General features: G+C 62.4%; 99 protein-coding genes, 1 tRNA gene and 3 pseudogenes. 49 read left to right on the top strand and 54 right to left on the bottom strand.

All coding sequences use genetic code 11. The features are described 5' to 3' along the window. Positions 1-204 precede the first annotated feature (204 nt). From hemE to pilM, 11 genes and pseudogenes are all read right to left on the bottom strand, one after another. On the bottom strand, positions 205-1,272 hold the full coding sequence (gene hemE / locus AC19YT_RS01825; protein ID WP_095108908.1) for a uroporphyrinogen decarboxylase: 1,068 nt from the start codon (positions 1,270-1,272) through the stop codon (positions 205-207). 143 nt (positions 1,273-1,415) lie between these two features. Then, entirely contained in the window at positions 1,416-2,834 is a 1,419-nt protein-coding gene (locus AC19YT_RS01820; protein WP_500597291.1) for an FAD-dependent oxidoreductase, read from the bottom strand. 123 nt (positions 2,835-2,957) lie between these two features. Continuing rightward, positions 2,958-7,403 carry a glutamate synthase large subunit gene (gltB, locus tag AC19YT_RS01815; RefSeq protein ID WP_500609612.1) on the bottom strand — a complete coding sequence of 1,482 codons (4,446 nt, stop codon included), beginning with the start codon at positions 7,401-7,403 and terminating at the stop codon, positions 2,958-2,960. A 350-nt stretch (positions 7,404-7,753) separates the two neighbouring features. Beyond that, the gene (locus AC19YT_RS01810) at positions 7,754-9,328 is read right to left on the bottom strand and encodes an SPOR domain-containing protein (protein ID WP_095108905.1); all 1,575 of its coding nucleotides are present in this window, start codon (positions 9,326-9,328) and stop codon (positions 7,754-7,756) included. 10 nt (positions 9,329-9,338) lie between these two features. Beyond that, a complete protein-coding gene (gene aroB, locus AC19YT_RS01805; RefSeq protein ID WP_095108904.1) occupies positions 9,339-10,439 on the bottom strand; it encodes a 3-dehydroquinate synthase in 1,101 nt (366 codons plus the stop codon). A gap of 148 nt (positions 10,440-10,587) precedes the next feature. Next, the gene (gene aroK / locus AC19YT_RS01800; RefSeq protein ID WP_095109004.1) at positions 10,588-11,106 is read right to left on the bottom strand and encodes a shikimate kinase AroK; all 519 of its coding nucleotides are present in this window, start codon (positions 11,104-11,106) and stop codon (positions 10,588-10,590) included. A 4-nt stretch (positions 11,107-11,110) separates the two neighbouring features. Beyond that, positions 11,111-12,349 (bottom strand): annotated as a pseudogene (locus tag AC19YT_RS01795) (type IV pilus secretin PilQ); the annotation flags it as partial. Between the two features lie 113 nt (positions 12,350-12,462). Next, complete coding sequence (locus tag AC19YT_RS01790) at positions 12,463-12,978, bottom strand: pilus assembly protein PilP (protein WP_500597296.1); 516 nt, start codon at positions 12,976-12,978, stop codon at positions 12,463-12,465. Further along, positions 12,975-13,574, bottom strand: coding sequence for a type IV pilus inner membrane component PilO (locus AC19YT_RS01785; protein WP_095108901.1), 600 nt, complete (start codon positions 13,572-13,574; stop codon positions 12,975-12,977). Before AC19YT_RS01785 ends, AC19YT_RS01790 begins: the two co-directional genes overlap by 4 nt. Continuing rightward, complete coding sequence (locus AC19YT_RS01780; RefSeq protein WP_500609611.1) at positions 13,571-14,131, bottom strand: PilN domain-containing protein; 561 nt, start codon at positions 14,129-14,131, stop codon at positions 13,571-13,573. Before AC19YT_RS01780 ends, AC19YT_RS01785 begins: the two co-directional genes overlap by 4 nt. Continuing rightward, complete coding sequence (gene pilM, locus AC19YT_RS01775; RefSeq protein WP_500609610.1) at positions 14,131-15,105, bottom strand: type IV pilus assembly protein PilM; 975 nt, start codon at positions 15,103-15,105, stop codon at positions 14,131-14,133. The genes AC19YT_RS01780 and pilM overlap by 1 nt, the downstream gene beginning before the upstream one ends. A 213-nt stretch (positions 15,106-15,318) precedes the next feature. Between pilM and AC19YT_RS01770 the strand changes: the two genes are divergently transcribed. After that, entirely contained in the window at positions 15,319-17,748 is a 2,430-nt protein-coding gene (locus AC19YT_RS01770; protein ID WP_500597338.1) for a penicillin-binding protein 1A, read from the top strand. A 144-nt stretch (positions 17,749-17,892) separates the two neighbouring features. Here the strand turns inward: AC19YT_RS01770 and AC19YT_RS01765 are convergent, their stop codons facing one another. The 3 genes from AC19YT_RS01765 to rpmE form a co-directional block, all read right to left on the bottom strand. Next, positions 17,893-19,161, bottom strand: coding sequence for a malic enzyme-like NAD(P)-binding protein (locus AC19YT_RS01765; protein ID WP_500609609.1), 1,269 nt, complete (start codon positions 19,159-19,161; stop codon positions 17,893-17,895). A 182-nt stretch (positions 19,162-19,343) separates the two neighbouring features. Further along, positions 19,344-20,093 carry a thermonuclease family protein gene (locus AC19YT_RS01760; RefSeq protein WP_500597302.1) on the bottom strand — a complete coding sequence of 250 codons (750 nt, stop codon included), beginning with the start codon at positions 20,091-20,093 and terminating at the stop codon, positions 19,344-19,346. A gap of 74 nt (positions 20,094-20,167) precedes the next feature. After that, positions 20,168-20,386 carry a 50S ribosomal protein L31 gene (gene rpmE, locus AC19YT_RS01755; RefSeq protein ID WP_010213765.1) on the bottom strand — a complete coding sequence of 73 codons (219 nt, stop codon included), beginning with the start codon at positions 20,384-20,386 and terminating at the stop codon, positions 20,168-20,170. 210 nt (positions 20,387-20,596) lie between these two features. Here rpmE and AC19YT_RS01750 point away from each other — a divergent pair, with 210 nt between their 5' ends. From AC19YT_RS01750 to AC19YT_RS01705, 10 genes are all read left to right on the top strand, one after another. Further along, entirely contained in the window at positions 20,597-22,816 is a 2,220-nt protein-coding gene (locus AC19YT_RS01750) for a primosomal protein N' (protein ID WP_500597304.1), read from the top strand. Between the two features lie 197 nt (positions 22,817-23,013). After that, positions 23,014-24,750, top strand: a complete 1,737-nt coding sequence (gene argS / locus AC19YT_RS01745; protein ID WP_500597306.1) for an arginine--tRNA ligase — start codon at positions 23,014-23,016, stop codon at positions 24,748-24,750. Between the two features lies 1 nt (position 24,751). Beyond that, entirely contained in the window at positions 24,752-25,450 is a 699-nt protein-coding gene (locus AC19YT_RS01740; RefSeq protein ID WP_095108893.1) for an SPOR domain-containing protein, read from the top strand. Positions 25,451-25,675: 225 nt separating this feature from the next. Beyond that, positions 25,676-26,206: an ATP-dependent protease subunit HslV gene (hslV, locus tag AC19YT_RS01735; RefSeq protein WP_500597308.1), complete on the top strand. Its 531-nt coding sequence runs from the start codon at positions 25,676-25,678 to the stop codon at positions 26,204-26,206. A 40-nt stretch (positions 26,207-26,246) separates the two neighbouring features. Beyond that, on the top strand, positions 26,247-27,584 hold the full coding sequence (hslU, locus tag AC19YT_RS01730) for an ATP-dependent protease ATPase subunit HslU (protein WP_500597310.1): 1,338 nt from the start codon (positions 26,247-26,249) through the stop codon (positions 27,582-27,584). A gap of 94 nt (positions 27,585-27,678) precedes the next feature. Continuing rightward, positions 27,679-28,056 carry a gamma-butyrobetaine hydroxylase family protein gene (locus AC19YT_RS01725; protein WP_095108890.1) on the top strand — a complete coding sequence of 126 codons (378 nt, stop codon included), beginning with the start codon at positions 27,679-27,681 and terminating at the stop codon, positions 28,054-28,056. A 258-nt stretch (positions 28,057-28,314) separates the two neighbouring features. Continuing rightward, positions 28,315-29,994, top strand: coding sequence for a class II poly(R)-hydroxyalkanoic acid synthase (phaC, locus tag AC19YT_RS01720; protein ID WP_095108889.1), 1,680 nt, complete (start codon positions 28,315-28,317; stop codon positions 29,992-29,994). Between the two features lie 81 nt (positions 29,995-30,075). Continuing rightward, positions 30,076-30,933, top strand: a complete 858-nt coding sequence (gene phaZ, locus AC19YT_RS01715; protein WP_095108888.1) for a poly(3-hydroxyalkanoate) depolymerase — start codon at positions 30,076-30,078, stop codon at positions 30,931-30,933. Positions 30,934-31,019: 86 nt separating this feature from the next. Next, positions 31,020-32,702, top strand: a complete 1,683-nt coding sequence (phaC, locus tag AC19YT_RS01710) for a class II poly(R)-hydroxyalkanoic acid synthase (RefSeq protein ID WP_500597312.1) — start codon at positions 31,020-31,022, stop codon at positions 32,700-32,702. 24 nt (positions 32,703-32,726) lie between these two features. Next, positions 32,727-33,347 (top strand): TetR/AcrR family transcriptional regulator, encoded by a 621-nt coding sequence (locus AC19YT_RS01705; protein ID WP_095108886.1) that lies wholly within the window; start codon positions 32,727-32,729, stop codon positions 33,345-33,347. Between the two features lie 69 nt (positions 33,348-33,416). On the opposite strand, the gene AC19YT_RS01700 is transcribed toward AC19YT_RS01705, so the two are convergent. From AC19YT_RS01700 to AC19YT_RS01690, 3 genes are all read right to left on the bottom strand, one after another. After that, positions 33,417-34,208 (bottom strand): phasin family protein, encoded by a 792-nt coding sequence (locus AC19YT_RS01700; RefSeq protein WP_500609608.1) that lies wholly within the window; start codon positions 34,206-34,208, stop codon positions 33,417-33,419. A gap of 10 nt (positions 34,209-34,218) precedes the next feature. After that, entirely contained in the window at positions 34,219-34,641 is a 423-nt protein-coding gene (locus AC19YT_RS01695; protein WP_500597315.1) for a phasin family protein, read from the bottom strand. A 155-nt stretch (positions 34,642-34,796) separates the two neighbouring features. Next, positions 34,797-35,072: a polyhydroxyalkanoic acid system family protein gene (locus AC19YT_RS01690; protein ID WP_095108883.1), complete on the bottom strand. Its 276-nt coding sequence runs from the start codon at positions 35,070-35,072 to the stop codon at positions 34,797-34,799. Between the two features lie 150 nt (positions 35,073-35,222). On the opposite strand from AC19YT_RS01690, the gene ubiE reads away from it, so the two are divergent. The 12 genes and pseudogenes from ubiE to AC19YT_RS01630 all read left to right on the top strand — a co-directional run bounded on the left by ubiE (position 35,223) and on the right by AC19YT_RS01630 (position 45,579). After that, positions 35,223-35,993 carry a bifunctional demethylmenaquinone methyltransferase/2-methoxy-6-polyprenyl-1,4-benzoquinol methylase UbiE gene (gene ubiE / locus AC19YT_RS01685; protein ID WP_095108882.1) on the top strand — a complete coding sequence of 257 codons (771 nt, stop codon included), beginning with the start codon at positions 35,223-35,225 and terminating at the stop codon, positions 35,991-35,993. Beyond that, a complete protein-coding gene (locus AC19YT_RS01680; protein WP_095108881.1) occupies positions 35,993-36,616 on the top strand; it encodes a ubiquinone biosynthesis accessory factor UbiJ in 624 nt (207 codons plus the stop codon). The genes ubiE and AC19YT_RS01680 overlap by 1 nt, the downstream gene beginning before the upstream one ends. Beyond that, complete coding sequence (ubiB, locus tag AC19YT_RS01675; protein WP_095108880.1) at positions 36,613-38,217, top strand: ubiquinone biosynthesis regulatory protein kinase UbiB; 1,605 nt, start codon at positions 36,613-36,615, stop codon at positions 38,215-38,217. Before AC19YT_RS01680 ends, ubiB begins: the two co-directional genes overlap by 4 nt. A gap of 141 nt (positions 38,218-38,358) precedes the next feature. Continuing rightward, a complete protein-coding gene (gene hisI, locus AC19YT_RS01670; RefSeq protein ID WP_095108879.1) occupies positions 38,359-38,757 on the top strand; it encodes a phosphoribosyl-AMP cyclohydrolase in 399 nt (132 codons plus the stop codon). After that, positions 38,750-39,082 (top strand): phosphoribosyl-ATP diphosphatase, encoded by a 333-nt coding sequence (locus AC19YT_RS01665; protein WP_095108878.1) that lies wholly within the window; start codon positions 38,750-38,752, stop codon positions 39,080-39,082. Before hisI ends, AC19YT_RS01665 begins: the two co-directional genes overlap by 8 nt. Positions 39,083-39,109: 27 nt before the next feature. After that, positions 39,110-39,385 (top strand): twin-arginine translocase TatA/TatE family subunit, encoded by a 276-nt coding sequence (locus tag AC19YT_RS01660; RefSeq protein WP_095108877.1) that lies wholly within the window; start codon positions 39,110-39,112, stop codon positions 39,383-39,385. A gap of 11 nt (positions 39,386-39,396) precedes the next feature. After that, a complete protein-coding gene (tatB, locus tag AC19YT_RS01655) occupies positions 39,397-39,789 on the top strand; it encodes a Sec-independent protein translocase protein TatB (RefSeq protein WP_095108876.1) in 393 nt (130 codons plus the stop codon). Then, the gene (gene tatC / locus AC19YT_RS01650) at positions 39,786-40,586 is read left to right on the top strand and encodes a twin-arginine translocase subunit TatC (protein ID WP_095108875.1); all 801 of its coding nucleotides are present in this window, start codon (positions 39,786-39,788) and stop codon (positions 40,584-40,586) included. Before tatB ends, tatC begins: the two co-directional genes overlap by 4 nt. Beyond that, positions 40,583-41,290, top strand: coding sequence for a 16S rRNA (uracil(1498)-N(3))-methyltransferase (locus AC19YT_RS01645; RefSeq protein ID WP_500597318.1), 708 nt, complete (start codon positions 40,583-40,585; stop codon positions 41,288-41,290). Before tatC ends, AC19YT_RS01645 begins: the two co-directional genes overlap by 4 nt. Before the next feature lie 124 nt (positions 41,291-41,414). Beyond that, positions 41,415-42,428 (top strand): annotated as a pseudogene (locus AC19YT_RS01640) (methyl-accepting chemotaxis protein); the annotation flags it as partial. 30 nt (positions 42,429-42,458) lie between these two features. Then, complete coding sequence (locus tag AC19YT_RS01635; RefSeq protein ID WP_500609643.1) at positions 42,459-43,331, top strand: methyl-accepting chemotaxis protein; 873 nt, start codon at positions 42,459-42,461, stop codon at positions 43,329-43,331. A gap of 340 nt (positions 43,332-43,671) precedes the next feature. Then, positions 43,672-45,579, top strand: a complete 1,908-nt coding sequence (locus tag AC19YT_RS01630) for a methyl-accepting chemotaxis protein (protein ID WP_095108872.1) — start codon at positions 43,672-43,674, stop codon at positions 45,577-45,579. A gap of 33 nt (positions 45,580-45,612) precedes the next feature. On the opposite strand, the gene AC19YT_RS01625 is transcribed toward AC19YT_RS01630, so the two are convergent. The 16 genes from AC19YT_RS01625 to hutC all read right to left on the bottom strand — a co-directional run bounded on the left by AC19YT_RS01625 (position 45,613) and on the right by hutC (position 66,432). Beyond that, positions 45,613-46,347, bottom strand: coding sequence for an amino acid ABC transporter ATP-binding protein (locus AC19YT_RS01625; RefSeq protein ID WP_095108871.1), 735 nt, complete (start codon positions 46,345-46,347; stop codon positions 45,613-45,615). Then, positions 46,340-47,299 (bottom strand): amino acid ABC transporter permease, encoded by a 960-nt coding sequence (locus AC19YT_RS01620; protein ID WP_095108870.1) that lies wholly within the window; start codon positions 47,297-47,299, stop codon positions 46,340-46,342. The genes AC19YT_RS01625 and AC19YT_RS01620 overlap by 8 nt, the downstream gene beginning before the upstream one ends. A 148-nt stretch (positions 47,300-47,447) precedes the next feature. Beyond that, positions 47,448-48,245, bottom strand: a complete 798-nt coding sequence (locus tag AC19YT_RS01615) for a transporter substrate-binding domain-containing protein (RefSeq protein ID WP_095109003.1) — start codon at positions 48,243-48,245, stop codon at positions 47,448-47,450. Positions 48,246-48,502: 257 nt separating this feature from the next. Then, complete coding sequence (gene mdoH, locus AC19YT_RS01610) at positions 48,503-51,073, bottom strand: glucans biosynthesis glucosyltransferase MdoH (RefSeq protein WP_500597322.1); 2,571 nt, start codon at positions 51,071-51,073, stop codon at positions 48,503-48,505. Beyond that, the gene (locus AC19YT_RS01605) at positions 51,066-52,793 is read right to left on the bottom strand and encodes a glucan biosynthesis protein G (RefSeq protein WP_500597324.1); all 1,728 of its coding nucleotides are present in this window, start codon (positions 52,791-52,793) and stop codon (positions 51,066-51,068) included. Before AC19YT_RS01605 ends, mdoH begins: the two co-directional genes overlap by 8 nt. A gap of 321 nt (positions 52,794-53,114) precedes the next feature. Continuing rightward, positions 53,115-53,552, bottom strand: a complete 438-nt coding sequence (gene dtd / locus AC19YT_RS01600; protein WP_500597326.1) for a D-aminoacyl-tRNA deacylase — start codon at positions 53,550-53,552, stop codon at positions 53,115-53,117. Then, entirely contained in the window at positions 53,549-54,520 is a 972-nt protein-coding gene (gene pip, locus AC19YT_RS01595) for a prolyl aminopeptidase (RefSeq protein ID WP_095108866.1), read from the bottom strand. Before pip ends, dtd begins: the two co-directional genes overlap by 4 nt. A 248-nt stretch (positions 54,521-54,768) precedes the next feature. Next, a complete protein-coding gene (gene hutG, locus AC19YT_RS01590) occupies positions 54,769-55,569 on the bottom strand; it encodes an N-formylglutamate deformylase (protein WP_500597328.1) in 801 nt (266 codons plus the stop codon). Positions 55,570-55,578: 9 nt separating this feature from the next. Then, complete coding sequence (gene hutI / locus AC19YT_RS01585) at positions 55,579-56,784, bottom strand: imidazolonepropionase (protein ID WP_095108864.1); 1,206 nt, start codon at positions 56,782-56,784, stop codon at positions 55,579-55,581. 15 nt (positions 56,785-56,799) lie between these two features. Continuing rightward, the gene (locus tag AC19YT_RS01580) at positions 56,800-58,209 is read right to left on the bottom strand and encodes an amino acid permease (protein WP_095108863.1); all 1,410 of its coding nucleotides are present in this window, start codon (positions 58,207-58,209) and stop codon (positions 56,800-56,802) included. A gap of 172 nt (positions 58,210-58,381) precedes the next feature. Next, positions 58,382-59,914, bottom strand: coding sequence for a histidine ammonia-lyase (gene hutH, locus AC19YT_RS01575; RefSeq protein ID WP_500597331.1), 1,533 nt, complete (start codon positions 59,912-59,914; stop codon positions 58,382-58,384). A gap of 301 nt (positions 59,915-60,215) precedes the next feature. Continuing rightward, positions 60,216-61,901 (bottom strand): urocanate hydratase, encoded by a 1,686-nt coding sequence (gene hutU, locus AC19YT_RS01570; RefSeq protein ID WP_095108861.1) that lies wholly within the window; start codon positions 61,899-61,901, stop codon positions 60,216-60,218. Positions 61,902-62,268: 367 nt separating this feature from the next. Then, positions 62,269-63,312: a hypothetical protein gene (locus AC19YT_RS01565; RefSeq protein WP_500609607.1), complete on the bottom strand. Its 1,044-nt coding sequence runs from the start codon at positions 63,310-63,312 to the stop codon at positions 62,269-62,271. Positions 63,313-63,374: 62 nt separating this feature from the next. Next, positions 63,375-64,997 carry a hypothetical protein gene (locus AC19YT_RS01560; protein WP_500609606.1) on the bottom strand — a complete coding sequence of 541 codons (1,623 nt, stop codon included), beginning with the start codon at positions 64,995-64,997 and terminating at the stop codon, positions 63,375-63,377. Positions 64,998-65,132: 135 nt separating this feature from the next. Next, a complete protein-coding gene (locus tag AC19YT_RS01555) occupies positions 65,133-65,702 on the bottom strand; it encodes a HutD/Ves family protein (protein ID WP_500599609.1) in 570 nt (189 codons plus the stop codon). Between the two features lie 19 nt (positions 65,703-65,721). Then, a complete protein-coding gene (gene hutC, locus AC19YT_RS01550; protein ID WP_176465098.1) occupies positions 65,722-66,432 on the bottom strand; it encodes a histidine utilization transcriptional repressor HutC in 711 nt (236 codons plus the stop codon). A gap of 144 nt (positions 66,433-66,576) precedes the next feature. Between hutC and AC19YT_RS01545 the strand changes: the two genes are divergently transcribed. Then, entirely contained in the window at positions 66,577-67,941 is a 1,365-nt protein-coding gene (locus AC19YT_RS01545; protein ID WP_500599607.1) for a formimidoylglutamate deiminase, read from the top strand. Positions 67,942-67,992: 51 nt separating this feature from the next. Here AC19YT_RS01545 and AC19YT_RS01540 read toward each other — a convergent pair whose 3' ends face one another. Beyond that, positions 67,993-68,562 carry a lipocalin family protein gene (locus AC19YT_RS01540; protein ID WP_095108855.1) on the bottom strand — a complete coding sequence of 190 codons (570 nt, stop codon included), beginning with the start codon at positions 68,560-68,562 and terminating at the stop codon, positions 67,993-67,995. Between the two features lie 32 nt (positions 68,563-68,594). Continuing rightward, positions 68,595-68,849: a hypothetical protein gene (locus tag AC19YT_RS01535; protein ID WP_095108854.1), complete on the bottom strand. Its 255-nt coding sequence runs from the start codon at positions 68,847-68,849 to the stop codon at positions 68,595-68,597. 286 nt (positions 68,850-69,135) lie between these two features. On the opposite strand from AC19YT_RS01535, the pseudogene AC19YT_RS01530 reads away from it, so the two are divergent. Both AC19YT_RS01530 and AC19YT_RS01525 read left to right on the top strand, forming a co-directional pair. Further along, a pseudogene (locus AC19YT_RS01530) lies at positions 69,136-70,170 on the top strand (HAMP domain-containing protein); the annotation flags it as partial. Positions 70,171-70,263: 93 nt separating this feature from the next. After that, the gene (locus AC19YT_RS01525; protein WP_371856232.1) at positions 70,264-71,028 is read left to right on the top strand and encodes a methyl-accepting chemotaxis protein; all 765 of its coding nucleotides are present in this window, start codon (positions 70,264-70,266) and stop codon (positions 71,026-71,028) included. 74 nt (positions 71,029-71,102) lie between these two features. Here AC19YT_RS01525 and AC19YT_RS01520 read toward each other — a convergent pair whose 3' ends face one another. The 5 genes from AC19YT_RS01520 to AC19YT_RS01500 form a co-directional block, all read right to left on the bottom strand. Beyond that, on the bottom strand, positions 71,103-71,705 hold the full coding sequence (locus AC19YT_RS01520; RefSeq protein ID WP_500599606.1) for a DUF924 family protein: 603 nt from the start codon (positions 71,703-71,705) through the stop codon (positions 71,103-71,105). 3 nt (positions 71,706-71,708) lie between these two features. After that, positions 71,709-72,719: a class 1 fructose-bisphosphatase gene (locus AC19YT_RS01515; protein ID WP_095108851.1), complete on the bottom strand. Its 1,011-nt coding sequence runs from the start codon at positions 72,717-72,719 to the stop codon at positions 71,709-71,711. 222 nt (positions 72,720-72,941) lie between these two features. Beyond that, positions 72,942-74,321 (bottom strand): DUF3999 domain-containing protein, encoded by a 1,380-nt coding sequence (locus AC19YT_RS01510; protein ID WP_500599604.1) that lies wholly within the window; start codon positions 74,319-74,321, stop codon positions 72,942-72,944. Beyond that, complete coding sequence (locus AC19YT_RS01505) at positions 74,318-77,503, bottom strand: DUF2339 domain-containing protein (protein ID WP_500599603.1); 3,186 nt, start codon at positions 77,501-77,503, stop codon at positions 74,318-74,320. Before AC19YT_RS01505 ends, AC19YT_RS01510 begins: the two co-directional genes overlap by 4 nt. A gap of 140 nt (positions 77,504-77,643) precedes the next feature. Beyond that, the gene (locus tag AC19YT_RS01500; protein ID WP_095108848.1) at positions 77,644-80,097 is read right to left on the bottom strand and encodes a glycogen/starch/alpha-glucan phosphorylase; all 2,454 of its coding nucleotides are present in this window, start codon (positions 80,095-80,097) and stop codon (positions 77,644-77,646) included. 239 nt (positions 80,098-80,336) lie between these two features. On the opposite strand from AC19YT_RS01500, the gene AC19YT_RS01495 reads away from it, so the two are divergent. Then, positions 80,337-80,774: a YkgJ family cysteine cluster protein gene (locus tag AC19YT_RS01495; protein WP_095108847.1), complete on the top strand. Its 438-nt coding sequence runs from the start codon at positions 80,337-80,339 to the stop codon at positions 80,772-80,774. A 172-nt stretch (positions 80,775-80,946) separates the two neighbouring features. Here the strand turns inward: AC19YT_RS01495 and typA are convergent, their stop codons facing one another. Then, a complete protein-coding gene (gene typA, locus AC19YT_RS01490; RefSeq protein ID WP_095108846.1) occupies positions 80,947-82,767 on the bottom strand; it encodes a translational GTPase TypA in 1,821 nt (606 codons plus the stop codon). A gap of 139 nt (positions 82,768-82,906) precedes the next feature. After that, positions 82,907-84,361, bottom strand: coding sequence for a tRNA uracil 4-sulfurtransferase ThiI (thiI, locus tag AC19YT_RS01485; protein ID WP_095108845.1), 1,455 nt, complete (start codon positions 84,359-84,361; stop codon positions 82,907-82,909). Positions 84,362-84,692: 331 nt separating this feature from the next. On the opposite strand from thiI, the gene glnA reads away from it, so the two are divergent. From glnA to ntrC, 3 genes are all read left to right on the top strand, one after another. Further along, on the top strand, positions 84,693-86,099 hold the full coding sequence (glnA, locus tag AC19YT_RS01480; protein ID WP_095108844.1) for a type I glutamate--ammonia ligase: 1,407 nt from the start codon (positions 84,693-84,695) through the stop codon (positions 86,097-86,099). 677 nt (positions 86,100-86,776) lie between these two features. Then, the gene (gene glnL, locus AC19YT_RS01475) at positions 86,777-87,862 is read left to right on the top strand and encodes a nitrogen regulation protein NR(II) (protein WP_500609605.1); all 1,086 of its coding nucleotides are present in this window, start codon (positions 86,777-86,779) and stop codon (positions 87,860-87,862) included. Beyond that, the gene (ntrC, locus tag AC19YT_RS01470; RefSeq protein ID WP_095108842.1) at positions 87,859-89,295 is read left to right on the top strand and encodes a nitrogen regulation protein NR(I); all 1,437 of its coding nucleotides are present in this window, start codon (positions 87,859-87,861) and stop codon (positions 89,293-89,295) included. Before glnL ends, ntrC begins: the two co-directional genes overlap by 4 nt. A 438-nt stretch (positions 89,296-89,733) precedes the next feature. Here the strand turns inward: ntrC and AC19YT_RS01465 are convergent, their stop codons facing one another. Continuing rightward, positions 89,734-90,174 (bottom strand): hypothetical protein, encoded by a 441-nt coding sequence (locus AC19YT_RS01465; protein WP_095108841.1) that lies wholly within the window; start codon positions 90,172-90,174, stop codon positions 89,734-89,736. Here AC19YT_RS01465 and AC19YT_RS01460 point away from each other — a divergent pair. After that, positions 90,173-90,628, top strand: a complete 456-nt coding sequence (locus AC19YT_RS01460) for a tRNA (cytidine(34)-2'-O)-methyltransferase (RefSeq protein ID WP_095108840.1) — start codon at positions 90,173-90,175, stop codon at positions 90,626-90,628. The two genes, AC19YT_RS01465 and AC19YT_RS01460, sit on opposite strands and share 2 nt — an antisense overlap. 102 nt (positions 90,629-90,730) lie before the next feature. Here AC19YT_RS01460 and secB read toward each other — a convergent pair whose 3' ends face one another. From secB to AC19YT_RS01445, 3 genes are read right to left on the bottom strand one after another with little or no spacing between them, the layout of a single operon-like run. After that, on the bottom strand, positions 90,731-91,219 hold the full coding sequence (gene secB / locus AC19YT_RS01455) for a protein-export chaperone SecB (protein ID WP_095108839.1): 489 nt from the start codon (positions 91,217-91,219) through the stop codon (positions 90,731-90,733). Positions 91,220-91,260: 41 nt separating this feature from the next. After that, positions 91,261-91,515 carry a glutaredoxin 3 gene (gene grxC / locus AC19YT_RS01450; RefSeq protein WP_095108838.1) on the bottom strand — a complete coding sequence of 85 codons (255 nt, stop codon included), beginning with the start codon at positions 91,513-91,515 and terminating at the stop codon, positions 91,261-91,263. Between the two features lies 1 nt (position 91,516). After that, positions 91,517-91,930 (bottom strand): rhodanese-like domain-containing protein, encoded by a 414-nt coding sequence (locus AC19YT_RS01445; protein ID WP_095108837.1) that lies wholly within the window; start codon positions 91,928-91,930, stop codon positions 91,517-91,519. A 154-nt stretch (positions 91,931-92,084) separates the two neighbouring features. On the opposite strand from AC19YT_RS01445, the gene gpmI reads away from it, so the two are divergent. The 6 genes from gpmI (at position 92,085) to AC19YT_RS01415 (ending at position 100,226) form a co-directional block, all read left to right on the top strand. Next, positions 92,085-93,614: a 2,3-bisphosphoglycerate-independent phosphoglycerate mutase gene (gene gpmI, locus AC19YT_RS01440; protein WP_500609604.1), complete on the top strand. Its 1,530-nt coding sequence runs from the start codon at positions 92,085-92,087 to the stop codon at positions 93,612-93,614. A 215-nt stretch (positions 93,615-93,829) separates the two neighbouring features. Next, positions 93,830-95,116 carry a murein hydrolase activator EnvC family protein gene (locus tag AC19YT_RS01435; RefSeq protein ID WP_095108835.1) on the top strand — a complete coding sequence of 429 codons (1,287 nt, stop codon included), beginning with the start codon at positions 93,830-93,832 and terminating at the stop codon, positions 95,114-95,116. A gap of 27 nt (positions 95,117-95,143) precedes the next feature. Then, a complete protein-coding gene (locus AC19YT_RS01430; protein ID WP_095108834.1) occupies positions 95,144-96,451 on the top strand; it encodes a S41 family peptidase in 1,308 nt (435 codons plus the stop codon). Between the two features lies 1 nt (position 96,452). Continuing rightward, positions 96,453-97,235, top strand: coding sequence for a divergent polysaccharide deacetylase family protein (locus tag AC19YT_RS01425; protein WP_095108833.1), 783 nt, complete (start codon positions 96,453-96,455; stop codon positions 97,233-97,235). Positions 97,236-97,337: 102 nt separating this feature from the next. Further along, positions 97,338-98,930, top strand: coding sequence for a trypsin-like peptidase domain-containing protein (locus tag AC19YT_RS01420; RefSeq protein ID WP_500609603.1), 1,593 nt, complete (start codon positions 97,338-97,340; stop codon positions 98,928-98,930). Positions 98,931-98,972: 42 nt separating this feature from the next. Then, positions 98,973-100,226 carry a Vps62-related protein gene (locus tag AC19YT_RS01415; protein WP_095108831.1) on the top strand — a complete coding sequence of 418 codons (1,254 nt, stop codon included), beginning with the start codon at positions 98,973-98,975 and terminating at the stop codon, positions 100,224-100,226. Here AC19YT_RS01415 and AC19YT_RS01410 read toward each other — a convergent pair. The 7 genes from AC19YT_RS01410 to AC19YT_RS01380 all read right to left on the bottom strand — a co-directional run bounded on the left by AC19YT_RS01410 (position 100,217) and on the right by AC19YT_RS01380 (position 106,187). Further along, entirely contained in the window at positions 100,217-100,972 is a 756-nt protein-coding gene (locus AC19YT_RS01410) for a substrate-binding periplasmic protein (RefSeq protein WP_500609602.1), read from the bottom strand. The two genes, AC19YT_RS01415 and AC19YT_RS01410, sit on opposite strands and share 10 nt — an antisense overlap. A 71-nt stretch (positions 100,973-101,043) precedes the next feature. Then, positions 101,044-101,814, bottom strand: coding sequence for an imidazole glycerol phosphate synthase subunit HisF (gene hisF, locus AC19YT_RS01405; RefSeq protein ID WP_500609601.1), 771 nt, complete (start codon positions 101,812-101,814; stop codon positions 101,044-101,046). A 98-nt stretch (positions 101,815-101,912) separates the two neighbouring features. Then, positions 101,913-102,656, bottom strand: a complete 744-nt coding sequence (gene hisA / locus AC19YT_RS01400) for a 1-(5-phosphoribosyl)-5-[(5-phosphoribosylamino)methylideneamino]imidazole-4-carboxamide isomerase (RefSeq protein ID WP_500599593.1) — start codon at positions 102,654-102,656, stop codon at positions 101,913-101,915. 101 nt (positions 102,657-102,757) lie between these two features. Then, positions 102,758-103,015 carry a DUF2164 domain-containing protein gene (locus AC19YT_RS01395; protein WP_500599591.1) on the bottom strand — a complete coding sequence of 86 codons (258 nt, stop codon included), beginning with the start codon at positions 103,013-103,015 and terminating at the stop codon, positions 102,758-102,760. Further along, positions 103,015-103,653, bottom strand: coding sequence for an imidazole glycerol phosphate synthase subunit HisH (gene hisH, locus AC19YT_RS01390; protein ID WP_095108826.1), 639 nt, complete (start codon positions 103,651-103,653; stop codon positions 103,015-103,017). Before hisH ends, AC19YT_RS01395 begins: the two co-directional genes overlap by 1 nt. After that, entirely contained in the window at positions 103,653-104,246 is a 594-nt protein-coding gene (hisB, locus tag AC19YT_RS01385) for an imidazoleglycerol-phosphate dehydratase HisB (protein ID WP_095108825.1), read from the bottom strand. The genes hisH and hisB overlap by 1 nt, the downstream gene beginning before the upstream one ends. 279 nt (positions 104,247-104,525) lie before the next feature. Beyond that, positions 104,526-106,187, bottom strand: a complete 1,662-nt coding sequence (locus tag AC19YT_RS01380) for an OFA family MFS transporter (protein ID WP_500609600.1) — start codon at positions 106,185-106,187, stop codon at positions 104,526-104,528. A gap of 224 nt (positions 106,188-106,411) precedes the next feature. Here AC19YT_RS01380 and AC19YT_RS01375 point away from each other — a divergent pair, with 224 nt between their 5' ends. The 12 genes from AC19YT_RS01375 (at position 106,412) to AC19YT_RS01320 (ending at position 114,205) form a co-directional block, all read left to right on the top strand. Then, positions 106,412-106,810 (top strand): acetyl-CoA sensor PanZ family protein, encoded by a 399-nt coding sequence (locus AC19YT_RS01375; protein WP_500599587.1) that lies wholly within the window; start codon positions 106,412-106,414, stop codon positions 106,808-106,810. 83 nt (positions 106,811-106,893) lie between these two features. After that, entirely contained in the window at positions 106,894-109,125 is a 2,232-nt protein-coding gene (locus AC19YT_RS01370) for an AsmA family protein (RefSeq protein WP_500609599.1), read from the top strand. After that, the gene (gene mutY / locus AC19YT_RS01365; RefSeq protein WP_500609598.1) at positions 109,122-110,189 is read left to right on the top strand and encodes an A/G-specific adenine glycosylase; all 1,068 of its coding nucleotides are present in this window, start codon (positions 109,122-109,124) and stop codon (positions 110,187-110,189) included. The genes AC19YT_RS01370 and mutY overlap by 4 nt, the downstream gene beginning before the upstream one ends. Further along, complete coding sequence (locus AC19YT_RS01360) at positions 110,186-110,458, top strand: oxidative damage protection protein (RefSeq protein WP_095108820.1); 273 nt, start codon at positions 110,186-110,188, stop codon at positions 110,456-110,458. The genes mutY and AC19YT_RS01360 overlap by 4 nt, the downstream gene beginning before the upstream one ends. A 102-nt stretch (positions 110,459-110,560) precedes the next feature. Beyond that, positions 110,561-110,636, top strand: a tRNA-Phe gene (locus AC19YT_RS01355). Positions 110,637-110,844: 208 nt separating this feature from the next. After that, entirely contained in the window at positions 110,845-112,053 is a 1,209-nt protein-coding gene (locus AC19YT_RS01350) for a tyrosine-type recombinase/integrase (protein ID WP_500609597.1), read from the top strand. Between the two features lie 8 nt (positions 112,054-112,061). Beyond that, the gene (locus AC19YT_RS01345) at positions 112,062-112,553 is read left to right on the top strand and encodes a PH domain-containing protein (protein ID WP_500609596.1); all 492 of its coding nucleotides are present in this window, start codon (positions 112,062-112,064) and stop codon (positions 112,551-112,553) included. A gap of 88 nt (positions 112,554-112,641) precedes the next feature. Then, a complete protein-coding gene (locus AC19YT_RS01340; protein WP_500609595.1) occupies positions 112,642-112,872 on the top strand; it encodes a helix-turn-helix transcriptional regulator in 231 nt (76 codons plus the stop codon). Continuing rightward, positions 112,873-113,178 (top strand): helix-turn-helix domain-containing protein, encoded by a 306-nt coding sequence (locus tag AC19YT_RS01335; RefSeq protein ID WP_500609594.1) that lies wholly within the window; start codon positions 112,873-112,875, stop codon positions 113,176-113,178. A gap of 3 nt (positions 113,179-113,181) precedes the next feature. Further along, positions 113,182-113,322, top strand: coding sequence for a hypothetical protein (locus tag AC19YT_RS01330; protein WP_221733158.1), 141 nt, complete (start codon positions 113,182-113,184; stop codon positions 113,320-113,322). 223 nt (positions 113,323-113,545) lie between these two features. Next, on the top strand, positions 113,546-113,971 hold the full coding sequence (locus tag AC19YT_RS01325; RefSeq protein ID WP_500609593.1) for a hypothetical protein: 426 nt from the start codon (positions 113,546-113,548) through the stop codon (positions 113,969-113,971). Between the two features lie 3 nt (positions 113,972-113,974). Then, positions 113,975-114,205 (top strand): hypothetical protein, encoded by a 231-nt coding sequence (locus tag AC19YT_RS01320; protein WP_500609592.1) that lies wholly within the window; start codon positions 113,975-113,977, stop codon positions 114,203-114,205. Positions 114,206-114,536: 331 nt separating this feature from the next. Here the strand turns inward: AC19YT_RS01320 and AC19YT_RS01315 are convergent, their stop codons facing one another. Then, positions 114,537-115,136: a hypothetical protein gene (locus tag AC19YT_RS01315; protein ID WP_500609591.1), complete on the bottom strand. Its 600-nt coding sequence runs from the start codon at positions 115,134-115,136 to the stop codon at positions 114,537-114,539. Positions 115,137-115,343: the final 207 nt, after the last annotated feature.

Below are 115,343 nucleotides of genomic sequence, written 5' to 3'. Positions count from 1 at the left end.
TGGAACCTTACTGGAGTAGATAAAAATTCTATGTAGGGCAAATAACCGCTAAAAGCAGGACCATTCCTTGTATTTGCCACGTCTGACAAATAAAGAAAAACCTCTTACAAGAAAAAACGTTTTAAACAATTGCCATCCGATTTTTCTCCATAAAAAAGCCTGTCCGGCACGGGGCGGGACAGGCTTTGGCAACATCAGGACAGCTTATTCGTGGTATTGCGCCGACAACTCGTGCACGGCCCGCAGGAACGCGCCCGCATGCTCCGGATCGACTTCCGGGGTGATGCCATGGCCGAGGTTGAACACGTGGCCGCTGCCTTTGCCATAGCTGGCCAGGATGCGCCCGACTTCAGTACGGATGGCTTCAGGCTTGGCGTACAACACGGTGGGGTCCATGTTGCCTTGCAGGGCAACCTTGCTGCCCACGCGCTCACGGGCGTTGCCCAGGTCGCAGGTCCAGTCCAGGCCCAGGGCATCGGCACCGGCGTCGGCGATGCTTTCCAGCCACAGGCCACCGTTCTTGGTGAACAGGATCACCGGCACCTTGCGGCCCTCGTGCTCGCGGATCAGGCCGCTGACGATCTTGCGCATGTAGGCCAGGGAGAACTCCTGGTACGCCGCCGCCGACAGGTTGCCGCCCCAGGTGTCGAAAATCTGCACAGCCTGGGCGCCAGCCATGATCTGGCCATTGAGGTAGCTGACAACCGACTGCGCGAGCTTGTCCAGCAGCAGGTGCATGGCCTGCGGGTTGTCGTAGAGCAAGGCCTTGGTCTTGCGGAAATCCTTCGACGAGCCGCCTTCGACCATATAGGTGGCCAGGGTCCAGGGGCTGCCAGAGAACCCGATCAGCGGCACGCGGCCGTTGAGCTCACGGCGGATGGTGCTGACCGCATCCATGACGTAGCCCAGGTCCTTATGCGGATCGGGGATCGGCAAGGCTTCGATGTCGGCCAGGGTGCTGATGACTTTCTTGAAGCGCGGGCCTTCGCCGGTCTCGAAGTACAGGCCTTGGCCCATGGCGTCGGGGATGGTCAGGATGTCGGAGAAAAGGATGGCCGCGTCCAGTTGTGGGTAGCGGTCCAATGGCTGCAGGGTGACTTCGCAGGCGAACTCCGGGTTCATGCACAGGCTCATGAAATCACCGGCATTAGCGCGGCTAGCGCGGTATTCCGGCAGGTAGCGCCCGGCTTGACGCATCATCCACACCGGAGTGACGTCTACAGGTTGCTTGAGCAGGGCACGTAGGAAACGGTCGTTCTTCAGGGCAGTCATGTCGGCATCCGCAAAAAAAGTGCGGGCATTTTCTCAGAGCGAGACAGAGAAAGACAGTGACTAGCGACAAGCTACAAGCGGCAAGTCAAAAGCGTGGTTGCTTCCACTTGCAGCTTGCAGCTTGGAACTGGCAGCTAACGTCGTCAGACGCCCAAGTAGTCGAGGATCCCTTCGGCGGCGTTGCGCCCCTCGAAGATCGCCGTCACCACCAGGTCGGAGCCGCGCACCATGTCGCCACCGGCGAAGATTTTCGGGTTGCTGGTCTGGTGCTTGTACTGGCCCTGCTCCGGCGCCACGACGCGGCCCTGGCTATCGGTCTGGATGCTGAACTGCTCGAACCACGGCGCCGGGCTTGGCCGAAAGCCAAAAGCGATGACCACGGCGTCCGCCGGGATGATCTCTTCGGAACCGGGAATCGGCTCCGGGCTGCGACGGCCACGGGCGTCCGGTTCGCCGAGGCGGGTTTCGACCACTTTCACGCCTTCGACCCGGTCTTCACCGACGATGGCGATCGGCTGGCGGTTGTAGAGGAATTTCACCCCTTCTTCCTTGGCGTTCTTCACCTCTTTGCGCGAACCCGGCATGTTCGCTTCGTCACGCCGATAGGCGCAGGTCACCGACTTGGCGCCCTGGCGGATCGAGGTGCGGTTGCAGTCCATCGCCGTGTCGCCGCCGCCCAGGACCACGACTTTCTTGCCTTTCATGTCGATGAAGTCTGCCGGGGCTTTTTCAAAACCCAGGTTGCGGTTGACGTTGGCGATCAGGAAATCCAGGGCGTCGTAGACACCCGGCAAGTCCTCGCCGGCAAAGCCGCCCTTCATGTAGGTGTAGGTGCCCATGCCCATGAACACGGCATCGTATTCTTCGAGCAGTTGCTCGATGGTCACGTCCTTGCCCACTTCGGTATTGAGGCGGAACTCGATGCCCATGCCCGTGAACACTTCGCGACGGTGGCTGAGCACGGTTTTTTCCAGCTTGAACTCGGGGATGCCGAAGGTCAGCAGGCCACCGATTTCCGGGTTTTTGTCGAACACTACCGGGGTCACGCCGCCGCGCACCAACACGTCGGCACAGCCCAGGCCCGCCGGGCCGGCGCCGATCACCGCGACGCGCTTGCCGGTGGGTTTGACCTTGGACATATCCGGGCGCCAGCCCATGGCGAACGCGGTGTCGGTGATGTACTTCTCTACCGAACCGATGGTCACCGCGCCGAAACCGTCGTTGAGGGTGCAGGCACCCTCGCAGAGGCGATCCTGCGGGCACACCCGGCCGCAGACTTCCGGCAGGGTGTTGGTCTGGTGCGACAGCTCGGCGGCGGCGAGGATGTTGCCCTCGGCCACCAGTTTCAGCCAGTTGGGAATGAAGTTGTGCACCGGGCACTTCCATTCGCAATAGGGGTTGCCGCAACCCAGGCAGCGGTGGGCCTGGTCGGCCGACTGCTGGGGTTTGAACGGTTCGTAGATCTCCACGAACTCTTTCTTGCGTTGACGCAACAGCTTCTTCTTCGGATCTTTGCGCCCGACATCGATGAACTGGAAGTCGTTATTCAGACGTTCAGCCATTTTCAAAACCTCTTAGCAGCAGCTCGAAGCGCCAGGCTTCAAGCTGCAAGACAATCACGGTGGCAGGCCAGTCGCGCACTGCTGTTAACTTGCGGCTTGAAACTCGCCGCGTGCAGCTGTGCCCTATTGCGGATTGGCACGCGTGCTGGAGAGCAACGACTTGAGGCTCGCCGCTTTGGGTTTGACGAGCCAGAAACGACGCAAGTAGTCGTCCAGGTTCTCGGCAAGCTCGCGGCCCCATGGGCTGTCGGTCTCTTGAACGTACTCGTCCAGCACACGCTGCAGGTGGCTGCGATAGGCTTCCATCGCTTCGCCGCTGATGCGCTGGATTTCCACCAGTTCGTGGTTGACCCGGTCAACGAAGGTGTTGTCCTGGTCGAGCACGTAGGCGAAACCGCCGGTCATGCCTGAGCCGAAGTTGTAGCCGGTCTTGCCCAGCACGCAGACGAAGCCGCCGGTCATGTATTCGCAACAGTGATCGCCGGTGCCTTCTACAACGGTGTGAGCGCCGGAGTTGCGCACCGCGAAGCGCTCGCCCGCCGTGCCGGCAGCGAACAACTTGCCGCCAGTGGCGCCGTAGAGGCAGGTGTTGCCGATGATGGCACTGTCCTGCGTCTTGTAGACGCTGCCCTTGGGAGGAACGATGACCAGTTTGCCGCCGGTCATGCCCTTGCCCACGTAGTCGTTGGCGTCGCCTTCGAGGTACATGTTCAGGCCGCCGGCGTTCCACACGCCAAAACTCTGCCCGGCCGTGCCCTTGAAGCGGAAGGTGATCGGTGCCTTGGCCATGCCCTGGTTGCCGTGCTTGCGCGCGATTTCCCCGGAGATGCGGGCGCCGATGGAGCGGTCGCAATTGCAGATATCCAGGGCGAATTCGGCGCCGCTGAGGTCGTTGATGGCCGCGGTGGCCATCTCGACCATTTTCTCGGCCAAGAGGCCTTTGTCGAATGGCGGGTTGCGCTCGACCTGGCAGAACTGCGGCTTGTCCGCCGGCACGTGGTCGCTGCCCAGCAACGGGGTCACGTCCAAGTGGTTCTGCTTGGGCGTCTGGCCTTCGAGCACCTCCAAAAGGTCGGTGCGCCCGATCAGCTCTTCGAGGGTGCGCACGCCCAGTTTGGCCAGCCACTCGCGGGTTTCTTCGGCCACGTAGGTGAAGAAGTTGACCACCATGTCGACGGTGCCGATGTAGTGGTCCTTGCGCAGTTTTTCATTCTGGGTGGCCACGCCTGTGGCGCAGTTGTTCAGGTGGCAGATGCGCAGGTATTTGCAGCCCAGGGCGATCATCGGTGCGGTGCCGAAGCCGAAGCTCTCGGCGCCGAGGATCGCGGCCTTGATGACGTCCAGGCCGGTTTTCAGGCCGCCGTCGGTCTGCACCCGGACCTTGCCACGCAGGTCGTTGCCGCGCAGGGTCTGGTGGGTTTCGGCCAGGCCCAGTTCCCACGGCGCGCCCGCGTACTTGATGGAGGTCAGCGGCGAAGCGCCGGTGCCGCCGTCGTAGCCGGAGATGGTAATCAGGTCCGCGTAGGCCTTGGCCACGCCCGCGGCGATGGTGCCCACGCCCGCCTCGGCCACCAGTTTCACGGAAACCAGGGCCTTGGGGTTGACCTGCTTCAAGTCGAAAATCAGTTGCGACAAATCTTCGATCGAATAGATGTCGTGGTGCGGCGGCGGCGAAATCAGGGTCACGCCCGGCACCGCATAACGCAGCTTGGCGATCAGGCCATTGACCTTGCCGCCCGGCAGTTGCCCGCCCTCGCCCGGTTTGGCGCCCTGGGCAACCTTGATTTGCAGCACTTCAGCGTTGACCAGGTATTCCGGGGTCACGCCGAAACGGCCCGTGGCCACTTGCTTGATTTTCGAGCTTTTGATGGTGCCGTAGCGCGCCGGGTCTTCGCCGCCTTCGCCAGAGTTGGAACGCGCACCGAGACGGTTCATCGCTTCGGCCAGGGCTTCATGGGCTTCCGGGGACAGGGCGCCCAGGGAGATACCGGCGGAATCGAAGCGTTTGAGCACCGATTCCAGAGGTTCGATCTCACTGATGTCCAGCGGCGTCTCGAGGGTCTTGACCTTGAACAGGTCGCGAATCATCGAGATCGGGCGGTTATCCACCAGCGTGGTGTATTCCTTGAACTTGCTGTAGTCGCCCTGCTGCACGGCGGCTTGCAGGGTGCTGACCACATCCGGGTTATAGGCGTGGTACTCGCCACCGTGGACGAACTTGAGCAAACCGCCCTGCTGGATCGCCTTGCGCGGGCTCCAGGCTTCGGCGGCCAGGGCTTTCTGCTCGGCTTCCAGGTCAACGAAGCGCGCGCCCTTGATCCGGCTCGGCACGCCACGAAAGCTCAGGTTGCACACTTCTTCGGACAGGCCGATGGCCTCAAACAGTTGCGCACCGCGGTACGAGGCGATGGTGGAAATACCCATTTTCGACAGGATCTTGAGCAGGCCCTTGGTGATGCCCTTGCGGTAGTTCTTGAACACCTCATAGAGGTCGCCCAGCACCTCACCGGTACGGATCAAATCGCCCAGCACTTCGTAGGCCAGGAACGGATACACCGCCGAGGCGCCGAAACCGATCAACACCGCGAAGTGGTGCGGGTCGCGGGCGGTGGCGGTTTCCACCAGGATGTTGGAGTCGCAGCGCAGGCCTTTTTCGGTCAGGCGATGGTGCACCGCACCGGTAGCCAGGGAAGCGTGCACCGGCAGTTTGCCCGGGGCGATGTGGCGGTCGCTGAGCACGATTTGCGTGCGCCCGGCGCGTACCGCCTCTTCGGCCTGGTCGGCGATGTTGCGCACCGCCGCTTCCAAACCGACGCTTTCGTCGTAATTGAGGTCGATGACCTGGCGCTCAAAGCCCGGGCGATCAAGGTTCATCAGCGAACGCCACTTGGCCGGGGAAATCACCGGCGAGCTGAGGATGACGCGCGAGGCGTGCTCCGGCGATTCCTGGAAGATGTTGCGCTCGGCCCCCAGGCAGATTTCCAGGGACATGACGATAGCTTCGCGCAGCGGGTCGATCGGCGGGTTGGTGACCTGCGCGAACTGCTGGCGAAAGTAGTCGTACGGCGTACGCACGCGCTGGGACAGCACGGCCATCGGTGTGTCGTCACCCATGGAGCCGACCGCTTCGTAGCCTTGCTCGCCGAGTGGGCGCAGCACCTGGTCACGCTCCTCGAAGGTGACCTGGTACATCTTCATGTACTGCTTGAGCTGATCGACATCGTAGAAAGCCGAGCCGTGGTCGTTGTCTTCCATGGTGGCCTGGATACGCAGGGCATTCTTGCGCAGCCATTGCTTGTACGGATGACGGGACTTGAGGCGATTGTCGATGGCGTCAGTGTCGAGGATCTGCCCGGTCTCGGTGTCCACGGCAAAGATCTGCCCAGGCCCTACGCGGCCCTTGGCGATCACGTCCTGGGGCTGGTAGTTCCACACGCCGATTTCCGAGGCCAGGGTGATGAAGCCATTGGTGGTGGTGACCCAGCGCGCCGGGCGCAGGCCGTTGCGGTCGAGCAGGCACACGGCGTAGCGACCATCGGTCATGACCACGCCGGCCGGGCCGTCCCAGGGCTCCATGTGCATGGAGTTGTATTCGTAGAACGCCCGCAGGTCCGGGTCCATGGTTTCGACGTTCTGCCACGCAGGCGGAATAATCATGCGCACGCCACGGAACAGGTCGATGCCGCCGGTGACCATCAGTTCCAGCATGTTGTCCATGCTGGAGGAGTCGGAACCCACGCGGTTGACCAGCGGGCCGAGCTCTTCGAGGTCCATCAAGTCGTTGGCGAACTTGGTGCGCCGGGCCAGGGCCCAGTTGCGGTTGCCGGTGATGGTGTTGATCTCGCCGTTGTGGGCGAGGAAGCGGAATGGCTGGGCCAGCGGCCATTTCGGCAGGGTGTTGGTAGAAAAGCGCTGGTGGAACACGCAGATCGCGGTTTGCAGGCGCTCGTCATTGAGGTCTGGATAGAAGGCGGTGAGGTCCGCCGGCATCATCAGGCCTTTATAAATGATGGTCTTGTGGGAAAAGCTGCAGATGTAGTGGTCGGTGTCGGCGGCGTTGCTCACCGACGACCGGCGACGGGAAGTGAACAGCTTGATGGCCATTTCCTGATCGCTCAGGTCTTGGCCACCGATGAACACCTGCTCGATCTGCGGCAAGCGCTCCAGGGCCAGGCGCCCGAGGACGCTGGTGTCGATCGGCACTTTGCGCCAACCCACCAATTGCAGGCCTGCGGCGAGGATTTCGCGGTTCATGTGCTCGCGAGCCGCCTCGGCTTTGACCGGGTCCTGGTTGAAAAAAACCATGCCCACCGCGTACTGGCGCGGCAAATCGACGCCGAAGTGTTCCTGGGCGACTGCGCGCAGGAACAGGTCGGGTTTTTGAATCAGCAGACCGCAACCGTCGCCGGTCTTGCCGTCCGCATTAATCCCACCGCGGTGGGTCATGCAGGTCAGGGCCTCGATGGCCGTTTGCAATAGGGTATGACTGGGTTCGCCCTGCATATGGGCTATCAGGCCGAAACCGCAGTTATCCTTGAATTCATCGGGTTGGTACAGACCTGCTTTCATAGACACTTTCTCACCAGGCTGCCGCTTTATAGAGGCAAATTTCTTTTTAATTCAACCACTTGCCATCCGCGCCGAACGTACGCCAGCTTTGCGGGGGCAAAAGGGAGGTCATTGTACACACCGACACGAACGCTCACAAATTCCGACGACTTATCGTAAATCCGTGTCGCATTTATGAAAGGTTTAAAGCTATACGCTGTGCTAGTCAAAACTTTTTTGGTTTCAACCGCTACGACTCAAAAGCCACTGTGACGCAGACACCACAAAGCGCGCGGCCTGGAGGGGCAGCACGCACATGCGGTTTTTTTTTGAGGTGCCGGGAGGGCGGCCTGGGTAAGGCCGCCGGATCTTCAGCGAGTTGTGGCCAGTTCCTGTTGAACGCTGGCGACAGTGCGAGGCCAAGGTTTACCAGCCTGAACCTTCGCTGGCAAGGCCTTGATAGCAGTAACGGCGGCATCACGATTGGCGAAGTTGCCGTAGGTAATGACAAAAAGCGGCTTGCCGTTGAGGACTTTCTTGAAATAGCGGTATTCGCCGCCCTGCTCCTTGACGAACTTCTGCGCCGTGGCTTCGGAGCTGGTGCCGAGGATCTGCACCACGTAGTTGCCCGGGGCCTGGCCGGCGTACCAGCTACCGCCGGCAGACGCCTTGGCCACGGTCACAGGTTTGTCCGCAGGTTTGGCGGCTGGAGCGGGAACCGGTTTGGCCACAGGCGCAGGTTTGGCGACGGCGACTTGAGTGGGCTCAGGGGTTGGCACCGGACGGGTCGCCGGCACGGGGGCCGGGCTCGGCGTTTCGCCGGCAGGTGGCGCGATGGTGGTGACGGTCGGCGGCGTAGCGCTGGAGCCTTCCACCGGCACGCCATCGTCACCTTCGCTGATCCCGCCAGCTGCTTCGGCCAACGGACCACGCATCACCGGTTGCGACTGCCCGACCAGCGGCAACGGCATCGGCTGCGACGAACCGGCGAATTCCACCGCTGGGCCGCCACTGGCGTTGGGTTGCGGCGTGCCCTGGCCCAGAGGCAGTTGCGCCTGCTCGGTCGCGGGCGCGCCGGTGGTCGGGGCCTTGCTGCGACCTGGCAGCAACCAGGCCGCCGCGACGGCCACCACCACAACGGCGGATATCGCCAATACATGTTTCTTCGGCATGTTGAACCCCATACTTGGACGCTTGACCGCTGAGCGGCTGGCAATCATGGCTTCGATCATTGCATCCCGGGCCACCTGGTTGATGATGCCAGGCCAGCCGTCGGAGCCTTCGTGAATATCAGAGATCTGATCCGCGGTGAAAAGTTCGATACCCCGGCCGGCCCCTTCCAGGCGCTGGGCCAGGTATTCGCGGGTTTCTTCCTCGGTATAGGGCTGCAATTCGATGACGTGGAAACGCTCTTCCTCGGTGTTCAATTGCTCCAGGCCCGCAATCAGCGACGACTCGCCAAACAGGAACACGTGCGGCCGGCCTTCCGGGGCACCTGCGGCCAGCGCCAGTAGCGCCTCAAGGGCGGACTCGTCAAGCTGCTCGGCGTCATCCACCAGCAGGTAGACTTCCTGCCCTGTCAGCGCCAGTTGCACCACCTGCGCCAAAATCGCCCCGATTTGCGCCTGGGCCACGTTCAGCGCCTGGGCCACCTGACGCAGCACGCCGGCCGCATCGCCAGCGCCACGGGCCGACACCACCACGCTTTGCACCGATTGCTTGTTGGTGCTGGCGACCAACGCCTGGCGCAGCAGGGTCTTGCCGCTGCCCTGGGGGCCGGTGACCACCAGCAGCAGCTGGCTGTAGCGGGCCAGGTGATGCAACTGCCCCAGCACCGGTTTGCGCTGGGCAGGGAAAAACTTGAAGCCAGGCACCCGTGGAGCGAAAGGGTCGTGGCTCAACTGGTAATGGCCGAGGAAAGCCTCGTCGGCGTGCAAACTAGTCATCGGGATCTTGTTAACCTTTGAGCTGAGCCAGGGCGCGGTAATCCGCTCCCAGCGTGGCCTGTAAAATCTCTTTCGGATAATCGTCGGTCACTACGGCTTCGCCCATGCGGCGCAACAGCACCAGACGCAAACGACCGTCGATCACTTTCTTGTCAATTGCCATATGTTCGAGGAAATCGGCTTCGCTCATCTCCTGCGGCGGCATCACCGGTAAACCGGCGCGCTGGAACAGGCGAATGCCGCGATCACGCTCCTGCTCGGTAATCCAGCCCAGGCGGCTGGACATTTCCAGGGCCATGACCGTACCCGCCGCCACCGCCTCACCGTGCAGCCAAACACCATAGCCCATGTGGGTTTCGATGGCGTGGCCGAAGGTATGGCCCAGGTTGAGGGTGGCGCGCACGCCGGACTCACGCTCATCGGCGCCCACCACGGCGGCCTTGGCCGCGCAGGAGCGCTCGATGGCGACGGTCAGCGCCTGCTGGTCCAGGGCCCGCAGGCGCTCGACGTTTTCTTCCAGCCAGGTCAGGAACGGCTCATCGCAAATCAGGCCGTACTTGATGACTTCCGCCAGGCCCGCCGACAGTTCGCGCGGCGGCAAGGTAGTGAGGGTGGACGTATCGATCAGCACCACATTGGGCTGGTAAAAGGCGCCCACCATGTTTTTGCCCAGCGGGTGGTTGATGCCGGTCTTGCCGCCCACCGACGAATCGACCTGGGACAGCAAGGTGGTCGGCACCTGGATGAAATCCACGCCACGCTGGTAGCACGCCGCCGCAAAACCGGCCATATCGCCAATCACACCGCCGCCCAGGGCAATCACCGTGGTGCGGCGGTCGTGCCGCGCGGTGAGCAAGCCGTCGAAAATCAGTTGCAGGGTTTCCCAGGTCTTGAAGGCTTCGCCATCGGGCAGCACCACGGAGATCACCGAGAACTGCTCAAGGCTGCGGGCCAGGCGCTCCAGGTACAGTGGCGCAACCGTCTCATTGGAGATAATCGCCACTTGCCGCCCGGCAATGTGCGGCGCCAGCAGCTCGGTTCGCCCCAGCAAACCTTCGCCAATGTGAATCGGGTAGCTGCGCTCGCCTAAATCGACCTTAAGTGTCTGCATGTATCCCCACAGTGAAAATGAAAGCTGGCGTTTTGCCCCAGCCTAGAGGCCGGCAACACGCGGTGTTGTGACGTCACTTGATAGCCATAAGCCACGAGCCTGGGCGCCCACGGCCGGACGCCGAGGATAGCGCATTTCGCCGCGCGCTTTAACGGGGAGGCAGCTGTTGCAGACGGGCGAGGATGTCCAGGACCACCATTCGCGGCGGCCGCTCATCGGTTTGCACCACCAGGTCGGCGATCTCCCGGTAGAGCGGGTCGCGCAGCGCCAGCAAGTCGCGCAGGGTCTTTTCCGGATCGGCGGTACGCAGCAATGGCCGATTGCGGTCCCGTGCGGTGCGCCCCACCTGCTGCTCCACCGAGGCATGCAGGTAAACCACGCGCCCGCCGGCATGCAGGGCGCGGCGATTGGCTTCGCGCATGACCGCGCCACCGCCGGTCGCCAGCACCACACCATCAAGGGCGCAGAGTTCGGCGATCATCGCCTCTTCACGGTCACGGAAACCCGGTTCGCCTTCTTTATCGAAGATCCACGGGATATTGGCGCCCGTGCGCAATTCAATTTCCTTGTCGGAATCTTTGAACGGCAGGCGCAGCTCTTTGGCCAGCAAGCGGCCAATGGTGCTTTTACCAGCACCCATTGGCCCAACAAGAATCAAATTTCGCACAGAATCAATGACTCGCAGCAATCGCCTGGTTGTCCATGATACGGGGAGTCAGGAACACCAGCAGCTCGGATTTTTTATCCGAAACAACATCCCTTCGGAAAAGGCGGCCAAGATACGGCACATCGCCAAGAAATGGCACCTTATCTATGACCTTGCTTTGAGTATTTGAGAACACGCCACCAATCACGGTGGTCTCGCCATCGGCCACCAACACCTTGGCGTTGACTTCGTTTTTTCTGATCGGCGGGACGTCATTGAGGCGGTTCAGGTAATCGGGCTCATCCTTGGTGACCTTGACCGCCATGATGATCTGGTTGTCCGGGGTGATTTGCGGCGTGACCTCCAGGGACAGCGACGCCTCTTTGAACGACACCGAGGTCGCGCCGTCCTTGGCCGATTGTTGGTAGGGGATTTCCGTGCCCTTGAGAATCTTGGCGGTCTCCTTGTCGGAGGTCACCACTTTGGGCTGGGAGATGATCTCCCCGTTGCCGGTCTTCTCCATGGCGGTCAGTTCAAGGTCCAACAGCAGGTTGTCCTTGATGTAGGCCACCCCGATGCCGGATGTGCGATTGGCCACACCCAGGTCAACAAAAGGCGAACTGGCTTCGCCCTCGTCCGAAGACGCGCCGGTACCCGACGCGCTCCAGCGCCCGCCACCGCGGATCGAGCCGCCCCAGCGCACCCCCAGGCTTTTGTCGTAGCCCACATCCGCCTCGACGATGCGCGCCTCGATCATCACCTGACGCACCGGGATATCCAGCTGCGCGACGATGCGCTTGAGTTCGTCGAGGCGGTTTTGGGTCTGGTAGGCAATGATGTTGTTGGTGCGCTCGTCCACTGTGATCGAGCCCCGCCCTTCAGCACTGACCTCGGCGCCGGTCACCGACTGGAACAGCTTGGCAATGTCGCTGGCCTTGGCGTAGTTGACTTGCAGCAGTTCCCGACGCAGCGGCGCCAGGTCCGCCACCTGGCGTTGCGACTCCAGTTCCAGCCGCTCGCGGGCGGCGATTTCATCCGCGGGCGCTACCAACAGCACGTTGCCGACTTTGCGCTGATCCAGGCCCTTGGTCTTGAGGACGATGTCCAGTGCCTGATCCCAAGGCACCTCGTGCAAGCGCAGGGTGATACTGCCCTGCACCGCATCGCTGGCCACCAGATTGAGCCGGGTGAAGTCGGCGATCACTTGCAGCACCGAACGTACTTCAATGTCCTGGAAGTTCAGCGACAGCTTTTCGCCACTGTACTGGCCACCCCACCCACCCAAGGCAGGGAGATCGGTTACGTTTGCCTGCACCGACGCCATCCATAGCGCCATCACACAGGATGAAAGAGTCCTTTTCATGGTTCCGATTCCCTTCAGGAGTGTGCTTTCAAAGCGAGGATTCGAGAGCGTTCCAGCCAGCCCTCCTCGCCCTCGGGAACGAGTTCGATGACCTCCACATGCCGCTCACCCACGGCCACCACCCGCCCGTCGTTGCGGCCCAGGTAGTCGCCCACCTTCAATCGGTGTACACCGCCCGGCCCACGTAGCAGCACAAAAGACGCACCCGCGTTGGAGAGCGTGCCGACCATTTCGAACTGCTCCAGAGCAAAGCCTTCCAAAAAGTGCTTTCCCCGCGTCGGATCAGGCTGTACCTGCGCGCGCGCCACCGCTGGGCGCGGCACCAGCTCCACAGCCGAAGAGCGGAAGGGGTCGCGCAACCCCGCGGCCTTATAGATGAAGGCTGGCCCAACGTCCGGCAACGCAGCAGGCTCAATGGTCGATGGCAGGCTAAGTGTGCTGGTAGCCGAGCTGGCAACCTGCTCGGCGCTGTCGCTGCTGCAACCGGAGATTGCCGCCAGCACACTGGCCATCCATAGGCCGCGGTTCATGGCTGCTGCTCCGCCGGGTCGTAGCTGTAAGTCCGGGCCTGCAACGCCATGCGCAGCGGCGACTCGCTGCCGACCACCACAGGGCCGATCTGGAAGTCATGCAAGGTGACGATTCGCGGCAACGCGCCCAAACGGCTAACGAAGGTGGCGAGGTCGTGATAGGCGCCGATGACGACAACCTGCATCGGCAACTCGCGGTAAAACGCTTGCTCCACCGGCGCCAGCAGCTTGATTTCCTCAAACACCAAGCCGCTGCCAGTCGCCGTCCGGGTGATATCGTCCAGTAAATCCGGCACTTCGCTGCCCGCCGGGAGCTGGCGCAGCAACCCCTCGAAACTGTGCTGCATAAGCTGCATCTTCGCCTGGTACTGCTCCAGGTCCGCGGCCAGCCGCGTCTTGGCGGCGAGCCGCTCCTGCTGGCGTCGTTCATCCATGCGCAGCCGCTCAAGGTGTTGGCTCATGGGCTTAAGGTAGATGCCGTAGCCCAATGCCAGCACCAGGCACAGCAACAGGGCGACCGCCGCAACCTTGGCGATGGGCGGCCAGTCCCCCAGGTTGCTCAACGTCAGGTCGCCCGACCATTGCATCGCGTTCATTGCACTCCCCCCGCCACGCTCGGCCGAGCCTGGGCTACGGTCAGCTGGAAAGCCCCTAAATGCGCTTGCCCGCCGGTTGCCCGGATTTGTTCGAGGGTCGGCGCCTCGAACAAATCAGAGGCCGCAAGTTTGCGCATCAACTCGGCCAGTTGCGGGTTCGACTGACTGACCCCGACAATCGACAGGGTCTGGCCGCCCATGGCCACTTCGGTGAAGTACACACCGTCAACCAAGACGTGAACCAACTGCTCAAGTATCCGCCCGCCACGATGGCGGTCGCCCTGTAAACCCTGAATCACTCTCAGGCGCTCCATCGATACCTGGCGCTGAGCTTTGAGTTCATCGAACCGTGCAACCTGTTCGTCCAGCGTTGCGATTTGCCGGCCCAGCGCCAGGTTGCGTACCGACTGATGTCGGCTCGCGCTGTCGAGGTACTGGCCAACCAGCAGCACCACTGCCATAGCCCCCAGCATCGCGCCCAGCGCAATGACGATGAACTCCTTGCGCCGCGCCTGGCGACGGGCCTCGCGCCAGGGCAGAAAGTTAATCCTGGCCATCAGTCGAAACTCCGCATGGCCAACCCACAGGCCACCATCAGCGCCGGAGCATCAGTGGCTAGCGCGCAGGCATCGACCTGATCGCCCAGGGCCATGTCGTGAAACGGGTTGGCGACGAGCGCCGGCAGCCCCAACGTCTGCCCAACGCCTTGCACCAGCCCCCGATACGCTGCCATTTCGCCGGTTAACACCAAATGCTCGACCGCCGTGGCCTGATCGAGCGCCATAAACGCCTGCAACGCCCGGGAGACTTGCTGGCTCAGTTCAAGCTGGAAGTCCTCCACAGCCGCGCCACCCTGTGGGAAGGCCCCCAACAGCAGCTCGCGAACCTGGACGATGCGCCCCTCGCGGACCAGGCTCAAGGTCGTGGTGCTGATGCCTGCATCGACCACGGCGACGACACCCGGGTCATTAACCCCATCGAGCCGCGCCAACGCACGTTCCAGGGCATCGGTTTCGCTTTCCACCACCCGGGCCCGCAGGCCGGCCAGGGCCAGCAGCGCTTCGCGGGCCTGGACATCCGCCTTGCGGCAAGCGGCCAGCAACACCGACACCCGCCCGGGCTCAAGCGCGGGGCAGGTCAGGACTTCAAAGTCGATGGCGACGTCTTCAAGGGGATAGGGAATGTACTGCTCGGCTTCGAGCATGATCGCGGCCTGCATGTCCGCCTCGCCGAGGCCACTTTCCAGCTCCAGGGTTTTGCTGATGACCGCCGCGCCGCCCACGGCGCTGGCGCCCTCCTTCAAAGCGGTGCCAGCCTTGAGCAACAGCCGCGAGAGCACCTGGGCTGCGCCCTGGGTATCGAGCAGATTACGTTCGACCACCACGCCGGGGGGCAGTGGCTCGATGGCGTAGGCATCGAGCCGTAAACCGGTGCCGCAACGGCTCAGTTCCACCAGCCGTATAGAAGTGGCGCCGATATCAATACCCAGCAGCCTGCCGTTTTTATTGCCGAAGAGTCCTGGCACGATCATTTCCTTATGACGTTGTGGAGTTGGAGAAGTCGGTTAAAGGCGCGCCGTTCCATGGCCGCGCGGGCTGACAAGCGCAAATGACTGCGCCTGTCGAAAAATGCTTATAATGCCCAGCGTTTTTTCCGGTTTTTATCTCAAGCGTGAGTCGCCACAGTTTGGCGCTAATCACTCGACGCTCAATTCATTCTTTTCTCTGGAAATCCAAAAGCCTTGATTCGTCTGCTGAAGTTTTTCGGATGGTCGTTCGTCGCCGTCGTCTGCGCTCTGGTGCTGGGCCTGAGCGGCGCGTTTCTCTATCTTAGTCCCGGGTTGCCGTCGGTAGAGGCGCTGCGAAGTATCCAGTTGCAGATTCCCCTGCGGGTGTACAGCAGCGACAACAAGTTGATCGCAGAATTTGGCGAAATGCGCCGTACTCCGATCCTGTTCGCCGACATTCCCCCCAATTTCATCAATGCGTTACTAAGTGCTGAAGACGACAACTTCGCCAACCACCATGGCGTCGACCCCAGCAGCCTGATGCGCGCCGCCACCCAACTGGTCAAGAGCGGGCACATTCAGTCCGGCGGTAGCACCATCACCATGCAGGTGGCGAAAAACTTCTTCCTGACCAGCGAACGCAGCTTCTCGCGCAAAGCCACGGAAATCCTCCTGGCACTGCAGATCGAGCGGCAGCTGACCAAAGACGAGATCCTGGAGCTGTACGTCAACAAGATCTACCTGGGCAACCGCGCCTACGGGATCGAGGCGGCGGCGCAGGTGTATTACGGCAAATCGATCCGCGACGTCACCCTGGCGCAGATGGCGATGATCGCCGGCCTGCCCAAGGCCCCTTCGCGGTTCAACCCGCTGGCCAACCCGGCGCGCAGCAAGGAGCGCCGCGACTGGATCCTGGGGCGCATGTACAAACTGGGCAAGATCGATGAGGCGTCGTACCAGATCGCCCTGAACGAGCCACTCAACGCCAGCTATCACGTGCCCACGCCTGAAGTGAACGCGCCGTACATCGCCGAAATGGCCCGCGCCGAGATGGTCGGGCGCTACGGCAGCGACGCCTACACCGAAGGTTTTCGCGTAACCACCACGGTGCCGAGCAACCTGCAGGAAATGGCCAACACCGCCCTGCACGAAGGCTTGATGACCTACGACCAGCGCCACGGCTACCGTGGCCCGGAATCGCGCCTGCCAGGCAAGACCCGCGAAGCCTGGACCCTGGAGTTGACCAAGCAGCGCACCTTCAGCGGGCTTGAGCCGGCGATTGTCATCGAGGTCGAAAAAACCGGCCTGCAAGTGCTGACCCGCACCGGCCAGGCGCATGTGGCCTGGGACAGCATGAAGTGGGCGCGGCCCTTCCTGAACACCAACAGCATGGGCGCCAACCCGAAACAACCGGCGGACGTGGCCCAGGTCGGCGACTTGATCCGCGTGCAACGCCAGGCCGACGGGTCGCTGAAGTTCAGCCAGATCCCGGTCGCTCAAGGCGCGCTGGTGTCCCTGGACCCGCAAAACGGCGCGATCCGCTCGCTGGTCGGCGGTTTCGCCTTCGAGCAAAGCAACTACAATCGCGCCATCCAGGCCAAGCGCCAACCCGGCTCGAGCTTCAAGCCCTTCGTCTACAGCGCGGCCCTGGACAGCGGTTACACCGCCGCCAGCCTGGTCAACGATGCACCGATCGTGTTTGTCGATGAGTACCTGGACAAAGTCTGGCGCCCGAAAAACGACACCAACACCTTCCTCGGCCCGATCCGCATGCGCGAGGCGCTGTACAAGTCGCGCAACCTGGTGTCGATCCGCCTGCTGCAAAGCATGGGCGTGGGCCGCACCATCGACTACATCAGCAAGTTCGGCTTCAACAAGCAGGACCTGCCGCCCAACCTGTCCCTGGCCCTGGGCACCGCGACCCTAACGCCGATGGAAATCGCCACGGGCTGGAGCACCTTCGCCAATGGCGGCTACAAGATCACCCCGTTCATCATCGACAAGATCGAAAGCCGCAACGGCGAGAACCTGTTCACCGCCAACCCGGCCAGCGTCCCCGGCAACACCGCCGCCAGCGATGGCATCGCCGCGCCAGCCTCCGACAGCTTCACCATCGATGCCACCCCCGGCGAAGCCCCGGCGCCTGCAGTGCAGACCCCATTGGTGGCCGAGCGCATTGTCGATGGCCGCACCACCTACATCCTCACCAGCATGCTGCAAGACGTCATCAAACTCGGCACCGGCCGCCGCGCCCTGTCCCTGGGCCGCACCGACCTGGCGGGCAAGACCGGCACCACCAACGAGTCCAAGGACGCCTGGTTCTCCGGCTACAACGCCGATTACGTGACGACGGTGTGGACCGGTTTCGACCAGCCCGAAAGCCTCGGGCGCCGTGAGTACGGCGGCACCGTTGCGCTGCCGATCTGGATCAACTACATGGGCGCCGCCCTCAAGGGCAAGCCAGCCCACACCCAAAGCGAACCGGAAGGCATCCTCAGCCTGCGGGTAGACCCAGTCAGCGGCCGTGCCGCCTCACCCGGCACCCCCAACGCCTACTTCGAGCTGTTCAAGAGCGAAGACACCCCGCCCTCGGTCAACGAGCTAGGCGGCAGCGCCCCGGGCAGCCCGCTGCCGGCGGACGAGGCGGCGCCCATCGATCTGTTTTAAAACAGCAAGGAGCAGCGGCAAGCTTTTAGCTGCAAGCAACAGCGACGCAACCCGCTCTTACTTGCCGCTTGCCGCTAATAACTTGCAACTGCTCCCCCATAAAAAAACCCGGCTCAGAGGCCGGGTTTTTTTATGGTGCTGCTGTTAACCGTTAAAAACGTCATCGACGCTTTTGAGCGGGTAGTTCTTCGGGTACGGCAGGGTAGCTACACCGGTCTCGATCGCGGCCTTGGCCACGGCATCGGAGATCACGGTAATCAGGCGGGCATCCATTGGTTTGGGAATGATGTACTCACGCCCGAATTCCAACTTGATGCCGCCGTAGGCGTCGCACACTTCCTGTGGCACCGGCAGCTTGGCCAGTTCGCGCAGGGCGTTGGCGGCAGCTACTTTCATTTCTTCGTTGATGCGCTTGGCGCGAATGTCCAGGGCACCGCGGAAGATGAACGGGAAGCCCAGTACGTTGTTGACCTGGTTCGGGTAGTCCGAACGGCCGGTGGCCATGATGACGTCGTTACGGGTGGCGTGAGCCAGTTCCGGAGCGATTTCAGGGTCCGGGTTGGAGCATGCGAACACGATCGGGTTGGGCGCCATGCGCAGCAGGTTTTCAGCGCTCAGCAGGTTCGGACCCGACAGGCCAACGAACACGTCCGCGCCTTCCAGCGCGTCGGACAAGGTGCGTTTTTCGGTCGCGTGGGCGAATACCGCTTTGTACTGGTTCAGGTCATCGCGGCCGGAGTGGATCACGCCGGTACGGTCGACCATGAAGATGTTTTCGATCTGGGCACCCATGCTCACCAGCAACTTCATGCAGGAGATGGCGGCGGCGCCGGCGCCCAGGCAGACGATCTTGGCTTCAGGCAGGGTTTTGCCTGCGATTTCCAGGGCATTTATCATGCCGGCCGCGGTGACGATCGCGGTGCCGTGCTGGTCATCGTGAAACACTGGAATGTCGCACTGCTCGATCAGAGCACGTTCGATCTCAAAGCACTCCGGTGCCTTGATGTCTTCCAGGTTGATACCGCCGAAGGTAATGGAGATGCGCTTGACGGTATCGATGAAGGCCTGTGGGCTTTCGGAGTCGACTTCGATGTCGAAGACATCGATACCGGCAAAACGCTTGAACAGTACGCCCTTGCCTTCCATAACAGGCTTGGACGCCAGCGGGCCAAGGTTACCCAGGCCGAGAATCGCGGTGCCATCGGAAATGACTGCAACCAGATTGCCCTTGCCCGTGTACTTGTAGGCCAGCTCGGGATCACGCGCGATTTCACGCACAGGCTCCGCCACACCGGGGCTGTAGGCCAGCGACAGGTCGCGGGCGGTAGCAGTGGCTTTGGTGAGCTCGACACTCAGCTTTCCTGGACGAGGATGGGCGTGATATTCGAGAGCGGCAGTTTTCAAGTCAGACATAATCGGCATTCCGCTTTTACTGTTGGACGACGGATCGCCGAGGATACTCGCCTGCGAAAGTCCCTACAAGACTGCCCGGTCACCGGTGTCAAGAGCCCTAGGCTACGACTTTCGGCCAAGAGCCACGGAACACAAGGGCTACACTGTTCACAATCGACACCAAAAATGTCTACAACTTTCCGTTATTTACCTGCATCCAACATGCTTGGGTGCGTCAATGGCAGCAGCCAACGCGCCTGACCCGGCTGCAAACCGCCGCGCCGCGTGCGGTCGAGCACCCAGCCCCGAGCCTCTATTGACTGGCCTTTGAGGCGCTCGAGGGCGGCGACGTCGAACTGCTTGAGCAGATTGGGTGCAACGCGCAGCACAACCGAATCCTGCAACTGAATCCAAATTCCACCGCGATTACGCTCCACCGCACTCACCCGACCGCTGAGCACAGCGAACCCGGCCCGTGTGATCTGCTGCGCGTTGAGTACCGGTGACGGGCGCCACACCCCCAGGCCCGCTTGCCGGGCGTGGCGTTCTGCCGCTTGCTGGCAGGTGACTAAATCGATGTTGGGCGCCACCGCCACTTGGAACCCCAGGCCTTCGGCGAGCAATTGCGCTTCAAGGTTGGCGCCGCTGGCGCCATAGACATGGGCCAAGGTGCGGCCATAACGATCCTTACCCTCGCGCCCGGGGCGCAGCGCCACCCGGTTGCGGCTCTCGCGCACCAGGGTTTGCAGGCGTTGGCGGGCGGCAACCGCCAGGGGCTCGTCGGTGCGACCTTGCTTGCCCAGTTCCGGGGCATTAAGGCCGATCAGGCGTACGCTGCGGCCATCCTTGAGGCGCAGGGTGTCGCCATCGACCACCCGCTGCACCTCGACCTGGGTCAGCCCCTCGGGCGCAGGGCAGAAGGCCTGGGCGCCGGGGAGCCAAATCGCAGACATAAAAAAGGCGCCCGCGAGGGACGCCTTTTTCATCAGCGAGGAAAAGCCGCGAGGGCTTCCCAAGTTGATCGGCCTTAGGCCTTTTTCGCGCCAAAAGCACCGAAACGATCGGCGAAGCGCTGTACACGGCCGCCAGTATCCAGAGTCTTCTGCTTACCGGTGTAGAACGGGTGGCACTCGTTGCATACGTCAGTACCCAGTGGCTTGCACAGGTTCGAACGGGTTTCGAACTTGTTGCCGCAGCTGCAAGTTACTTCGATGGTTTCGTACGCTGGATGGATATCGGCTTTCATGGTGTTTCCTCGGGCTAGCGTGCCGCCGCACAACACTATTGTTGAACACCGCACGTAATTAGGCCGCGGATTCTACCAGACGAGCCTGATCGCGCAAGCGGTGCGAAGTGCTCCTCATCAGAAAATCCCCCCCCCCAGACAGGGGACACTGCACCGCCCGTCTGCTAGGCTCCGGGCCTTCTAAACATCTGCTTACCGAGAAACCCCCGCGTGCCCGACGCCATTTTGCGCCTCGCCCTGCCTTCGCCGCTGCGCCGCCTGTTTGACTACCGTGCCCCTGCGGGGGTGCTGCGGGCCCAATTGCAGCCGGGCATGCGCGTGCGCGTACCCTTCGGGCGCCGGGAGATGATCGGCATCCTGGTCGAAATCGCCGAGCACAGCGAAGTGCCCGCCGAGAAGCTCAAACCGGCGCTGGCCATCCTCGACGCCACGGCGCCGCTACCGCCGGCGCTGTTCAAGTTGTGCCTGTGGACCGCCCAGTATTACCAGCACAGCCTGGGCGACACCCTGAGCTGGGCGCTGCCGGTACTGCTGCGCCAGGGCGAACTGGCCGAGGCCCGCCAGGAGCGCTTCTGGTCAGTGGCCCCCGGTGCCCGCGCCGACGACCCGCGTATCGCCCGCGCGCCGCGCCAGCGCGAGGCCTTGGCGACCCTGGCCCAGCACCCCCACGGCGTGGCCCATCAACTGCTGAGCAAGTTAATGCTCAGCAAAGACAGCCTCGACCTGCTGCTGGCCAAGGAACTGGTGCAGGTAGAAATCCGCAAGCACGCCCCCGAAGCGCGCCACGAACATTGGCTGGCGCAACCGGAATTACCCCTCAACCCCGAGCAACGCGCCGCGTTCGAGGCCATCAGCGCCGGGGCGGACAGCTTCCACGCCTTTCTCCTGGCCGGGGTCACCGGCAGTGGCAAGACCGAAGTCTATTTGCAGTTGATCCGCGAAACCTTGGAGGCCGGCAAGCAAGCGCTGGTGCTGATCCCGGAAATCAACCTGGGCCCGCAGACCCTGGCGCGCTTCGAGCAGCGCTTCAATGCGCGCATTGCCCTGGTGCACTCGGCGGTCAACGACCGCGAACGCCTGGAGGCCTGGCTCGCCGCCCGCGACGGCGATGCCGACATTATTATCGGCACCCGTTCGGCACTGTTCACGCCGATGAAAAACCCGGGGCTGATTATCGTCGACGAAGAACACGACGGTTCCTATAAACAGCAGGAAGGCCTGCGCTACCACGCCCGCGACCTGGCCCTGGTGCGCGCGCGCCAGGAAAACATCCCCATCGTGCTCGGCTCCGCCACGCCCTCACTGGAAAGCCTGCACAACGCCTACATCGGCCGCTACGGCTTACTGCACCTCAACGAGCGCGCTGGCGGGGCGAAACAGCCGCGTTTCCTACGCCTTGACGTAAAAAGCCGCCCACTGGACAGCGGCATTTCCGGCCCCATGCAGCAAGCCATCGGCCAGACCCTGGCCGCCGGCCAGCAGGTGCTGGTGTTCCTCAACCGCCGCGGCTTTGCGCCAACGCTGCTGTGCCACGACTGCGGCTGGATGTCGGAATGCGATCGCTGCGACGCCCGCATGACCGTGCACCAACGCTCCGGCGAACTGCGTTGCCATCACTGCGGCCACGTCGAGCGCGTGCCGCGCCACTGCCCGCAATGCGGCAAAGTCGACCTGCGTCCCGTTGGCGCAGGCACTGAGCGCGCCGAGGAACGCCTGGGGATACTCTTCCCCGACTACCCAGTACTGCGGGTGGACCGCGACAGTACGTCGCGCAAGGACGCGATGAACCAGTTGTTCGCCACCATCCAGAAGGGCCAACCGTGCATCCTGGTGGGCACGCAAATGCTCGCCAAAGGCCATCACTTCCCCCGGGTGACCCTGGTGTCCATCCTCGACGCCGATGGCGGCCTGTTCTCCGGCGACTTCCGCGCCAGCGAGCGCATGGCCCAGTTGATCGTCCAGGTTGCGGGCCGTGCCGGGCGGGCCGAAGAGCCGGGCAAAGTCATCATCCAGACCCACCTGGCCGACCACCCGCTGCTGATCCAACTGACCGAACAAGGCTATTTCGCCTTTGCCGAACAAGCCCTGAGCGAACGCCGCGCCGCCGGCCTGCCGCCCTTCGCCCACCTCGCCCTGTTGCGCGCCGAGGCACACAAGCCTGGGCAGGCCGAGGCGTTCCTGGACGAAGCGTGCAGCGTGGCAGAAGAACTGTTGGCCCAATTGCAATTGGGCGGCATCGAACTGCTCGGCCCGGTGCCCGCGCCCATGGAGCGCCGCGCCGGGCGCTACCGCGCCCAATTGCTGCTGCAAGCCAGCGCCCGCGCGCCGCTGCATCGCTTGCTGGGCAGTTGGCTGCTGGCCCTGGAGCAGATGCCCAGCGGCCGGGCGGTACGCTGGTCGCTGGATGTGGACCCCGTCGACTTGTACTAACTTCAGCGGGGCCGGGCCCAGTGGCCAGCCACACGCTTGAAGTTAGCAGCACATCCGCGCTTACTGACCGCTTGCAGCTAGCCACTTGCCACTCAAACCCCTTTGCACGGTTGGCAAGCCCGCCCCGGCAACGGATAATGCCCAGTTTTTCCACCTGCGCACCGACGCGCCGCCGCTTGCGGTCGAAAGAGAAGACCATGAAAGACACCATTCGTCAGTTGATCCAACAAGCCCTCACCCAACTCGTCAATGAAGGTGTGTTGCCAGAAGGCCTGACGCCGGCGATCCAGGTGGAAAACTCCCGAGACAAGACCCACGGCGATTTCGCTAGCAACATCGCCATGATGCTGGCCAAGCCCGCGGGCATGAAGCCGCGCGACCTGGCGGAAAAAATCATCGCCGCGCTGCCCGCCGACGAGAACGTCAGCAAGACCGAAATCGCGGGCCCAGGCTTCCTCAATTTCTTCCAGAACACCCAAGCCCTGGCCGCACGCCTGGACGCGGCCCTGGCCGATGAAAAAATCGGCGTGCGCAAGGCCGGCCCGCTGCAACGCGTGGCCATCGACCTGTCGGCGCCGAACCTGGCCAAGGAAATGCACGTCGGCCACCTGCGCTCGACCATCATCGGCGACGGCGTGGCGCGCGTCCTGGAGTTCCTCGGCGACACCGTGATCCGCCAGAACCACGTGGGCGACTGGGGCACCCAGTTCGGCATGCTGATGGCCTACCTGGAAGAAAACCCGATCACCAGCGATGAGCTGTCGGACCTGGAAAACTTCTACCGCGCCGCGAAAAAACGCTTCGACGAATCCGAAGCGTTCGCCAACCGCGCTCGCGCCCTGGTGGTCAAGTTGCAGGCCGGCGACGCTGAGTGCCTGGCGCTGTGGTCGCGGTTCCGGGACATCTCCCTGGCCCACTGCCAGAAAATCTACGAACTGCTCAACGTCAAACTGACCATGGCCGACGTGATGGGCGAAAGCGCCTACAACGACGACCTCATCAACGTGGTCAACGACCTCAAGGTCAAGGGCCTGCTGGTGGAAAGCAACGGCGCGCAGTGCGTGTTCCTCGACCAGTTCAAGACCGCTGACGGCGAACCGCTGCCGGTCATCATCGTCAAGGCCGATGGCGGCTATCTGTACGCCACCACCGACCTCGCCGCCGTGCGCTACCGCAGCGGTGTGCTCAAGGCCGACCGCGCGCTGTACTTCGTCGACCAACGCCAGGCCCTGCACTTCCAGCAGGTGTTTGAAGTGGCGCGCCTGGCCGGTTTCGTGACCCACCCGATGGAAATGGAACACATGGGCTTCGGCACCATGAACGGTGCCGATGGCCGCCCCTTCAAGACCCGCGACGGCGGCACCGTCAAACTGATCGACCTGCTCACCGAAGCCCAGGACCGCGCTTACACCCTGGTCAAGGAAAAGAACCCAGAGCTGGCCGAGGACGAACTGCGCCACATCGCCCGCGTGGTGGGCATTGGCGCGGTGAAATACGCCGACCTGTCCAAGCACCGCACCAGCGACTACAGCTTCAACTTCGAGCAAATGCTCAACTTTGAAGGCAATACCGCGCCTTACCTGCTGTACGCCTACACCCGCGTCGCCGGGGTGTTCCGCAAACTGGGCAAGGATTTCAGCGAAGTGGACGGGCAGATCGTGCTGCAAGCTACCCACGAGCAGGAATTGGCCGCCAAACTCGCCCAGTTCGGCGAAGTACTCAACAATGTCTGCGACAAGGGCACGCCGCACACCCTGTGCGCCTACCTGTACGACGTGGCCGGCCTGTTCTCCAGTTTCTACGAGAACTGCCCGATCCTCGCCGCCGACACCCCGGCCCAGACGCAGAGCCGCTTGCGCCTGGCCGCCCTGACCGGCCGCACCCTCAAGCAAGGCCTGGAACTCTTGGGCCTGGAAACCCTGGAGCGCATGTAAGTTGGCCGCCAAGAAAAAACCTGCACCCAAGCGTGGCGCCAGCCGTTACCAGGCCCCGGCCAAGCAGCCGATCCCGGGCTGGCTGTGGCTGGCCATCGGCCTGACCGTGGGCGCATTCATCGTGTTCCTGATGAAACTTGAGCCGGGCCAGGGCGACGACGTCAAACGGGTCAAGCAAGAGCAGCAGAAAGCCACCCGTGCCGCCGAAGCCAACAAAACACCGCCCAGCCCACAGCAACCGGTCAAGCCTAAGTACGACTTCTATACCTTGCTGCCCGAGTCCGAAGTGATCGTGCCGCCCGAAGCCGTGCCGGAGAAAACCCTGCCGACGCCACAACCGGTGCCAACCACCCCCGTGACCCCGGAAGAAGCGGCGAAGATCGATACCGCCCGCGCCCAGGCTGCCCTCGCCGGTATCACCCCGCCGCCCGCGCCACCGGTGGCGAAAGCGGCGCCAGTGACCAAGTTCTTCCTCCAGGCCGGTTCGTTCCGCAAAGAGGCAGACGCCGACAAAGTGCGCGCGCAGATCATCCTGCTGGGCCAAGCGGTTTCGGTGGAGTCCGGCACGGTGAAGGATGAAACCTGGTACCGGGTGCTGGTGGGGCCGTTCAGCAACCGTGAGCAACTGACCGTGGCCCAGAAGCAACTGGCCGGCAGCGGCTTCAGCAACCTACTGCTGCAACAGCGCCAGAGCCGCTGACCGGGCATCTGCCAAGACACACCCTGTAGAAGCGGGCTTGCCCGCGATGGCACTGAATCACTCGCCCAATAGAGCGACTGACACGGCGCTATCGCGGGCAGGCCCGCTCCCACACTCGCGCCAGGCAACCCGCCGCCACTTGTCCGCCACGGTTGAAAAACCCGCCGCCACCCCCATATGAGTTCCCACCAGGGCATTTTCGCCCCGCTGCGTGGAGACTCTCCCTTGACCACCATCGTTTCAGTTCGCCGCCACGGCAAAGTCGTCATGGGCGGCGACGGCCAGGTTTCCCTCGGCAATACCGTGATGAAAGGCAACGCGAAGAAAGTTCGCCGCCTGTACCACGGCCAGGTGATTGCCGGTTTTGCCGGTGCCACCGCCGACGCCTTCACCCTGTTCGAACGCTTTGAAGGCCAGCTTGAGAAGCATCAGGGCCACTTGGTCCGTGCCGCCGTCGAACTGGCCAAGGAATGGCGCACCGACCGCTACCTGAGCCGCCTCGAAGCCATGCTCGCGGTCGCCAACAAGGACGCGTCCCTCATCATCACCGGCAACGGCGACGTGGTTGAACCCGAGGATGGCCTGATCGCCATGGGTTCCGGCGGCGGTTACGCCCAGGCCGCGGCCAGCGCGCTGCTGAAGAAAACCGACCTGTCGGCCCGGGAAATCGTCGAAACCGCCCTCGGCATCGCCGGCGACATTTGTGTATTCACCAACCACAACTTCACCATTGAGGAGCAGGACCTCGCGGAATAAGCCGTTACCGGCGCCCTTCCTGCTTGAGGACCCAACTACTATGTCCATGACTCCCCGCGAAATCGTCCACGAACTCAACCGCCATATCATCGGCCAGGATGACGCCAAGCGCGCCGTCGCCATTGCCCTGCGCAACCGCTGGCGGCGCATGCAGCTCCCTGAAGAGCTGCGCGTTGAAGTGACTCCCAAGAACATCCTGATGATCGGCCCCACCGGCGTGGGCAAGACCGAAATCGCCCGACGCCTGGCGAAACTGGCCAACGCCCCATTCATCAAGGTCGAAGCGACCAAGTTCACCGAAGTCGGCTATGTGGGCCGCGACGTCGAGTCGATCATCCGTGACCTGGCCGACGCCGCCATCAAGTTGCTGCGCGAGCAGGAAATGACCAAGGTCCGCCACCGCGCCGAAGACGCTGCCGAAGAGCGCATCCTCGACGCCCTGCTGCCCCCGGCGCGCATGGGTTTCAACGAAGACGCCGCGCCTTCGCAGGATTCCAACACCCGCCAACTGTTCCGCAAGCGCCTGCGCGAAGGCCAGTTGGACGACAAGGAAATCGAGATCGAAGTGGCCGAGGTGGCCGGTGTCGACATTTCCGCGCCGCCGGGCATGGAAGAAATGACCAACCAGTTGCAGAACCTGTTCGCCAACATGGGCAAGGGTAAGCGCAAAAACCGCAAGCTCAAGGTCAAGGAAGCGCTGAAACTGGTGCGCGACGAAGAGGCCGGTCGCCTGGTCAACGAAGAAGAATTGAAGGCCAAGGCCCTGGAAGCCGTCGAACAGCACGGCATCGTGTTCATCGATGAAATCGACAAGGTCGCCAAACGCGGTAACTCCGGTGGCGTCGATGTATCCCGCGAGGGCGTGCAACGCGACCTGCTGCCGCTGATCGAAGGCTGCACGGTCAATACCAAGCTGGGCATGGTCAAGACCGACCACATCCTGTTCATCGCCTCCGGCGCGTTCCACCTGAGCAAACCCAGCGACCTGGTGCCGGAACTGCAAGGTCGCCTGCCGATCCGCGTCGAGCTCAAGGCCCTGTCGCCGGAAGATTTCGAGCGCATCCTCAGCGAGCCCCATGCCTCCCTGACCGAGCAATACCGCGAACTGCTCAAAACCGAAGGCCTGGTCATCGAGTTCCAGCCTGATGGCATCAAGCGCCTGGCGCAGATTGCCTGGCAGGTTAACGAGAAAACCGAGAACATCGGTGCCCGGCGCCTGCACACCCTGCTCGAGCGCCTCCTCGAAGAGGTGTCGTTCAGCGCCGGCGACCTGGCCAGTGCCCAGGATGCCCAACCGATCAAGATCGATGCCGACTACGTCAACAGCCACTTGGGCGAATTGGCGCAGAACGAAGATCTGTCCCGCTACATTCTTTAGAGCGGCCAGCTTTGAGCTACAAGCTGCAAGGTGGACATCAGCGCCTTACAGCTTGTAGCTTGCAGCTTGACGTTTGTCGCTTCGGACCCCTGCCATGACCCCGCTTCCCACCGATATAAAGCTGCACAAAGCCTCGAAAACCCTGACCCTCAAATATGCCTCGGGCGAGGAGTACACCCTCCCCGCCGAGTTCCTGCGGGTGCATTCCCCCTCCGCCGAGGTCCAGGGCCACGGCAATCCTGTCCTGCAATTTGGCAAAATCGGCGTTGGCCTGAGCAAGGTCGAACCGGCCGGCCAGTACGCACTGAAACTGACCTTCGACGACGGCCACGACAGCGGCCTGTTCACCTGGGACTACCTCTACCAATTGGCGCAGCGCCAAGACGCACTGTGGGCCGATTATCTTGAAGCCTTGAAAGTTGCCGGAAAGTCCCGCGACCCGAGTGAATCTGTTGTACGGCTAATGCTCTAACTCAACGGTCTTACTCTTTAGAGGGCATTTTCTAATTTCATCTGCTTGAATGTTCGGCTGCATGGTCAATGATTGGCCTGCTTGCGAAAAAAATTAAACTCGGGTAACCAATGGAGCTGGCAAGTTCCCTGCAGTGTTCTCTGTCTTAAAAACAGCTGAAGCAGAATTCACGGTCACCCGAGCAGTAGTACCTGGCATTGGCTGTGTTACTGCACAGCAGGTCCCGGTACTCGTCTGTCGGACAATGGAGCGTCGTAGATGAGTAACAAGAATAATGATGACCTGAAACGCCAGGCCTCGGAAAACACACTGGGGCTTAATCCTGTTATCGGCTTGCGTAAAAAAGACCTGCTTACTTCTGCTCGCATGGTGCTGACCCAAGCTATCAAACAACCGTTGCACAGCGTCAAACACGTCGCGCACTTTGGGGTAGAACTCAAGAACGTGATGTTCGGCAAATCCACCCTGGCGCCGGAAAGCGACGACCGCCGCTTCAACGACCCGGCGTGGAGCCAGAACCCGCTGTACAAACGCTATATGCAAACCTACCTGGCGTGGCGCAAGGAACTGCACGACTGGATCGGCGACAGCAGCCTCTCGGAACAAGACATCAGCCGTGCCCACTTCGTCATCAACCTGATGACCGAAGCCATGGCGCCCACCAACAGCGCCGCCAACCCGGCGGCGGTCAAACGCTTCTTCGAAACCGGTGGCAAGAGCCTGCTCGATGGCCTCTCCCACTTGGCCAAGGATCTGGTGCACAACGGCGGCATGCCCAGCCAGGTGAACATGGGCGCCTTTGAAGTGGGCAAAAGCCTGGGCACCACCGAAGGCTCGGTGGTGTTTCGCAACGACGTACTGGAGCTGATCCAGTACCGCCCCATTACCGAGCAAGTGCACGAACGCCCGCTGCTGGTGGTGCCGCCGCAGATCAACAAGTTCTATGTATTTGACCTGAGCCCCGATAAGAGCCTGGCGCGCTTCTGCCTGCGCAGTAACGTGCAGACCTTTATCGTCAGTTGGCGCAACCCCACCAAGGCCCAGCGCGAATGGGGCCTCTCGACCTATATCGACGCGCTCAAGGAGGCGGTGGACGTGGTCACCGCGATCACCGGCAGCAAAGACGTCAACATGCTTGGTGCCTGCTCCGGCGGCATTACCTGCACTGCGCTGCTGGGCCACTACGCGGCGCTGGGCGAGAAGAAGGTCAACGCCCTGACCCTGCTGGTGAGCGTGCTGGACACTACCCTGGACACCCAGGTGGCGCTGTTCGTCGACGAGCAGACCCTGGAAGCGGCCAAGCGCCACTCCTACCAGGCCGGCGTGCTCGAAGGCAGCGACATGGCCAAGGTATTTGCCTGGATGCGGCCCAACGACCTGATCTGGAACTACTGGGTCAATAACTACCTGCTGGGCAATGAGCCACCGGTGTTCGACATCCTCTTCTGGAACAACGACACCACGCGCTTGCCGGCTGCCTTCCACGGCGACCTGATCGAGATGTTCAAGAACAACCCCTTGGTGCGCGCCAATGCCCTGGAGGTGTGCGGCACGCCCATCGACCTCAAGCAGGTCACCGCCGACGTGTATTCCCTGGCGGGCACCAATGACCACATCACGCCGTGGAAGTCCTGCTACAAGTCCGCCCAGTTGTTTGGCGGCAAGGTGGAGTTCGTGTTGTCCAGCAGCGGCCATATCCAGAGCATCCTGAACCCGCCGGGCAACCCGAAATCGCGCTACATGACCAGCACCGATATGCCCGCCGACGCCAACGCCTGGCAGGAGAATTCGTCCAAGCACACCGATTCCTGGTGGCTGCACTGGCAAGCCTGGCAGGCCGAGCGCTCGGGCAAACTGAAAAAGGCCCCCACCAGCCTGGGCAGCAAAACTTATCCGGCCGCCGAAGCGGCGCCGGGCACCTACGTTCACGAGCGATAAGCGAAACACCGGCAGTCTGTGGGAGCGAGCCTGCTCGCCCCCACAAGCAACGATGAAAAACTGACCCATAGGGCTTCAAGCATGCCGCAACCGTTCATCTTCCGTACGGTCGACCTGGATGGCCAAACCATCCGCACCGCCGTACGTCCCGGCAAGCCTCACTTGACGCCCTTGCTGATTTTCAACGGCATCGGCGCCAACCTGGAGCTGGTGTTCCCGTTCGTCCAGGCCCTGGACCCGGACCTGGAGGTGATCGCCTTCGATGTCCCCGGTGTCGGCGGCTCCTCGACGCCCAGCCGGCCCTACCGCTTTCCCGGGTTGGCCAAGCTCACGGCGCGCATGCTCGACTACCTGGATTACGGCCAGGTCAATGTGATTGGCGTGTCCTGGGGCGGCGCGCTGGCCCAACAGTTCGCCCACGACTACCCCGAGCGCTGCAAGAAACTGGTGCTGGCGGCCACGGCGGCCGGGGCATTCATGGTGCCCGGCAAGCCGAAAGTACTGTGGATGATGGCCAGCCCGCGGCGCTATATCCAACCGTCCCATGTGATCCGCATCGCACCGATGATTTACGGCGGCTCGTTCCGCCGCGACCCCAACCTCGCCGCCGACCATGCCAGCAAAGTGCGCTCGGCCGGCAAGCTGGGCTACTACTGGCAACTGTTCGCCGGGTTCGGTTGGACCAGCATCCACTGGCTGCACAAGATCCATCAGCCCACCCTGGTGCTGGCCGGCGACGACGACCCGCTGATCCCGCTGGTCAATATGCGCATGCTGGCCTGGCGAATTCCCAACGCCCAGCTACACATAATCGACGATGGCCATTTGTTCCTGATTACCCGGGCCGAAGCCGTCGCACCGATCATCATGAAATTTCTCCAACAGGAGCGGCAGCGGGCCGTCATGCACCCGCACCCGGCGCCCGCGGGCAAGGCCTAGGAGGCTGGCTGCCCGGCGCAAATGGCGCGCAACAACTATGTTGTCTGTCTTGGGCTTGTTGATGGCTGACGAAGGAGTGTTGACTCATGCGAGAAAAACCCGCGCCGGGCGTGCTGCCGACCCCCGCTACGCTGTTCAACGCCCACAGTGCGATCAGCGGCCTGCGTGGCCGTGACCTGTTTTCCACACTGCGCAGCGTCGCTTCCCATGGTTTGCGCCACCCGTTGCACAGCGCCCGTCATGCCCTGGCCTTGGGCGGGCAACTGGGCCGCGTATTGCTGGGCGAAACCCTGCACACACCCGCCCCCCAGGACAACCGCTTCAGTGACCCTACCTGGCAACTCAACCCGTTTTACCGGCGCAGCCTGCAGGCCTACCTGAGCTGGCAAAAGCAGAGCCAGAGCTGGATCGACGACAGCGGCATGAGCGACGACGACCGCGCCCGCGCCCACTTCGCCTTTGCCCTGCTCAACGACGCCGTGTCGCCCTCCAACACCCTGCTCAACCCGTTGGCGGTCAAGGAGCTGCTCAACTCCGGCGGCCACAGCGTAGTGCGTGGCATCGGCCATCTGTTCGACGACCTGCTGCACAACAACGGCCTGCCCAGCCAAATCACCAAGCACGCCTTCGAGGTCGGCAAGACCGTCGCCACCACGCCCGGTTCGGTGGTGTTTCGCAACGAGCTGTTGGAGCTGATCCAGTACAAGCCCATGAGCGAAAAACAGTACGCCACGCCCCTGCTGGTGGTGCCGCCGCAGATCAACAAGTACTACATTTTCGACTTGAGCCCGGCCAACAGCTTCGTCCAGTACGCGCTGAAAAATAACCTGCAGGTGTTCATGATTAGCTGGCGCAACCCCGACGTGCGCCACCGCGAGTGGGGCTTGTCCAGCTACGTGCAGGCCGCCGAAGAGGCGATGAACGTCTGCCGTGCGATCACCGGCAGCCGCGAGGTCAACCTGATGGGCGCGTGCGCGGGGGGCCTGACCATCGCCGCCCTGCAAGGCCACCTGCAAGCCAAACGCCAGTTGCGGCGCGTCGCCAGCGCCAGCTACCTGGTCAGCCTACTCGACAGCCAGATGGACAGCCCCGCCACCCTGTTCGTCGACGAACAAACCCTGGAAGCCGCCAAGCGCCGCTCCTACCAGCAGGGTGTACTCGACGGTCGGGACATGGCGCGGGTGTTCGCCTGGATGCGGCCCAACGACCTGATCTGGAACTACTGGGTCAACAACTACCTGCTGGGCAAGGCGCCGCCGCCCTTCGACATCCTTTACTGGAACAACGACAACACGCGCCTGCCCGCCGCGCTGCACGGCGACCTGCTGGATTTCTTCAAGCACAACCCCTTGAGCCACGCCGGCGGGCTGGAGGTGTGCGGCACGCCGATCGACCTGTCCAAGGTCAACGTCGATAGCTTCAGCGTGGCCGGGATCAACGATCACATCACGCCCTGGGACGCGGTGTACCGCTCGACCCTGCTGCTCGGTGGCGAGCGGCGCTTCGTGCTCTCCAACAGCGGCCACGTGCAAAGCATCCTCAACCCACCCGGCCACCCCAAGGCCAACTACATCGAAAACCCCAAGCTGAGCAGCGACCCACGCGCCTGGTACTACGACGCCAACCACGTTGACGGTAGCTGGTGGCCGCGCTGGCTCGAATGGGTCCAGGAACGCTCGGGCACCCAGCGCGAAACGCTGATGGCCTTGGGCAATCAGCATTACCCACCGATGGAAGCCGCCCCCGGCACTTATATTCATGTGCGCTGAACGCCCAACCACTAAGAAGACTGGATGAAAACCCGCGACCGGATCCTGGAATGCGCCCTGCAGTTGTTCAACGACAAGGGCGAACCGAACGTCTCGACCATGGAAGTGGCCAATGAAATGGGGATCAGCCCCGGCAACCTCTACTACCACTTCCACGGCAAGGAACCGCTGATTCTGGGCTTGTTCGAGCGTTTCCAGGCAGAACTCATGCCCCTGCTCGACCCGCCCGCCGACGCGCAACTGGCCGCCGAGGATTACTGGCTGTTCCTGCATTTGATCGTCGAACGCCTGGCCCACTACCGCTTTCTGTTCCAGGACCTGTCCAACCTGGCCGGCCGCCTGCCAAAACTGGCCAAGGGCATCCGCAACCTGCTCAACGCCCTCAAACGTGCCCTGGCCTCCCTACTGGCGCGGCTCAAGGCCCAGGGGCAACTGGTCAGCGATACCCAAGCCTTGGGGCAGTTGGTAGAACAAGTCACCATGACCCTGCTGTTTTCCCTGGACTACCAGCGCATTCTCGACCGCGAAGGCCAGGTACGGGTGGTGGTCTACCAGATCATGATGCTGGTGGCCCCGCACTTGCTGGCGCCGGTCAAGGTCGCCACGGAGAACATGGCCCTGCGTTATCTGGAGGAACCTGCCTGAATCCTGCCCGGCGCCCAAACAAAAACGCCCGACCTTCACAGGCCGGGCGTTTTGGCATGCCCTGAAAAATCAGGACTGACTGGTTGGCACCTGGGTTGGCGCCACAGTCGGGGCGGGCGTTGGCGCTGCTGCCGGCGCCGGGCTGGCCACAGCAGGCTTGGCTGCTGCGGCTGGCTTGGCGGCCGCGGGTTTAGGCGCGGCAGGCTTCTTGGCGACTGGTTTTTTCGCCGCTGCCGGTTTGGCCGGGGCCTTGGCAGCAGGTTTTACCGCAGCCTTGGCCGCGACAGGCTTGGCCACCGGTTTTGCAGCAGCCTTGGCGGCTGCGGTTTTCGCCGCCGGTTTGGCTACTGCTTTAGCGGCTGGTTTGGCAGCAGCCTTGGCCAGAGGCTTGGCCGCGGTTTTTGCCGCAGGCTTGGCCGCTGCGGTTTTCGCCGCGACGGGTTTGACCGAGGCACCGGTCAGGCGCTCGATCTGCTTGGTCAGGGTATCGACCTTGCTGTGCAGCGCCTTCACTTCATTGCGGCTCGGGACACCCAAACGGGAAATGGCGCTGTTCAGGCGTTTGTCGAAGGCTTCTTCCAACTCGCCCCATTTGCCCAGGGCGCGGTCTTTGACATCACCGACGCGGGACTTGGCCGAACTGGCGGAGTCCTTGGCGGCATCCACTTTCTTGCCCAGAACGCTCTTGGTCAGTTTCTCGGCTTTTTCGCCGTCCTTGACCAGGCTTTCAAATACCTTGGAACCGTCAGCATCGATCTTGGAATACACGCCTAAACCAGCAAGCCAGATTTTGCGGGAGTAGTCTTCGACTTTCCCGATCCACGAGTTGCCTTCTTTCTCAGACTTCTTTTTAACAGCCATCCCGTTCTCCTTAATGTTTACGCGCGACACGTTCGAGCAATGCCGTCAGCCCAACGAGCTTAGCAGAGAGTGTCTCAACATCATGTTTAGACGCAATGCCGAAGCGATTCAAGGCACTGGCGACACGGGCGTCAAAAGCTTTTTCGACTTTATCGAGTTGAACTTCGACCCGGCCTTTGAAACTGCCAACATCATCTTTGACGTTATCGATTTGGCTATTAGCGGCTTCCAGTTGTTCAGCCACAACTTTTTTGCCTTTCTTTTCAACTGTTTGGCCAGTCTTGACCAACTCATGAAAATACTCGGTGCCTTCCTGGCCGACTTTGGCGTAGGCACCCAGGCCGGCCAACCAGATCTTGCGGGCATAAGATTTAACTTCGCTCAGAGTGGTTGGCTGAGCATCGACTTTTTTCTTCAGACTTACTTTGGCCATGGTGCACCTCACGCGCAAAAAGGTTTGAGGAACCGCCCACGAAATTGGGGCTAGGGCACAAAGTAGTGAGATTAATTAGAAACGGCACCCTAACAACTGACGTACATCACAAACAGTCTTTGCGGGCGCGAGCCGGCGCCCACACAAAACCCCACTCAGGCCAGCGCCTTGTCCAACGCCTTTTCGATTTCGGCCTTGATGGTGCCGCTCATCGCCGACATCAACAGCCCCAGCTCCACATTCACCCGGATCGACTTCTCGCCTACTTCCACCGCGCCGGCGACCCCGGAGCGCTTGAGTTTTACCGTGTCCCCCGCCCACTGGGGCTGCAGCCCATACTGGTCGGCCAGTTTCTGCACCAGTACCTGGGCTTTCTCGCGGGCGGCTTGCAAACCCAGGTCGTGGGCACGCTCAACATTTATACGGGCCATTGGCTGACTCCTGTTTTATCGGGGTTTGCCGGATCGATCCTGACCTGCGTCAAAACGTCCCGGCGATTGCCTATCTTACCTTCAGCCTTGCCAAGACAAAGCCCGCCACCGGGATTAGAATGGCCGGCATTCTCTTTTGGTGACAGCGATATGACTGATTCGCACAAAGGCAGTGATGCCGAACCTACCACTCACTTCGGCTTCAAAAACGTCCCGCAAAGCCAGAAAGCGGAAAAAGTCGCCGAAGTATTCCACTCGGTCGCCAGTAAATATGACCTGATGAACGATGTGCTTTCCGGCGGCATGCATCGCCTGTGGAAGCGTTTCACCATCGAGCTGTCCGGCGTGCGCAGCGGCAACCGCGTGCTGGACATCGCCGGCGGCACGGGCGACCTGGCCCTGAAGTTCTCGCACCTGGTCGGCCCGACCGGCCAAGTGGTGCTGGCCGACATCAACGAATCCATGCTCAAGGTCGGCCGTGATCGCCTGCTCGATCGCGGTGTGGCGGGCAATATCGAGTTCGTCCAGGCCGACGCTGAAAAGCTGCCGTTCCCCGACAACCACTTCGATTGCGTGACCATCGCCTTCGGCCTGCGCAACGTGACCCGCAAGGAAGACGCCCTGCGCTCCATGCTGCGGGTGCTCAAGCCGGGCGGTCGCCTGCTGGTGCTCGAATTCTCCAAGCCCACCAACGCGCTGATGTCCAAGGTCTATGACGCTTACTCCTTCGCGTTCATGCCGATGGTGGGCAAGCTGATCCTCAACGACCCGGAAAGTTATCGCTACCTGGCCGAATCGATCCGCATGCACCCCAACCAAGAAACCCTGAAGTCGATGATGGTCGAGGCCGGTTTCGACCGCGTGACTTACCACAACATGACCTCGGGCATCGTCGCCCTACACCGCGGCATCAAGCCCTGATGTTGCTCAGCGGCCTGCTGGCGGGGGTCGAACACGGCCTCAACCGCGTCCTGCGCCTCGACAGCACGGCTCTGCCGCGCCTGGGTCATTTGAACGGCAAGGTGATCGCCGTCGACTGCCGCAGCCCGGCCTTGCAGTTGTTCATCCTGCCCAGTGATGAAGGCCTGATGCTGGCCGCGAACTGGGCCGCCGACGCCGATTGCACCTTGCGCGCCCCCGCGTCGAGCCTGCTGAGCCTGGCCCTGAGCAAGGACAAGACCGCGATCCTGCACGGCCCCGACGTCGAACTCGACGGCGACAGCGCGGTGCTGCTGGACCTGGCCGCCGTGCTGCAAGACCTGGAGCTGGACTGGGAGTACGAGCTCTCGCGCTGGCTTGGCCCCGTCGCCACGCAGTTGATCGGCGGCCATTTGCGCAGCCGCAGCCGTTGGTACAGCCAGGGGTTCGCCAGCCTGAACCAGAACCTGGGCGAGTACCTGAGTGAAGAAGCGCGTGCCCTTGTAGGCCTGCGCGAAGCCGAAGCCCGATTTAGCGAACTGGACCGGATCAAACTCGATCTGGAACGCCTTGAGGCGCGTGTCGAGCGCCTTTCCCGATCCCTTGATTCAAGCGATAACGCATGAAGCTGCTTGCCGTCCGCCGTTTGTTGCGCATCCAGCGCGTCGTGATCCGCTACCGTCTCGATGACCTGCTGTTCGACCTCCCATTGCCCTGGTTCCTGCTGGCCCTGCGCTATGCCTTGCCGTGGCGCTGGTTCCCGCGCAAGCCCCTGGACCTGAGCCGTGGCGCGCGCCTGCGCCTGGCGTTGCAGGATCTGGGGCCGATCTTCATCAAGTTCGGGCAGATCCTCTCCACACGCCGCGACTTGCTGCCCGAAGACATCGCCGACGAACTGATGCGCCTGCAAGACCGCGTGCCGCCGTTCGACTCGCAAGTGGCGGTCGATCTGATCGAAGCGCAACTGGGGCAGAAGATCAGCGACGTCTTCAGCCGTTTCGACATCGAACCACTGGCCTCCGCGTCGGTGGCGCAAGTCCACGCCGCGCAGCTCAAAAGCGGTGAAGAAGTAGTGGTCAAGGTCATTCGCCCGGGCCTCAAGCCGATCATCGCCCAGGACCTGGCGTGGCTGTTCATCCTCGCCCGCGCCGCCGAAAAACTCTCCGCCGACGCCCGCCTGCTGCACCCGGTGGACGTGGTGCAGGACTACGAAAAAACCATCTACGACGAACTCGACCTGCTGCGCGAGGCGGCCAACGCCAGCCAGCTCAAGCGCAACTTCGAGGGCTCGCCGCTGCTGTACGTGCCGCAGGTTTATTGGGACTGGTGCCGCCCCAAAGTGCTGGTGATGGAGCGCATCTATGGCATTCAGGTCACCGACCTGGCGACCCTGGCCGACCAGCGCACCGACATGAAGGCCCTGGCCGAACGCGGCGTAGAGATTTTCTTCACCCAAGTGTTCCGCGACAGTTTCTTCCACGCCGACATGCACCCGGGCAATATTTTCGTCAGCACCGTGAACCCCTGGAGCCCGCAGTACATCGCCATCGACTGCGGCATCGTCGGCAGCCTGACGCCCCAGGACCAGGACTACCTGGCCCGCAACCTGTTCGCTTTCTTCAAGCGCGACTACCGCCGCGTGGCGCAACTGCACATCGATTCGGGCTGGGTGCCGGCCGAGACCAAGCTCAATGAGTTCGAGGCGGCGATCCGCACCGTGTGCGAGCCGATCTTCGAAAAGCCGCTCAAGGACATCTCCTTCGGCCAAGTGCTGATGCGCCTGTTCCAGACCGCTCGGCGCTTCAATATGGAAGTGCAGCCACAATTGGTGCTGCTGCAAAAGACCCTGCTCAACATCGAAGGCCTGGGCCGCCAGCTCTACCCGGACCTGGACCTGTGGAACACCGCCCAGCCGTTCCTGGAACGCTGGATGCGAGAACGCGTCAGCCCCAAGACCCTACTGGGCAACCTGCAAAGCCAGGTCGAGCAATTGCCGCACCTGGCCAACATGACCCGCGACCTGCTGGAACGCATGTCCCAACCCCACGCCGCGGACCCCGCGCCGCCCTGGCACCGGCGCAAGGACGACTGGTTCCTGCGCCTGCTGGGCGCCGCGCACCTGGCAGGTGGCGCGGTGCTGGCGGCGGGCGGCCCGCTCGGTGAAGCAGGCCACTGGCCGGCCGGCGTGATGGTGGCCGTGGGCTTGTATCTGGTCGTGCGCCGATAGCCAGCCGGGGTATCGGCTGGCACACTGAAGCGAATTAGTTACAAGTTGCAAGCTGCAAGCGAATCGGCGGCGTGACCTAGGTTAGTAAGCTTTTACTTGCAGCTTGAAGCTTCAAGCTCGCCTCTTTTTCAGGAACTGAAAATGAATAACTGGCTGGACGAGATCAAATGGGACGCCGATGGCCTGGTGCCAGCAATCGCCCAGGATCACAAGACCGGGCGCGTGCTGATGATGGCGTGGATGAACCGCCAAGCGCTGCAATTGACCGCCGCCGAGAACCGCGCCATTTATTGGTCACGTTCGCGTGGCAAGCTGTGGCGCAAGGGCGAAGAGTCCGGCCACGTGCAGCATTTGCATGAACTGCGCCTGGACTGCGACGCCGACGTCATCATCCTGAAAGTCGAGCAGGTTGGCGGTATCGCCTGCCACACCGGCCGCCAGAGCTGCTTCTATCGTGTCTTTGAAAACGGTGCCTGGGCAACCGTCGACCCAGTACTCAAAGACCCGCACGCCATTTATTCGGACCACAAACATGACTGACACCCTGACCCGCCTGGCCCAGGTGCTCGAAGAGCGCAAAGGCGCCAGCGCCGACAGTTCCTACGTCGCCAGCCTGTACCACAAGGGCCTGAACAAGATTTTGGAAAAAGTCGGCGAAGAATCGGTCGAGACGATCATCGCCGCCAAGGATGCCGCCATCAGCGGTGACTGCAGCGATGTCATCTACGAAACTGCTGACCTCTGGTTCCACAGCCTGGTCATGCTCGCCCAACTGGGGCAGCACCCGCAGGCCGTGCTCGATGAACTGGAACGACGCATTGGCACCAGCGGGCATACCGAGAAAGCCTCGCGCCCGTCCACCTGAATTCAACTTCTAGAGAGGAAACGCAACATGGGCATTTTTGACTGGAAACACTGGGTCGTCATTCTGGTTGTCGTGGTGCTGGTGTTCGGTACCAAGAAACTGAAAAACCTGGGCACCGATGTCGGCGAATCGATCAAGGGCTTTCGCAAAGCCATGAACGACGACGAAAAACCGGCCGAACCCAACGCATCCACGGCGCAACCCGTGCCGCCGGTGCAGCCCCAGGCTTCGCCACTGAGCCAGCCGCACACGATCGACGTGCAGGCGCAAAAAGTCGAAGAGCCGATCCGCAAAGACTTGTGAGCACCCAATAAATGTTCGGTATCAGCTTCTCTGAACTGCTGCTCGTCGGCCTCGTCGCCCTGCTGGTGCTGGGCCCCGAGCGCCTGCCGGGTGCTGCGCGCACCGCAGGCCTGTGGGTCGGGCGCCTGAAACGCAGCTTCAACGCAATCAAGAATGAAGTTGAACGGGAAATCGGCGCCGACGAGATTCGCCGGCAATTGCACAACGAGCACATCCTGTCGTTGGAGCAAGAGGCCCGCAATATCCTCAACCCGCAGCAGAAAAACCCCGGCACGTTCACCCCGCCGGTACAGGAACCGCCCGCCGCGCCTAGCGTCGAGCCTGCTGCGGTTGTTACCCCGACAGAATCCGTGGCGGCTACCACCGCCGCTTCCGAGCCCACTTTGCCGCCGCGAGCCCCATGAGCGCTGATAAACCGGAACACGACCAGCACATGCCGCTGGTCTCGCACCTCACCGAGCTGCGAACCCGCCTGCTGCGCTGTGTCGCGGCGATTTTCGTGATCTTCGCCGGGCTGTTTGCCTTCACCCAGCAGATCTACACCTTCGTCTCCACGCCGCTGCGCGATTACCTGCCTGTCGGCGCGACGATGATCGCCACGGACGTCTCGTCGCCGTTCCTCACGCCGCTGAAGCTGACGATGATGGTGTCGCTGTTCCTCGCGATCCCGGTGATCCTGCACCAGATCTGGGGCTTCATCGCGCCGGGCCTGTACAAGCACGAAAAACGCATTGCCGTGCCGCTGCTGGTGTCGAGCATCCTGCTGTTCTACACCGGCATGGCGTTCGCCTACTTCCTGGTGTTCCCGCTGATCTTCAAATTCTTCGCCGCCGCCACCCCGGCGGGCGTCGAGATGATGACCGACATCACCAGCTACCTCGATTTCGTGATGACGCTGTTCTTCGCCTTTGGCGTGGCGTTCGAGATCCCCGTCGCCGTGGTGCTGCTGGTGTGGATTGGCGTGGTGGACGTCAAGTACCTGAAGAAGATCCGCCCCTACGTCATCATCGGCTGCTTCGTGGTGGGCATGATCCTCACCCCGCCGGACATCTTCTCCCAGACCCTGCTGGCGATCCCCATGTGGTTGCTGTTCGAGATCGGCATCCTCTTTGGCAGCCTGGTCAGCAAGCGCGGCGAGCACCCCGACGACCCGCCTTCGGACAGTGAACCCCAAGACCAGCCGCCAGCGACCCAAGCGTGAACCTGCTGCTGCTCGAAGAGGCCGACTTCATCGCGCCGGACCGCGCCGTGCTGGGCGGGCGGCGCCTGACCCATATGCAGGAAGTACACCGCGCCGCCGTCGGCGACAGCTTGCGGGTCGGGCGCATTGGCGGCTTGATGGGTTCGGCGCAATTGCTGCGCCTGGACAGCCATGAAGCCGAGTTGCAGATCAGCCTCGACCAACCGCCGCCGGCCAAGCTGCCGCTGACCCTGCTGCTGGCCCTGCCCCGGCCGAAAATGCTCCGCCGCGTGCTGCAAACCGTCGCCGCCATGGGCGTGCCGCGGGTGGTGCTGGTCAACAGCTACCGGGTGGAAAAAAGCTTCTGGCAAACCCCGTTCCTGGAACCTGCCGCCGTGCGCGAGCAATTGATCCTGGGCCTGGAACAAGCGCGAGACACAGTGCTGCCCGAGATCATCATCGAGAAGCGCTTCAAGCCCTTCGTCGAAGACCGCTTGCCCGCCCTGGCCGCCGATACCCTGGGCCTGGTCGGCCACCCCGGCCCTTACCCGCCGTGCCCGCGCGGCCTCGACGAACCGGTGACCCTGGCCATCGGCCCCGAGGGTGGCTGGATCCCCTACGAAATCGACCTGCTGGCCAAGGCCGGCCTGCAACCGGTGCAACTGGGCGAGCGTATCCTGCGGGTCGAAACCGCCGTCACGGCGCTGCTCTCACGGTTGTTCTAAACGCTCCTGTAGCAAGCGGCCGCTCCAGTTACAGACAAAGGTCTTACATCCAAATCCTACAGAACCCACAGCGACGGCCGATAAATCCCTTATAGAACCAGTTGTCTTTTCAGGGAGTTACAGCATGTACCGGTGGTTAGCCCATAGCTTGGGAAATGTGAGTGTCAATCTGAAACTCAGCATCGGCTTCGGCCTGGTGCTGCTCCTCACCCTGCTGATTACCCTGACCGGTTGGATCGGCCTGGGCCATGTGATCGAACGCGGCGACAAACTGGGCTTTATTTCCAGCCTCAATGAACTGACCAAAGACCTGCGTGCCGCGCGCCTGACCTACGAACTGCACCACGGCGAACAAGGCACCGAGGCGGTCAGCGACCTGTTGAATAAACTCGATGCCAGCCTGCAACAGGCCCGCACCTACATCACCCACCCCGAAGACGTCACGCTGATCGGCCAGCAACAGGCCGCCGTGGCCGAGTACAAGCGCGGTTTCGTCAATTTGGCCGAGGCCAACCAGAACCGGGAAGCCAACCGCGCCCAGCTCATCGCCACCGCTAATGCGGCGATGGCCAGCGTGGCGCAGGTGGAAAAATCCCTGCTGCAAGGCGAAAGCGTGGCGCAGTTCAACAGCGTCATCGAGTTGAGCAAGCTGATCCAGCAAGCGCGCTTCCAAGTGCGCGGCTACACCTTCAGCACCAAGGCCGAGGCCCTGCAACCGGCACTCGAGGCCGTCGACAACGCCCTGGCCTACCTCACCGGCCTGCCCGCCGCGCTGCCCGAGCAGCACATCGCCCACCTGCAACAGGCCAGCGAGGCACTCAAGGGCTACCGGGTGGCCGTCACCCAGTTCGCCCAGGCCCAGGAAGCCAACGTCGCGGCCCTCAAGCACATGGCCGACCAGGGCACGCGCCTGATGGACCTGAGCAACCAACTGACCGTCTCGCAAACCGCCAAGCGCGACAGCGAAGCGGCCAGCGCGAAAAGCACCCTGATGCTAGCCACCGTGCTGGCGCTGGCCTTCGGCCTGTTCGCCGCGTGGAGCATCACCCGGCAGATCGTCACGCCCCTGCAGCAGACCCTCAAAGTGGTCGAGCGCGTGGCCTCTGGCGATCTCAGCCACGACCTGGATGTGCAGCGCCGCGACGAACTCGGCCAACTGCAACAGGCCATGCAGCGCATGACCGTGAGCCTGCGTGAGTTGATCGGTGGCATCAGCGACGGCGTGACGCAAATCGCCAGCGCCGCCGAAGAACTGTCGGCCGTGACCGAGCAGACCAGCGCCGGGGTCAACAGCCAGAAAGTCGAAACCGACCAAGTGGCCACCGCCATGCACGAAATGGCCGCCACCGTGCAGGAAGTGGCGCGCAACGCCGAGGAAGCCTCCGAAGCCGCCGTGGCCGCCGACCAGCAGGCCCGCGAAGGCGACAAGGTCGTTGGCGAGGCCATCGCCCAGATCGAACGCCTGGCCACCGAGGTGGGCAACTCCACCGAGGCCATGAGCCATCTGCAACGCGAGAGTGACAAGATCGGCAGCGTGCTGGACGTCATCAAATCGGTGGCGCAACAGACCAACCTGCTGGCCCTCAACGCGGCCATCGAAGCGGCGCGCGCCGGCGAGGCGGGCCGTGGTTTTGCGGTGGTCGCCGATGAAGTGCGCAGCCTGGCCCAGCGCACGCAAAAATCCACCGAGGAAATCGAAGAGCTGATCGTCGGCCTGCAAAGCGGCACCCAGCAGGTGGCGACCATCATGGACAACAGCCGCACCCTCACCGACAGCAGCGTGGAACTGACCCGCCGCGCCGGGGGCTCGCTGGACAACATCACGCGCACCGTCTCGGCGATCCAGGCGATGAACCAGCAGATCGCCGCCGCTGCCGAGCAGCAAAGCGCCGTGGCCGAAGAGATCAACCGCAGCGTGCTCAACGTGCGCGATGTGTCCGAACAAACCTCGGCCGCCAGCGAAGAAACCGCCGCCTCCAGCGCCGAACTGGCGCGCCTGGGCGTGCACCTGCAAAGCCTGGTGGGGCGGTTTAAGGTCTGATACCCCGTAGGTACATCAGCCAGGGTTGGCTCTGCATGGGCTGCCGTCATCGCGGGCAGGCCCGCTCCCACAGGTGAACTGTGGTGTGGGTGGGATTTTCATTTTCCTGCTCCCGATGGCGGCCCTGAGTGGCGGTACCGAGTGGTAGGGGTAAGACCGTTGCCACCCACAAAAAACCTCCCCCAAAGCCCTCTGCCCGGAGGGCTTTTTTCTGAAATTTCTTACGCAATTTTCAGGTCGAGGCTTACAGGGCTGACGCCGATCAACAAGGACATGCGCTCCTCTCCTGACACCCGTCAGCCGCAGCGCCATGCCCTTCTTGAATCGTCGGAGGTTCATCATGTTTCGTTGGCTGACCCGCGCCGTGGACAACATCAATGTCCCCCTCAAACTTGCCCTGGGCTTCGGCCTGATCCTGCTCCTGACCCTGGCCATCGCCCTCACGGGTTGGAGCGCCCTGGGCACGGTGCTCTTTCGTTCGCAGACCCTGACCGAGCTGGCCCAGTTAGGCCTGAGCAGCAAAGACCTGCGCAACGCCCACATCATTTACCAGGACTCCAGTTCCCCCAAGAACCTGGAGGCCATCAGCCGCCATCTAGCGAAGATCGACCAGCAACTGGACAGTATCGCGCTGCGCCTCAAAGACCCGGTCAACCTCAGGCAAATCCAAGTCAGCGCCGGGTATGTCGGCAACTTCAGGAATCGCCTGGGAGAACTGGCGCCGGCCATCGAGCAACGCGAAACAGCCCGCAACCAACTCAAACTTAGCGCCAAGCGCACCAGCGAAGCCGTCGCCCGGTTCGCCAGCGACCTGCCCAACCAGGACGACCAGCAAGCCCTCAAACCCGTAGAGCAACTGCGCCAGGCTATGGCCCAAGTCGAAGACCATGTGCTGAGCCCAGCCTGGATCGCCACGTCCCTGCAAAGCTACGCCGATACCGTTATCAACGGCCTCGCTGCCGTGGAACGCGCCGAAGCGCAGTTGCAGGCGTTGCCCGCCCACATGGCCCCCCTCAAAGCTGCGCTGCTCGATTACCGCACCCAGATCAGCCTCATGAAGGATGCGCAACTGGGCACTGAAACGACCCATGAAAAAATGGCCCAGCAACTCGACGCCCTGCTCAGCGAGAGTGGCGATCTGAGCCGGGATCAATTGCGCAAGGCCGCTAACCAGGCTGATTACGCCAACACCTTGCTGGCCGCGGTCACCGCCGTCGCGATCCTGATCGGCATGTTCGCCGCGTGGCTGATCTCCGCGCGGATCACCGTGGCCCTGCACCAAACCCTGCAAGCGGCCAACCGCATCGCCCAGGGCGATCTGCGCCAGGACCTCGACACCCGGCGCCGCGACGAATTGGGGCGCCTGCAGCGCAGCATGCACAACATGACGCTGAACCTGCGCAGCCTGATTGGCGATATCGGCGAAGGCGCGATCCAGATTGCCAGCGCCGCCGAGCAACTGTCGGCGGTCACCGAACAAACCAGTGCGGGGGTCAACAGCCAGAAGGAAGAAACCGAATTAGTGGCCACGGCCATGACTCAGATGGTCGCCACGGCTCGCGAGGTGGCTCTACATGCCGAGCAAGCCTCCCGGGCCGCTGTGGAAGCCGACCAGCATGCTGGCCAGGGCGATCGCGTGGTCGGCGAAGCCATCGCCCAGATCGAGCACCTGGCCAGCGAGGTCAGCCATTCCGGGCAGGCCATGGAGCAGTTACAGCAGGAAAGCGGCCGCATCGGCAGCGTGCTGGACGTCATCAAGTCGGTCTCGCAGCAAACCAACCTGCTGGCCCTCAATGCAGCCATCGAGGCAGCCCGCGCGGGGGAGGCCGGGCGCGGTTTCGCGGTGGTCGCCGACGAAGTGCGCAGCCTCGCGCAGCGCACCCAGCAATCGGCCGAAGAAATCGAACAACTGATCCTAAGCCTGCAAAACGGCACCCAACAGGTCGCCAGCATCATGGCCAACAGCCAGAGCCTGACCCACAGCAGTGTCGAACTGGCCCGCCGTGCAGGGGAAGCGCTGAACCACATTACCCGCACCGTGGCCAGCATCCAGGAAATGAACCCACAGATCGCCGCCGCCGCCGAAGAACAAAGCAGCGTGGCCGAAGAGATCAACCGTAATGTGATGAATGTGCGCGAAGTGTGCGAGCAAACTTCGGCGGCCAGCGAAGAGACCGCAGCGTCCAGTATCGAACTGGCGCGTTTGGGTACGCATTTGCAGCGATTGGTGGAGAAGTTCAAGGTATGAAGCCGAACCGGGGCCAAAGGCCCCGGCCCGCCTTTACAGGACCTGACGCAAAAACGCTTGGGCGCGAGGGTCTTTGGGGGCGGCGAAGAACTCCGCCGGAGGGGCATCTTCGAGCAACTTGCCGTGGTCGAAAAACAGCACCCGGTCTGCCACTTCCCGGGCAAAGCCCATTTCGTGGGTGACGCAGACCATGGTCATGCCTTCCAGGGCCAGGGTTTTCATTACATCAAGTACTTCGCCGACCATTTCCGGGTCGAGCGCCGAGGTGGGTTCGTCGAACAGCATGACCTTAGGGTCCATGGCCAACGCCCGGGCGATGGCCACCCGCTGCTGCTGGCCGCCGGACAGGCGCGAGGGAAACTCGTTGGCCTTTTGCCCGATACCGACCTTCTCCAGCAGCGCCCGCGCCTTGGCCTCACGCTCGGCCTTGCCGCGCTTGCGCACGACTTTCTGTGCCAGGCACAGGTTTTCCAGCACGGTCATGTGGGGGAACAGGTTGAAATGCTGGAACACCATGCCGACTTCGCGGCGGTAGGCGTTGACGTCGGTCTTGGGGTCGGCCAGTTGCAGGCCATCGATGCTGACCGAGCCGGCGTCGAACTCTTCCAGGCCATTGAGGCAGCGCAGGAAGGTGGACTTGCCCGAACCCGACGGGCCGATCACCACCAGCACTTCGCCCTTCGCCACTTGGGTGGTGACGTGGTCTACGGCGCGCACGACTTGGCCGCGGGTGTCGAAGACTTTTACCAGATCGCGGACTTCAATCACTTTGCGCGAGCCTCCGCTCAAGCCGGCTGGCGATTTTCGACAGCGGCAGGTTAATCAACAGGTACAGGCCCGCCACGCAGAACAGGATCTCGAACGGCGAGAAGGACGTGGTGATGACCTCGCGCCCGCTCTTGAGCAGTTCGGTGATGGCGATGACCGACACCAGCGAGGTGTCCTTGACCAGGCTGATGAACTGCCCGGCCAGCGGTGGCAGCACTCGCTTGAAGGCTTGCGGCAGCACCACATGGCGCATCGACTGGCCAGCACTCAGGCCCAGAGAACGGGCCGCCTCGTCCTGGCCACGGGTGATGGACTGCACCCCGGCGCGGATGATTTCCGCCACATAGGCGCCGGTAAACAGCGACAGCGCAGCGATGCCCGCAATCTCCCGGGACAGGTTGAGCACCGTGCCGATGAAGAAGTAGAAGATGAAGATCTGCACCAGCAGCGGCGTGCCGCGCACCAACTCGATGTAGACGATGGACAGGTCGCGCAGGGTCGGGTTTTTCGACAACCGGCACAGGCCCGTGGCCAGGCCGATCACCAGGCCCAGCACGCCGGACACCACCGACAGCCAGAGCGTGGTCCACAAGCCCCACAGCAGCGGGCCGGCCGCCCAGTGCCGGGTTACGCCGATCACGTCGCCTTCGGCCACGTCATCGCCGCGGGCCACTTGCAGGCTGTTGTCGTCGACCGTCACGTGCTGCTCGGCCCCCGCGTCGTTGCGCAGGGTCACTTGCGCCTTGCCGCCGTTGCGCACCACTTCGCTGACGGTGGAAATCTCTGCCGCTCGTTGGGATTCTTCAGCGTGGTAGGCGAAATACTGGGGAACGCGGTTCCATCGCCATTCGTATGACATCAGCGAGGTGGCGTAATACAACGCGCCAGCCAGGCCGATCAGCACCAGCACGGTCAAAACGTGCCAGGGCCATTGGGCTTTTTTTTGTTTCATTGCAGGATCCGAAATGTATGTCGCCTGGGAGGCCTCTATCGCGAGCAGGCTCGCTCCCACACCGGACCGAGTAGGTCAATTGTGGGAGCGAGCCTGCTCGCGACAAGGGCAGCGGGTTGCCGTTGACACCCCACCGCCCTGCATAGCCTTACTCCATGTCTTTGAGCCAAGCGGTGTCTTTGAACCACTTGTCATGGATGCGATCGTAAGTGCCGTCTTCACGGATCTGGTGCAGGAAGTTGTTGATGAAGTTCAGGCTGTCGTAGTCACCTTTCTTCAGGCCGAAGGCCAGGGGCTCGAAGGTGAACGGCTTGTCGAGGAACACCAGTTTGCCGTTGCCGACCTTGTTCACCGCGACCACGTTGTACGGCGCGTCGTAGATGAAGGCATCAGCCTTGCCGTTGACCACGTCGAGCACAGCTTCCTGCTCGTTGTCGTAGCCGTGGTATTTGGCTTTGGAGATCAGCTTCTTGGCGACCATTTCGCCAGTGGTACCGAGCTTGGAGGTGATGCGGTAGTCAGCGCTGTTCAGGTCTTTGTAGGACTTGATGGTGCCTTCCAGCTCCTTGCGGATCAGCAACGTCTGGCCGACCACGATGAAGGGTTCGCTGAAGTTCAGGCGCAGGTTGCGTTCCTGGGTCAGGGTCATGCCGCTGCCGATCATGTCGAACTTGTCGGTCAGAAGGGCCGGGATGATGCCGTCGTAGCCGGTGGAAACGGTTTCCAGCTTGACGCCCATGGCCTTGGTCATGGCCTTGAGCAGGTCCACTTCAAAGCCGATGATCTCGCCGCGTTTGTTGGTCATCTGGAACGGCATGTAGGTCGGGTCCATGCCCACCTTCAGCGTGCCGCGCTTGACCGCGTCGTCGATGGCGCCAGCCTGCGCCGCGTTGACCGAAACCAGTGCCGTGACGCCGAGCAGCAGCATCGAAAGATACTTCTTCATCATCAAGTCCCCTAAGCCATTTTATTGTTTGAGGCGAGTGCGCCTTGGGTTTCCTTGTGGGAAACCGGCAGATACATAGTTTTGTGACACCCATACGGGGAGCGATGCTAACCCACTCCCCCGACGGCACAAAGGTCTGGGCGGCAATTGTTGTTGCTTGAAGCACAAATAGCCGTAGGACGTATCCCAACATAGAGCCGTGAAACCCGTCGCCCCACAAACAAAAACCCCGCGAGGTTCAGGTCGCGGGGTTCAGGTCAGGCGGGCAACGCCTGGGTGATGGCCGGTTTGAGCGGCAGCAACGGCGCATGGGGGTCAGCCTTGATCGACTGCCGCCAGGCACTGAGCCAGGCTTCGTGCCCTTCGCTCCAGACCTGCTCATGCAAACGGGCCAGGGCGACCGGGTCGCTGAGCAGCGCCAGGCGTTCGTTGTTGGCCAGCCCTTGCGGGCCGACTTTCAGGGCATGGCTCACCCGTTCGGTGCGCAGCGCCTCTATCGGCTCGGCCTGCCCGTGACGGGACGTGGCCAGGGCACAAGCCAGGGCGTTCTGCTGCGGGTCGACCACGGCACGGATGAAACCGTCCTTGAGGGCGTGCCAGCGGTTTTCATGGGTGTACTGGTCGGTGGCGAGCAAGGCCTGGGGCGGGGCGTATTCCTCGGGAATAAGGAACAGGCTTTCGTCGCGGGACTTGAGGCCCAGGCCCACACGGCTGGAAATCACCGATACCGGGATCGACAGCATCAGCGAACCGACGATCGGCACCAGCCACCAGAGGAAGCTTGGGTTGAGCCAGATCACCAACAGCGCCCAGAAGAACCCGAGCAGGGTTTGCGGGCCGTGGCGCTTGACCGCTTCGCTCCACGGCGTGGAATCGTCGTCACGCTGCGGCGAGTTCCAGGTTGCGGCCCAGCCCAGGAACGCGGCCAGCACGAAACGGGTGTGGAAGATCATGCGCACCGGCGCCAGCAGCATGGAGAACAGCATCTCCAGCAGCATCGACAGGGTCACCTTGAACTTGCCGCCGAACTCTTTCGCACCCTTGGCCCAGATCAGGATGATGCTCAGCAACTTGGGCAGGAACAGCAGCACGATGGTGGTGGAGAACAGCGCGATGGCTTTGTCCGGGTGCCATTGCGGCCACAGCGGATAGAGCTGGCGCGGCTCCAGGAAGTACTGCGGCTCCATCAGCGTGTTGACCGCCAGCAGCGCGGTGGACAGCACGAGGAAGAAGAACCACAACGGCGCCGACAGGTAAGACATCACCCCCGTCAGGAACACCGCGCGGTGCACCGGGTGCATGCCCTTGACCAAAAACAGGCGGAAGTTCATCAGGTTACCGTGGCACCAGCGACGGTCACGCTTGAGTTCGTCCAACAGGTTGGGCGGCAGTTCTTCATAACTGCCGGGCAAGTCGTAGGCGATCCACACGCCCCAACCGGCACGGCGCATCAGCGCGGCTTCAACGAAGTCGTGGGACAGGATCGCCCCGGCGAACGCGCCTTTGCCCGGCAATGGCGCCAGGGCGCAATGCTCGATGAACGGCTTCATCCGGATAATGGCGTTGTGGCCCCAGTAGTGGGATTCGCCCAACTGCCAGAAGTGCAGGCCGGCGGTGAACAACGGGCCATATACGCGGGTGGCGAACTGCTGCATGCGCGCATAGAGAGTGTCCATGCCAGAGGCACGGGGCGCGGTCTGGATGATCCCAGCGTCCGGCGTGGCTTCCATCAGGCGCACCAGGCTGGTCAAGCATTCGCCGCTCATCACGCTGTCGGCGTCGAGCACCACCATGTACTTGTAGTCGCCGCCCCAGCGACGGCAGAAGTCGTCGAGGTTACCGCTTTTGCGCTTAACCCGACGGCGACGGCGACGGTAGAAAATCTTGCCAAAGCCCTTGGCTTCGCGGCAGACGTCCAGCCAGGCCTGTTGCTCGGCCACACAGATGTCGCTGTCGTTACTGTCGCTGAGCACGAAGAAGTCGAAGCGGTCCAGATCGCCCGTGGCGGCCACCGACTCGAAGGTGGCGCGCAGGCCAGCGAATACCCGGGGCACGTCTTCATTGCAGATCGGCATCACCAACGCGGTGCGCGCATTGGCCGGGATCGCCTCGTTGCCGGCGCTGGCCCCGGAGATGCGGTATTTGTCGTGGCCGGTGAGCAACTCGAGGAAGCCCATCAGCGCCGTCCAGAAACCGGCCGACACCCAGCAGAACAGAATCCCGAACAGAATCAGGATGCTGGTTTGCAAGGCATAGGGCAGCACTTGGGTGGCGGTTTGCATCAGCGGTTGGTGCAGGACTTCTTCAAGGTCAACGAAGGACCAGCCCTGGTAAGGCATGATGCCTTTCATATACCAGCCCGCGACGATGGTCTGGCCCAGCATCAACACCAACAAAATGTAGCGACGGATCGAACCGACAGTGCGCCAGCGCGCCGCCGGCAGGACGCGCTCGTCCTTGGGCGGCAACGGCGGGTTGCTGCGCCCGGTCAGGCGCCGCCAGCCACGCACGAGGATATTGGTGCGCCACGGCTCCGGCACCACTTTGGTGCGGCGGATCGGCGGCGTGGCCTTGAGGCACACCCGGCCTGCCGAATCGAGGGCCAGCATCTCGGCCTCTTCCAGCTCTTCGGCGCTGTTGAGCAGCAAACGGCTGCCCACCGAAGCCTGGGCGGCCTCGGCGGGGGCGTCGAAAGACGCGGACGAGAGACGTTCGTGCAGCTCGCTGAACGACCGGCAACCCGCCAATTCGGCGCGTTGCTCGTCACTCAGCGGTAGGTGCGCCAGGTACTCGAACAGAGTCTCTGGCCGGGCTTGAGGGTTACTCATCGGCTGGCAACTGGTAGCTCCAGGTCTCGGTCAGCACTTGTTCAGTCTTGACCGGCTCCGGGGTGGCGGTGGCCGCAGGTGCCGTTTCCGGCTGCGGGTCCTTCTTCGCGGTTTTTTCGCTTTGCTTGGCCGCGACCTTGTCAGCCTTGATGACGTGCGCGGTGTCTTGCACCGGCTCGGCGACCACCATGTCACGCACCAGGGCGGCACGCATTTCAGTAGCCTTGCCCGCGTCCTTGATCTTCAGGCGCAGGGTCAGGCGCCAGCCCTTGGTGTAAGGGTTGTAGCGCACGCTGTTTTCGACGACTTCGGCGTTGTCGCCGACGCTGACCTGGCTACGCACGGTGGCGTCCGGCAGCAACTTGGCCAAGGACGGGCCCTGGAAGTCCACCAGGTAGGCCACGCTGCCGTCGGGTTGGCGGATCAGGTTGGACTGCTTCACGTCACCGGTGGAACGCAGGGTCTGCATGACCCAGGCGCTGTCATCCGAATGCAGGGCGGCTTCGTCCATGGTCCAGTGCAGGCGGTAGCTGACATCCAGCGGCTGGCCTGGCTCGGGCATTTTTTCCGGGCTCCAGAACGCAACGATGTTGTCGTTGGTCTCGTCGGCGGTAGGGATTTCCACCAAGTCCACGGTGCCTTTGCCCCAGTCACCTTCCGGCTCGATCCAGGCACTTGGGCGTTTTTCGTAGTTGTCGTCGAGGTCTTCGTAGTGGCTGAAGTGGCGACCGCGTTGCAACAGGCCGAAACCGCGCGGGTTTTCCACAGAGAAGTTGCTCACCGACAGGTGTTTAGGGTTGTTCAGTGGGCGCCAGATCCACTCGCCGTTGCCGGCATGGATCGACAGACCGCTGGAGTCATGCAGTTCGCGGCGATAGTTGAGTACTTTCGACGGCTGGTTGGCGCCGAACAGGTACATGCTGGTCAGCGGGGCGATGCCCAGTTTGCTGACTTTGTCACGCAGGTACATGCGCGACTTGACGTCAACGACCGTGTCGCTGCCCGGGCGCAGGATCAGGCGATAGGCACCCGTGGCACGCGGCGAATCCAGCAAGGCGAAGATCACCAGGTGCTTGTCGCCGGTTTTCGGGCGTTCGATCCAGAACTCGGTGAAACGGGGGAATTCTTCACCGGACGGCAACGCGGTATCGATGGCCAGGCCACGGGCCGAGAGGCCGTAGATCTGATCCTTGCCCACGACGCGGAAGTAGCTCGCGCCCAGCATGGTCATGATCTCGTCTTGCTTGTCCGCCTTGTTGATCGGGTACAGCACGCGGAAACCCGCGTAACCCAGTTGTTCGGTGGCTTTGGGGTCGAACTTGACGTCGCCGAAGTCGAAGCGAGTCGGATCATATTTGATCGGTTCGACGGTATTGGCCGTCACTTCGTTGATTTTCACCGGCGTATCGAAGTGCATGCCCTGGTGATAGAAGGACAGCTTGAACGGGGTTTTCTGATCGGCCCATTCGGCTTTTTCGGTACGGAAGCGAATTTTCTGATAGTCCGCGAACTTCATTTCACGAAATTCGTTCGGCAGATTGCTGCGCGGGGCTTCGTACTTTTGTGCCGCCAACTCTTTGGCCTTGGCCGCTACATCATCCAGGTTGAATGCCCATATTTGACCGGCGCTGAGCAGGCAAAGCAGGGCAGAACCCGCCGCCAGTGCGTTACGAAACCGTTTGGCAGACAACTTTGGTGCATTACAGGGACTAACAATCACGAGCAACCCTCGCCGAAAACAGATCAAAAAACCAACGGCCAGATAAAGTGCCGTCGCGGTCGGCTGTATGAAAAATCCGACCCCGCATGCCACTTTTGCCAAGTTGGCGAGCATTGTTCGGACTCCGCGGGGGGCAAATGATTCCCCACGCGGTTCCGGACAAGTCTCTACCTAAATCAAAATGGACCAACGAACGCTGATCCCCGTAGCGCGCGATTATCTAGTAGGCCGCGTGACAACGCATCAGGGGTAACAAAGTATTTATGGGTAAACCCCCCGCTTTCGGGCCGAAACAGCCGTAAAAACATGTTTCAAGCGCTTTCAGGCCTGTAGGAGAAAGGTCACAGGGCCGTCATTGACCAAATGCACCTGCATATCGGCACCAAATCTACCTGATGCCACATTGCCATGCACCTGCTGCGCTTTGCTCAATAAATAACCAAAGAGTTCCTCACCCAGTGCCGGCGGCGCGGCGGTGGAAAAGCTCGGGCGCAGGCCGCTGTGGGTGTCGGCGGCCAGGGTGAACTGCGACACCAACAACAAGCCGCCCTCCACCTGGGCCAGGGACAAGTTCATCTTGCCGTCGGCATCGCTGAACACCCGGTAATTGAGCAACTTGTGCAGCAGTTTGTCGGCGCTGGCGCGGGTGTCCTGGGGCTCGATGGCCACCAATACCAACAGCCCTTGGTCGATGGCGCCGACCACCTCCCCCGCCACTTCCACCCGCGCACCGCGTACGCGCTGCAACAGGCCCTTCATGCTTCTTCGGGCGCCAGGTCGAGCAGGCGCCGGGCCATTTGATCGGCCGCCCGTACCAGGGCATCGGTGATACCCGGCTCGGAGGCGGCGTGGCCGGCATCGCGAATAATCTGCAACTCGCTATTGGGCCAGTTCTGGTGCAGTTCCCAGGCATTGTCCAGCGGGCAGATGACGTCGTAGCGCCCGTGCACGATCACCCCGGGCAAGTGGGCGATCTTGTGCATGTCGCGGATCAGTTGGTTGGGCTCAAGGAACGTGTTGTTGGTGAAGTAGTGGCATTCGATGCGGGCAATCGACAAGGCACGCTGCGCCTCGCTGAAGCGGTCGACCACCAGCGGGTTGGGGCGCAACGTGGCGCAGCGGCCCTCCCACAGCGACCACGCCTTGGCGGCGTGCATCTGGGCGATCTGGTCGTTGCCGGTGAGGCGCTTGTGGAAAGCGCCTAGCAGGTCGTCGCGTTCGTCCAGCGGGATAGGGGCGATGTAATCCTGCCAGTAGTCGGGGAACAGACGGCTTGCGCCCACCTGGTAGAACCACTCGATGTCCTGCTCGCGAGCCAGGAAAATCCCACGCACGATCAGCCCCAGTACACGGTCCGGGTGGGTCTGGGCGTAGGCCAGGGACAGGGTCGAGCCCCAGGAACCGCCGAACAGCACCCATTTTTCAATGCCCAGGTGCTCGCGGATGCGCTCAAGGTCGGCGACCAGATCCCAGGTGGTGTTGTTTTCCACGCTCGCGTGGGGCGTGGAGCGCCCGCAACCGCGCTGGTCGAAGGTGACGATGCGGTACAGGTTGGGGTCGAAATAGCAGCGGCTTTGCGCGTCGCACCCGGAACCCGGGCCACCGTGGATGAACACCACCGGCAAACCTTGTGGCGAGCCGCTTTCGTCGACGTACAGGGTGTGGATGTCATCGACGGCCAGATCGTGCCGGGCGTAGGGTTTGATCTGCGGGTACAAAGTCTGCATTGCGCGCTCCGTGAGGGGTCGGGTCCGCCCGGGGGGGACTTCCATTAATCTGCCGTGGGGCATCATAAACCCGAATCGCGTAATGAGCATGCCCTGACCTGTGGCAGCGGGCGTGTGCCACGTCAGCGCGCCTGTGTACTGGTTGAAAAAACCGATCGCAAGCAGGCGTACTCCCACAGGTTTTCACCTAAGTTTCAAGCACCACTCACTGGGGGTGAGAGCGAGCCTGCCCACGATGGCCGCGCCACTCAGGCGTAGCGCCTTTGCCCCCATTCCAGCAGCCCTTGCAGCAGTTCCTTGAGCACCACTTGGGTGGGCGCGGCGAGGTCTGGGCGGTAGCGGAACGGCTCGAACTCTTCCATATAAGTGCACTGGCCCAGCTCCAGTTGCACGGCGTGGATATGCTCGGCCGGGTTGCCGTAGTGGCGGGTGATGTGCCCGCCCTTGAAGCGCCCGTTGAGCACATGGCTATAGGCCGGGTGCCCGGCGCAGATGGCCTCCAGCCTGCCCGCCAACTGTGGGTCGCAACTGGCGCCGTTGAAGGTGCCGAGGTTGAAATCCGGCAACTTACCGTCGAACAGATGGCCGATCACCGAGCGGATCGAGTGGGCATCGAACAACAGCGCGTAGCCAAATTCAGCCTTGAGCCGGGCCAGTTCCTGCGCCAGGGTGCGGTGGTACGGCGCCCAGATCTGCGCCAGGTAGGTGGCACGCTCCTCGGCGCTGGGCTCCAGCCCCGGGCGGAACAACGCCTGGCCGTCAAACAGCGTCGCCGGGTACAACCCGGTGGTGGCGCCGACATATAAAGGCTTGTCGTCGTCGGGCCGGTTGAGGTCGATGACAAAACGCGAATACTCGGCGGCCAGGGTGCTGGCGCCCAGTTCGGCGGCAAACTCGTAGAGTTGCGGAATGTGCCAGTCGGTATCGGGCAGGCTTTGCGCCGCCGGCACCAGGCCGGCCTCGACCGCCGGGGTCAGGCGCACGCCTGCGTGGGGCATGCTAATTAGCAGCGGCACCCGGCCTTGTTTGAAGTTCAGAACCTTATCCACTGCCCTCTCCTACAACGTGACATCGGCGCCGTGGCGCACGACGCGTTTTTCCAGGTCACCGCCCAGCCAATACGCCAGGTCGGCCGGCCGATCGATTTGCCAGGCCACGAAATCTGCCACCTTGCCCACTTCCAATGAGCCGTGGCTGTGCTCCAGGCCCAGGGCCTTGGCCGCGTGCAGGGTAGCGCCGGCCAGGGCCTCTTCCGGGGTCATGCGAAAACAGGTGCAGGCCATGTTCAGCATCAGGCGCAACGACAACGCCGGCGATGTACCGGGGTTGAGGTCGCTGGCAATGGCGATTTTCACGCCGTGCTTGCGCAGGGCATCCATGGGCGGCAACTGGGTTTCGCGCAGAAAGTAGAACGCCCCGGGCAGCAACACCGCCACCGTGCCGGACGTGGCCATGGCCGCCGCGTCGGCTTCGGTCATGAACTCCAAGTGATCGGCCGACAGCGCCTGATAGCGCGCCGCCAGGCTCGAACCGTGCAGCGACGACAGTTGCTCGGCGTGCAGCTTCACCGGCAAGCCGAGTTTTTGCGCGGCGATAAACACCCGCTCGACCTGGGCTGGAGAGAACGCCAGGTACTCGCAGAACGCATCCACCGCATCCACCAGGCCTTCAGCCGCCAGGGCCGGGAGCATTTCGGCGCAGATATGCTCGATGTAGGCGTCGGCGCGCCCGGCGTATTCGGGCGCCAAGGCGTGGGCCGCCAGGCAGGTGCTGCGCACCGTGGCTGGCAACTGCTCGCCGAGGCGGCGGATCACCCGCAAAATCTTGCGCTCGTTGGCCAGGTCCAGGCCGTAGCCGGACTTGATTTCCACCGTGGTCACGCCGTCGCGCAGCAGGCTGTGCAGGCGTTTGCGGGCGCTGGCGAAGAGTTCGTCTTCGCTGGCAGCCCGGGTAGCGCGCACGGTGCTGGCGATGCCGCCGCCCTGGGCGGCGATCTCAGCGTAGCTCACACCTTGCAGGCGTTGTTCGAACTCACCGCTGCGGTTGCCGCCGAACACCGCGTGGGTGTGGCAGTCGATCAGGCCCGGCGTAACCCAGGCCCCCGCGAGGTCTTCGACATGGGGGTAATGCCCCGCCGGCAGCGCGCCACGCGGGCCGATCCACTCGATGTGCGCGCCGGACGTCACGATGGCGGCATCCTCGATGATCGAGTAAGTACCCTGGGCCATGGTTGCGACGTGGCAATGCTGCCAAAGAGTCTTCATTACAGCCTCCATAACTTATCGATGGGACAGGGCCGGGTCGGGGCTGACCAGGGCCGGTTGCCCGGTCACCGGTTTGACCCACACCTTATAGGCGATCACCAGCAGCACGATCCACACCGCGCCTACCAGCAAGGCAGCCTGGGTGTCCGGGAAGTAGCCCAGCACGCCGAAGACGAACAGCATGAACACAATCGCCGCCGCCGGCGCGTAAGGCCAGAACGGTACGGGGAATTGCAGCTGCGCGACTTCTTCGCGGCTCATGGAGCGGCGCATGGCCACTTGGGTCAGCAGGATCATCAGCCACACCCACACGGTGGCGAAGGTCGCGATCGAAGCTATGACCAGGAACACGTTTTCCGGGATCAGGTAGTTGAGCACAACGCCGCCCAGCAGCGCTGCGCCCATCACCACCACGGTCATCCACGGCACACCCTGGCGCGACAGCTTGGAGAAGCACTTGGGCGCATGGCCCTGCTCCGCCAGGCCGTACATCATGCGGCCCGCGCCAAAGATGTCGCTGTTGATGGCCGACACCGCCGCCGAAATCACCACGATGTTGAGGATGGTCGCCGCCGAGCTGATGCCCAGGTGATCGAAGATCTGCACGAAGGGGCTGCCCTGGCTGCCGATTTGCGGCCACGGGTAAATGGCCATCAGCACGAACAGGGTCAACACGTAGAACAGCAGGATGCGCAGCGGTACGGCGTTGATCGCCTTGGGCAGCACCCGTTGCGGGTCCTTGGCTTCGCCGGCGGTGATGCCGATGATCTCGATGCCGCCGAAGGCGAACATCACCACCGCGAACGACGCAATCAAGCCACCGATGCCGTTAGGCATGAAGCCGCCGTGGGCCCACAGGTTGCTCACCCCGGTGGCGTGTTCGGCGTTGGCCGAGTTGATGCCAAACAGCATGATGCCGAAACCACCGAGGATCATCGCAACGATGGCCGCCACCTTGAGCAGCGACAGCCAGAACTCCATCTCGCCGAAGACCTTGACGTTGCACAGGTTCAGGCCGCCGATCAGGAACACGATGCCCAGCACCCAGACCCAGCGCGCCACTTCGGGAAACCAGAAGCCCATATAAATGCCGAACGCGGTGACGTCGGCGAGGCAGACAATAATCATCTCGAAAGCGTAGGTCCAACCCAGGATGAAGCCCGCCATCGGCCCCAGGTAGGTGCTGGCGTACTTGCCGAACGAACCGGCCACCGGGTTGTGCACTGCCATCTCACCGAGGGCGCGCATGACCATAAACACCGCCGCGCCACCGATCAGGTACGCCAGCAATACCGCCGGGCCGGCCATTTGGATGGCCGAGGCGGAGCCGTAGAACAGCCCGGTGCCGATGGCCGACCCCAGTGCCATGAAGCGAATGTGGCGGGCCGATAGCCCGCGTTTCAAACCGGATGCTTGCTGTTGCATTTCTCGTCCTTAATTGTTTTTGTCAGAGAAAACCAATGGGCTGACTGAACCGGTAGCAAGCGGGCTTGCCCGCGCTGGGGTGCGTAGCAGCCACTTCAAATAGTGGCTTGAGCGACTATTGACGGCCGCTACGCTGCCGAGCGCGGGCAAGCCCGCTTGCTACACCTGGGTGTCAGAGGCTCGGCAGCAACTTGGCCAGGACCAGTTCGTTCAGGCAACGGGAGGCCAGCAGTTCGCTCGCGGCGTTGATGTCCGGGGCGAAGAAGCGGTCTTTCTCATAGAACGGGACTTTGCTGCGCAGGAGGGTGCGCGCTTGCTCCAGTTTGCTGGAGGTTTTCAGGCCATCGCGCAGGTCCAGGCCCTGGACGGCAGCGAGCCATTCCACGGCGAGCACGCCACGGGTGTTCTCAGCCATTTCCCACAAACGCTTACCCGCGGCCGGGGCCATGGAGACGTGGTCTTCCTGGTTGGCGGAAGTGGGCAGGCTGTCCACCGAGTGCGGGTGAGCCAAGGCCTTGTTTTCGCTGGCCAGGGCTGCGGCAGTCACTTGGGCGATCATGAAACCGGAGTTCACCCCACCGTTGGCCACCAGGAACGGCGGCAACTGGGACATGTGCTTGTCCATCATCAACGAGATGCGGCGCTCGCTCAGGGAGCCGATTTCGGCGATGGCCAGGGCCATGTTGTCAGCGGCCATGGCCACCGGTTCAGCGTGGAAGTTGCCACCGGAAATCACGTCGCCTTCGGCGGCGAATACTAGCGGGTTATCCGACACGGCGTTGGCTTCGATGCTCAGCACCTCGGCGGCCTGGCGGAACTGGGTCAGGCAGGCGCCCATGACTTGCGGCTGGCAACGCAGGGAGTACGGGTCCTGGACCTTGTCGCAGTTGTGGTGCGAATCGGACACTTCGCTGCGCTCGCCCAGCAGGTCGCGGTACGCGACAGCGGCGTCGATCTGGCCTTTCTGGCCACGGGCGGCGTGGATGCGTGCGTCGAACGGCGAGCGCGAACCCAGCACCGCCTCAACGGTCAGGCCACCCAGGGCCAGGGCGCCGGCGAACAGGTCTTCGCCCTCGAACAAACCGCGCAGGGCATAAGCCGTAGACACCTGGGTGCCGTTGAGCAGCGCCAGGCCTTCTTTGGCGGCCAGGGTCAGCGGCGTCAGGCCGGCGACTTTCAGCGCCTCGGTCGCGCTCAGCCATTGTCCTTTGTAGCGGGCCTTGCCTTCGCCCAGCAGCACCAGGGACATATGGGCCAAAGGCGCGAGGTCGCCGGAAGCGCCCACCGAACCTTTGAGCGGGATGTGCGGGTAAACCTCGGCATTGATAAGGGCGATCAGCGCATCGATAACCAAGCGACGGATGCCGGAGAAACCACGGCTCAGGCTGTTGACCTTGAGCACCATAATCAGGCGCACCAGGGCGTCGCTGATCGGCTCGCCCACACCGGCGGCGTGGGATAGCACCAGGGAGCGCTGCAGGTTTTCCAGGTCTTCGCTGGCGATGCGGGTCGAGGCCAGCAGGCCGAAACCGGTGTTGATGCCGTACGCGGTGCGGTTCTCGGCCAGGATCTGCTCCACACAGGCCACGCTGGCTTCGATCTGTTGCGAGGCGCTGTCATCCAGGCTCAGGGTGATCGGGTTCTGGTAAACGGCACGCAGTTGGGCAAGGGTCAGCTGGCCTGGGATAAGGTTTAGCGCAGTCACATTCGTGCTCCTTTTGAGAGTTTTATTAACAGCCCGTGGCACGCAACGGCTCGCCGGCTGTGGATTGTTCTGAAATCTCGCCCGGTTCCTGTGGGAACCCGGCCTGCCTGGCCCTGCTCGCGTGTAGGAAGCAGGCTCGCCCGCACTGGAGTGCGTAGCGCTCCTTCGCTTTTTAGGGCCGCTACGCAAACCCGTTTTCTACCTACGACAACGATGCGGTGGGGCTTGAGGCAGCGCCCGCGATAAACAATGTCGTGCAGTTTCCGGCACGCCAGCCTGGCGGGCAAATAAAGCGCGGCCTTTAGCCAGTAATCATCGGCAGGTTCAGGCCCTGTTCCTTGGCGCAATCGATGGCGATCTGATAGCCCGCATCCGCGTGGCGCATCACGCCTGTGGCCGGGTCGTTGTGCAGCACGCGCGCGATCCGCTCGGCCGCTTCGTCGGTGCCATCACACACGATGACCATGCCCGAATGCTGGGAGAAGCCCATGCCGACGCCGCCGCCGTGGTGCAGTGAGACCCAGGTCGCGCCGCTGGCGGTGTTGAGCAGGGCGTTGAGCAGCGGCCAGTCGGACACGGCGTCGGAACCGTCCTGCATCGATTCGGTTTCGCGGTTCGGGCTGGCTACGGAGCCGGAGTCCAGGTGGTCGCGGCCGATCACGATCGGCGCCGACAGCTCACCGCTGCGCACCATTTCGTTGAACGCCAGGCCCAACTTGGCGCGCTGGCCCAGGCCCACCCAGCAGATCCGCGCCGGCAGGCCCTGGAAGGCGATGCGCTCGCGGGCCATGTCCAGCCAGTTGTGCAGGTGGGCATCGTCCGGGATCAGCTCCTTGACCTTGGCGTCGGTTTTGTAGATGTCTTGCGGGTCACCCGACAGCGCCGCCCAGCGGAACGGGCCGATGCCACGGCAGAACAGTGGGCGGATGTAGGCCGGAACGAAACCGGGGAAGTCGAAGGCATTCTCCACACCCTCTTCCTGGGCCATCTGGCGGATGTTGTTGCCGTAGTCGAAGGTCGGCACGCCCATTTTCTGGAAATCCAGCATCGCCTTGACGTGGACGGCCATGGACTGCTTGGCGGCCTTGACCACGGCAGCCGGCTCGGTCTTGGCGCGGGCGCGGTATTCGTCCCAGGTCCAACCGGCAGGCAGGTAGCCATTGAGCGGGTCGTGGGCGCTGGTCTGGTCAGTGACCATGTCCGGGCGCACGCCGCGCTTGACCAGTTCCGGCAGGATCTCGGCGGCGTTGCCCAGCAGCGCGATGGAGATGGCCTTGCCTTCCTTGGTGTACTTGGCGATGCGCGCCAGGGCGTCGTCGAGGTCGCTGGCTTGCTCATCGACGTAACGGCTGCTGAGGCGGAAATCGATGCTCACCTGCTGGCACTCGATGTTCAGCGAGCACGCGCCGGCCAGGGTTGCGGCCAACGGCTGCGCGCCCCCCATGCCGCCCAGGCCTGCGGTCAGCACCCAACGGCCCTTGAGGTTGGCGTCGTAATGCTGGCGACCGGCCTCGACGAAGGTTTCGTAGGTGCCCTGGACGATCCCCTGGCTGCCGATGTAGATCCAGCTGCCGGCGGTCATCTGGCCGTACATGGCCAGGCCCTTGGCGTCGAGTTCGTTGAAGTGCTCCCAGCTCGCCCAGTGCGGCACCAGGTTGGAGTTGGCGATCAACACGCGCGGGGCATTGCTGTGGGTTTTGAACACGCCGACCGGTTTACCCGATTGCACCAGCAGGGTTTCGTCGTCGTTAAGGTTGGTCAGGCTCTCGACGATTTTGTCGTAGCACTCCCAGTTGCGCGCCGCGCGGCCAATGCCACCGTACACCACCAGTTCCTTGGGGTTCTCGGCCACTTGCGGGTCGAGGTTGTTCATCAGCATGCGCAGCGGCGCTTCGGTCAACCAGCTCTTGGCGGTCAGCGTGTTGCCGCGGGCGGCGCGGATTTCAACGTCACGGTACTTCGTAGGCTTTTGGCTATTGTCAGACACGAAAAAACTCCTCAGCAATCAATCCAAACCAACCCGGGCGGCGGGCGAGCAAGCCAGTGCGCAACCACTGCACAACGGCGAATCAGGGGACGATGGTTGAGTCGGCGCGACTCATACGCATACGTCTTTACTTGTACATACAAGCATATGCAATCATGCGGCCAACTTGCAAATCCGAGCTTCAGAAAAGTTCTGGGCAGGGTTGTAGAGCCCGTAGATCAAGGGAGTCTGAGAAATTCAGAGCACGACAAGAGAAATCAACAACGACGAACACGTTGTTACCGAAGCAAGGAAACGCCCCCGAATGGGGCGTTCAGTAACAACCGAGAAGGGCGAGGTAGCAGGTAAACGCAATGGCGGTGAACGATCAAAGTGTTGGCCTGGACTGGTCCGGGCTCCAGAGCCAGAAGGTGTAGCCGTAGTCGCCTTCCAGCTTGGGAAAAATTGCGCCATCACGGAAATACTGCCGCGAACCTTCACGGGCGGGGCTGAACCACCAACCGGCGTGGGGGCACGGCTCGCCGCTGGCTTTGCGCGGCGGGTGCTGCGGCTCGCTGCCCGGCGCGTCGGCCATGGCGTCGGGGTCGCTGTCTTCAAACTCGCCTTCGAGAAGTTCGACGAAGTACCACTTGCAGGGGCGTTCGGTGAAAGAGTGAGCTTGTACTCGGGTACGAGCGTAGAAGTACGACTCTTTAAAGACGCCTTTATAGGGCGATTGCTCAATGAACCTTGCAAGTCCGTTTTCATCGCCCCACAAGCCTGCGCGCCCCAAAGTTTTCAAGGCGTCCAGGCCTATATCATTGAATGTTTTGCATTCTTCCAGCGTTTTCCACATACCTTCGCCGCCTCCGGTCCAGGCAAATTGCAGGGCACCCAGAGGATCATCCTGAGAGACATAAACACCGGTACGTGGCGGAACTTCCCCGGTTTTACCTTCAATATCCATATGCACTTTGAATTTCGGCAAACGAGGAAATTGTTCTTTGAGTTCCTGCCAAATAATCCAGAAAGTTAAATCGCTCCAGTTGCGTTTCATAACTCCGTCAATCATAAAACCGTAGGAAAACACCTCGTTGGCCCGCTCGCGAAACGCTTTCTCCTGTTCTGCGGTGGCCCATTGCATCGAGAACTCGCCCAGCATATGGGCGCATTGATTGGTTCCCGTGATGCCGTAGCACTGGTCGACGCGCTTGGCCATATGCCACATCGTGCTTTGCCTGTAGGCAATCAAGGCTGGAAAACCGCCGGTGCTCCAGTTGGCTGCGGTATCGCGCACGCCCCAGCGTTCGCTGACCATCAGGGGGTCGAGAATCGAACGGCGTTCTAAAAGCATCTCGGCCATAACGATCAACTCTTCGATCTTCGGCAACAACGCGTCCAGGTAACTTTGCGACGAGTAGTAATAGAGCATCGCCGCTTGGCGTTTTTGCCAAAGCGACAGGTGATAAGTCGGGGTCATCGGATAAAGCGGATTCATTTTTTAAACTCCGTTACTTGGCCGGGCAAGTTGGGCAGGCCGAGGCGCACGTTATTAAGTTGGGCATCAAAGTCGGTCATGCCCCAGGCGGTATCAAAGGGGCCGCTGATGGCGGGGTGATTGATTTTTTCGCGCAGGCACTCATAGAACTCCTGCTCTTCTGCCGAAAGGTTCTTGTAACGCTCGTAGTTCATGTCCGGGGCAGGTTCCATGCGACCGGTCTGGCGATCCACGCGGTAGTAGGTCAGGGTGTCGAAGGCTTCAGCGGTGCTTTCGCCGGCGCTGTTGCGGATGAACTTGGCATCGAACTTGAGTTGCTCCCAGCCGCCCTCCAGATAAAGGTCACCTAGTTCGACTTCCCCATCCTTGACCTGGGACGCCGCGGGGCCTTTCCAGACCTTGAGGGTTTCCCCGGCCTTGAGGTCGTACACCACGAACTGGCCATTGACGTTCCAGTCCGGCCACACCGCCAGGTACTTGCGCCAGGCAGACTTGGGGTTGGCTGAATCCATGATTTGTTTGAACACGGCTTCCGTGACCCAGTCCTGGGCACTGGCGACACTGCCGGGGCCTAAGATGCGGTAAAGGCGTTGGGGGCCTTTGAGTTCATCCGCCTCCAAGCCCTTGGCGAAGGTTTGGATCTGCTTATCATCGAGGCGCGGAAATCCTTGGGCGGCTCTTCTGTTTACCTCGTCTATGTAGTCCTTCGGATCGACGGGACTAAACACCCCCGGCTTCCCCCGACTCAACCACCCCGGCAACGGCTTCGCATCCCGCATCAATTTCACCGCCCGCGCCTCGGGCAATCCGCCGTGAAAGTGCACATTCACCGTGTTCAGGATCGCCCGATGCTGCATCAGGTCTTCCATTTCCAGCCGGCGGATCACGATGTCGAGGGCGTCGCGTATCGGTTGTAGCGCTTTGCCGATATGGGCATTGGCCTGTAGGCGCACGGCCTTGACCATGTTCAGGGTTTGCTCGGCCTTGGCGGCGGCCCCGGGGACGTATTTGACTTTGCCCAGTAGGGTGTTGAGCAGGGCAATGCCCCGGTCGAAGGCGTGCAGCAACCTCAAGACGTCTATCTGGTTGCGCACCTTCTTGATGGCGTCAGCCAGTTCCTTGAACACTTGGCCCCACTCCAGGCCACGCCAGTACTTCACCACTTCCTTTTTACGCAGCAGGGTGATGACCCAGGTCATCGCCTCGTCCACGGCCTTCTCCACGGCATGGCCGCCCGAGCGGCGGATGAACAGGAAGAAGATTTTCAGCACGCCCTTGACCAGGGAACCGAGCACCGGAAACAGGCCGATCAGGGTCAGGCACAGGCCGACCCAGGCCCAGGTGTTGCTTTGGTCTTTTTGCAGTTCGCGGCAGTTGGCGACCAAATCGCGCATGTCGCAGACCTGGTCTACCAAGGGCACCATGGAGACCGCCGCGTCGAAGGCGATTTGCCCGGTGCTGCGGTCTTGGTTGAAATCCCCCTGGATCGCCTCCCACACCCAAAGGGCGGTATCGACACTGGCGTCGAAGAGTTTTTCCGGGGCGCCGGTGATGTACGCCAGGGCGACGCGCATGTTGTCGGCGGGGACAGTGGGTTCTGGGGGAGAGGATGGCTGCATGGCACGCACTCGCGCAGGACAAAACGCGATGCTAGCGAGGCAATTTATTGCGCGAAATCAGACCAAACGGACGCGATTGGTGGGAAGTGGACTACGCCAGGTTGCACCTGCCATGGGCGGGTGCTTGAACCCGGATCAGGCTGGGGTCAGTTCGATGATGCAGCACGCACCGTCGCTGGCGATCTCCAACAACTCAACATTACCGTCCACTTGTAGGCAGTCATGACGCCCCAGATGCTCGCGGTTCCCCACCACGGTCAGTGCCAGGTTTTCACTCACGCTGAACACCAGCACGGTGCCCGCCGAGCTGAAGAACCGCTGCTCGCCGCTCAGCCACTGCAAACGGGCGTGGTAGCGCTGGGGGGCGTAGATCAGGTTGAAATCGCGGATCGCCCCCTCAAGCAAGGTGCAGGCAACTTCGCTGGCGCCGCTGAAGGCGAAGGGGTCCAGGGGGCGCAGTGGCCGGGTGGCCTGGCCGTCGACGGTGAGGACCATGCCTGCGCCTTGCAGCACTGTGATGATGCGTTGGTAACCGTTGAAGGTGGAAAACCCGCCCGACTCGCCGATGTCGGCAATCGATAGGCGCCAGCCGAAGCCGTCCAGGCCGGTGCCGGCGTCGCGGGTGATTTCTTCGGTGCTGCCACCGCCGTTTTTCCAGGGCATGCGCGGATAGTCAGCCGCGCGCAGAACCTTCAGGTGGCTCATGGGGTGCTCTTCTTTTCATTTATTTGTGAAAACGCCCTTCCAGGCGATGACGGGAGCCGGGGTGGATCAGGCGCGCCGCCGTCACGGGTTGGCGGCCCGACCAGGTGCGGCGGCGGATCAGCAGGCACGGTTCGCCCGGCTCGATTTGCAGCAGCGCACATTCCTGGGGGTCGGCGAGGATGGCTTCGACCACGTGCTCGCCTTCGGTCAGTGGCGCGACCTGATTCAGGTAGGCGTAGGGGGTTTGCAGGGTGAAGTCCTGGGCGAGGTAGTCCGGCGCGACCAGGGCGTTGACGAAACGGTCCTCGATTTGCACCGGGATGTCGTTCTCGTAATGCACGATCAGCGAGTGGAACACCTTCTGCCCTTCACGCATGTCCAGGGCCACGGCGCGCTCGGAGCCGGCGGCTTCTTCGCCCAGGGTGACGACCTTGCAGGTGTGGCGATGGCCGCGCGAGGCGATCTCATCGGCGATGTTGTGCACTTCAAACAACGCGGACTGGCTCTTGGGCTCGGCGACGAACGTACCGACCCCTTGCATGCGCACCAGCAGGCCATCGGCCGTCATCTCGCGCAGGGCGCGGTTGATGGTCATGCGGCTGAAACCCAGTTGGCTGACCAGTTCGCTCTCGGACGGCACGCGGTAATGGGGCGGCCAGTTTCCGCTTTCGATCTGCTGGGTAATCATCTGCTTGACGCGGGCGTACAAGGGCGCCGGACTGTCACCCATTTGGGCGGCCAGCGGGGAAACGGCAGGCGGAGTCGGCACAGGAAATCCTTGTGAATGATTAAAGGCTGCTAGCTTGCCGGAGTTTACCGGGCAGGCAAACGTCTGTATATGTATATACAAATAATCACGATGGGGTTTTGAACCATGTCCGCCTTCTTTGCCGAACGCGCACTGCTGCCCAGTGGCTGGGCTAACAATGTTCGTTTTGAGGTCAGCGCCGACGGCGTGCTGACCCATATCCAGAGCCAGGCCAGTGCCGACGGCGCCGAGCGCCTGCGCGGGCCGCTGCTGCCGGGGATGCCCAACCTGCACTCCCACGCGTTCCAGCGCGCCATGGCCGGGCTGGCGGAAGTGGCAGGTAACCCCAACGACAGTTTCTGGACCTGGCGCGATTTGATGTACCGCCTCGTCGGCAAGATCAGCCCCGAGCAACTGGGGGTAATCGCCCGCCAGCTGTACATCGAAATGCTCAAGGCCGGCTACACCTCAGTGGCCGAGTTCCACTACGTGCACCACAACCAGGATGGCCAGCCCTATGCCAACCCGGCCGAGCTGTCGCTGCAAATCAGCCAGGCCGCCAGCGCCGCCGGTATCGGCCTGACCCTGCTGCCGGTGCTCTACAGCCACTCAGGCTTTGGCGGCCAGGCGCCGAATGACGGGCAGCGGCGTTTTATCAACAGCACCGAGCGCTACCTCAGGTTGCAGCAAAGCCTGCAACCGCTGCTCGCCGCGAAGCCGGCGCAGGCCCTGGGCCTGTGCTTCCACTCCCTGCGGGCAGTCACGCCGCAGCAAATCAGCGAAGTACTGGCGGCCAGCGACAAGCAGTGCCCGGTGCATATCCACATCGCCGAGCAGCAAAAGGAAGTCGACGATTGCCTGGCCTGGAGCGGCTTGCGCCCGCTGCAATGGTTGTACGAAAACACTGAGGTCGATGGGCGCTGGTGCCTGGTCCACGCCACCCACGCCAACCCGCAGGAAGTCAGCTTGATGGCCAAGAGCCAGGCCATTGCCGGTTTGTGCCTGACCACCGAGGCCAACCTGGGCGACGGGATTTTCCCGGCCGTGGACTTCCTCGCCCAAGGCGGGCGCATGGGTATTGGCTCCGACAGCCATGTGTCGTTGAGCGTGGTGGAGGAATTGCGCTGGCTGGAGTACGGCCAACGCCTGCGCGACCAACGCCGCAACCGCCTGTATCGCGCCGATCAACCGATGGTCGGGCGCACCCTCTACGACGCGGCCCTGGACGGCGGCGCCCAGGCCCTGGGGCAGAACATCGGCGCCCTGGCCGTGGGCAAGCGCGCCGACTGGCTGGTGCTGGACGGCAACGACCCCTATCTGGCGACTGCGGACGGCGACGGCATCCTCAACCGCTGGCTATTCGCCGGCGGCGACCGCCAGGTGCGGGATGTGATGGTCAATGGGCTGTGGGTGATCCGTGATGGGCATCATGCAGGGGAAGAGGACAGCCGCCGCGCCTTTACCCAGGTGTTAAGGCAGTTGCTGGGTTGAACCCACGCCCTGTGTAGCAAGCGGGCTTGCTACGACGGTGGGGTTCTTCGCTCAATGCGAGGTCTTGGCCATCTGCCGGTCCGAGACGCGCCAGATCAGGCGGGTGGTGTCGTAGCCTTGCTGGCGGGCGCGGCTGAGCAGGTCTTCACGCTTGACCGCGTTGATTTCCGGGGTCCGCGACAGCAGCCACAGGTAGCGACGGCTCGGGCTGCCGACGATGGCGGTCTTGTAGTCGTCGCTGACGTACAGCACCCAGTAGTCGCCCTTGGCCACACCCGGCAGCAGCCTGCTGAACCAGGTGTCGAACTCAACCGACAGCTTGTCGGTCTTGCCCGGCACTTGCGGCGAGGCCGTGCCCCGGGCTTCTTCCCATTGCCAGTCCTGGGTCAGGCAGCGGTTGAGCACCGCGACGTTGCCGTCGGGCTTGAGGCTGTAATGGGCTTCGGACTGCGCGCAGTTGCGCTGGAAGTACATGGGTAGGCGCGCCAGTTCATACCAGGCCCCTTGGTAACGCTTGAGGTCAACCTGGTTGACGGTCTTGGGCGCCAACCCGTCATCGCCAGAAGTGGCGCAACCGGCCAAAGCCAGGCCGGCCATAAGAGCTATTACTAACCGCATCATTATTCTTCTCCCGTGGGCGCCAGGCCCCGGATTTACTTCAGGCCTTGCCCGGAGAACATCAACACTTTGTCACCGGCGTACTGCACGCTGATAAAGCTGTTTTTGTCGCCCCAGGTGCAACTGGACATGCCCAGGGCGCCGGAACAGTCGGTGGGTTTGCCCAGCAGGGATTCGACCTCGGCCTTGGGCATGCCCGCCGACAGTTTCGAGTAGTTTTCCTGATTGACCTTGCTGCATGCGGCCAACAACACGCAAAACGCCAGCAACGCGATAGATCGCAACGACATGGTGGAACTCCTGGGGCGAAAGGGGGAGGCATGGCTGCCAACCAGAAGCTTAGAAGAGAAAACCCCCATCTGGTTCCCCGTGTAACTGGGTATTTCTTGAACGGTAACGTCTTCATTTGCCAAATAAATCAGCCACTTCCTGAGGGCTGCGAACATTTCGTCGGTTTTGCCGAAAAACCCCTCACCTTTACCGCACGCCAGACGACATAGAAGCAGCACAAGCCCCCGCAGTGTGGCAAATTGCCTCCCCCCTCTCGCCGACCAGCCTTTGCGGTAGTAAACCTCCATGACCCGAAACATGAAATTCAGCCACAAGATCCTCCTGGCCGCCGCCCTGGTGGTCGCTGTGGCCTTCGCCTGCTTCATCCTGTTCAACGATTACCGCCAGCGCCAGAGCCTGCGCGCCAGTACCGAAACCTCGATGCAGGAACTGGGCAGCCTGACCACCGGCAATATCCAGACCTGGCTGGAAGGCCGCATCCAACTGGCCCAATCCCTGGCCCAGCAGATCGGCGTAGAAGGCGCCACCCCACAAAACCTGGCACGCAGCATCGGCCTGCCCGCCTACACCAGCAATTTCCAGCTCAGCTACTTCGGTGGCCAAGACGGCGCGATGACCTCGGTGCCTACCGGCAACCGCCCAGCCGACTACGACCCGCGCGTACGCGGCTGGTACAAAGCCGCCATTGCCGCCGGGCAAACCATCGTCACCGAACCCTACGTCTCGGCTTCTTCGGGCAAACTGGTCATCACCGTCGCCACCCCGGTGCAGTACCAGAACCAAACCATCGGCGTCAGCGGCGCGGACATCGACCTGAGCAGCGTCAGCGCCATCATCAACTCCCTGGACTTCGACGGTCACGGCCACGCCTTTATCGTCAACGCCCAAGGCAAAGTGTTGATCCACCCGGACAGCAAGTTGCAGCTCAAGACCTTGGCCGAACTCTACCCCGCCGCCACGCCTGCGCTGCGCAGCGGTTTGCAGGAAGTCGAGGTGGATGGCCAGGCGCAATTCATCGCCCTCACCCCGGTCAAAGGCGTGCCGTCCGCCGATTGGTACGTGGCCCTGGTGCTCGACCAAAACACCGCGTTCGCCATGCTTGGCGAGTTCCGCACTTCGGCCATCATCGCCATGGTGATTGCGGTGGTCATCATCATCGCTTTGCTGAGCATGCTGATCCGCCTGCTGATGCAGCCGCTGCTGACCATGGGCCGCGCCATGCACGACATTGCCGAAGGCGAAGGTGACCTGACCCGGCGCCTGACCATTCACGGCCACGACGAGTTCGGCACGCTGGGGGTGTCGTTCAACCGCTTCGTGGAACGCATCCACAGCTCGATCCGCGAAGTGGCCTCGGCCACCGGCCAGGTCAACGAAGTGGCAGTGCGGGTGGTCAGCGCCTCCAACTCGTCGATGCTCAACTCCGACCAGCAGGCCTCGCGCACCAGCAGCGTCGCGGCGGCCATCAACCAGCTCGGCGCCGCGGCCCAGGAAATCGCCCAGAACGCCGCCCTCGCCTCCCAGCACTCCAGCGAGGCGCGCAGCCTGGCCGAGGACGGCCAGCAAGTGGTGGACAAGACCATCGGCGCAATGCAGCAACTGTCGGCGAAAATCAGCGATTCGTGCGGCAACATCGAAACCCTCAACAGCCACACGGTGAACATCGGGCAGATCCTGGAAGTCATCACCAGCATTTCCCAGCAAACCAACCTGCTGGCCCTCAACGCCGCCATCGAGGCGGCCCGCGCCGGTGAGGCCGGGCGTGGCTTCGCGGTAGTCGCCGATGAAGTGCGCAACCTCGCGCACCGCACCCAGGACTCGGCGCAGCAAGTGCAGACAATGATCGAGGAACTGCAAGTCGGCGCCCGCGAAGCGGTCAGCATCATGACCGACAGCCAGCGCCAGAGCGAAACCAGCGTCGGCATCGCCAACCAGGCCGGCGAGCGGTTGGTCAGCGTGACTCAGCGCATCGGCGAGATCGACGGCATGAACCAGTCGGTGGCCACCGCCACCGAAGAGCAGACCTCGGTGGTGGAGTCGATCAACGTCGATATCACTGAAATCAACACCCTGAACCAGGAAGGCGTGGAGAACCTGCAAGCCACCCTGCGCGCCTGCGCCGACTTGGAACAACAAGCGGCGCGGCTCAAGCACTTGGTGGGCAGTTTCAGGATTTGAGCTGAGCGTTAGGGCTCTATCGCGAGCAGGCTCGCTCCCACACAAAAGCTATCCATTGTGGGAGCGAGCCTGGCCTAAAAGCGCGACCCCGGCCCCGCCAGAAACGCCACTTCCTCAGGCGTGCTTGCGCGCCCGAGGATGTCGTTGCGGTGGGGGAAGCGCCCGAACCGAGCGATCACCTGCTGGTGCCGCTGGGCGTAGTCCAGGTTGCTGGCGAACACGGCGCGCTCGTGCGGCGGTTGTTGATCGTGCAGTTGGCTGAAGCGCGAAACCGCTTCGTTCTGCACCGCCAGGTTTTCGCAGTGTTCGAACACCAGGTAGATGAACACGCGGCGGATCGGCGGCAATTGCCGGTCGAAATCCGCGGCAATGCCTTGGGCCACCAGGGCCTGGGCCCGCAGGTCACCGGAAAATGCTTTGGGGGTGTCGCGAAAGATCATGCGTGGCAGTTGATCGAGCAGTAGCACCTGGGCCAGCCAACCCTCGGGACATTGCGTCCACCCGGTCAATTCGCCGGCCAGGGCCTGCTCCACCAGGGCCGCGAAACGCGTGCGCGCTTCAAGGTCCTGGCTGTCACGCTTGCCGAACCATAACTCGCCCTTCTGTGCAGCCACTGCGTTGGGCTGTTCGGCTTCACCGAACCACCATTCAAGCAACGGCTGCCAGGGCGCGGTCATGGTTTATTCCTTGTGGTAGGCCGTCACGCGCTCGACTTCTTCTTTGGAACCGAGGAACACCGCCACCCGCTGGTGCAGGCCTTCTGGCTGGATGTCGAGGATGCGCTGGTGGCCGTCGGTGGACACGCCGCCGGCCTGTTCCACGAGGAACGACATCGGGTTAGCTTCGTACATCAGGCGCAGTTTGCCGGGCTTGGACGGCTCGCGGCTGTCGCGCGGGTACATGAACAGGCCACCGCGGGTCAGGATGCGGTGCACGTCAGCCACCATCGCGGCAACCCAACGCATGTTGTAGTTCTTCTTCAGTGGGCCGCTCTCGCCTTCGAGCAGTTCACTGACGTAGCGCTGGACCGGGGCTTCCCAGTGGCGCTGGTTGGACATGTTGATGGCAAATTCCTGGGTCGCGGCCGGGATGGTGATGTCTTCGTGGGTCAGCACGAAACTGCCCATTTCGCGGTCCAGGGTGAAGCCTTTGACGCCGTCGCCCAGGGTCAGCACCAGCATGGTCTGCGGGCCGTAGATCGCGTAACCGGCGGCGACCTGCTGGGTGCCTGGCTGCAAAAAGGCCTTTTCGTTCAGGGCTTCGTTCTGGCTCAGGTGTTCGTTGGGGCAACGCAGCACCGAGAAAATGGTGCCGACCGGCGCGTTGATGTCGATGTTCGACGAGCCGTCCAGCGGGTCGAACACCAGCAGGTACGCGCCTTTGGGGTATTTGCCGGGGATCTGGTAGGCGTTGTCCATTTCTTCGGACGCCATGCCGGCGAGGTGGCCGCCCCATTCGTTGGCTTCGAGGAGGATTTCGTTGGAAATCACGTCGAGTTTTTTCTGCACTTCGCCCTGCACGTTTTCGGTGCCCATGCTGCCCAGAACACCGCCCAGTGCGCCTTTGGAAACGGCGTGGCTGATTTCCTTGCAGGCGCGCGCCACGACCTCGATCAGGAAGCGCAGATCGGCAGGAGTGTTGTTGCTGCGGGTCTGCTCAATCAAATAGCGACTCAGGGTAACGCGGGACATGGAAGGCTCCGGAGGATGGGGGGCGAAAAACCCGCGCAGTTTAACGCGAGTGCGGGGGCAATTGCTCTTATCAGACGAGATTCAGCGGATTGAGTTCAGATTGGGCGGCCGCCACCATACTTGCCCGAATGCGGGGCACACCTGCGATGGTGGCATGCCTGCCGATAGAGAGGCAGCGGCTATACAGGCCCCATCGCGGGCAGGGCCCGCTGCCACACGGGCCTATTGTTTGCGCAGCAGGCTGAACGCCATACCCGCCAGCGCCAGCACACCCAGCAGCAGGACGGCCCACAGGCTGAGTTTTTTCCAGTCGGTGCCCGCGACAATCGGTAGCGGCTCGGTCAGTGGCCCGGCGACCGGGGCGCTGGCGACCGGCACGCTGGCGTCCACCCGAGCCTGGCCGAGGGTCGCCAGGCGTTCGGGGCGGTAATCGGGAATCAGGGTTTCCAGGCCCAGGCTCGCCGCTTTCGCCGTTGGGCTGCCCAGCGCCAGGGTGTAGGGCCCGGCACCGCGCGCAAGGAACACCACCTGGCTGGGGCGCACCGCCACGTACAGGGCCGGGGCGGCCAGGCCGAGGCCACCGCCGCGGCCGTCCACCGCGAGTTTGAGCTGCTGCACAGCCTGCCCGGGCAACTGCAGTTGGTCCTGCACCACGTCTTGGCCGTTCTGGCTCAGGCGATACAACAAACCGCCCCCCAGCGAGTACCACGGCGCGCTGCTGTCGCGGCGCCCGTAAAGCAGCACCGGGGCCAGGGTATTGGCTTCGCCCATTTCCAGGCGCAAGCGCTCGACACTCAGCGCCACCGGCAGTTGCCAGGTGTATTCGCCGTCCTTGACGCTGCTGCCGGTCAGGCGTTGCGACCACACCAGCGGCTGCGGCAGGCGCGTGCTGCTGGTGCTGCGCACTTGCACCGAGGTGAGCGCCGGCGCCGCTTGCGGGGCGTTCCACAGCAGGCGCAGGTAGCGCGCCGGTTGCCCGGGCAAGCTGACTTCATGCTGTTCGACCCGCTCGTCGGCGAACGACAGCCGTGCCACCTGCCCTTCGCCCCAGGCCCGCCAGCGCTGCAAGTCGTCGCTGGCCTCGATGCTGAACCGCTGGAAGCCGTCGCGATCGGTCCAGTCGAGGATCAACTGCTCCAGCGGTGCCTTGACCGCACTGGTATCGAGCAGCCAACCGCGCAGCACTTCCTCGCCGGCCTCAAGTTCAGTGGACGGCTCCACTTGCACCAAGGTGCCGCTGGCGTTCGACTGCACCCGCACGCTGGGCTTGGCCTCGGCCGCGTCGGCGGCGCTGTACAGCGGGAACCATTTCACCTCGTGCAGGTTGCGCTGTTCATGGGTTTGCGCCGGCTCCCGGGCCACCGCGTAGGCCATCGGCTCACCGGCGGCGTTGAACACCCGCACGTCCGCCAGGTCGCTGTGGCGTGCCAGCATCTGCACGGCCAGCGGCAACTCGAGGCGGTACCACGGGCCGTCGCCGCTCAGGGTCAGGGGTACTTGGGTGGCGAAGTCGCCGGGTTGGTCCTGGGCCTGGGCCTGGGCCGCCAGCGCCAGGCACAGGCCCAGCGCGCCCAGCCATCCGCGGTTCAGCGTTGCAATCAAGACGACACTCCTTGCTTTTCGTTACCCGCGTTGGCGGGCGTTTGCACACGTTTGGGCGGCAGCGGCGCGAAGTAGCCCACCACCAGCAACAGCACACCGACGCCGATAAACGAGACGATGCGGGCCAACCCGCCACGGTTGCTCAGTTCGACAAAAAACAGCTTGGCCACCACCAGCGCGATCAAGGCCGCACCCACCAGCCAGACTTCGCGGCGATGGCGCAAATGGCCGCCGATCATCAAGCCCAGGGCCATGAGGGTCCAGACGATGGACAACCCGGCCTGCACCCGCATCGACGCCAACAGCGCATCCAACTCAAAGGGGACGCCGCTCCACTGATGGGCGCCGCGCATCACCAGCGCGGTGAAGAACGCAAACAGCGACACCCCCACCAACAATTGCCCCAGGCGCTGTGCGTGGTCGGCGCGCAGGCCCCACTGGCCCCACTGGCCCGCCGCGCTGCGCGACCACAGGTACACGCCGAACAGGGCGAACAACAGGCCCAGCTCCAGCGGGTTGAGCAGCGGCACATAAGGCAGCGGCTCGGCGTTGCCCGCGCTAAAGGCGTTGGCCAGCCAGAACCACACCAGCATCAACCCCGCCAGCGGCAGCGCAGCGTACACCCGGTACTCGCGGGCATAGGCCGACACCGGCCACGGCCAGGCCCGGGGCAGCGCCGCCAGCACCAGGTACAGGCTGGGCAACAGCGCCCAACCCAACCAGCGCCAGGCGTTGTACTGCTCGGCCATCAGCACCATGGCGTAGCGCAATTCCAGCGCCAACACGCCGATCAGCAGCCAGCAACCCAGCACATGGGCCGCGCTCAAGGCCCTGGCAGGCAGCATCGGCGCCAGGCGCCGCAGGCTGAGGAAATGCACGGCGAACAGCAGCGGCCAGGCCAGCCAACCAAAGTCCACCGCTGGGTGATAGCCCTCGAAGTAGCCCGCGACCAGCACCACTGCCGCCACCGGCACCCACCCGGTGCACAGCAGGGCCAACATCGGCCAGCGCAACCGCAGCGCCAGCCACGCCCACAGCGCCATGCTCAGGGCCAGCGCCACCAGTAGCAGCGCGGTATGCAGGTCAGTCGGGGCAAAGCGCAGGATTTCGCTGGCCCAGGCCCGGGCCCACCAAAGCGCGCCCCACAACGACAACGCGGCAGACAAACGCGGTAGGTCCAGCGGCTGCCACGCCGTGGCCAAGGTTTGGCGATGCAGGCGCCACGCCCCGATCAGCCCCGCCAGGCCCAAGGCCAGCGGCGCCCAGAAACTGGCGTGGGCCAGCGCCGTGGCGCCTTCCGCCGCCGCCCGCCCCAGCCACGCCGCGAAGAACATCAACCCGGCGCCCACCTGCACCGCCAACGCGCACGCCACAACGGTGCGCGAAGCCAGGCGCAAACCCGCCAGTAAACTCAACAGGCCCAGCAGCGCCCAGCCGATCGTCGTGCCGGGCACCTGGAACAACAGCGGCGCCAACAGGTACACAAAGCCTAGCCCCGCGCCGGCCAGCCCCGGCAGCAACCAGCCTTCCCACACGGCCCGTTGTGGGGGCGCGGCGCGGCGCAGTTGCCAGAAGCTGAACAGCAGCGCCACCCCCAGCAGCAGCGCGCCCAACGGCGGGGCGTCGAGCAGGCTGGTCTGGCCGCCCCGCAGTTCGCTGACAAACGCCAGCGCCGCGCCCGCTTGCAGTAACAAGGCGAAGGCGCGGGCCATGACGCGCTGTTGGCGCAGGCCGAGCCAGACGATCCCGGCGCCCTCCACCGCCCAAGCGGCGGACGTCCAGCGCGCATCCAAACCCAGCGGGATGGCCAGGCTGGCGAAAATCACCCCCAGCGCCAGGCAGGTTTCGCTCAGCAACAAGGCGCGCCCGCCCGCCAGCATCCGGGCCAGCGCCATGTAGACGATCCCCAGCGCCAGGGCGCTGAACGCCGCCGCGAACTCCAAGTGCTGCACCAAGGCGAACTGCAAGCCGAAGCCCACCAGCGGCGGGCCGAATAGCAGCGTGCCGTCGACGTAATCGCCCTTGCGCGCCGCCCACTGCAACAGCGCTGCACGGCTGTCATCGGCCGGGGCACCGGGCATTTCCAGCAACCTGCGGCGGGTGAATAGCAAGCCAATGGCCAGGTACATCAGGAAGAACAGAATCAGGAACGGCTCGGTGCTCCACAGCAGTTCCGGTGTGTAGGCGCGCAGGCCCCACGCCAGGCCGATGCCGAAGGTGCCGACGAAGCCGATCACATTGAGCAGGCGCCAGGCCTTGAACCAGGCGATGGCCAGGATGCCGGTGTTGAGCAACGCGAAATAGCTGAACAGCGCCACGTGGCTACCGGCGCCGGTGGAGGTAAGGATGGGCGCGGCAAAGCCGCCCAGTGCGGCGGCCGCCGCCAGGGCGAGGGCGTCCTGGGTGACCGCCAGAATCGCGCAGAAGACCGTCACCGCCACCAGCAGGCCCAAGGCTGCGGTCGGGTCGATCAACGGGTGCAGGCGCATGGCTGCGAACACCGTGAGATAGAGCACGCCAATCCCCGCGCCCTGGAGCATCACGGCGTATTGGCGGTTGCGCAGGCGCAGCCACCAGCCCAGGCCCAGCAAGCCGAGGGCGACGGCAGCCACCCCGGCGTAGCGCAACTCCAGTGGCACCACCACGCCTTCGGTGGCGTAGCGCAGCAGGAACGCCAGGCCGAGGAACAACAGCAGCACCCCGACCCGCAACACGGTATTGCCGCCCAACAGCCAGTTGCGCGCCGAGGCGATGGCGCGGTCGATCAGGTTGGGTGTACGCGGCGGCGCAGGTTGCTGTGGCGCCGCGGGTTGCCAAGGGTCGGCGGGGGTTGGCTCGGCGGTGGGCAGGTCGGCGGGCAGTTCCCAGACCAGTTCCTGGGCGGGCGCGGTGGGTTCGGGCGCAGCGGCCATGACCGGTTCAGGCTCTACCGGTTCAGGCTCTACCGGTACTGGGGCGGGGGCGGGGGCTTGGACGTCGGCGGCCGGGCTTTCCACCAGGGCCAGGCGTTGCTCCAACGCGGCCAAGGCCTGGCCCTGCACTGCCGCTTGCGCGCCCAGGCGCGAGAGGACGATGGCCTGGCCCAGGCCCAGGCCCAGCAATGCGCCGACCAGGGCTTCGCCGGGCTCCTCGTCGAGCAGCCAGCCCAGCAGCAGGCCGATGAGCATGAACATCCATTGCATGGTGAGATCCCTAGTGGTTCGCGATGTTCTGCACCGACCGGCAGACCGCTATCGCGGGCAGAGCCCGCTCCCACTCAGGGGCAGGGGTACAGGAGCATGGGGCGCAGTGGGGCTGAGTATATCGGCCGCGCCGGGCTTGCCTAGTCCATGGCTTTCCATATGTCGGTGGCGTATTCGCGAATGGTGCGGTCGGACGAAAACCACCCCATACGTGCGCTATTGAGCACCGCCGAGCGCCACCAGGCGTCTGCGTCGTGCCACAGGGCCTCGACGCGCGCCTGGGCATCCCAATAGGCGTCGAAATCTGCACACACTAAGAAACGATCGTAATCGATCAGGCCATCGATCAATGCGGTGTAGCGCGCCGGGTCGTCGTGGGAAAACACACCGCTGCGGATGGCCTGGAGCACGTCGCCCAGGCGCCGGGACGCGGCGATATCGGGCGCGGCGTTGAACGCGCCGTCGCGCTTGCGCTGTTCCACCTGCTGGGCGCTGAGGCCGAAGATGAACATGTGCTCGGCGCCAATGCGCTCGCACATTTCCACGTTGGCGCCGTCCAGGGTACCGATGGTCAGCGCGCCGTTGAGGCCGAATTTCATGTTGCTGGTGCCCGAGGCCTCGAAGCCTGCGGTGGAGATCTGCTCCGACAGGTCCGCCGCCGGGATGATGCTTTCGGCCAGGCTGACGTTGTAGTTGGGCAAGAACACCACTTTGAGCAAGCCGCGCACGGTCGGGTCGTTGTTAATGGTGCGGGCGATGTCGTTGGTCAGTTTGATAATCAACTTGGCCTGGTGGTAGCTGGCGGCGGCCTTGCCGGCAAAGATCTTCACCCGTGGCACCCAGTCCACGCCCGGCTCGGCGCGGATCGCCTGGTACAGGGCCACGGTGTGCAGCAGGTTGAGCAGTTGGCGCTTGTACTCGTGGATGCGCTTGACCTGCACGTCGAACAGCGCCTCGGGGTTGATCGCCACGCCCAGGCGTTCGAGGACGATTTCCGCCAGGGCGCGCTTGCTGTGCAGGCGCTGCTCGGCAAATTGCTTGCGGAATTTGGCTTTTTCGGCGAACGGTTCCAGTTCGATCAGGCGCTGCTCGGCGCTGTCGAGCAGGTCCGGGCCCAGCGCTTGGACCATCAACGCGGTGAGTTGCGGGTTGGCCTGGTACAGCCAGCGGCGGAAGGTGATGCCATTGGTTTTGTTGTTGATGCGTTGCGGGTAGAGCCCGTGCAACTGGGCGAACACGGTGCTGCGCATCAGTTGGGTATGCAGGCCCGACACGCCGTTGACGCTGTGGGAGCCGAGGAACGCCAAGTTGCCCATGCGCACGCGGCGGCCGTTGTCTTCCTCGATCAGCGACACCGCGCGCAGCAGGTCGAAGTCATGGATGCCCTGGGCGCGCAGCGAGTCGATGTGCTGGGCGTTGATGAGGTAGATGATCTGCATGTGCCGCGGCAGCATGCGTTCCATCAGGCCCACGGGCCAGGTTTCCAGCGCCTCGGGCAGCAGGGTGTGGTTGGTGTAGGACAGGGTTTGCACCGTGACCTGCCAGGCCTGGTCCCAGGGGATCTCGTACAGGTCGACCAATTGGCGCATCAACTCGGCCACGGCAATCGAGGGGTGGGTGTCGTTGAGCTGGATCGAGGCATGCTCGCCCAGGCTCAGCACCGAGCCGTGCATGTTCTTGTGGCGGCGCAGCAGGTCCTGGAGCGAGGCCGAAACGAAGAAGTATTCCTGGCGCAGGCGCAGTTCCTGCCCCGCTTCGGTGCTGTCGGCCGGGTAAAGCACCCGGGAGATGCTCTCGGCCCGCGCCACCTCGGCCACGGCGCCGAGGTGGTCGCCGGCATTGAAGCGTTCCAGGTGCAGGTCTTCCATGGCCCGCGCGCGCCACAGGCGCAAAGTATTGACGCTGGCGCCGCGCCAGCCCACCACCGGGGTGTCGTAGGCCACGGCGCGCACGGTTTCGGCCGGCCACCAGACCTGGCGCGGCTCGTCGGTGTCGGCGTCGACCGTTTCCACGGCGCCGCCGAAGCCGATCGGGTAGATCACCTCCGGGCGCTCGAACTCCCACGGGTTGCCGAAGTCCAGCCAGTGCTCGGTCTGCTCCTGCTGCCAGCCATCGACAATCGCCTGGCGGAACAAGCCGTGCTCATAACGGATGCCGTAGCCATGGGCGGCAATGCCCAGGGTCGACATGCTTTCCATGAAACACGCCGCCAACCGCCCCAGGCCGCCGTTGCCCAGCGCCGCGTCCGGTTCCAGCAGGCGGATGCGCTCCAGGTCGACGTTGAGTTCGCCCAGGGCTTCGCGCGCCACTTCCAACAGGCCCAGGTTGCTCAGGCTGTCGTAAAGCAGGCGGCCGATGAGGAATTCCAGGGACAGGTAATAAACGCGCTTCTGGCCCTTGCGGTAGATCTGCCGGGTGTGGTCCATCCAGTGCTCGACCATGTGGTCGCGCGCCGCCAGGGCAATGGCCTCGAACCAGTCGTGGTCGAAGGCGTGATCCGGGTCCTTGCCCACGGCGTACGTCAGTTTGGTCAGGACAGCCTGGCGAAATGCGGCCACGTCTGCTTCGCGAACAACCAGTGGTTCTTGAGTCATCAATAGGACCTCGGGCGAGCATGAAATTGTCTGAGCCTAGACGGTGTGACAGGCACAGGGCGCTCTGGTTCGGCAGTTTCTGTCAGGGGGGGCCGAATAAGCATCTGGGATGCAGGGCGCGTGCCGAATAACTCGCCAATGGGCCGGTCATGGAAAAAAACCGGCGAAAGGTTGTTCAAAAATCCACCACTCCCGGTATGATCGCGCGCCCTGATGCACACGCCGGTATAAAGCCCCACATGATGAAGCCCAACCTGATCGCCGCCGCGGAAATCGACCGACTCGATACCTGGGCCAAATACTCCGCGCCCATGTGCGGCTCCTGCGTGTCCAGCTGCTGCACACTGCCGGTGGAGGTCAAGATCAAGGATCTGATCCGCATCGGCATAGTCGATGAGTTCGAGCGCGGCGACCCGCCGAAGAACATCGCCAAACGCCTGCAAAAAGAAGGGATCGTGGAGCGCTACAACCAGAAGTCCGAGATCTTCACCCTGCAGCGCATGAGCAACAACGACTGCCTGTACTTGGATCGTAAGAGCCGCCTGTGCACCATTTATGACAAGCGCCCGGACACCTGCCGCAACCACCCGAAAATCGGCCCGCGCCCGGGGTACTGCGCCTACAAGCCCAAAGAAGTGGCGCGCCAGACCACCACGCGGGTAATTGAGCGGTTCTGAGGCGCCTCAGAGGCCTTATCGCGGGCACGGCCCGCTCCCACAATCGAAATGCAGCCCCTGTGGGAGCGGGCTTGCCCGCGATAAGGCCCTGAACCCAGCCTACAAATCCAAAGCATAAAAAAACGCCCCCGGCCTTTCGACCGGGGGCGTTTTTCATTCAGCCTGAGTTAACTCAGTTCTTGGCTTTCTTGGCAGCGCGGGTACGCTCGCCTTCGTCCAGGATCTTCTTACGCAGGCGGATCGACTTAGGCGTCACTTCGCACAGTTCGTCGTCCTGGATGAATTCCAGGGCCTGTTCCAGGGTGAAGCGAACAGGTGGAACCAGGGCGATGGTTTCGTCTTTACCCGAAGCACGCATGTTGTCGAGCTTCTTACCTTTGGTTGGGTTGACGCCCATGTCGTTGTCACGGCTGTTCAAGCCAACGATCTGACCGTTGTAGATCTCTTGACCGTGTTCAACGAACAGCTTGCCACGCGCCTGGAGGGTTTCCAGGGAGTAGGTCAGTGCCTTGCCGGTTTCTACCGATACCAGAACACCGTTCTGACGGCCGGACATGTCGCCGGACTTCATGGTGTCGTAGCGATCGAAGATCGAGGTCAGGATGCCAGCACCGTTGGTCAGGGTCAGGAACTGGTTACGGAAACCGATCAGACCACGAGCAGGGATGTTGTATTCCAGACGCACACGGCCTTTGCCATCCGGCACCATGTTGGTCAGGTCGCCCTTACGCAGGCCCATCTCTTCCATGACCTTGCCCTGGGATTCTTCAGGGGTGTCGATGGTGACGTTTTCGAACGGTTCCTGCTTCACGCCGTCAACCTGACGGATGATGACTTCTGGACGACCAACGCCCATTTCGAAGCCTTCGCGACGCATGGTTTCGATCAGTACCGAGAGGTGCAGCTCACCACGGCCGGATACCTTGAACTTGTCGGCCGAGTCGCCTTCTTCAACGCGCAGTGCCACGTTGTACAGCAGCTCTTTGTCCAGACGTTCCTTGATGTTACGGGAAGTCACGAACTTGCCTTCTTTACCGCAGAAAGGCGAGTCGTTGACCTGGAAGGTCATGGAAACGGTTGGCTCGTCAACGGTCAGAGGCTTCATCGCCTCGACATTGTCCGGCTGGCACAGGGTGTCGGAGATGAACAGCGAGTCCATACCGCTGACGCACACGATGTCGCCGGCGAAGGCTTCTTCAACGTCGATGCGGTGCAGGCCGTGGTGACCCATCAGCTTCAGGATACGGCCGTTACGCTTCTTGCCGTCGGCGCCGATAGCCACAACCGGGGTGTTCGGCTTGACGCTGCCACGGGCGATACGGCCAACGCCGATAACACCCAGGAAGCTGTTGTAGTCCAGTGCCGAGATTTGCATCTGGAACGGGCCCTCACGGTCAACAGTCGGCGCCGGTACGTTGTCGACGATCGACTGGTACAGCGGGGTCATGTCTTCGGCCATGTCGGTGTGTTCCAGACCGGCAATGCCGTTCAGGGCCGAGGCGTAGACGACTTTGAAGTCCAGCTGTTCTTCGGTGGCGCCCAGGTTGTCGAACAGGTCGAAGATCTGGTCCAGAACCCAGTCCGGACGTGCGCCCGGACGGTCAACCTTGTTGATGACCACGATTGGACGCAGGCCGGCTTCGAAAGCCTTCTTGGTCACGAAACGGGTTTGCGGCATAGGGCCGTCTTGTGCATCAACCAGCAGCAGAACGGAGTCGACCATCGACATCACACGCTCTACTTCACCGCCGAAGTCGGCGTGGCCCGGGGTGTCCACGATGTTGATGTGGTAGCCGTTCCAGTTGATGGCGGTGTTTTTCGCCAGGATGGTAATACCGCGCTCTTTCTCCTGGTCGTTGGAGTCCATCACGCGCTCGTCGTTGAGCTCGTTGCGCTCCAGGGTGCCGGATTGACGCAAGAGTTTGTCTACCAGGGTGGTTTTACCGTGGTCAACGTGAGCAATGATGGCGATGTTGCGTAGATTTTCGATCACTTGTGTATCTCGATCAGAGGATTCGGTGTGCTGACAGGTCGTGGCAGCGATTTTCAATAGAGTCAGGCCTTGCCGTTACAGCTTGACGGCGGCGTCGGGGGGCCGGTGACGCAGGCCACAGGCGTACAGCCCCGGGCTCTTAGCTCGGTCGATAAACGCGCACATTGGCATATCCCTCACTGAGCAAATGGTGGGCATGCAGGCGACTCATCACGCCTTTGTCGCAATACAGCAGGTACTGGCGAGTAGGGTCCAGTTCCTTGAAACGAGCGTTCAATGCATAGAACGGCAACGCTTGTACGTCGATGCCGGCAAGCTCCAGCGGCGCGTCCTCAACGGCATCCGGGTGACGGATGTCGATGACGATCTGGCCGGCCAGGGCTTCGCTGACTTCTTCGATCTGCAAATCCTGGCCCAATTCGTCGATCACCCGATCGATCGGCACCAGTTTGGCGTTCTCCAGCGCACGCTCGAGCACCGCCATGTCGAATTCTTTCTCTTCGTGCTCCACGCGCGGGCGCTTGGCGTGGGTCTTGGGGTTCACCGAAATGACCCCGCAGTACTCGGGCATGTGCTTGGCGAAGTCGGCGGTGCCGATTTCGTTGGCCAGGTCGATGATGTCCTGCTTGTGGCTGGCGATCAGTGGGCGCAGCACCAGTTTGTCGGTTACGCAGTCGATCACGGACAGGTTGGGCAGCGTCTGGCTGGACACCTGGGAAATCGCCTCGCCGGTCACCAGGGCGTCGATGTCCAGCCGGTCGGCAATCCGCGAGGCAGCGCGCAACATCATACGCTTCAATACCACGCCCATATGACTGTTATCGACTTTGCCGAGGATTTCCCCCAGCACTTCCTCGAACGGCACGCTCACAAACAGCACGCGCTGGGAGCTGCCGTACTTCTTCCAGATAAAGTGCGCGACTTCCATCACGCCCAGTTCGTGGGCACGCCCGCCCAGGTTGAAGAAGCAGAAATGGCTCATCAGGCCACGGCGCATGATCTGGTAGGCCGCCACCGTGGAATCGAAACCGCCAGACATCAGCACCAGGGTCTGTTCCAGGGCACCCAACGGATAACCGCCAATGCTGTTGTGCTGGCTATGGATCACAAACAACCGTTGGTCGCGAATTTCCATGCGCACTTCGATTTGCGGCGCCTTGAGGGAGATTCCGGCGGCGCCGCACTCGCGACGCAGCTTGCTGCCGACGTATTTCTCCACGTCCATGGAGCTGAACGGGTGCTTGCCGGCGCGCTTGCAGCGCACGGAAAAAATCTTGCCCTCAAGCTCACTGCCAAAGTGCAAACGGCACTTTTCGGTGATGTCGTCGAAGTCCCCCAACGGGTACTCGTCGACCTGCAAAAAATGCGCGATGCCGGGCATGCAGCTCAGGCGCTCGGTCATGTCCTTCAAGGCTTTGGGCTCGGTGACGCGGGTTTCCAGCTCGAGGTTGTCCCACACGCCGTTCACCACCACGGCCGGGTCCAGGTCGCGGAGCACGGTGCGGATGTTCTTGGCCAATTGGCGGATGAAACGCATCCGTACCGGGCGGCTCTTGATGGTGATCTCGGGAAAGACTTTTACGATTAGTTTCATGAAAACAGCGCGCGCAGGGCCAGCCGAAAAAGGGGGGCGCGGATTATAGCGGAAATTGCTCAAGCTTTAACCAGTTAATCTGCAATTGGTTTTGCTCGCACTTTATTGGTGCGTTTTCGGTATTTGCCGCCACATTGCAGTGCGTAAAAAACGCGCTTTATACGATTTGCACGTTTATAAGCGCGTAAAAGGGACGCAAAACCCAACTCGGGGCACTGGCATGCAATTTGCTCCCTTGTGAGGCAGGTTGCCATGGCCGAGTATTCGCGCCCGCATCACCCACATTCCAAGGGCTCTCCACTACCCAGCCCGAATCCACCCCGGAGGACATATGTCGAAGTCGGTTCAACTCATCAAAGATCATGACGTCAAGTGGATTGATCTGCGCTTCACTGACACCAAAGGCACGCAGCACCACGTGACCATGCCGGCCCGTGATGCGCTGGATGAATCCTTCTTCGAAGAAGGCAAGATGTTCGATGGTTCCTCCATCGCGGGCTGGAAAGGCATCGAAGCCTCCGACATGATCCTGCTGCCGGACGACTCCACCGCCGTGCTCGACCCGTTCACCGAAGACCCAACGCTGATCCTGGTCTGCAACGTGATCGACCCTTCGACCATGCAAGGCTACGACCGCGACCCTCGCGCCATCGCCCACCGCGCCGAGGAATACCTCAAGTCCACCGGCATCGGCGACACCGTGTTCGTCGGCCCGGAGCCTGAGTTCTTCATCTTCGACCAAGTCAAATTCAAGTCCGACATCTCCGGTTCGATGTTCAAGATCTACTCCGAGCAAGGCTCGTGGATGACCGACCAGGACATCGAAGGCGGCAACCACGGCCATCGTCCGGGCGTGAAGGGCGGCTATTTCCCAGTTCCGCCGTTCGACCATGACCACGAAATCCGTACCTCCATGTGCAACGCCATGGAAGAAATGGGCCTGGTCATCGAAGTGCACCACCACGAAGTGGCCACTGCCGGCCAGAACGAAATCGGTGTGCAGTTCAACACCCTGATGAAGAAAGCTGACGAAGTTCAGACCCTCAAGTACTGCGTGCACAACGTGGCCGTGGCCTATGGCCGCACCGCGACCTTCATGCCTAAGCCGCTGTACGGCGACAACGGCTCGGGTATGCACGTACACATGTCCATCGGCAAAGATGGCAAAAACACCTTCGCCGGCGAAGGCTATGCCGGCCTGTCCGACACCGCCCTGTACTTCATCGGCGGCATCATCAAGCACGGTAAGGCCCTGAACGGCTTCACCAACCCTTCGACCAACTCCTACAAGCGTCTGGTCCCAGGCTTTGAAGCGCCGGTCATGCTGGCCTACTCGGCACGCAACCGCTCTGCCTCGATCCGCATTCCTTACGTCTCCAGCCCTAAGGCGCGCCGTATCGAAGCCCGTTTCCCGGACCCGGCTGCCAACCCGTACCTGGGCTTCGCCGCCCTGCTGATGGCAGGCCTGGACGGCATCCAGAACAAGATCCACCCAGGCGACGCTGCCGACAAAAACCTGTACGACCTGCCGCCTGAAGAGGCCAAGGAAATCCCGCAAGTGTGCGGCAGCCTGAAAGAAGCCCTGGAAGAACTGGACAAGGGCCGTGCGTTCCTGACCAAGGGCGGCGTGTTCAGCGACGACTTCATCGATGCCTACATCGCCCTCAAAAGCGAAGAAGAAATCAAGGTCCGCACCTTCGTACACCCACTGGAATACGAGCTGTACTACAGCTGCTAATCCGGTAACGCTTGCGCAAGCGGCGTAACAGAGGCCTCCTTCGGGAGGCCTTTTTCATGGCTGAAATCTCTGACATCAAAACCACCGCCCTTCCCTGGCGCGCGCCGCCGCGCCCGGCATTCCCCACCCGTCGCCCTGGGTAAGCTTGCCGGCCCAACCGACAACGCCCAAGGAAGACACCATGCTCAAACACGCCCGCGCCCTGGCACTCATGCTGCCCATCGCTTGCATCCTCTCGTTCGGCTGCACTCACCTGACTACCGGCAGCACCTCCACCACCCGTCAGGACAGCGCCCTCTAACACCCTCAGTGGGAGCGGGCCTGCCCGCGATGACAGCAGCCCATACATCCTAGATGCTGGCTGATGGCCCGCCCCCACAGAGGTTCACTCGCGCCCTGGCAAATAGCTCAGCCCCTCTATCCTCCAAGGCTCACGTCCCCGCCCAGCAGCCTTCGCACTTATGCACTATATTGGTGCAACACACCTCAACAAAGTAACTCCTCAGCCCATTTTGGTTCGAAACCACCCACCGATATTGGCCGTGCGCCACTAAACAGCGCCTCAAACGCCTGTTTCAAGGCTTTGGCGCTTCTTTTCGGAGCCTTGGTTTGGTTTTTGCATTTTCCTCGTACCAGCGCGTGCCCTACGGGCGCGACATGCTCCAAAAGAGGTCCTAATGACCATCAGCGACGCACTGCACCGCTTGCTTCTCGACAACCTGACCACCGCGACCATCCTGCTCAACGCCGACCTGCGCCTTGAGTACATGAACCCGGCGGCCGAGATGCTGCTGGCCATCAGCGGCCAGCGCAGCCACGGGCAATTTATCAGCGAGCTGTTCACCGAATCCGCCGAGGCCCTGAGTTCGTTGCGCCAGGCTGTGGAGCAGGCCCACCCGTTCACCAAGCGCGAAGCCATGCTCACCGCGCTCACCGGCCAGACCCTGACGGTCGATTACGCCGTCACCCCGATCCTGAGCAACGGCGCCACCCTGCTATTGCTGGAGGTGCACCCGCGCGACCGCTTGCTGCGCATCACCAAGGAGGAAGCGCAGTTGTCCAAGCAGGAAACCAGCAAGATGCTGGTGCGCGGCCTCGCCCATGAGATCAAGAACCCCTTGGGCGGGATTCGCGGCGCGGCGCAGTTGTTGGCCCGCGAACTGCCCGACGAAAGCCTCAAGGACTACACCAACGTCATCATCGAAGAGGCCGATCGCCTGCGAAACCTGGTGGACCGCATGCTCGGCTCCAACAAGCTGCCGTCCCTGGCCATGACCAACATCCATGAAGTGCTCGAACGCGTGGCCAGCCTGGTGGAGGCCGAGACCCAGGGCGGCATCACCCTGGTGCGCGACTACGACCCGAGCATCCCCGACGTGCTGATCGACCGCGAGCAGATGATCCAGGCCGTGCTCAACATCGTGCGCAACGCGGTGCAGGCCATCAGCAGCCAGAACGAGCTGCGCCTGGGCCGCGTCACCCTGCGCACCCGGGCGCTGCGCCAGTTCACCATCGGCCATGTGCGCCATCGCTTGGTGACCAAGATCGAAATCATCGACAACGGCCCGGGCATCCCCGCCGAGTTGCAGGACACCCTCTTCTTCCCCATGGTCAGCGGCCGCCCCGACGGTACCGGGCTAGGCCTGGCCATCACCCAGAACATCATCAGCCAGCACCAGGGCCTGATCGAATGTGACAGCCATCCAGGCCACACCACGTTCTCGATCTTTCTGCCACTGGAACAAGGAGCCACATCGACATGAGCCGTAGTGAAACCGTGTGGATCGTCGATGACGACCGTTCTATCCGTTGGGTGCTGGAAAAAGCCCTGCAACAAGAAGGCATGACCACCCAGAGCTTCGACAGCGCCGATGGGGTGATGAGCCGCCTGGCCCGCCAGCAACCGGACGTCATCATCTCCGACATCCGCATGCCCGGCGCCAGTGGCCTGGACCTGCTGGCGCGGATCCGCGAACAGCACCCGCGCCTGCCGGTCATCATCATGACCGCCCATTCCGACCTGGACAGCGCCGTGGCCTCCTACCAGGGCGGCGCGTTCGAGTACCTGCCCAAGCCCTTCGACGTCGATGAAGCGGTGTCGCTGGTCAAGCGCGCCAACCAGCACGCCCAGGAACAGCAAGGCCTGGAAGTGCCGCCCACCCTGGCCCGCACCCCGGAAATCATCGGCGAAGCGCCGGCGATGCAGGAGGTGTTCCGCGCCATCGGCCGCTTGAGCCACTCCAACATCACCGTGCTGATTAACGGCGAGTCCGGCACCGGCAAGGAGCTGGTAGCCCACGCCCTGCACCGCCACAGCCCGCGTGCGGCATCGCCGTTCATCGCGTTGAACATGGCCGCGATACCCAAGGACTTGATGGAGTCGGAACTGTTCGGCCACGAAAAAGGCGCCTTCACCGGCGCTGCCAACCTGCGCCGTGGGCGCTTCGAGCAGGCCGACGGCGGCACATTGTTCCTCGACGAAATCGGTGACATGCCCGCCGACACCCAGACCCGCCTGCTGCGGGTACTGGCGGACGGCGAGTTCTACCGCGTGGGCGGCCATGTGCCGGTCAAGGTGGACGTGCGCATCATCGCCGCCACGCACCAGAACCTGGAAACCCTGGTGCACGCCGGCAAGTTCCGCGAAGACCTGTTCCACCGCCTCAACGTCATCCGCATCCACATCCCGCGCCTGTCGGACCGGCGTGAAGACATCCCCACCCTGGCCAAGCACTTCCTCGCCCGCGCCGCCCAGGAGCTGGCGGTGGAACCCAAGCTGCTCAAGAGCGAAACCGAGGAATACCTGAAAAACCTGCCCTGGCCGGGCAACGTGCGGCAACTGGAAAACACCTGCCGCTGGATCACCGTCATGGCCTCGGGCCGTGAGGTGCACGTGGGCGACCTGCCGCCGGAATTGCTCAACCTGCCGCAAGACGCGGCGCCGGTCACCAACTGGGAGCAAGCCTTGCGCCAATGGGCCGACCAGGCCCTGGCACGCGGCCAGTCCAGCCTACTGGACAGCGCCGTGCCGAGCTTCGAGCGGATCATGATCGAAACCGCGCTCAAGCACACCGCTGGCCGGCGCCGCGACGCCGCCGTGCTGCTGGGCTGGGGGCGCAACACCCTGACCCGCAAGATCAAGGAGCTGGGGATGAAAATCGACGGCGGGGATGATGACGAGGCGGATGAGAGCTAGAAAACGGCGCTGCGAAGACAACCTTCTAAGGGAGCGGGCTGACCCACCATAGCGGTGGGTCAGGCACCCGCGATGGCGACTGCTCTACCGCTATCGCTGGCAGGCCCGCTCCCACAAAAGCCCCCACAGTTTTCTTGCCCCCCACGCACCATTTCAAAGCGCCTCGCCCCGCCATCGTGCGCCGTCTTACCCCCGGCGCCCTTGCGCAAAAACACCAAAGCCCCGGATTCCGGGGCTTTGGTCATTCAAAAGTGTTTTTTTCCTACAGTACGACGGACCTGGCACGCCCCCTGCAATAACACGGGTACTACCCAGTTTCGGGGACCTTGGTACAGGCAGGCCAAGAATCCCCTCTTTATATAGGGGCCAGGGCGCACAACGCGCCGGGCACCGATGCTTTTGGGGGCCCTGGTACAGGCAGGCCGGGAACTCCCTCTTTTATTCCTCCCGCAAGCGCACTTGCAGGCGCCAGCGCCCCTCGACCTCGGCGCCGGACCACTCGCCCCGCAAGGGCCGCGCCGCGACGAAGTTGAGCAACAACCCGGCATCCGCCGCCCGCACCCGCCAGTTCACGTCCTTGTCATTGACCTTCAACCGCCCGCGCTGCGCCTTGCCCTGAGCGTCGAACAGCAGCGCGACGGTGCCGTCGATGTGCTCGCCGTGCACCTTGGGCTCGACGTTGAACCACACCTGCACGCCATCGGCCGTCACCTCGATTTGCTGCAACTCCACCGGCTCCGGCGCCGTGAGGCGGCCGATCATCAGGCCCACCAGCAAACCGACAATCGCCAGCGAGCCGAACACCCGCGGCAATAGCTTCGGCCGCGGATCGTCCGGGGGGGTATCATGCAACCCATCATTACCTTCGGAGCCGTGCATGTTTCACGTCATCCTTTTTCAACCAGAAATTCCGCCGAATACCGGCAACGTTATCAGGCTGTGCGCCAACAGTGGCTGCCACCTGCATTTGATCGAGCCCCTGGGCTTTGACATGGACGACAAGCGCCTGCGCCGCGCCGGGCTCGATTACCACGAGTACGCCACCCTGCAACGCCACGCCGACCTCGCCAGTTGCCTTCAAAGCCTGGGCCAGCCGCGCCTGTTTGCCTTCACTACCAAGGGCTCGCGGCCCTTCCACGATGCCAGCTTCGCCGAGGGCGACGCCTTCTTGTTCGGCCCGGAAAGCCGTGGCCTGCCCGCCGAAGTACTCGACGCCCTGCCCGACGGCCAACGCCTGCGCCTGCCCATGCGCGAAGGCTGCCGCAGCCTGAACCTGTCCAACACGGTCGCCGTGGCGGTGTATGAGGGCTGGCGACAACTGGGTTTCAAGTAAGGGCCCCATAACAAATGTGGGAGCCGGCCTATGCGGAAGCTGGCGTGCCAGTTCCCACACAGGCCGGCTCCCACATGGGATCGGCGTCGCGGTTCGGACTGCTTACTGAACCGTCGGCGAGCCTTCCTGCTGCATGCGTTGCAGTTCTTGCGCGTACAACGCGTCGAAGTTCACCGGCGCCAGCATCAGGGCCGGGAACGAACCGCGGGTCACCAGGCTGTCCAGCGCTTCACGCGCATACGGGAACAGGATGTTGGGGCAGAACGCGCCCAGGGTGTGGCTCATGGACGCGGCGTCGAGGTTCTTAATCAGGAAGATACCGGCCTGCTGAACTTCGGCGATGAACGCCACTTCTTCGTTTTCGCCGTTCTTGACGGTGACCGACAGGGTCAGCACGACTTCGTGGAAGTCGCCTTCCAGGGCCTTCTGGCGGGTGTTGAGGTCCAGACCGACACTCGGCTCCCAGGCCTGGCGGAAGATCGCCGGGCTTTTTGGCGCTTCAAAGGACAGGTCACGCACATAGATGCGCTGCAGGGAAAATTGCGGGGCGGTTTCTTCTTCGCTTGCCACTGTAGTCTGTTCGTCAGTCATCTCGGATCCTTCTTGATCGCGTGGTCTTCAGGTTTGGGAACTCAGGCCCGGAGCAGCGCGTCGAGCTTGCCGGCGCGGTCCAGGGCAAACAAATCATCACAGCCGCCCACGTGGGTGGTGCCGACCCAGATCTGCGGCACCGAGGTGCGGCCGGCTTTCTGGGCCATTTCGGCGCGCACCTGGGGTTTGCCGTCGACCTTGATCTCGTCGAAGGCCACACCCTTGCTGGCCAGCAGGTGCTTGGCACGCGAGCAGAAGGGGCAGTAATCGCTGGAGTAGACGACGACAGCAGTCATGTCACTTCACCAGCGGCAGGTTGTCGGCTTTCCAGCTCGACACGCCGCCCGACAGCTTGGCGGCGTTGTAGCCAGCCTTGACCAGTTCGCGGGCGTGAGTGCCGGCGTGCTGGCCCATGGCATCGACCAGGATGATGGTCTTGGCCTTGTGCTTTTCCAACTCGCCCACGCGCGCGGTCAGTTTGTCCTGGGGGATGTTCAGCGCGCCGACGATGTGGCCAGCGGCGAAATCCTTGGTTGGGCGGATGTCGATCACCACGCCGGCGTCCTTGTTGACCAGCGCGGTCAGCTCGCCCGTGCTCAGGCTGCGGCCGCCACCTTGCATCTGGTGAGCGATCAGCAGGCCCAGCAGTACGACGAAGGCGCCGACGAGCAGATAGTGATTAGTGGCAAATTCAATCAGGTGAGCAACCATCGAAGGAGGTTCCAGGGCGTTAAAATGTCGGCCAGTATACACAGCCGCCAATGCCGACCAAACCCCGCCCGGCGGTGACTTGGATTGAACTTGCCTTTAAACTGCCACTCCCTTTTTCACCGCCCTCCTTTTAACTTCGCCACGAGTGGACTCCATGACTACCACGCCCAAACCTTTGGTCCTGATGATTCTCGATGGCTTCGGTCACAGTGACAGCCACGAATCCAACGCCGTGTACGCCGCGAAAAAACCGGTGCTCGATCACCTGTGCGCCACGCAGCCCAACGGTTTGATCTCGGGCTCGGGCATGGACGTCGGCCTGCCGGACGGCCAAATGGGCAACTCCGAAGTCGGCCACATGAACCTCGGCGCGGGCCGCGTGGTGTACCAAGACTTCACCCGCGTGACCAAATCGATCCGCGACGGCGAGTTCTTCGAGAACCCCACCCTCTGCGCCGCCGTGGACAAAGCCGTGGCCGCCGGCAAAGCCGTGCACTTCATGGGCCTGCTCTCCGATGGCGGCGTGCACAGCCACCAGGATCACCTGATCGCCATGGCCGAACTGGCCTTCAAGCGCGGCGCCGAGCACATCTACCTGCACGCCTTCCTCGATGGCCGCGACACGCCGCCCAAAAGCGCGCAATCGTCCATTGAGCTGCTGGACGAAACCTTCAAGACCCTGGGCAAGGGCCGCATCGCCAGCCTGATCGGCCGTTATTTCGCCATGGACCGCGACAACCGCTGGGACCGCGTGGCCCAGGCCTACAACCTGATTGTCGATGGCCAGGCGCAGTTCCACGCCACCACCGCCCAGGAAGGCCTGCAAGCGGCCTACGCGCGCGGCGAGAGCGACGAGTTCGTCAAGGCCACCGCCATCGGCGCGCCGGTCAGGGTCGAAGACGGCGACGCCGTGGTGTTCATGAACTTCCGTGCCGACCGCGCCCGCGAGCTGAGCCGGGTGTTCGTCGAGGACGGCTTCAAGGAATTCGAGCGCGCACGCCAGCCGGCCCTGGCCGGGTTCGTCATGCTCACCCAATACGCGGCCAGCATTCCCGCGCCTTCGGCCTTCGCCCCGGGCAGCCTGGAAAACGTGCTGGGCGACTACCTGGCGAAAAACGGCAAGACCCAACTGCGTATCGCCGAAACCGAAAAATACGCCCACGTGACCTTCTTCTTCTCCGGCGGGCGCGAGGAGCCCTTCCCCGGCGAAGAGCGCATCCTGATCCCGTCGCCGCAAGTGGCCACCTACGACCTGCAACCGGAAATGAGCGCACCCGAAGTCACCGACAAAATAGTCGACGCCATCGAAAAGCAACGCTTTGACGTGATCGTGGTCAACTACGCCAACGGCGACATGGTCGGCCACAGCGGTGTGTTCGACGCCGCGGTCAAGGCTGTGGAATGCCTGGACCTGTGCGTCGGGCGTATCGTCCAGGCCCTGGAAAAGGTCGGCGGGGAAGCCCTGATTACCGCCGACCACGGCAACGTCGAGCAGATGTCCGACGCGTCAACCGGCCAGGCCCATACCGCCCACACCACCGAGCCGGTGCCGTTCATCTACGTCGGCAAGCGCGACCTCAAGGTGCGCGAAGGCGGCGTGCTGGCCGACGTCGCGCCGACCATGCTCAAGCTGCTGGGCCTGGAACAGCCCAAGGAAATGACCGGGACTTCGATCCTCGTCTAACCCCCAAAAAACCGGTGGGAGCGAGCCTGCTCGCGATGACGTCGGCACATCCAGCGGCCAAGTCGCCCGATGCGCCATCATCGTAAGCAGGCTCGCTCCTACCGTGGTTTCCAGGGTTTTTCGGGTCAGTCATCACACAGCCCCAATTGGGCGTTTTTTTTGCTGCCCATGGCGGGCATACTAGGCCGTCCCTTTCCCTGGTGTCGCCCGCCTCTATGCTTCGCGCCCTGATTGCCCTTGCCCTGACCTGCCTGCTCCAACCGGCCTTCGCCGACGAACGCGCGCAGACCCAACAACAGTTGGACGCCACGCGTCAGGACATTGCCGAGCTGAAAAAGCTATTGGGCAAGTTGCAGGAAGAAAAAACCGGCGTGCAGAAAGACCTGCGCGGCACCGAAACCGAAATGGGCAACCTGGAAAAGCAGGTCGAGACGCTGCAAAAAGAGCTCAAGAAGAGCGAATCCGAGCTGCAACGGCTCGATGAGGAGAAAAAAAAACTCCAGAGCGCGCGCGTTGAACAACAACGCCTGATCGCCATCCAGGCCCGGGCCGCCTACCAGAACGGGCGCCAGGAGTACCTCAAGCTGCTGCTCAACCAGCAGAACCCGGAAAAATTCGCCCGCACCCTCACCTATTACGACTACCTGAGCCAGGCCCGCCTGGAGCAGTTGAAGAATTTCAACGAAACCCTGCGCCAACTGGCCAACGTCGAGCAGGATATCGCCCTGCAACAGGCGCAGTTGCTGGTGCAAAAAAGCAGCCTCGACAGCCAGCGCGAAGAACTGGACAAGGTCCGCAAGGAACGCCAGCAAGTGCTGGCCAAGCTCAACGGCGACCTCAAGGCCCGCGACGCCAGGCTCCAGGCACGCCAGCAGGACCAGGCCGACCTGTCCAAGGTCCTCAAAACCATCGAAGAAACCCTGGCGCGCCAGGCTCGCGAGGCAGAAGAGGCGCGGCAAAAAGCGCTGATCGCCCAGCAGGAAGCCGAAAAAAAGCGTTTGCGTGAAGCCCAGGCCGACGCTGGCCAAAGCCCGCGCACACCGGCCAAGGCTACGCCTGGCGCGCTGGTTTCCAGCACTGGCGCGACCTTCGGCGGCGCATTTGCTTCAGCCCGGGGAAAACTTCCATGGCCGGTTGATGGTCGATTGCTTGCGCGATTTGGCGAAGGCCGCGGCGATGACGCCCGGACCAAATGGGACGGGGTGATGATTAGCGCCTCGCCCGGCAGCCAGGTGCGGGCCGTGCACGGCGGGCGCGTGGTGTTTGCCGATTGGCTGCGCGGCGCCGGGCTGCTGGTGATCCTCGACCACGGCAACGGTTATTTGAGTTTGTACGGCCACAACCAGACGCTGCTCAAGGCCGCCGGGGATGTGGTCAAGGCCGGCGAGTCCATTTCCACTGTCGGCAGCAGTGGCGGACAGGACACGCCAGCACTGTATTTCGCTATTCGTCAGCAGGGTCACCCGAGTGATCCAGCACAATGGTGCCGCGCACAAGGATAAGCGCGCTGCCTTACTCAGGAGTTCGACATGCTGCATTTGTCCCGCCTCACCTCGCTGGCCCTGACGATCGCCATTGTGATCGGGGCGCCGTTGGCGTTTGCCGCCGATACGGCGCCACTGCCAGCGGCCGCTACCACCAAGGCGCCGCTGCCACTCGATGAGCTGCGCACCTTTGCCGAGGTCATGGACCGCATCAAGGCCGCCTACGTCGAACCGGTAGACGACAAGACCCTGCTGGAAAACGCCATCAAGGGCATGCTCAGCAACCTCGACCCGCACTCGGCCTACCTGGGCCCCGAAGATTTCGCTGAATTGCAGGAAAGCACCAGCGGCGAATTCGGCGGCCTGGGCATTGAAGTCGGCGTCGAAGACGGCTTTATCAAAGTGGTCTCGCCCATTGACGACACCCCGGCGTCCAAGGCCGGCATCCAGGCCGGCGACTTTATCGTCAAGATCAACGGCCAACCGACCCGTGGCCAGAGCATGACCGAAGCCATCGACAAGATGCGCGGCAAGATCGGCGAGAAAATCACCCTGACCCTGGTGCGCGACGGCGGCACGCCGTTCGACGTGACGCTGACCCGCGCCACCATCCAGGTCAAGAGCGTCAAGGCGCAGTTGCTGGAGTCGGGCTACGGCTACATCCGCATCACGCAGTTCCAGGTCAAGACCGGCGACGAGGTGTCCAAGGCCCTGGCCAAGTTGCGCAAGGACAACGGCAAAAAGCTCAGCGGCGTGATCCTGGACCTGCGCAACAACCCCGGCGGCGTGCTGCAATCGGCGGTGGAGGTGGTCGATCACTTCATCACCAAGGGCCTGATCGTCTACACCAAGGGCCGCATCGCCAACTCCGAGTTGCGCTTCTCCGCAACCGGCAAGGACGAAAGCGAAGCTGTGCCGATGGTGGTGCTCATCAACGGCGGCAGCGCCTCGGCCTCGGAGATTGTCGCCGGCGCCTTGCAGGACCAGAAACGCGCGGTGGTCATGGGCACCACCAGTTTCGGCAAGGGTTCGGTGCAAACCGTGCTGCCGCTGAACAACGACCGCGCCTTGAAGATCACCACTGCGCTGTATTTCACCCCCAACGGCCGCTCGATCCAGGCCCAGGGCATCGTGCCCGACATCGAAGTGCGCAAGGCCAAGATCACCAACGAGCAGGACGGCGAATACTTCAAGGAAGCCGACCTGCAAGGCCACCTGGGCAACGGCAACGGCGGGGCGGACAAGCCCAGCGGTTCCGGCGCCAAGGCCAAGCCCATGCCCCAGGACGACGACTACCAATTGGCCCAGGCCCTGAGCCTGCTCAAGGGCCTGAGCATCACCCGCGGCAACTGAGATGCGCCTGCGGTTGATCCTCGCCCTGCTGGGCTGTGTGGCCGGCGCCGCCCAGGCGGCGCCGAGCGACAGCCCAGCCAAGCCCCACAAGGCCTACCTGAGCCTTATCATCGACGACCTGGGGCAGAACCTGCCCCGGGATCGGCGTGTGCTGGCCCTGCCCGGGCCGGTCACCACGGCGATCATGCCCGACACGCCCCACGCCGCCGAATTCGCCCGCGAAGCCTATCGCGCCGGCAAAATCGTCATCCTGCACATGCCCATGGACCCGGCCACCGGGCCGTTCGCCTGGCACCCCGAACTGCCCATCGAGGAGCTGAAAAAACGCCTCGACGCCGCATTCAAGGCCGTGCCCTACACCAGCGGCATCAACAACCACATGGGCAGCCGCATGACCGCCCAACGGCCGGCCATGGCCTGGTTGATGGCCGACCTGCAACAGCGCCACAAATTTTTCGTCGATAGCCGCACCAGTGCCAGCACCGTGGCCGCCGCCGAGGCGCAGAAGATCGGCCTGGCCAGCGTCTCGCGGGATGTGTTCCTGGATGACGAGCGCACCGAAGCGGCCATCGCCGCGCAGCTTGAAAGCGCCATTGTCCTGGCGCAAAAGCACGGTTCGGCGGTCATCATCGGCCACCCTTACCCGCAGACACTGGCGGTTTTACAGCGCGAATTGCCGCGCCTCAAGGCCCGCGGTATCGAATGGATCGACATCCGCCAAATGATCGGCGTGCGCAGCAACCGTGCAAGCGCTGCCCACGGCAACGACGGCACCTACCGCTAGCGCCGGCCCCATAGATAGCTACCGCTTTTCGCACCGCAGTTCCTGATTAGGTAGTGCACCACCCCGCAATCGGCGGGGTGCCACTGACCCATAAGGAGCGACATGAACACACCCTATTCACTTTTCGGCGCCTTGCTCGCAGGCGTTCTATGCGTCCCCGTGCTGGCCTCACCCAGCGATTTTGGCGCCAACCTGGCCAACCTCACCCCTTCCCGGCTGCTGACCAACGACCGCGGCCAAAACCGCCACTGGTCCGGCGTAGGCCGCGTGCGCAACGAAACCAACACCCTGTGCACCGCCAGCCTGCTCGACACCCGTAACGGCGAAGGCAACGCCACGGGCCCGGCCTATATCATCACCAGCAGCCATTGCATCCACCGCACCAACGAGTTCGTGCACAAGGACATGCCGCTCAAGGGCAGCATCTCGTTCAACTACTTCGACGACACCCTTGCCACCCTCAAGACCTATCCCCTCAAAACCCTGAAGTGGAGCAGCAGCCAGGGCGTGGACCTGGCAATCATCGAACTCGACAGCGCCCTGGCCACGCTGATCGACAACGGCATCACCCCGCTGAAACTGGCTGAAGAGGCACCCGCAGACGGCAGCGACATCCTGGCCCTGAGCGCCCCGGCCTGGGACACCCTGCGCCTATCCGCCTGCACCCAGCAGGCCTCGGCGGAAATCGTCGAGCAGCCCTACGTCTGGCGCGTAACGATGAAAAACCAATGCCAAGGCATTGCCCCGGGCAGCTTCGGTGGGCCCCTGCTCAATCGCCAGTCCAACGAGATCTTCGGCATCCTCGGCACCAGCACCCGCGGTTCCAATGCCGATAAGAAATGCCAACGCGACGCCCCCTGCGAGGTCAAGAACGGTATCGCCACTCGCCACGCCGACAGCAACTACGGCAGCCCGGTCACCTTCCTGCGCAGTTGTTTTGTCGAAGGTGTGCTGCACAGCAATATCGACACCTGCGACCTCTACCCCACCACCGTCATCGGCTTCAAGAACCCGCAGCCGATCAAGCAGTACTACGTCACGGCCAACAAAGGCTCCAAAAGCATCATCCCCACCTGGGACCTGAGGTTCACCATCAACACCCCGTTCTACCGCTACAAAACCACGCGCCGCGCCATCGACTGCGAAAACCCGGCCCTCTACAGCGCCCCCGTAGCCGCCGAAAACGCCTACATCAACGACCCCATCGGCCCGCAGACTGGCATGCACATGCTGTGCGTGGTCGGCGTCGAATCGGCCGAGCAGCCCGTCACCCCCGGCATGATGAAAAATGCCCTGACCCTGGCAGTGGAACTGGCTGAACCAGGCCCGGCGCGCACCCCGGACGTGAGCATCAGCCTCGATAAGGAAGGGCTGCAGGCCTACACCGTGAAATGGAAAATGGCCCCGCCCTTCATGAGCCGCTACACCTACAAAATGGGCCCAGCCCACAGCACTGACTGCCTACGCCCTGTAGGCTACCTCGCCATCCCCCTGCCACGACCAGAGCCGGAAGACGACGATGAGGGTGAAGATATTTATCACCACCCGTTGGAAGACCAAGCCATCACTCCCGCCGATGATGACTTCATCCAGATAGTCAGCACCAACACCCACCCGATCAAAATCTGCACCTATGCCTACGACCAGGCCGACCAGCCTTCGACGTTACGTGTGGATATTCTCAAGCCGCGCTAACCGGCCACATCTCATCCAAGGCAATGACAGGAGTCGAAACCCATGGACCCCTTTAGATATAAAGATCTGCAAATAGGATTTACCGAGCACTTTATTTACCTATGGAATAACCGGCACCCGATGGCAGGAACAATCGGCAGCCAGAAAGCCACTTTCTGGCGCCCTAGAATTTCTCAGCAACTGTTCGGCTATCATCCCGTCGGAGACTGTATTTACCCACACTTCGATGACATCAATTACAAACACATGGTCCCCATCGTGCGCGACATAGAGGGTGCTCAAGGCACCGCGCTACGTGAACCGCTCTCGTATGAGCAGGTATGGGACAGCGAAGGATTCAATACGCAAAACCATAAAGGCAGTTGGAACACGTCCCTATGGCGCCCGATACCGCCACCCGGTTACGTCGCGATGGGCCTGGTGGTGGGCAATGGGCTGGAGCAGCCCCGTACGGATGCCGTGCGCTGCCTGCGCGAAGACCTGGTTATTGAGTCATCCATCGGCGACCTCATCTGGAGCAACCGTGGCTCCCAGGCAGATAAAGACTTCAGTGCCTGGGACATCACCCCTCCAGCGGCGTTGGCAGGCGAAGTCTACTTCTGCGCGAACACGTTCGCGGGTATTGGCGCCTATACCAAACCAAACACCATGGCCACGGCTTACGCCTTGCGAGTCAGTATGCCCGTGACGGCAACCATACCCGCCGATGCTCCGCAGCTTACAAGCCATGCCGAACCTTCAAGTCTCGACAGCAATACACGCACGGGCTTCACTGAACTTCCCTGGTTCACGATAAAAGACCCGCAACTGAGTGCCTTTGAACAAGTATCGCAATCGCCAACTTATAAAGTGGAAAGAACCGACCGCTACATCCTGATCGGCCACGGGCATAACACTGCTGAATCGCCCCAACGCTATAACTGGTCTACGACGACGGGCATCAACAGCGCCGCCGCCAATACCTTTAGCGCAACAACCTCAATTGACATCAGGGCGCCGTGGGCAGTCGCAACGCACTTCAAGGCATCGGCAAAGTTGAGTGCAATAACCACACCCCAAGGCTGGTCAGAAGCAAAAACCCTGAACATCTGGAGTGATATTGCGCCCAATACGGCCCTGGCCTTTTACTTGGTCGAGAGCCGTTACAGGTTGCTTCGCAAGGACGGGAGCCAAATAGGGGAAACCTTGTTGTACAAGGATGACCAGGCCAGTTACTGGACCGAATATCCACAGGGCAACGCCTGCAAGGTGGGCATAAAACTCAACTCAAGTGCCAGCAGGGCCGATCAGAGATAGCGCGCCATGATCCGCTCCACCTCGCCTTCTTTGCGCAGTTGATCGAGGGCGAGTTGTAGTTTGCTGACGATCTCGTCCGGCACATCCTTGTTCAACGCCAGGTACAACTCGGCGCTGTGGAAACGCAGCACCGTTTTGAGACCGGTGACCCCCTCCTGCCGGGCAAGGTAACGGCCGGCCGGGTCGCCGGTGGCCCACAGGTCGATCTGGCCGCTGACCAGTTTGCGCGCATTGTCCTGGTCCCGTAGCGCCACGATGGGCGCCAGGCCCTGCTTGGACAGCGTCTCGGCAATGGCATCGCCCTTGTAGGCGCCGATCTTGTATTTGCGCGCCTGCTCCAGGGTTTGCAGGGTGATTTTGCTATCGGCGCGGGCGAGCATGATCCAGTCGTCCGGGCCGATGGGGCCGACCCATTTGAACAACGCTTCGCGGTCGGGCAGTCGCGCCATGACGAACACGCCGTAGCCGGGTTTTTCCAGGGCCAGTTTGTAGATACGTTCCCACGGGAAGCGCAGGGTCAGGCTGTAGTTAATGCCAGCACGTTTGAACATTTCCCGCACGATATCCACGGCGATGCCGTCGATATTCTCGTCCTGGGCGAAGTTCTTACCGTTTTTTGCCATGTTGTAGGGCGGAAAGTTTTCCGTCAGCAGCACCACGCTGGGGCGGTGAGGCTCAGCCGCCCACGCCGGGCCGGCGAGGAGCAACGCGGCGCTGGCCAATACAGGAAGAAAGCGTTTGAGCATGACGGTTACCCAAATCCATGGCGTGGCCCAGAGTGCCGTGAGCCCGCCATGCTGTCCAGTAGCCAGTGGTGCTAGCGCACGGTAATCCCGCGGGCCGCCATGTAGGCCTTGGCTTCGGGGACGGTGTATTCGCCGAAGTGGAAAATACTCGCCGCCAACACCGCGCTGGCGTGGCCTTCGAGGATGCCGTCGGCCAGGTGCTGGAGGTTGCCGACACCGCCAGAGGCGATCACTGGGATGCCCAGGGCATCGCTGATGGCGCGGGTCACGCCCAGGTCGAAGCCGTTTTTCATGCCGTCCTGGTCCATGCTGGTCAGCAATATTTCGCCGGCGCCCAGGCCTTCCATCTTCACCGCCCACTCCACCGCGTCCAGGCCGGTGGGCTTGCGCCCGCCGTGGGTGAAGATTTCCCAGCGCGGGGTTTGGCCCGCCAGCGAAACCTTCTTGGCGTCAATGGCGACCACGATGCACTGCGAGCCGAAATGCTGCGCGGCCTCGCCGACGAACTCGGGGTTGAACACCGCCGCGGTGTTGATGGACACCTTGTCCGCCCCGGCATTGAGCAGGTTGCGGATGTCTTGCACAGTGCGCACGCCGCCGCCCACGGTCAGCGGGATAAACACCTGGCTGGCCATGCGCTCGACGGTGTGCAGCGTGGTGTCGCGGCCATCGACGCTGGCGGTGATATCCAGGAAGGTGATCTCGTCCGCACCCTGCTCGTCGTAGCGCCGGGCGATTTCCACCGGGTCGCCCGCGTCGCGGATGTTCTCGAACTTGACGCCCTTGACCACACGGCCGTTATCCACGTCCAGGCAAGGGATGATGCGTTTGGCCAATGCCATGGGGGCTCATCTCCGATAAGAGTTATTAGCGGCCAGCTACAAGCGGCAAGTAGAAGCGGTTGGCTTTTGCTTGCCGCTTGTAGCTGGAAACTTGCCGCTTAAAACGTGCTGCTTGCCGCATCGCAGAGCGCTTGCGCCTCGGCCACGTCCAGCGTGCCTTCGTAGATCGCACGGCCAGTGATGGCGCCGATGATGCCAGGGGCCTTGGCGTCCAGCAGGGCCTGGATGTCGCCCAGGTTGTGGATGCCGCCGGAGGCGATCACCGGGATCCGTGTCGCGGCGGCCAGGGCCGCGGTGTAGGAGACGTTGCAGCCCTGCATCATGCCGTCTTTGGCGATGTCGGTATAAACGATGGCCGACACGCCGTCGCTTTCAAACTGCTTGGCCAGGTCGATCACCTGCACGGTGCTGATTTCGGCCCAGCCGTCGGTGGCGACGAAACCGTCCTTGGCGTCCAGGCCAACGATGATCTTGCCCGGGAAGGCGCGGCAGGCCTCGGCCACGAAGGCCGGGTCCTTGACGGCTTTGGTGCCGATGATGACGTAGCTCACACCGGCCTTGACGTAGTGTTCGATGGTGTCCAGGGAGCGAATACCGCCGCCGATCTGGATCGGCAGGTTCGGGTAGCGCTTGGCGATGGCGGTAACCACTTCACCGTTGACCGGTTGGCCTTCAAAGGCGCCGTTGAGGTCCACCAGGTGCAGGCGCCGGCAACCGCCGTCCACCCATTTGGCAGCCATGCTCACCGGGTCGTCGGAAAACACCGTGGAATCTTCCATGCGGCCCTGGCGCAGACGCACGCAAGCGCCGTCCTTGAGATCGATAGCGGGAATAATGAGCATGCTTTTTCCTTCGTCAAAAGAGCTGCGAGCTGCAAGCTTTAAGCTGCAAGCAGGCATGCGTATCAATTCTTGCAGCGTGAAGCGCGAAGCTTGCCGCTGCTCTAGTTTTTCTCAAGCGCCCATAAGTCGCTTTCGATGCTTTCAAAGCGCTCTTTGAGGTGCGCTTGCACGTCGAAAATCGCCCGGTTGTAGTAGTGCGGGGCGATTTCGCGGGTGAACAGCTCAAGGATTTCCGCGGCCTCGAACGAGCCCAGGTCGAGCTCGAAACGGTCCTGCATGAAGCGCTTGATCTTGTGGTTGGCCTCGCTTTCCTGCTCGGCGGTGAGGGTCAGGATCGGCGGCTTTTTTTTCGCGGCCATTACCAGCGCCCGTCCCAAGTGGCGAAGTTCTGCAGCAATTGCAGGCCATGGGTGTGGCTCTTCTCCGGGTGGAACTGCACCGCGAACCGCGAGCCATCGGCCAGGGCCGCGGCGAAGTCGACGCCGTAATGGCCGCTTCCCACCACCTGCTGCGCATTGGCGGCGGCGATGTAGTAGCTGTGCACGAAGTAAAAACGCGCCAGGTCCGGGATGTCGTGCCACAGCGGGTGCGGCACCGACTGGCGCACTTCGTTCCAGCCCATATGCGGCACTTTCAGGTGTTCGCCGTCTTCGTGCAGGCCCTTGCCGAAGAACTTCACGTTGCCGGGGAACAAGCCGATGCAATCCACCCCGGCGTTTTCTTCGCTGTGGTCGAGCAACGCCTGCATGCCCACGCAAATGCCCAGGAACGGGCGATCCTGGCTGACTTCGCGCACCAGGGCATCGAAGCCCAGGCGACGAATCTCGGCCATGCAGTCGCGGATCGCGCCGACACCGGGGAACACCACGCGATCGGCTTCGCGGATCACGTTGGCGTCACTGGTAATCAGCACCTTGCCCGCGCCCACGTGCTCCAGGGCCTTGGCCACCGAATGCAGGTTGCCCATGCCGTAGTCGATGACGGCGACGGTCTGCATTACAGAACGCCTTTGGTCGATGGCATTTGCCCGGCCATACGGTCATCGAGCTCCACAGCCATGCGCAGCGCACGGCCGAAGGCCTTGAACACGGTTTCGATCTGGTGGTGGGTGTTGCTGCCCCGCAGGTTGTCGATGTGCAGGGTGACGTTGGCGTGGTTGACGAAGCCCTGGAAGAACTCCTGGAACAGGTCCACATCAAAGCCGCCCACGGTGGCGCGGGTGTAGGGCACGTGCATTTGCAGGCCGGGGCGGCCAGAGAAGTCGATCACCACGCGCGACAGCGCTTCGTCCAGCGGCACGTAGGCGTGGCCGTAGCGGCGGATGCCTTTCTTGTCGCCAATGGCCTTGCTGAACGCCTGGCCCAGGGTGATGCCGACGTCTTCCACCGTGTGGTGGTCGTCGATATGCAGGTCGCCCTTGCTTTCGATATCCAGGTCGATCAGCCCATGACGGGCGATTTGATCCAGCATGTGCTCAAGAAAGGGAACACCGATATCGAATCGGGCCTTTCCAGTGCCATCCAGGTTGATCGAGGCTTTGATCTGGGTTTCCAGAGTGTCGCGCTCGACGGATGCCTTACGTTCGGCCATCACCAGCTCCGCAAAATCATTGGGCGAAAAAGGTGGCCATTATAGGGTGCCCGGGCGCCAAACAGAAACCTCATGAGCACATCCCCGATGGGCTGGAGGCCGCGCCGTCAGGGGTGTACATGTGCGTACAAGCTGGTTTTAGCGGACCGGGTTTGCCATGCGAGATGGAGGAATGCGGGGTTGTGTGGGAGCGGGCCTGCCCGCGCTTGCAGAATGTCGATCAACATCACCTTTTCTGACACGCCGCCGTCGCGGGCAAGCCCGCTCCCACAAAGGAGGTTAGTGAAACAACACCGCCGTCTTCTGCAACGTCACCCACACCCCCCACGCCAACGGGACGCCCACCGCCAGCCAGGCCGCAACCACCCAGGGCCGGCTGCTTTCGCTGGCCTGCCATTGCAGCACCGTGCTGCTGTCGGCGCCTTTGTCGTGGCCCAGGGCCTGTTCGGCGGCGAGTTGGGCGTCGGTCATGAAGTATTTGTCCGCCACCGGCCGCACCAGCAGGTTGCAGAGGAACCCCAGCACCAGCAGGCCGGCGAGGATGTACAGGGTGATGTCATAGGCCGCCGCGCGCTCGACGCCGATGCTCAACTGATATTCGCGCAGGTAGTTCACCAGCACCGGCCCCAACACCCCGGCCGCCGCCCACGCGGTGAGCAGGCGCCCATGGATGGCGCCGACCATCTGTGTGCCGAACAGGTCCGCCAGGTAGGCCGGCACCGTGGCGAAACCGCCGCCGTACATCGACAGGATGATGCAGAACGCCGCCACGAACAGCGCCACGTTACCCAGGTGGCCGAGGTTGGGGATCAGCGCATACAGCGCAAAACCCAGGGCAAAGAACACGAAATAGGTGTTCTTGCGCCCCAGGTAGTCGGAAAACGACGCCCAGAAAAACCGCCCGCCAATGTTGAACAGACTGAGCAAACCGGTGAAGCCGGCAGCAATGGCGGCGACCTGCGCCAATTGCGCGGCATCCAGTTGGCTGAAGGTCAGGTCGTTGCCCAGCAGTTTGCCGGCAAACACCTCCTGCAACAGCGGCGAGGCCATGCCCAGGATGCCGATGCCCGCCGAGACGTTCAGGCACAGCACCAGCCACACCAAAGCAAACTGCGGGGTTTTCCAGGCCACGCTCACATGCACATGGCGGTGGGTAATCATCGCGTTGGCGGTTTTTTTCGCCGGCGGGCTCCAGCCTTCAGGCTTCCAACCGGTGGGCGGCACGCGGTAGGCCAGCGCACCGCCGATCATGAACACGAAGTAAATCGCCGCCATCACCACAAAGCTCTGCCACACGCCGACGCTGGTGGACGAAGCGAAATGGCCCATCAGCAACGCCGCCAGCGGCGCACCGACCATCGCCCCGCCGCCAAAGCCCATGATCGCCATGCCGGTGGCCATGCCGCGTTTGTCGGGGAACCACTTGATAAGGGTCGAGACTGGCGAGATATAACCCAGGCCCAGGCCGATACCGCCGATCACCCCGGAGCCGAGCCACATCAGCCAGATCTGGTGGGTGTAGACCCCCAGCGCGGAAATCAGCAAGCCACCGCACCAGCACAACGCCGATACCACACCGGCCTTGCGCGGCCCGGCGTGCTCCAGCCAACCGCCCCAGACAGCCGCCGAGCAGCCCAGGAAAATGAAGAACAGGGTGTAGATCCAGCCCAACATGGAGATCGGCCAGTCGCACTGCGCCGAAAAAACCTGCTCGATAAACCCGGTGCCCGGCGCGCAGGCCACGGCCGTGGTCACGCCCCACGCCTTGGACAGCGGAATCCAGAACACCGAAAAGCCATAGGCCATGCCGATGCACAAATGAATGGCCAACGCGGCCGGCGGAACCAGCCAACGGTTGAACCCGGGCTTGGCAATAATGCGCTCCTTGGCCAGGAACGCGGGCTGCGCAGCGATGCTGCCAGCCTCGGTGCTGATGCTCATCTTGTTGTATCCCCCAATGTTGAGTAGCGTTCGCCGGCCGCACTTCGCCCCAGCCTTGGTGCACGCAGGCATGGCTGTTTTATCGGGTGAAGCTCCAAGAACGCGACGTTAAGCCGCAGAAGGACGGGCGAACCGGCAGAGGTTACCATTTGCGTCTGGCGGATAAACCCTGCTGATCCGGCGTTTTATGCGCCATCTGTACTTGCCCCGCACAAGGAACCCCCATGCCCATCGTTGTCCAGACGCTGCACGAAGCGACCTACCAGGACCAGCAAGACTTGCGCAAGATCTACCACGACGCGCCGCCCTGGCTATTCGCGCCGTTTGCCGACGACCTGCAGCTGATCGAAAGCGCCCTGGCCGACGCTAGCCTGATCGCCGGGCGCTTCAACGATCGCCTGCTGGGTGCGGCGCGCCTGCAACGCCAGGGGCAGGTCTGGCATCTTTCCCAACTATGCGTACGAAAAATCACCCGACGACGTGGAGTAGCGGAACGCCTGGTGTGCGAAGCCCAGCGTATGGCCGCGCAACAAGGCGCGCAGCTGCGCCTGCAAGCCCCCGCCGGCCACCTGGAGGCCCAGGCCCTGGCCGCCAAACTGCACCTGCCGCTGGACCTGCTGTAACCGTACCCGGTAGTCAGGCACCGGGTTGGCGGCGCTATACTCCCCGGCTAATTCCGCACTCGACACACTGAAAGGACGCGCCCATGAAAGCGTTTGGCAAAATCCTGGGGCTGGTCATTCTCGGGCTGTTGCTGGTCATCGTGGCCCTGGGCTTTGCCCTGACCCACCTGTTCGACCCCAACGACTACAAAGACGAGATCCGCCAGATCGCCCGCGACAAGGCCCACATCGAGCTGACACTCAATGGCGACATCGGCTGGAGCCTCTTCCCTTGGCTGGGCCTGGAGCTGCATGACGCCGGCATCGCCACCCTGACCAACCCCGACAAGCCGTTCGCCGACCTGCAAATGCTCGGCCTCTCCGTGCGCGTACTGCCCCTGCTGCGCCGCGAAGTGCAGATGAGCGACGTGCGGGTCGAAGGCCTGAACCTGCGCCTGAACCGCGACAAGCACGGCCACGGCAACTGGCAGGACATCGGCAAGGCCAAGGCGCCCGACACCGCCGCCACGCCGAAAGTAGACGCCAGCACCACCCCCGCCACGCCTGCCCCGGCGCCGGAAAAACCCGCGCAACCGATCCGCCTGGACATCGACAGCCTGACCGTGAACAACGCCCGGGTTGAATACTTCGACGAACAAAGCGGCCAGCAACTGAGCGCCGAGAGCATCCAGTTGAGCACCGGGGCCATCCACGAAGGCAGCAATATCCCGCTCAAGCTCACTGCATTCCTGAGCAGCAACCAACCCGTGGTGCGGGTACGTTCGGAGCTGGCCGGCGAGCTGCGTTTTGACCGCGCCCTCCAGCGCTATCAGTTCGAGGACATGAAACTGTCCGGCGAAGTTTCCGGTGAACCGCTGCAAGGCAAGACCATGACCTTCGCCGCCCAAGGCCAGTTGCTGGTGGACATGGCCGCCAACATTGCCGAGTGGAACGGCCTGAAAATCTCCGCCAACCAGTTGCGCGCCCTGGGCGAACTGAAGGTCAACGACCTGGACAAGACCCCGCAGATCAGCGGTGGCCTGTCGATTGCCCAGTTCGACCTGACGAAATTCGTCGACAGCATCGGCCAGACCCTGCCCGCCATGGGCGAAGGCAGCCTGAGCAAGGTCGAACTGGTCAGCCGCCTCAAGGGCACGCCCACCAGCCTGGCCCTGGAAGACCTCAACCTGAAGCTCGACGCCAGCACCTTCACCGGGCGCATCGCCGTCGACGACTTCGCCAAGCAATCCCTGCGCGTGCAGCTCAAGGGCGACACCCTCGACGTCGACCGCTACCTGCCGCCCAAATCCGCCCAAGCCAACAGCGCCGCCGTGGCGCGCCAGGCCGAAGTCAAGAGCAGCGAGGCGGACGCCATGGCCAGCGCCGGCGCGGGCACCACGCCGCTGCCGGACGCGCCGACCAAGGGCGCCTGGAGCACCGAACGCCTGCTGCCGGTGGAACGCCTGGGCAAACTGGACATCGCCGCCGACCTCAACTTCGGCCAACTGACCCTCGACAAACTGCCGATCCACAACGCCGCGCTCAAGGCCTCCGGCCAGGGCGGCGTGCTCAAGCTGGAAAACCTGCGCGGCGAGCTCTACAACGGCACGTTCGAGGCCAGCGGCAACCTCGACGTGCGCCCCGCTGCGCCGCTGCTGAGCCTGCGCACGCGCCTCAACAAAGTGCCGGTCGAACGCATCCTCGAAAGCCAGGGCCAAGTGCCCCAGGTCAAAGGCCTGGTCAACCTCGACAGCAACCTGAACGGCAGCGGCAACAGCCAGAAAGCCCTGGTGGACAGCCTCAATGGCAACGTCGGCTTCGTCATCAACAACGGCGTGCTGGTCAACGCCAACCTTGAGCAGCAACTGTGCCAAGGCATCGCCCTGCTCAACCGCAAGACCCTGAGCGGCACTCCGCGCGGCAAGGACACGCCCTTCCAGGAACTCAAAGGCAACCTGACCCTGCGCAACGGCGTGGCCAGCAACCCGGACCTGAAAGTGCGCATCCCCGGCCTGACCGTCAACGGCAACGGCGACGTCGACCTGCGCGTGCTGGGCATGGACTACCGCGTGGGCATCATCATCGAAGGCGACAAGCGCGACATGCCCGACCCGGCCTGCGCCGTGAACCCACGCTACGAAGGCATCGAGTGGCCATTGCGCTGCCGCGGCCCGCTGGAGCTGGGCGCCAAGGCCTGCCGCCTGGACAAGGACGGCCTCGGCCAGGTCGCAACCAAGCTGGCAGGCAACAAGCTCAGCGAAAAACTGGAAGAGAAACTCGGCGACAAGGTCAGCCCCGAGTTGAAAAACACCCTTAAAGGTCTGTTCAAAAAATGACATCCGAGCAGTTTTCCACCGCCGTGCTGAGCTGGTACGACCGCCACGGCCGCCACGACCTGCCCTGGCAACAGGGCATCACGCCTTACCGGGTGTGGGTCTCGGAAATCATGTTGCAGCAGACCCAGGTCAGCACCGTGCTCAACTACTTCGACCGCTTCATGGCCGCACTGCCCACGGTGCAAGCCCTGGCCGAGGCCCCGGAAGATGAAGTGCTGCACCTGTGGACGGGCCTGGGCTACTACACCCGCGCGCGCAACCTGCAAAAGACCGCGCAGATCATCGTCGCCGAACATGGCGGCCAATTCCCCCGGGACGTGGAAAAACTCGTCGAACTGCCGGGCATCGGCCTGTCCACCGCCGGCGCCATCGCCAGCCTGAGCATGGGCCTGCGGGCGCCGATCCTCGACGGCAACGTCAAACGCGTGCTGGCGCGCTTCACCGCCCAGGAGGGCTACCCGGGCGAACCGAAGGTGGCCAAGGCGTTGTGGGCCACCGCAGAGCGCTTCACGCCCTATGACCGGGTCAACGCCTACACCCAGGCGATGATGGACATGGGCGCCACCCTCTGCACCCGCAGCAAGCCCAGTTGCCTGCTGTGCCCGCTGGAAACCGGCTGCCAGGCACACCTGCTGGGCCTGGAAACCCGCTACCCAATCCCCAAGCCGCGCAAGAGCATCCCGCAAAAACGCACCCTGATGCCCCTGCTGGCCAACCGCGACGGCGCCATTCTGCTTTACCGGCGCCCATCCACGGGCCTGTGGGGCGGGTTGTGGAGCCTGCCGGAACTCGACGACCTACAGGACCTCGAACACCTGACGCTGCAGCATTCCCTGCACATGGGCCAACAGCAGCAAATGCCTGGGCTGATCCACACCTTCAGCCACTTCCAACTGGCCATCGAGCCCTGGCTGGTGCGGGTCGAGGAATCGGCCCACCACGTGGCCGAGGCCGACTGGCTCTGGTATAACCTCGCCACCCCGCCGCGCCTGGGCCTTGCCGCCCCGGTGAAAAAACTGCTCAAGCGCGCGGCCGACGTATTGAACGCAGGAGAGTCGTCATGACCCGCACCATCATGTGCCGCAAGTACCACGAAGAACTGCCCGCCCTCGAGCGCCCTCCGTTCCCTGGCGCCAAAGGCCAGGACATCTTCGACCACGTCTCGCAAAAGGCCTGGGGCGACTGGCAAAAACACCAGACCCTGCTCATCAACGAAAAACGCCTGAACATGATGAACGCCGAAGACCGCAAATACCTGCAAGGCGAAATGGACAAGTTCTTCAGCGGCGAGGATTACGCCAAGGCCGAAGGCTATGTGCCCCCCGCCGAATAACCCCACAAAACCGATGCCGGGTCGTAAGCGACGGTAATAATTAAATATTTTTAGAAAACTTGCTTGACGACCCCCTGAAAAACCCGTTTAATGCGCCCCGTTGCCCAGATAGCTCAGTCGGTAGAGCAGGGGATTGAAAATCCCCGTGTCGGCGGTTCGATTCCGTCTCTGGGCACCACTAATTAATTTCAGGTGGTGTCTAAACCACCCGAAAGCCCCAAGAAACCCGCCTAGTGCGGGTTTTTTATTGTCTACGCTTCCCATACCTTCCCTTGTAAGCCCAAACCTATGCGCGTAGATTTGCGAGTAGAGCCGGTTCGGTCTGAAAATCTACTCACACCTCGCAAGCCAAGCCCTTGCTAGGCGGGACCTGCGGGGGAGTCGCTATGCCGCTATCAGATACCACCATTCGCACTGCCAAACCGACAGAGAAGCTTTATCGCCTCACGGACGCCAACGGGCTGTGCCTGGAAGTGGCGCCGACCGGCTCCAAGTTGTGGCGCTATCGCTACCGCTTCAATGGCAAGGCCAAGATGCTTGCACTTGGCACCTACCCCGCCGTCACCCTGTTAAAAGCTCGCCAGCGCCGCGACGAGGCCCGCCAACTGCTAGTTGATGGCATCGACCCAGGCGAGCAGAAAAAAGCCACCAGGCAAGCGCAGAAGGTCGAAGGGCTGACTTTCGAAACGATGGCGCGCGAGTGGTTTGCCTACAACGCCCCGCGCTGGGCGGAAAGCACCACCTACAAAGCCAAGCTATATCTGGAAAACGACTTAATCCCAGGTATCGGCTCGCGAGCACTGAAAGCCATCACCCGCCCGGAGCTGGTAGAACTGGTGCGTAAGGTCGAAGCCCGCGGCACCCTCAACGCCGCCGGCAAGATTCGCCAATGGCTACACCAGATATTCCGCTTTGCACTGGCCAAAGGTGCCGTAGACGCCAATCCTGCCACTGACTTGAGTGTGGTTGCAGCACCCGCAAAGGCCGCTCGCCATCATCCGCACGTCACCTTTACCGAACTCCCCGAACTGTTGGGCAAGATCGACACCACCAACATCAACACCCTGACCCGCTGCGCCATCCGCTTGCTGACGTTGACTGCCGTGCGCCCCGGCGAACTACGCGCCGCGCCTTGGTCTGAGTTCGACCTAGAGGCCGCCACTTGGACAATTCCGAAAGAGCGCATGAAAGCCCGCCGCCCGCATGTGGTGCCCCTACCCTGCCAAGCCTTGGCCATCCTGCGCCAGCTCCAAGAAATCACCGGGCATTACCCGCTAGTGTTCGCCGGCCAGCAAAACCCAGCCCGTCCAATGAGTGAGAACACCGTCAACAAGGCATTGCGCCTGATGGGTTACGAAGGCCGCCAGACCGGCCACGGGTTCCGTCACCTGCTGAGCACCGAATTAAACGGGCGTGGTTACAACAAGGACTGGATTGAGCGCCAGCTAGCCCACGGCGATAGCGACGAAATTCGCGCCACTTACAACCATGCCTCCTACTTGGAGCAACGCCGCGACATGATGCAAGCCTGGGCCGACTCGATAGACGCCCTGTGCACTGGAGCCAATGTGGTGAACATCAAGCGGAAAGCATGACCGGGGCAATGCCAATGACAGAGCGGCGTGATGCAAATAATCTGCTGACACCGGCACAGGCAACAGAACTACTAGCACACCGAGCCATGGAAAAGGGCGAGGATCTGGCAGACGTGAAAGGTCGCTGGCGCAAGCGTATTGAGAAAGCCCAAAAAGATGGTGACCTAGAAAAGATCGGAGGCAAATATCGTTGTGTTGATCTGGCGGACTGGGCGAGAGGCCGAAAGCAGTCACTCCCATCAGATTGGCTTAGTCGACTCGCAGATCTCCCGTTTCCACCCCCATCTGGAAAGGCAAAAATAGAGATCCATGCGACTGGTGAGGGCCTTGTTATCCCTGCTTTACCCCAAACGCTTGAAGAGGCACACGCCCGTATCATCCATCTTCACACTGAAATTGAATCGAAAGAACGCGAGATAGAGAGGCTAAGGCCAGACGCGGAGAGGTACAGAGCAAGCTGCGCAAAAAAAGCAGATGGCGCCAGACAGCCGAGAAAGTAGGCGGAGAAAAAAAACTACCATAGACGAACTTGAATCTCCGCCAATAATGACGAAGCCATGACCCAACACCTCCCAAGGAGACGACATCATGGCCGTACCAACCCAAGCAGTTCTCGCAGAACAGTCCCGCCGCTTCATCAAACTGCGTGAAGTCAAAGCGCTGACCACTCTATCCACATCTGAGCTTTACCGGCGCATTGCCGCTGGAACTTTCCCTGCGCAAATCATGCTTGGGCCTAAGTCTGTTGTCTGGATCGAAGCTGAGGTGCTGGCGTGGTGCGATGAACGCATTGCCGCCAGCCGTGGGGAGGTCGCATAAATGGACGCAAAAAAAAGCGCCAACCAAACGGCCAGCCCTATCAAATCACCCAACAATGATACCAGCGGCAGCGCACAACGCGCCCGCCTGCTGAGCCGCCTACAAGTCGAACCAATAGACACAATCGCAGCTCGTGGCGAGTTGAACGTGATGGCTCCAGCACAACGAATCAAAGAGCTACGCGAGCAAGGGCATCCCATCAAAACCCACCGAATCACCCGAATGGATGAGCACGGACGCACGCACCGACGCGTGGCCCTGTACTACCTAAGCACCAGCACCACCCCCGTCCAAGCCGAGGCTTAACCCATGCAAATTCAAAACGGCGCTAACCCGCCGACGCCGAAGGCTTGCCCAAATTTGGCTTACCGCTACCTGTTCACCCTGGCACCGGCTGGTGCTGAGCTGGTGTTATTGATCGCTATCGAGGTGGCCTTATGGATTGTGTGACTCAGCTCCGCGACGCGCTACAGGCCGCGCTCGGGCCGCTTGATTGGCTGCCAGAGCCAGACGGCGATATCCATCGCGTCCACGTCCCGAGCGATAAGCAAGGCACCTGCAATGGCTGGTATTTGTTATCCGCTGGCTCACCCCCTGCTGGCTGCTTTGGCAGTTGGCGTAAGTCGGGATTATTTACGGCTGGTACGGCCCATTTCTTCGGCTGGACTTAATCATGGCCAAGTCCTACGGGAAATCCAAAGGCCGTAAGGAAGCCGGTGGGTTCTCGATGTTCCTGCACGTTGTCGAGGATCACCCGGACTTTCAAAGCTTGTCCGGTAGCGCGCTCAAGGTGTTGCACAGCCTTGTTCGTCAATACAACGGCAGAAACAACGGCAACTTATCCGCGACGATAACGCAGCTCAAGCCACGCGGCATTGCATCAACCGCAACGCTTACAAAGGTGCTTAGCGAACTACAAAATAAAAACCTAATCGTCCGCACCCGCCAAGGGCGCTTTATCAACCCAGGGGGGCGCTGCGCTCTTTATGCCGTCACCTGGTATGCAATCGACGACTGCCCCGGCGCAGACCTAGAGATCAAATCGACCAACGCGCCACCACGATGTTTTGCCACCAAAAGAGCAGAACGCCCGCTTTAACTATTGAAGCGAGTCGATTCACTTATTGAAGCGGGCAGCGGGAAAAAAGGCTTAAAAGCAGCGAAATACAGACGAAATACGGAACCACTTGCTTTAGATATTGAACCGATGGTGGGGGTTAGCCTGCTTCAAAAAGTGAAGCCCTTTATAGATATACCAATGGGTGTTGTCTGTGCCGGTGCAAAGCATCACGCAATGAGCAGACACGTCAGCTTTGCCGCAGCCAGTGCGTGACCATCTGCGAAATTGCGCTCCACTTGACCACCCGTTTGCATTCGACCTGACCAGTCACTTGCATTCGTTCTGACCAGCGATTGCATCGGATTTGACCAACACGCGTTGTAACAATGATCGGCAGAGAACGGCCAGAAGCGGTCATTCATAGGTGTCTCCGAAACCCGGGGCGATAGTGCGGCTCACCACCCATGGCATACCCTACAACTCCGTTTGCTAGAGAGTCAGGGCGATCGTTAGCTGCGTAGTAGTCGAAGGTTTCTTGGGGGACCCCAGCATCCCGGCCGACCCGGGAGAGGTAGTTTGAAAACAACCCTCCCGGCACCCTTCCTTAACCCCTCATAAGCTCCTGAAGCTCATCGGCTTCGCCTTCCTCAAGACCGGGGAGGAAATACATCATGTCGAAGTGGAGAACACCTGGTTCATCATTGACCACCATGAACTCATTCATATCGTTCCACAGATGAATCAGGTCTTTGTCGGCAGTGACAAAGAAAACGTTGCCCCCATGATTACGGATTTCACTCAGGAAAAGCATCAGGGAATATATGTCCAGAGCACCATTGAACGAGTGACCTTCCTCGATGAAATTGGGCTTATTGAACTTCAATAGCTTGAGGATGGGGTTGTTCTTTTCGCCGGTTATTGCTTTGAAGACAATTGCCGCGAATATCAGGTGCACTCCCTGTACGTTCGCCGCTTTGGCCAAGCCGAAGATCTCTTTGAAACCCTCTAGGTTTTGAGGGAATTTATGGCCGGACTCGTATTTTTTGTAAACCGCATCGATGAACTCAAGAATTTCTTCGAGGCCCTGGAAGAAGACAGCGCTCGCCCTGTGCAACTGTGGAAGCGAGTCGACGGTCGCCTTGATGGTCAGGTTCGGTGCCCGTTCCTGCATCTTAGTGGTAAAGAACCCAAGCTCCGTTCGCATCTCTTCGAGTGATGGAAGTCGCTTGTCAAACCGGTTGTTCCCTTCAAGAAGGATGGGCTTGGGATCGATAGTTATCTCCCCCTGAATTCATAGAATAAGCGCAACGCTTGAAACGAGAGGCAGAGAGCCAGCCACCGGTAGAATCCAGGCTCTCACACCGAAGGATTCAAGCGCAGATGACTACGCATTACCGGCAGCTGACTCAGG

Source organism: Pseudomonas sp. MF08875 (assembly GCF_059862525.1).
This window is presented reverse-complemented; position numbering and strand designations above follow the sequence as displayed.

Excerpts from the sequence above, each read along its gene's own strand:
- hemE (WP_095108908.1), bottom strand. The coding sequence starts at position 1,272 with ATGACTGCCCTGAAGAACGACCGTTTCCTACGTGCCCTGCTCAAGCAA.
- AC19YT_RS01820 (WP_500597291.1), bottom strand. The coding sequence starts at position 2,834 with ATGGCTGAACGTCTGAATAACGACTTCCAGTTCATCGATGTCGGGCGC.
- gltB (WP_500609612.1), bottom strand. The coding sequence starts at position 7,403 with ATGAAAGCAGGTCTGTACCAACCCGATGAATTCAAGGATAACTGCGGT.
- AC19YT_RS01810 (WP_095108905.1), bottom strand. The coding sequence starts at position 9,328 with ATGACTAGTTTGCACGCCGACGAGGCTTTCCTCGGCCATTACCAGTTG.
- aroB (WP_095108904.1), bottom strand. The coding sequence starts at position 10,439 with ATGCAGACACTTAAGGTCGATTTAGGCGAGCGCAGCTACCCGATTCAC.
- AC19YT_RS01790 (WP_500597296.1), bottom strand. The coding sequence starts at position 12,978 with ATGAACCGCGGCCTATGGATGGCCAGTGTGCTGGCGGCAATCTCCGGT.
- AC19YT_RS01785 (WP_095108901.1), bottom strand. The coding sequence starts at position 13,574 with ATGAACGCGATGCAATGGTCGGGCGACCTGACGTTGAGCAACCTGGGG.
- AC19YT_RS01780 (WP_500609611.1), bottom strand. The coding sequence starts at position 14,131 with ATGGCCAGGATTAACTTTCTGCCCTGGCGCGAGGCCCGTCGCCAGGCG.
- pilM (WP_500609610.1), bottom strand. The coding sequence starts at position 15,105 with ATGATCGTGCCAGGACTCTTCGGCAATAAAAACGGCAGGCTGCTGGGT.
- AC19YT_RS01765 (WP_500609609.1), bottom strand. The coding sequence starts at position 19,161 with ATGTCTGACTTGAAAACTGCCGCTCTCGAATATCACGCCCATCCTCGT.
- AC19YT_RS01760 (WP_500597302.1), bottom strand. The coding sequence starts at position 20,093 with ATGTCTGCGATTTGGCTCCCCGGCGCCCAGGCCTTCTGCCCTGCGCCC.
- rpmE (WP_010213765.1), bottom strand. The coding sequence starts at position 20,386 with ATGAAAGCCGATATCCATCCAGCGTACGAAACCATCGAAGTAACTTGC.
- argS (WP_500597306.1), top strand. The coding sequence starts at position 23,014 with ATGAAAGACACCATTCGTCAGTTGATCCAACAAGCCCTCACCCAACTC.
- hslU (WP_500597310.1), top strand. The coding sequence starts at position 26,247 with ATGTCCATGACTCCCCGCGAAATCGTCCACGAACTCAACCGCCATATC.
- AC19YT_RS01725 (WP_095108890.1), top strand. The coding sequence starts at position 27,679 with ATGACCCCGCTTCCCACCGATATAAAGCTGCACAAAGCCTCGAAAACC.
- phaC (WP_095108889.1), top strand. The coding sequence starts at position 28,315 with ATGAGTAACAAGAATAATGATGACCTGAAACGCCAGGCCTCGGAAAAC.
- phaZ (WP_095108888.1), top strand. The coding sequence starts at position 30,076 with ATGCCGCAACCGTTCATCTTCCGTACGGTCGACCTGGATGGCCAAACC.
- phaC (WP_500597312.1), top strand. The coding sequence starts at position 31,020 with ATGCGAGAAAAACCCGCGCCGGGCGTGCTGCCGACCCCCGCTACGCTG.
- AC19YT_RS01705 (WP_095108886.1), top strand. The coding sequence starts at position 32,727 with ATGAAAACCCGCGACCGGATCCTGGAATGCGCCCTGCAGTTGTTCAAC.
- AC19YT_RS01700 (WP_500609608.1), bottom strand. The coding sequence starts at position 34,208 with ATGGCTGTTAAAAAGAAGTCTGAGAAAGAAGGCAACTCGTGGATCGGG.
- AC19YT_RS01695 (WP_500597315.1), bottom strand. The coding sequence starts at position 34,641 with ATGGCCAAAGTAAGTCTGAAGAAAAAAGTCGATGCTCAGCCAACCACT.
- AC19YT_RS01690 (WP_095108883.1), bottom strand. The coding sequence starts at position 35,072 with ATGGCCCGTATAAATGTTGAGCGTGCCCACGACCTGGGTTTGCAAGCC.
- ubiE (WP_095108882.1), top strand. The coding sequence starts at position 35,223 with ATGACTGATTCGCACAAAGGCAGTGATGCCGAACCTACCACTCACTTC.
- AC19YT_RS01680 (WP_095108881.1), top strand. The coding sequence starts at position 35,993 with ATGTTGCTCAGCGGCCTGCTGGCGGGGGTCGAACACGGCCTCAACCGC.
- ubiB (WP_095108880.1), top strand. The coding sequence starts at position 36,613 with ATGAAGCTGCTTGCCGTCCGCCGTTTGTTGCGCATCCAGCGCGTCGTG.
- hisI (WP_095108879.1), top strand. The coding sequence starts at position 38,359 with ATGAATAACTGGCTGGACGAGATCAAATGGGACGCCGATGGCCTGGTG.
- AC19YT_RS01665 (WP_095108878.1), top strand. The coding sequence starts at position 38,750 with ATGACTGACACCCTGACCCGCCTGGCCCAGGTGCTCGAAGAGCGCAAA.
- AC19YT_RS01660 (WP_095108877.1), top strand. The coding sequence starts at position 39,110 with ATGGGCATTTTTGACTGGAAACACTGGGTCGTCATTCTGGTTGTCGTG.
- tatB (WP_095108876.1), top strand. The coding sequence starts at position 39,397 with ATGTTCGGTATCAGCTTCTCTGAACTGCTGCTCGTCGGCCTCGTCGCC.
- tatC (WP_095108875.1), top strand. The coding sequence starts at position 39,786 with ATGAGCGCTGATAAACCGGAACACGACCAGCACATGCCGCTGGTCTCG.
- AC19YT_RS01635 (WP_500609643.1), top strand. The coding sequence starts at position 42,459 with ATGCAGCGCATGACCGTGAGCCTGCGTGAGTTGATCGGTGGCATCAGC.
- AC19YT_RS01630 (WP_095108872.1), top strand. The coding sequence starts at position 43,672 with ATGTTTCGTTGGCTGACCCGCGCCGTGGACAACATCAATGTCCCCCTC.
- AC19YT_RS01620 (WP_095108870.1), bottom strand. The coding sequence starts at position 47,299 with ATGAAACAAAAAAAAGCCCAATGGCCCTGGCACGTTTTGACCGTGCTG.
- AC19YT_RS01615 (WP_095109003.1), bottom strand. The coding sequence starts at position 48,245 with ATGAAGAAGTATCTTTCGATGCTGCTGCTCGGCGTCACGGCACTGGTT.
- mdoH (WP_500597322.1), bottom strand. The coding sequence starts at position 51,073 with ATGAGTAACCCTCAAGCCCGGCCAGAGACTCTGTTCGAGTACCTGGCG.
- dtd (WP_500597326.1), bottom strand. The coding sequence starts at position 53,552 with ATGAAGGGCCTGTTGCAGCGCGTACGCGGTGCGCGGGTGGAAGTGGCG.
- pip (WP_095108866.1), bottom strand. The coding sequence starts at position 54,520 with ATGCAGACTTTGTACCCGCAGATCAAACCCTACGCCCGGCACGATCTG.
- hutI (WP_095108864.1), bottom strand. The coding sequence starts at position 56,784 with ATGAAGACTCTTTGGCAGCATTGCCACGTCGCAACCATGGCCCAGGGT.
- AC19YT_RS01580 (WP_095108863.1), bottom strand. The coding sequence starts at position 58,209 with ATGCAACAGCAAGCATCCGGTTTGAAACGCGGGCTATCGGCCCGCCAC.
- AC19YT_RS01565 (WP_500609607.1), bottom strand. The coding sequence starts at position 63,312 with ATGCTCTATTACTACTCGTCGCAAAGTTACCTGGACGCGTTGTTGCCG.
- AC19YT_RS01560 (WP_500609606.1), bottom strand. The coding sequence starts at position 64,997 with ATGCAGCCATCCTCTCCCCCAGAACCCACTGTCCCCGCCGACAACATG.
- AC19YT_RS01555 (WP_500599609.1), bottom strand. The coding sequence starts at position 65,702 with ATGAGCCACCTGAAGGTTCTGCGCGCGGCTGACTATCCGCGCATGCCC.
- hutC (WP_176465098.1), bottom strand. The coding sequence starts at position 66,432 with ATGGGTGACAGTCCGGCGCCCTTGTACGCCCGCGTCAAGCAGATGATT.
- AC19YT_RS01545 (WP_500599607.1), top strand. The coding sequence starts at position 66,577 with ATGTCCGCCTTCTTTGCCGAACGCGCACTGCTGCCCAGTGGCTGGGCT.
- AC19YT_RS01540 (WP_095108855.1), bottom strand. The coding sequence starts at position 68,562 with ATGATGCGGTTAGTAATAGCTCTTATGGCCGGCCTGGCTTTGGCCGGT.
- AC19YT_RS01535 (WP_095108854.1), bottom strand. The coding sequence starts at position 68,849 with ATGTCGTTGCGATCTATCGCGTTGCTGGCGTTTTGCGTGTTGTTGGCC.
- AC19YT_RS01525 (WP_371856232.1), top strand. The coding sequence starts at position 70,264 with ATGCTCAACTCCGACCAGCAGGCCTCGCGCACCAGCAGCGTCGCGGCG.
- AC19YT_RS01520 (WP_500599606.1), bottom strand. The coding sequence starts at position 71,705 with ATGACCGCGCCCTGGCAGCCGTTGCTTGAATGGTGGTTCGGTGAAGCC.
- AC19YT_RS01515 (WP_095108851.1), bottom strand. The coding sequence starts at position 72,719 with ATGTCCCGCGTTACCCTGAGTCGCTATTTGATTGAGCAGACCCGCAGC.
- AC19YT_RS01505 (WP_500599603.1), bottom strand. The coding sequence starts at position 77,503 with ATGCAATGGATGTTCATGCTCATCGGCCTGCTGCTGGGCTGGCTGCTC.
- AC19YT_RS01500 (WP_095108848.1), bottom strand. The coding sequence starts at position 80,097 with ATGACTCAAGAACCACTGGTTGTTCGCGAAGCAGACGTGGCCGCATTT.
- AC19YT_RS01495 (WP_095108847.1), top strand. The coding sequence starts at position 80,337 with ATGATGAAGCCCAACCTGATCGCCGCCGCGGAAATCGACCGACTCGAT.
- thiI (WP_095108845.1), bottom strand. The coding sequence starts at position 84,361 with ATGAAACTAATCGTAAAAGTCTTTCCCGAGATCACCATCAAGAGCCGC.
- glnA (WP_095108844.1), top strand. The coding sequence starts at position 84,693 with ATGTCGAAGTCGGTTCAACTCATCAAAGATCATGACGTCAAGTGGATT.
- glnL (WP_500609605.1), top strand. The coding sequence starts at position 86,777 with ATGACCATCAGCGACGCACTGCACCGCTTGCTTCTCGACAACCTGACC.
- ntrC (WP_095108842.1), top strand. The coding sequence starts at position 87,859 with ATGAGCCGTAGTGAAACCGTGTGGATCGTCGATGACGACCGTTCTATC.
- AC19YT_RS01460 (WP_095108840.1), top strand. The coding sequence starts at position 90,173 with ATGTTTCACGTCATCCTTTTTCAACCAGAAATTCCGCCGAATACCGGC.
- AC19YT_RS01465 (WP_095108841.1), bottom strand. The coding sequence starts at position 90,174 with ATGCACGGCTCCGAAGGTAATGATGGGTTGCATGATACCCCCCCGGAC.
- secB (WP_095108839.1), bottom strand. The coding sequence starts at position 91,219 with ATGACTGACGAACAGACTACAGTGGCAAGCGAAGAAGAAACCGCCCCG.
- grxC (WP_095108838.1), bottom strand. The coding sequence starts at position 91,515 with ATGACTGCTGTCGTCGTCTACTCCAGCGATTACTGCCCCTTCTGCTCG.
- AC19YT_RS01445 (WP_095108837.1), bottom strand. The coding sequence starts at position 91,930 with ATGGTTGCTCACCTGATTGAATTTGCCACTAATCACTATCTGCTCGTC.
- gpmI (WP_500609604.1), top strand. The coding sequence starts at position 92,085 with ATGACTACCACGCCCAAACCTTTGGTCCTGATGATTCTCGATGGCTTC.
- AC19YT_RS01435 (WP_095108835.1), top strand. The coding sequence starts at position 93,830 with ATGCTTCGCGCCCTGATTGCCCTTGCCCTGACCTGCCTGCTCCAACCG.
- AC19YT_RS01430 (WP_095108834.1), top strand. The coding sequence starts at position 95,144 with ATGCTGCATTTGTCCCGCCTCACCTCGCTGGCCCTGACGATCGCCATT.
- AC19YT_RS01425 (WP_095108833.1), top strand. The coding sequence starts at position 96,453 with ATGCGCCTGCGGTTGATCCTCGCCCTGCTGGGCTGTGTGGCCGGCGCC.
- AC19YT_RS01420 (WP_500609603.1), top strand. The coding sequence starts at position 97,338 with ATGAACACACCCTATTCACTTTTCGGCGCCTTGCTCGCAGGCGTTCTA.
- AC19YT_RS01415 (WP_095108831.1), top strand. The coding sequence starts at position 98,973 with ATGGACCCCTTTAGATATAAAGATCTGCAAATAGGATTTACCGAGCAC.
- AC19YT_RS01410 (WP_500609602.1), bottom strand. The coding sequence starts at position 100,972 with ATGCTCAAACGCTTTCTTCCTGTATTGGCCAGCGCCGCGTTGCTCCTC.
- hisF (WP_500609601.1), bottom strand. The coding sequence starts at position 101,814 with ATGGCATTGGCCAAACGCATCATCCCTTGCCTGGACGTGGATAACGGC.
- hisA (WP_500599593.1), bottom strand. The coding sequence starts at position 102,656 with ATGCTCATTATTCCCGCTATCGATCTCAAGGACGGCGCTTGCGTGCGT.
- AC19YT_RS01395 (WP_500599591.1), bottom strand. The coding sequence starts at position 103,015 with ATGGCCGCGAAAAAAAAGCCGCCGATCCTGACCCTCACCGCCGAGCAG.
- hisH (WP_095108826.1), bottom strand. The coding sequence starts at position 103,653 with ATGCAGACCGTCGCCGTCATCGACTACGGCATGGGCAACCTGCATTCG.
- hisB (WP_095108825.1), bottom strand. The coding sequence starts at position 104,246 with ATGGCCGAACGTAAGGCATCCGTCGAGCGCGACACTCTGGAAACCCAG.
- AC19YT_RS01380 (WP_500609600.1), bottom strand. The coding sequence starts at position 106,187 with ATGAGCATCAGCACCGAGGCTGGCAGCATCGCTGCGCAGCCCGCGTTC.
- AC19YT_RS01375 (WP_500599587.1), top strand. The coding sequence starts at position 106,412 with ATGCCCATCGTTGTCCAGACGCTGCACGAAGCGACCTACCAGGACCAG.
- AC19YT_RS01370 (WP_500609599.1), top strand. The coding sequence starts at position 106,894 with ATGAAAGCGTTTGGCAAAATCCTGGGGCTGGTCATTCTCGGGCTGTTG.
- mutY (WP_500609598.1), top strand. The coding sequence starts at position 109,122 with ATGACATCCGAGCAGTTTTCCACCGCCGTGCTGAGCTGGTACGACCGC.
- AC19YT_RS01360 (WP_095108820.1), top strand. The coding sequence starts at position 110,186 with ATGACCCGCACCATCATGTGCCGCAAGTACCACGAAGAACTGCCCGCC.
- AC19YT_RS01350 (WP_500609597.1), top strand. The coding sequence starts at position 110,845 with ATGCCGCTATCAGATACCACCATTCGCACTGCCAAACCGACAGAGAAG.
- AC19YT_RS01345 (WP_500609596.1), top strand. The coding sequence starts at position 112,062 with ATGCCAATGACAGAGCGGCGTGATGCAAATAATCTGCTGACACCGGCA.
- AC19YT_RS01340 (WP_500609595.1), top strand. The coding sequence starts at position 112,642 with ATGGCCGTACCAACCCAAGCAGTTCTCGCAGAACAGTCCCGCCGCTTC.
- AC19YT_RS01335 (WP_500609594.1), top strand. The coding sequence starts at position 112,873 with ATGGACGCAAAAAAAAGCGCCAACCAAACGGCCAGCCCTATCAAATCA.
- AC19YT_RS01330 (WP_221733158.1), top strand. The coding sequence starts at position 113,182 with ATGCAAATTCAAAACGGCGCTAACCCGCCGACGCCGAAGGCTTGCCCA.
- AC19YT_RS01325 (WP_500609593.1), top strand. The coding sequence starts at position 113,546 with ATGGCCAAGTCCTACGGGAAATCCAAAGGCCGTAAGGAAGCCGGTGGG.
- AC19YT_RS01315 (WP_500609591.1), bottom strand. The coding sequence starts at position 115,136 with ATGCGAACGGAGCTTGGGTTCTTTACCACTAAGATGCAGGAACGGGCA.